Genomic DNA, 115,343 nt, shown 5'->3' on the forward strand with positions numbered 1-115,343 from the left:
CACGGCTTCGATCCGGGCGTCGCAGGCAGATGCCTTCTCGTGGTAGGTGTCGTAAAGCGCAAGTGCCTGCTCGAGCGCAAACAGATGCTCGGCGCGGTAGCTCCCGGTGAGCGCCTTCGCAATCGTCTCGGCACTGGAGTGGCAACTGTAATGGCGCAAGCACGCCAGCGCCTCGGGATCGCGCTCGCCGGCAAGGATCGCGCGTATGATACGCAGGCCGGTCGCGCCGGTGATGTCGGCGACGACGTGGTGGAGCTGAAGATTCATCTCCGTCAAGGCCTTCTGCATATGCTGGATGTGTGAGGCCGCGTACTCCAGCAGACGCTCGCGCTGACGCACGTAGGCTCGCAGCTCGGCAATCTGCCCTTTGGGCTGAAAGCTGGCCCGCAGCAACCCGAATGAATGGAGCCGCTGCAGCCATTGCGCATCGCTGACATCGGTCTTACGCCCCGGCACGTGCTTGGCATCCCGCGCGTTGACAAGAAACACCGTAAATCCCGGGCATCGAGAAGCTCGAAAATTGGAATCCAGTAGACGCTGGTCGATTCCATGACGACGGTCTCGACGCCGCATTCCGTAAACCAGTCGACCAGCCGATGCAGATCGGCCGTGAAGGTACCGAAACTGTGGACTGGCTCCGGTGCGCGATCTGCCCTAACGGCCGCCATATGCATGGTGGCGCCAACGTCGATGGCAGCCGCGTTCGGGTGCACCATCGGCATCTTACCGCCGTCCTTCGACTTCGATCTTTTGGGATTCATCTGTAGTTCCTCCTGACTCCGGCGGAAGGGCTGGGCTGCGCAATTCATTCAAATTCCTAAACGGGATCGCCGAGATGGCGTCACCACTCTCAAGTGCGCAACAGCCCATGGACCAGGTTTTTTGACGGGGTCACGTGCCACCAAAATCGTATCGGCCGCTCCCTTCCGGCCGCAGTCTAGCGGTTGCCCGTTTCTATCCCACAGGGGGCGCGCAGCGTCGCGCATAGTTTTTTAGAAGGCGCGCTCACCAAGGCGGGATGGCTGAGCGCAAAGCGATGATCGATTGTGAACACGATCTACCGATCACCAAGCAAGCAGAGATTTTGAAGGTCAGCCGCAGCAGCGTGTACTATCTGCCGCGTCCAGTCTCTTCAGCCGACCTCGAGATCATGCAGCGTCTCGATCGGCTGCATCTGGAGTATCCCTTCGCCGGTTCGCGTATGTTGCGAGGCCTGCTGGCTTTGCAGGGGTGCAAGATCGGCCGCCGGCATGTGAAGACGCTCATGCGGCGGATGGGGATAGAGGCGCTCTATCGCCGCCCGCGCACCACCAAGCCCGAGCCCAGTCACAAGATCTATCCGTATCTGCTGCGCGGCATCGAGATCACGCGGCCGAACCAGGTCTGGGCCATGGACATCACCTACATTCCAATGGCGCACGGCTTCGTTTATCTCGCCGTGGTGCTGGACTGGGCGACACGCCGTGTTCTGTCGTGGCGGCTGTCGATCACGATGGAGGCGGCCTTCTGCGTCGGGACGTTGGAGGATGCTCTCGCTCGTCATGGCAGGCCGGAAATCTTCAACACCGACCAGGGTTCGCAGTTCACGGGCGCGGCGTTCACCAGTCTGCTTGCCAGCTACGGCATCGCCATCAGCATGGATGGCAAGGGGCATGGCGGGACAACGTGTTCGTCGAACGGCTGTGGCGCAGCGTCAAATACGAGGAGGTCTATCTGCGAGCCTATGAAAACGTCAGCGAGGCCCGTAACTCGATCGGCCGGTATCTCGACTTCTACAATCGCCGTCGCCCACATTCGAGCCTTGACGACCGCACCCCGGATCAAGCCTACTTCGATCTTCCTCCGCTCCGCGCGGCGGCCTAACCCCGGCAGACGCTCCACTTATCGACGCGGAAGTTTTGTTCAGACAACCGGGACCAGTTCAGAGTACAAGAATCAAGGCGGCCTTATCCTCGAGAATACTGAGTTGGCCGTCGATCGAGCAGGGCAGCTTGCGACCGAACTGTCTATTGTGCATCCGGAGCTGAAGGCTAAAGCCTGTGCGGTACGGGTTATCAGCGTTGAAAATACTGAGTTATATCGTAGGCCACTCAATCCAACCCCATCATGGGTGAGACGGCAAGAGTGAGTGCTGGGCGCGATACCCAAGCTCCGCGGTTTGGCTGAAGGCAATCACACGTCTGCGCACGGTGCCTCAGACACCCGACGTTTGGGGGGCAGCACATAGCGTCCAAAAATTGGGCGACAGATTGCCTTCAATATCTAGTGACGCGGACATAAATGTGCCGTGCATCGATCTTGTCCAGAAGGCATGAGCCAATTCATCGCAACAGCCTCTGTGACCGCCACGAGGTCCGCCTAGCAGCCGAGATCGGCGACAAACTCACAATGTCCAATGAGCTTCAAATCACCGATGCACATTGCATCGTACGCCATATGCCGCGGCTGTTAGGCGGTATCATTCACATTCGAGTCGATCGTTAATAAGCCGAATTGGGCTGAACTGGACAGTTGAGCGTTGGCCAGAGTGAGAGCAGGAAGAGGGACAAAAGGTCTCTGAGCCAAGCCAGGACACGGCGGAGGTTGTGGCCAACGGCCGAGAGGAGAACGTTAGCGGCATCTCCGGCGCGGCCTTTGAGATAGCAGCGGCCAAGGTGACCTTCGTTCTTCATGTGTCCGATGATGGGCTCGATGGCGGAACGGCGGCGTAGCTCGCGCTTGATGACGCCGAAGACGCCGCGCTTCTGGCCCGAGATGAAGACGCGGCGGGGATTTTGTGTGTCGTGGCCGCGATATCCCTTGTCGACATAGGCCCGTTCGATCGGGCAGCCGGTGAGGCTCTCGGTGCGCTCGATGACGTCGCGAAGGGTGTGACCGTCGTAGGGGTTGTCCGGCAGCGCGCAGGCGTGGAGCACGAACAAGCCGCCGGGAGCTCTTTGGTTGTTGGTGACGATGGATGCCTTCACGCCGAACTCATAGGGCGCGGCGGCCTTGCCCTTGCCGATGCACTCGACCTCCGGAGCATGGAAGGAATACAGCTTGAAGCCGCGCTGGCGCTGCTGCTGCGAGCGGATCTGGGTGGCTCGGCTCAGCGGCAGGGCGAATGCCTCCTCCAGTGCGGGCTGGCCCTCGGTCTTGCGGCGAATGTCGCGGATGATCCGGCCCAGCCGGCTGCGCAGAAGGCGCAGCTGTCGCTGATGCCGGTTGAATTGTTTGGCATGAGCGTAGCGGCCCGCCATCATTGCCGCGCTTTTGGCCACGCGAATATAGGATTGCCGGAGCCTGACCCCGTGCTTCCTCGCCAGGCGGTTCAACCCGCGGATCGCTGCATGCAGCAGCTTGGCGTCGGTCGGAAAGCTGATGGCCTTCGGTTGGACGGTCGTGTCGACCGTGACCCGCTTGAGGTCCTGGCTGCGCAACGCACCGCTCGCGTGCGCCACCCGAAGGCTCTCGGCCAACAACCGCTCCAGCTTGTCGCCGAGCCGCTTGCGCCAGTGGCTCAGGTCTGAGCGCTCATGCGGGAAAACGTGCTGGAAAAACTCTTCGCCTGTGAAGAACTGGAAGTACGGATCGTGGACCCAGCGCTCGCACACCCCCTCATCGGACAGGCCGTAGATGTGCTTGAGCAGCAGCAATCCGATCATGAATCGGGTCGCGATACCCGGCCTGCCGTTGTCGCTGTAGAGCGGCGCGATCTCGCCGTCGATCCAGTTCCAATCGACCCTGCCGGCGAGCAGAACCAGCTCGTGTCGCATGTTGATGATCTGGTCCAGCCGGGACCGGAACAGATCGTTCGAGCCTGTCGTCCTGTGCTTCTTTGGTCGCATCGGTGCCTCCGATGCAGCACAGAATCACGGTTCGCAGCGGCAGGGAAATCCAAAATCGAAATTGCAGGGTTTTGGGCTGTGAAGCCTCAATCCCCTGCAATCTCAAATGCCGTCGCAACCGGAAAACAGACTCCCAATCAAGTGCTTGGAGGCTTGTTCACGGACAACATTCGAAGCTCGCGAAAAATGGCCGTGCGAGCATTTCGCACGGCCAAGTCAGCGAGGAAACGCCCAAAAGGGCGGCTGAAGGGAGCATCTAGATGAGTAGAACTCATCTAGAACTCCAAGCCAGCGCAGTCGCGCAACCGCGCAAGCTGAATTCTGACCTACCCGCTTCAGCGCGCTGAGTGGCGGCGAGTTTTCCATGTGGGGTGCATGATTTGTGCGCAACAATCACTTCAAACGCAGCTATTAGAGTTATCGTTCGATCCGAACGCATCACAGTGCACTACAGATCTTGGTCCCAGTTGATCCGAGACAACAGAAACGAGAATTGGCGCGCGGATACGCTGTCTTTCACGCGCCAGTTCAGGATTTCGAAATCAATCCTGATTAGGTAGCGCCTTGTCATCGTCAGAGTGAAGCGCGCCAGCTTCGATCTCACTCAACATCAATACGCTCCTTTTGGGTCGGCGTTCGTCAGCAGTACGGCGTCAACGTAGGATCAATCGAGGCACGCAATGAGCAACGTTGTTTCCAGCATTTGTGGTAAGTCGTCGACCCGCCGCGGCATTCGAATCGGGTTGCGTGAGCAAATGGCCCTGCTCGGAGTTTGCGGTGTCTTGGTCACAGGTTCAATCTGCGCGACCGCTCTCCACTACGCGAGCGTTGTTCAGCACGGGTCCAACGCGAGTGATGAAGTGAAAGCACATGTCATGTCATTGTCACAAAGGTTTTTGGAGTCAGGCCTGATCACGAGCGAATTCCTTCGCAAGCCAACCGAAGTGTTGATAAAAAAGCATGCCGATCAACACGAGCGTCAGCTCGCAGACCTAAGTCGCGTCGAAGCATTAGTGACGGCCTTGCCAGATGAGAGCCCGTTGAGGCAGGCGGGCGCTCTCCGGCCGATCATCAATATCTATGCGACACGCTTTCAAAACGTTGTCTCGGCGCAACGCAACCTCGGCTTCAATGAGGATGACGGGTTTCAAGGAAAATTGCGTAATGCCGTCCACGCTGTTGAGCAACGACTTGATCAGGTGAAGCAGCCGCGTCTTACGATCTTGATGCTCATGATGCGTCGCCACGAGAAGGACTTCATCTTGCGGGGCGAAGACAAATTCGGTGATCAGCTGACTCAGCGTGAGACAGACTTCGAAAGTGAGCTTGGTCAAGCGACCCTGGCTCCAGAAGCAAAATCTCAGGTCCTCGAACTCATCCGCGCGTACAAGGCGAGTTTCGTATCGCTCATGGTCACGCGCGAGACGCTGAACGACGAAGTGGATGATCTCGGTCAGATCTACGACCGCATTCGCCCGGTAATCGTGAAGATCATGGCTGCCGCGGACGCGCATTCGGAGGCTGCCGAAACCCGAGCGGAAGAAATTCGGCGAAATCTGTTCTGGGTCATCGGGTTTGCGACAATGCTCGTAGGCCTGCTCGCGTTACTGTTTGGCAGGCGCATTGCTAAAACAGTCGCGGCAATGACTTCGGCCATGCGCCAGCTTGGTGAAGGGAGGTTCGACGTGGTTCTACCGGCGCTGGGCCGAAAAGATGAGCTTGGCGAAATGGCCGAAGCGGTAGAAATGTTCAAGCTGAGGGCGCACGAGAGAGCCCAAGCAGAGCTCTACGCCAGGGCGGAACAAGACCAGACTGCTGCCGTTCAGCGCAGGGCAGATATCGCGCGGCTCGTCGGCGAATTCGAGGCTACCGTGGGACAGGTGATTGACACAGTCTCGGCTGCCTCGACGCAACTTGAAGCGTCGGCACGAAGCCTTACCAGTTCGGCTGATCACAGCCGGGAACTCTCGCTCGAAGTCGCCTCCTCATCGGAAGAAGCGTCGGCTAATGTTCAGCAAGTGGCAACCTCGACAAACGAAATGGCGACAACGATCGCTGATCTCGGCCGACGGGTCGAGGAGGCGGCCGATATGGCGCTCGAAGCCGTTCGCAAGACGGAACTCAGCGATCAACGCATGGTTAGTTTGGCGGCCGCGACGGAGCGGATCGGCAGCGTTGTTCAGCTGATCGCGGCGATCGCGCGGCAAACAAATCTGCTCGCGCTGAACGCGACCATCGAAGCCGCGCGCGCCGGCGACCGCGGCAAAGGGTTCGCAGTTGTTGCCCAGGAGGTGAAAACTCTCGCTACTCAAACTGCACAAGCGACCGTAGAGATTGGCGAACAAATTGAGGGCATTCAGTCAGCGACGACTGAAGCAGTTGCCGCGATTTCTGAAACGGGCGCAATCATCGCGCGCATCTCGGACATTGCTATGACTGTCGTCTCTTTCATCGGTGAGCAGAAGACTACGAGCAAGAGTATGGCGTTCAATCTGCAGGAAGCCGCGACCAGGACCACTCAAGTGGCGGCGAGCGCGGGCGAAGTCACGCATCGCGCGAAAGAAACTGAAGGGGCGTCAATGCACGTACTGAGGTCTGCCGAGCTGCTATCGCAGGAAAGTTCCCGGCTGAAGCGCGAGCTCGATGATTTCCTAGGGAGGGTTCAAGCGGCCTAACTGAGCGGTCGGGACTGGGCTGCGCGCACCAAAAGGTTGGGCGCTCGTGTTCCGAACCTGGACATCTTTTCTCAGCAACTGATCGAGCGCGTAGACGGTGGGTGGCTCATCACGGAAAAGGGTCGGGCGTACTCAGTCGATCGTTAATAAGCCGAATTGGGCTGAACTGGACAGTTGAGCGTTGGCCAGAGTGAGAGCAGGAAGAGGGACAAAAGGTCTCTGAGCCAAGCCAGGACACGGCGGAGGTTGTGGCCAACGGCCGAGAGGAGAACGTTAGCGGCATCTCCGGCGCGGCCTTTGAGATAGCAGCGGCCAAGGTGACCTTCGTTCTTCATGTGTCCGATGATGGGCTCGATGGCGGAACGGCGGCGTAGCTCGCGCTTGATGACGCCGAAGACGCCGCGCTTCTGGCCCGAGATGAAGACGCGGCGGGGATTTTGTGTGTCGTGGCCGCGATATCCCTTGTCGACATAGGCCCGTTCGATCGGGCAGCCGGTGAGGCTCTCGGTGCGCTCGATGACGTCGCGAAGGGTGTGACCGTCGTAGGGGTTGTCCGGCAGCGCGCAGGCGTGGAGCACGAACAAGCCGCCGGGAGCTCTTTGGTTGTTGGTGACGATGGATGCCTTCACGCCGAACTCATAGGGCGCGGCGGCCTTGCCCTTGCCGATGCACTCGACCTCCGGAGCATGGAAGGAATACAGCTTGAAGCCGCGCTGGCGCTGCTGCTGCGAGCGGATCTGGGTGGCTCGGCTCAGCGGCAGGGCGAATGCCTCCTCCAGTGCGGGCTGGCCCTCGGTCTTGCGGCGAATGTCGCGGATGATCCGGCCCAGCCGGCTGCGCAGAAGGCGCAGCTGTCGCTGATGCCGGTTGAATTGTTTGGCATGAGCGTAGCGGCCCGCCATCATTGCCGCGCTTTTGGCCACGCGAATATAGGATTGCCGGAGCCTGACCCCGTGCTTCCTCGCCAGGCGGTTCAACCCGCGGATCGCTGCATGCAGCAGCTTGGCGTCGGTCGGAAAGCTGATGGCCTTCGGTTGGACGGTCGTGTCGACCGTGACCCGCTTGAGGTCCTGGCTGCGCAACGCACCGCTCGCGTGCGCCACCCGAAGGCTCTCGGCCAACAACCGCTCCAGCTTGTCGCCGAGCCGCTTGCGCCAGTGGCTCAGGTCTGAGCGCTCATGCGGGAAAACGTGCTGGAAAAACTCTTCGCCTGTGAAGAACTGGAAGTACGGATCGTGGACCCAGCGCTCGCACACCCCCTCATCGGACAGGCCGTAGATGTGCTTGAGCAGCAGCAATCCGATCATGAATCGGGTCGCGATACCCGGCCTGCCGTTGTCGCTGTAGAGCGGCGCGATCTCGCCGTCGATCCAGTTCCAATCGACCCTGCCGGCGAGCAGAACCAGCTCGTGTCGCATGTTGATGATCTGGTCCAGCCGGGACCGGAACAGATCGTTCGAGCCTGTCGTCCTGTGCTTCTTTGGTCGCATCGGTGCCTCCGATGCAGCACAGAATCACGGTTCGCAGCGGCAGGGAAATCCAAAATCGAAATTGCAGGGTTTTGGGCTGTGAAGCCTCAATCCCCTGCAATCTCAAATGCCGTCGCAACCGGAAAACAGACTCCCAATCAAGTGCTTGGAGGCTTGTTCACGGACAACTACTCAGCCTCATGGAGGCGCCCCTGACTCGTGCAGAACCGCAGCAAGGGATGGAGGCAACAGCTCCAGAGCTCCGGAAATCTGTGCTAACCAAGTCGCTTTGTGTTGAGGGCCTGCGCCGGCAGAAGCATCAGACCCGACGTCCCGCCTTCGATAGGCGAAGGCGTTCCACGCGATCCTAGCCCAGCCGTTTACGAGGCCGCGCTCGCTCGATAGCAGCTATAGGTGGTGGGAACATCGCCTTTGTGATATCCGCGCCGGCTTTGACAGTTGGCAGCGGTGTCAAATGCCGCTGCGCCAGTTCTGCAATGACTGAATGACCTAGTGGTTCATCACAGTGATTTTGACGTTTTGATACCGAGCCATTCGAGGATCGGCAAGCTTTCCGGTGGCACGAGGATTTCGATGCTTCTGGGGACGCCGGGTTGACGTCGGATGAAGCCGTTTCGTTCGAGGGTGACGATCATCTGATGGACCGAAGGCGGGCTGACGCGGAAGTGGCGCTGGATGTCGGCTTCGGCGGGGGACGTCCGAACATATGGGCGTAGGTATGGATGAAGGCCAGGTAATAACCCTGCTTCTCGGTGAAGCGCGCGCCTGATTTTTGACTCATCGTTGGATTCGTCCCGGCCTCCGACAAGGAGGCAAAGCATGAATGTACGTTATCGGGTCGAATTGAGCCAAGCCGAGCGCGACGAACTGACGGCGATGCTCGGCGGCGGCAAGCACGCCGCCCGCAAGCTTAAGCGGGCGCAGATTTTGCTGGCGGCCGATGGAGGCTGCCGCGACGAGGAGATTGCCCGGACCGTGAGTGTCAGCCTCTCCACCGTCGGCCGGACCAGGCGCCGCTTCGTGGAAGGCAATATGGAGCGGGCCCTGAGCGAGGAGCCGCGTCCGGGCGCTGAGCGCAAGCTGACCGGCAAGGAGGAAGCCCTGCTGGTGGCGACCGCATGCGCCAAGCCGCCCGCTGGCTGCAAACGCTGGACGCTGACGCTGCTGGCCGACACGATGGTCAAGCTCACCGATCACAACAGCCTGTCGGGCGAGACCGTGCGTCGCCGGCTGGCCGAGAACGACCTCAAGCCGTGGCGCAGGGACATGTGGTGCATTCCCCATGTCGACGGCGAATACGTTGCCCGCATGGAGGACGTGCTCGACCTCTACGCCGAGACGCAGAATCCCGCCCGGCCGCTGGTCTGCTTCGACGAGACCCCCATCCAGCTGATCGGCGAGGTGCGCCAGCCGGTCCCGGCCCAACCGGGACAGCGCGAGCGCTACGATTACGAGTATCGCCGCAACGGCACCGCCAATCTCTTCGTCACCTTCGATCCACATCGGGGCTGGCGCAACGTCAAGGTCACCGACCGCCGCGCCGCCGTGGACTACGCCCACTGCATGCGTGATCTCGTCGACGTCCATTATCCCGACGCCGCCTGCATCCGTGTCGTGCAGGACAATTTGTCGATCCACAAGCCTGGGGCGCTGTATGAGGCCTTCGCGCCCGCCGAGGCCCGGCGCATCCTGCGCCGCCTCGAATTCCACTTCACCCCGAAGCACGCCAGTTGGCTCAATATGGTCGAGTGCGAGATCAGCGTGCTACAGCGTCAGTGTCTCGGCCGCCGCATCGACGATCCCAAAAGGCTCCGAAACGAGATCGCAGCATGGCAAAAGAGGCGGAATAAAACCCGAGCCCGCATCAAATGGATGTTCACAACAGAAAAAGCCCGCACCAAACTCGGCCGCGCCTATCCAGCCACCGCCAAAGAGTCATAATCACTGTGATGAACCACTAGTTGACCCCTGGCCAGGGCGGACGACGTGTTGGCAACGAAGGCTGCCGTGCAGATCGGGAGTATAAGTCTAAGCGGTGTCACTATGCTTTCCTCGGGATTGATGAAATGCCTCAAGTAAATTGCTGCTCGGTCCAAGATCCTTGAACTAGGGCACGTTGACCGGCGGCATGGGTGCAGTCGGGCGCGGCTCGAAGCCCGTATGGTGCTGACCGCGAGCCGCCAACAAATCCCGCGCATTCGACAAGATTGTTCAAAGCTGAATCGCAATTATGAAACGGCTCACCTCCGATGCTTTCGCGACGAGTGCGAAGGGGGGCGGCGAACCTGCAGCGCAATGAGACCCATGGGTCCGTTCACCAAATCCCACAATCGATATCCCTTTCGTCTTGCCGAAAAACGGCGAGCATGGCGGTTGCGGCGACGAAAACATGCACTCTCTTGCGACAAGGGACGGAATTATGCATCGAATTTGAACGAAAATGCCGATCGTACGAATGGAGCAAGGCAGCGGCGGCTGCATCGTCTCTGGCGCAATCGAGGACGTTTCATGCGCAATTGTGATCTTGTTTCGGGGAGCCTCTTGACCCTGACCGCTGCCGGCATCGTGCTTCTCTGCTCTAGCTTGCTCGCATTTGTTTTGGTTTAGAGCTGGTAGTGGTCTTCCTCAACCTGTAACCGGGGAAGCGGCAGAGTTGTGTCCTATCGACCAACGCTTGTCTCGCCCAGAAGCGACAAGTGGCGCCGTCTTTGGCGGAAAGTGGTGCCTGATCAGGTACGACTCGCAGCGGACGGTGCTGCGCTCCAAGAAGTGTGCGGACTGCCTCGGACACAACGACAGCACCCCTCGCGAGATCGAGTTGAGGTAGGGGCCATGAAGCAGCACGTCGAGGGCGGGAGCAAGATCGTCTGAAGTCGACGAAGCTTTTGAGTCATGTAGTATCTACTAGAAAGTATTGTAGCTATTGTGGTATTTACAAATCACTCCGTGTATGTGTAAGAGCCCCTGTAAAAAACAGCTCGATTTTACCCGCACTTAGCATACGCCGTTGGGCCTTGGGCCTTGGGCCTTGGGCCTTGGGCCTTGGGCCTTGGGCCTTGGGCCTTGGGCCCGGACAAACAAAGGGTCGAAGGACCCCGCCCAGGCCAGAGGGCCTAGCCTAAAGAGCGCAGAGGCGTTCGCTTATGTCCCGGTGAGCATGCTTGGTGAACTACATTCGCTTGCGTCGGCGGCAGCAAACAAAGCCCGTGAGGTCAATGCTGTTGAAAACCGCGGGCAAATTCCCAAGGTCTCGGCGTATCGCAAGCCCTGGCGCAAGTTTGATAATCCTGAGCTTCCTAGAGGCTGCGAAAGAGGCTGAGGCGGATGGGACGGAACAATGCACGAAGCGCGCCTTTAAGAAAGTAGCCGCCTCAAAGCCTCTACATGGTTCGTAGAAGGCCGCGAACGGTTGGTCTGTAGTTCGCGAGCCTGATCCAGAAGATGTTTCGGCAGGTTGCCGCTATCGATATTCTCCTGCGTCATTTTAAGAACTGAAACCATACGCTCGCGGTCATAGTATTGGCTGTAGTCCGATACACGGATGGAAGACATTATTTCGGCCACCCAATCGAACGTAGTGAAAGCGACATCGGTATGCTTTTTCCGGCACCACCAGGCAAATAGGTCCGCCGCCTGAAGCGGCAGAAAATCCCTGTCATTTTTGAATAGTGGTTCGATTGGCAACAGTTGCGCCGCGTGCGGCTCCCGGAGTTCGCCACAAGATTTCATCAATGGATAGAGATACTTTGCGCGCGGTCCAAAGATGACATTTTCATCGAAAATCATCTCAAAGCGCTCACGCCAGCCGAGGTCCCACAACTCCAAGCAGACGGCGCTCATTGTGTTTTGGAAGGGCCAGAAATAGGGCTCGGAATTCGGCTTTGGCAGCGCCTTAGCCCATGTTTCCGAGTGAGCCTTCAGATCTATCACCGAGCATATCGCCATGCGGACGTGGCGGTTGATGATGTGGGCGAGAGCTCGAAGCTTCTTATCCCGAGCCTGCGGGTCGCCTCTGAGCTTGTGAAACTCGCCACTACAGGACGCGGCTTCGCTCATCTTAAAGTAGGCTATGCGGGGCTCGCTACGCAGACAGACTTCCCATTCGTCCGAAAAAGCGGCCCAGTTCTCAGAATGACTCAGCAATCCGGCCATCACAAAGTGGCCAGTCTGGCCGTCATCGCTGCTTTCATCCGCGAACACTTGAACGGGCATAGGAAGTGCCTTTTTCTAGCTGCCTTCGGTAGGCCAGACCGGAAAAACATGCCACGTGGCAGCCAAGGACGGTCGCCAAGCGGTAGCGCTGCGCTAACGTCTGAGCCTAAACAGAATCGACCGGGACCCAGTCTATGCGAGGCGAGAGCGTCTTGCCTGGAATTCATGTCGAATATCCCATGTGTTGTACCTGGGTGCGCGAAGTGAAACTTTCACGTTTAATCGCGGTGCATCGCCACACAAAATTTTGACCAATGGTCTTCCGGATATTCGACCTCAGGTCTTATTTTTGAACTCGCCCACTTGCCATGTTCTTGAACAGAAGATCATGCCAGGTCCCCCCCCATTGTTGACACAAGGCAAGCAGCCGCGGCGATTCGCGAAGCCGTCGAAGCCCATCGGCAAATGCTTGATTGAGGGCTGACGGGGCGAGTCAGCGGCTTGTGATGTAAAGCCCACAAGCCGCGACGAATTCGATAAATCAAAAGCTCGGCGTTGAAGTCGACGTCACACGAAATTCGCTCAAACCGTGAGACAGTGCACAGTTAGAAAAGCGGTCGTATCCCACATCGCCGCCAGATGTTCGGGAGAAGGAGCAAAGGTTGATGAATGGACATAACGGTTTAAGGTATCCATCGAAAACAAGTTGTCTTGCTGAGGCAGCTTTTTGACTATGCCTAGATCCTTGTCGGATATCTTTCCTTTCGAATGGAGATCCATGCCAACCTTAAGAGCACGTTGCGCAAGTTTGTCGCCTGGGTTGATGGAGGCAAGATTAGTCTGCTTGATATAGTTTTCGATCGACAGCTCTAGGAGAACGCGAAACAGAACAGATATGGCATTGGCGTGAATGCTTAGGTCTAAGTGGAACTGCAGTTCTTCCCAGATCATCTTGTGTCTGGCTATGCGTCCCGCCCACGCTATTCCATATTCAATGTGCGGGATAAGGTTCTTGCGCCGCGCCGGCTTGGGGATAGGGGCGGGCTTCGGCGTTGGCGCAGTCGGCGTTACGGTGGACTTTTTTCGCCGCACAGTGTGTTCCGCTGTCGGTAGTACGCCCTCTCGTTCCAGCTTATCGAGATAACTGCGCTTACCATCCACGTCCCAAAGGTCACCTAAGACGATCTCGCGGGACGCCAGATCACTCGCAATCCTTTGGAGTGCCGAAAGAACAACGGGCTCATCATGCGTCAATTCCAGTTTGCCACGAGCGACGGTTATCCCGACACGGTTTCGAAACGCTTCTGCTGAAAGCAAGCGGTTGAGTGTAGAACGCGGAATCTTTTTACGTCCCGGCAAGCGATTTGACGCAGCCAACAGCTTTTCAATTTCGTCGGCCACGTTAAGGCCGCCTCCTTTGCCCGTTCTCTGGACAAAGTTGTCTTTCATGCGGTCGTCCCAAGTACTTTGTCCTACGCCGCTTTGTGTTCCTGTGTGGCGGCGAAACAGAATATCGTCAATGCGATCACGGTCTGTCTCGACTTGACAGACGATGGCGGCCGGAAAGTCGCCTTGCCATGCTGCGCGCTGCTCTCGAAAAAAATCCTGAAGCTCCACCGTCGGAGCGCGTCTGGGGTCGTCAAGAAGCTTGAGGCAGGTGATGCGGCGATTGCCATCAAAGACGATGAAGTTGTTTCCGTCCGGAGAGACAAGGGGCGGTTCATACACTTCACCCGTGCGCGCCAAATCTCGGGTGAGGTTGCGCATGTGGGCCTCGCGATTATTGAATAGCCACGCGATGGCGGCGGTCTCATTTTCAAGTTCGCCGTGACGATCGTTCGCGCGATTGATCAGCAGGTTCTTAAGGGGAAGCGTCTTATAGCTCATGAAAAGTCCCAGTACCGAGCAATATCAACAATATGCAACCGTTAGCATGGGAGTAGAGGTTCACGCTCGTCAATAGGAAAAATGGGATCTTCGACTTAAGTCAATGTGCCCACGAGCGCTGAAGGAATCGAGCTAGACTTTGCCCAGAATACGCAGACAGTCCTGTGCTCTTGCAATCAAGTGTTTGGCCAAGCGCTTGATGATGGTGTTATCGAGCCCTTCCGCCTCTGCGGTAGTGCACACGTCGGTTATGTTGTCGGGAAGCAGCTCGGCCAAGGATTTCAATCCGGCAATCACTTTGTCAGCATCGAAACGGGTTTCGCGGGCGAATTTCTGCCATTCGCGCGCACCAATCTGGCTAAGCTTGTATTCGCCGCCGATCTTCATCGCGAGTTTCATCTTTTGCAAGTCGACATCGTCGTAGGGAAGGATGCTGGCGATATCGTAGAGTGGTGCGAGCCGCACAGTGGGACCGCTGGCCAGCAGCAGCGAGTAGTTCTTGGCGTGCGCATCGGTGCCCCCGATGAGCCAATTGAAGCCGAGAGCATCGGTGAATGTATCGATGTCATCCGCGCTATTGCTTGAGTGGGTGCGCAGAAGCTCGATAATATCGGCGGGGGCCGGTCCGCCCTCGCTTTGATATTTCTTGGTCGGCAAGATGCCGCGCGCCTGACACATGTCCTCTTGATGGACGCGGACAACATCGTTGCCGCTGAGCTGCCGATCATAGCGGTCGACGACGATGGCAATCTCTTTCTCGAACCGCATGACGTTGGTTTCGGCGGCGGGCAAGCCGAGATTGCGCGCAAGGTTGAGGCAGATGTGCTCATTCTCGGCATGGCCGTCGAAATGGCCAGTCGGGGGCTTCAGGATATGCGTTGTCGGAATCCGTCCGGAGGGAATTCCCCACCGGCCCTTTTGCAGAAGCAGCGCGGTTTTCGGCTGGGCCCCGGCGAGGCTGAATTGCCCCGTATCACGCGGTAGCCGCCACGCGGCATGATCCTCCCTCAACGCTTGCAAACGTTTTGCGATGGCCGCTTCGTCAAGCCATTCGACTTTGTCGTCTGCGCCGCTTCGCAAGACCTCTAAGCGTTCGGGTGTGACGAACTGAATGGCGCCAGCGCAATCCTCACCGACGTGGGAAATCAGGGCAAACACGTTGCGGGCCGAGACTTGAAACTTCTTGGCCCAACGATCAAGGACGCGCTCGTTATCGGGCAGAAGTCCCCATAGAAAGGCTTGAACGGCGGAAGGGCCATGTTCTTCCGCCGCAAGCGGCATCGAAAGCGATATGGGGTACGCTCCCCGCGTTTCACGCCAGTCGTTGTCATATACAAAAGTCAGTCGGCCGCGAGCATCATTATGTACACGGCCGACTTCCTTGCCATCCAAGAGTGCGACGAGTTCGTTTGTCATGCCCTGCTCTTCTTGGCTTTGGCCACGATTGCATTGATATCGACGGCAGACTTGTCTGAACTGCTAAGGGATTGTTCGCTGCTTGCATCCAAGCGGATGCCGAGAGCGTCAAGAGCGCGGAGCACAAGGCCAAGTTCGGCGCGGGCGTGGCCGTGTTCAACTTCGATGACCCACTGACGGCTAACGCCAATGCGCTTGGCAAAGCTTGACTGATCGAGCTTGAGCCGTTTGCGTCGGTCCCGAATGGCAGCCCCTAGATCGGTAGATGTGCGTATCAGCATGGTAATCCAAAATGTTGTCGTTCGCTTACATTATCATATGTCAGCGTTCGACGACAATAGAAAGATGTCAGCGAACGCCGACATGTGAAAATGTCACCGTTCGGCGACATAAAAAGGGCTGCTTTATGGCCGAAAGATGCTTATAAATCAGCTAGTTATATTAGATTATGGCCGATTTGAAATTGAGCTAGCTCTCGACGAAATGGCGCGACGATCCGCATCCGCCCGCACGCGACCTTGACCCGCCAGGGTTTGGTGACAGCGGCCTCAAACTCACGCTCGGGCTGTTTCGCCCCCCATGTACCGTCGTGGCTGACTGAGCGACGGGCAGTCCGATGCCCGCGATCAGTGACGCGGATACTGGGCCCGACGGCGTCGTGCACGGCCGGTTCGAGCGCACCTACCTCCGCCATGATGGACCGGAGCACGTGCTGTGTTTCGCGCCGACCCGGAGCGGAAAGGGCGTCGGTCTCGTCATCCCTTCGCTGCTGACCTGGCCCGACTCTGCGATCGTCCACGACATCAAGGGCGAGAACTGGCAGCTCACCGCCGGCTTCCGCAGCCAGCACGGCCGCGTGCTTCTGTTCGATCCGACCAACGCGAAGTCGCCGGCGTACAACCCATTGTTGGAGGTCCGCCGCGGCGGGAGGTACGCGACGTCCAGAACATCGCCAACATCCTGGTGGACCCGGAGGGCAGCCTGGAGAAGCGGAACCATTGGGAGAAGACCAGCCACACCCTCCTGGTTGGCGCGATTCTCCACGTCCTCTATGCCGAGCAAGACAAGACCCTCGCGGGCGTCGCAGCCTTCCTGTCCGATCCGAAGCGACCGATCGAGACGACGCTCGCCGCGATGATGCGGACTGGGTCTCGGTGAGGCCGGTGTCCATCCTGTGGTCGCTTCCGCTGCCCGCGAGCTGCTGAACAAGTCCGGCAACGAACGCTCCGGCGTCCTGAGCACCGCCATGTCGTTCCTGGGTCTTTACCGGGATCCGGTGGTGGCTGAAGCGACACGGTGCTGCGACTGGCGGATCACCCACATCGTCGGCGGGACCGGCCGACCACGCTCTACCTCGTCGTGCCGCCATCCGACATCAACCGCACCAAGCCGCTGATCCGCTTGATCCTCAACCAGATCGGCCGCCGCTTGACCTAGGATCCGCAGGCCAAGGCCGGACGGCGCCGGCTCTTCCTGATGCTCGACGAATTCCCGGCGCGCGGGCGGCTCGACTTCTTCAAGTCCCGCGCTGGCCTTCATGGCCGGTTACGGCATCAAGAGCTTCCTGATCGCTCAGTCGCTGAACCAGATCGAGAAAGCCTATGGGCCTAACAACTCGATCCTCGACAACTGCCATGTCCGGGTCAGCGTCGCGACCAACGACGAACGAACCGCGAAGAGGGTAAACGACGCTCTCGGCACCGGGACCGAGATGAAAGCGATGAAGAACTATGCCGGCAGCCGGCTCGCGCCCTGGCTGGGTCACCTGATGGTGTCGCGGTCGGAGAAGGCCCGCCCGCTGCTGACCGTCCGGCGAGATGATGCAGCTGGCACCATCGGATGAGATCGTCATGATGTCGGGCCTCCATCCGATAAGGGCTAAGAAGGCGCGCTATTATGAGGACGCGCGCTTCCAGGAGCGCATCGTGGAACCGCCGAGGATGACCAAGGCAAACGACGGGAGGCTGGACGACTGGAGCTCGCGGCCGCTGCCGCCGCGCCCGTCGGCGTCGCAGGCGCCGACCGAGGACCAGACAGAAGACGAAGACCCCAAGACCGCGGATCGGCGGCGGCATCCGGAACTGGATCAAGACATCGTCGAAAAGAAGGAACCGCTCGACAACGAGTTCGCGTCTGACGTCGCCGACGAGTTCGATGCCCCGCGGATCAGGCGCATGAACGACATGATGCGGGGCGTGGCGCGTCAGGCCTCGCTCGATCCCGGCGACGATCTCGGACTGTGAGGCGGCATGACCGGAACAAAGAAGAAGGCTCAGATGTCGGTCTATCTCGATCCAGACGTCATGAAGGCGCTGTCGGCCTATGCCGCTCGCCGGGAGCAGTCGCTGTCGCTCATCGCCGAAGCTGCCATTGCGTCCTTCCTGTCGCCGGACGCCGATGAACGGCGGGAAGCCGCCATCGCTAAGCGCCTCGATCAAATTGATCGTCGCATCGCGCGCCTTGAGCGGGATGTTGGGATTTCGGTCGAGACAATCGCTCTGTTCATCCAGTTCTGGCTCATGACGACACCGCCCCTCCCCGAACCCGCCGCCAAGGCCGCGCGGGCACAGGCCGGAGCGCGCTATGACAATTTAGTTGCAGCGCTCGGCCGCCGGCTCAGCCACGGACCGAAGCTGCGACAGGAGATCCCGGATGACGTGGATGGCATTCAGTCCTCTGCTCGTCATGAACGAGCAGAGTCAGACGGCAATTAAGAATTCAAGCCGCGCCAGCTATGCTCTAATCCATTCGCTCGCGGATTGTTCAGCTCTTGCCCGTACTGATCGATATCATGCTCTAATCGCACGGCCTTCGCATCGATAGGCATTCAGCAGAGGCCTGAAACGGAACCGCAGTGGCATGCTTATGCAAACGTCTCCAGGCGATTGCTTCGACTGACCTGCATTTTTTTACGGACCCAGACGATCAGGAGCGCTTCGACCAAGTCATCACCATGTCAATGAGATGCTGACGACGCTCGGTCATGTTACCATCGAGAGATTGAGGGCTTCGTTTCTGACTTCGCTCGCGGTTACGCCACACCCAGGGTCGACGTGCGGAGAGTAATCATTAAGGATGACGCGATCTTACTTGCGCGTGCGCGAAGCTATGGCGGCTGGACCCTCTCCCAGACCGCCTCGCCTACGTCGAACGATCCGCTGTGCAGAGTATCGAGAAAGAGATGTTCGAAGAAGCTGGCTTGCGAGTTACCGCACCGCGTCTTACGCCGTTCCATACAAGGCCAGCGGTGCCTATTCGGCAAATGTCCGCGATTTCAAAAAGATGTTCTTTCTTTGCGATCGCATCGACTGCCGTGAACCCGCGTCAGGCGGTGAGACGAGCGACGTGGGGTTCTTCCGCCTTGATAATTTGCCGCCACTTTGGCGTGCTGAGGTACTGGAAAGCGACATCGAAGCGGAATTTGCTTAGCGGATGCCCACAAGCCGCCTTGGTTGCGGTATGCCGATGACTTGATCACACCCCAACATTTCTGATGAATAGGTGCTCAAATCGCCAGCCAACTCAACTGACTCTCGTGCCATCCACCCCTAAAACCTGACAAGGCAAGCGATGTTCTCCGTTGTCGATGGAGAGCAATGGAAATTGTATGATTGGTTCGCAGTCGCGAGCATTGACGCCGAACGGAAAGATAAGATGACCTGCTGTCGGGCACGAACAGCGAAGCTGGCATGATCGATGGCGCGCGGCGTGGAGATGCGATCTATCGTAGCGCTGCCCACGGCGCGCTCACGATTTCAGCAGATCAATATGAGGCAAGAGACAATCGTTTAAGGATGGCACGTTTTCTGAGATGGACAAGCGATTTTTTATGACCGCGCCGCGATGACGATTGCGGGCATCGCGTCCATTCTTTGGTTCGGCCGCGCCGCGGGCCATTCTTCCGTCCCGGCCACCGATTTCGCAGCCGCCGCGCGCAGGGTCGGTCAAGGCTGGCCGCATTTGCGGCCACCGCACGGCTTGGCCTTGACCGGCCCGAGCACGGCGGCATGCTGGCGTGGAACGGGACTGCATTCCTGGCTGGCACTTGCCGTCAGCGGTTATGGTTGTCGGGCGCGGGCGACCTCGTGGCGAAGCGTGACGCGTCGGCTGCAAGCGTTACCGGACTGCCTATTTTGTCCTGCCGAGCTGAGGCGCCCGCGCGCCGGGGTTTGGCCGCCGCGGTTTCCATTGCGACACCAATCGTTCGTAGCTTCGCTCCGCCTTGGCGGCAATCAACATCTCACGGTCGCGCAGCGCCCTGATGTTGTAGGCATAGGCTGGTCCGCGCCGGCTGCCCTTCTGTTGCGGATGTCCAGCTTGAAGTTGCATCGCGCGGGTCTTGTTGGCGACCAGCGCCGGGCGCGCCCACAGGTAATCCTCGCCCTTCGTCAGCAAATGCCAGCAGAGCACCGTGAGCTTGCGAGCCACGGCCACCGCGGCGACCTGATGGCCACGCCGGGCGCGGATCCGCACGAAAAAAGCATGCAGTGGACCGGGCGCCTTGGCCGCGGCCCAGGCCGCCTCGACCAGCATGGCGCGCGCGTGACTGCGGCCGATCTTGCTGATGCGACCGTGATGGGCGGCTCCCAGTCCCGACTGCCGCACCCGCGGGTTCAGCCCGAAATAGCTCACCAGCTTCTGCGGGCTGTTGAACCGGCTTATGTCGCCGATCGCCGCCACGATGCCGGCGGCAACCGCCAGGTTCACGCCGGTGATGGTCATCAATCTGTTGGCCGCGGGATCATCGATTGCGACCTGCGCGATCTCGCGGTCGAGCAGAGCCAGGTCTTCCGCCAGCCGGTCAAGCTCACGGACGTGCCGATCGATGGCCGCGCGCTCATCGTCCGGCAGCTGTTGGGCGGCCAACCACGCCCGGCCGCGGGCGTTGAAAAGATCGGCATGCGGGCACTTCGGGATTAGGTGCGCGTGCAGGATCGAATGCACCTCGTTCTTGAGCCGCGTGCGATGCCGCACGACCTGGTAGCGCCGCGCCACCAGCCGACGCTTGCATTCGGTCTGCGCGTCAGGCGTCCAGATCTGCGGCAGGTACCCGGCCGCCTGCAGACTGGCGAGCGTGCCGGCATCGATCTTGTCGGTCTTAACGTGAGCCTGGGCGATCGCCTTCACCTGCAGCGGATTGGCGATAATCACCCGTGCCACGAACGGCGCCAGAACCCGCGACACCGCCATGCTGTTGGCAGTCGCTTCGACTACCACCTCATCACTGGCCAGCAGGGTCTTGCCAAATCCCTCCAGCGCAGTCCGCGTCATATCGATGCGGCCCGCATGTCGGAGCCTGCCGTCCTCCCAAAACACCACCTCGCCGAAAGTTCGGTGGACGTCGATGCCAATCACCCGTCGCATTCGCACCTCCTGCCAGACATATGACGGGAGCTGCGGGCGACACGACAACTACGGATTCGCGCTCCCAGCGCAACCGGGCGAGTCGCAGAGGCGGCCAGCTACTAACTCGAGCTCTCGGCTCATCGAATAACATCGGCCTGCCCGCACTTCGTGCTCCCGGTGCCTCTGTCCCGATGGTCGCACCATACGCCACGATGTAGAACACCGCAGCGGGAACGTTGGCACCGAGACATCTCATACCGGTTACTAACGTGTCAGACTTGCGACAACCTGTCGGGGATCCATACGCGAATCTCGTCCAGCTGCCTAAATGCTCCAATTCTGTCGCTATGACCCCGCGAGCCGAGCCGTCTATCGGTTGGTACGGTGCTTGCTCGAGGAGAGATGGAACCACGTCCCTGACGAATAACTACATAACTAGATTCGTTGTGATGGACCCGGGACATAGGTTCTTTGACAAAAGGAGCCAACATGTCCGGTGTTGCGGCAGCGTTTCTATGGTCTCCAAAAAATTCAAGGTCGACTGTCTATGATCGGATCAAGCACATGGTTCCGCGACTTGCGTTACGTGGTCAGGCGGGGATCGGCATCGCTGCTTTCATGCACAAGGAAGGTGTCCGATATGCCAGAGCGCTTAAGTCCCCATGCGGCTCAATGCGCATTGAGGCCGATACACAACATCCGAATTTTAGGCCGCATGTTGCAATCGCCCATATCGGTAGTCGATGCGGTGGAATCGGCGATCATCCAATTCACCATAGTTCGGGCACCAGCCGCAACTTGGCAATTTCGCTAGATGGAGCGTTGGTCAATGGCCATGAACTGAGGGCAGAATTGCTTGCCCGAGGCTATAGGTTGGCCGGCGACACAGACGCAGAGCTTCTGCTCAACTGGGTCGGACACTCTTGTGAAAGAGACTATTGGCGGCACGGTCTGCCGGTCAATTACGAAGACATCTTTCGCGATATTGATGGCCGAATTGATGGCGCTATTAGCGCGCTTTTCCTGGACGGAGAAGGAAATCTAATTGCGTATCGTAGTCGATGTGGTTTGCGGCCATTGGAAACTATGCAAACAGATGACGGGTTCTTACTGTTTGCTTCGGAAAATTATGCCTTTGCAAATCTGAAGGGTAAGACACAGCCAATCTTACCGGGGCACATCAGATATGTGGACGGCAAATTGGCGTGCTGCGTTGATCGCGCGGTGAGCAAAGGACAATACAAAGCCAAACTCTGCGCCTACGAAGCTCTTTACGTAGGAAATCCGAACACAGCGATCGAAGGCCAATCACACTTCGAAACCCGTTACAATATCGGAGTTGCCCTTGGTGGCCTTGTTGCGCAGCGATTGCAAGGAGAACTACGTTCCATGGTCCCAATCGTTTCCTCCATGCCGCATACTGGGGGGCCGTATGCTGATGGCCTGTTTGCGTCGCTCACTAAACGCGGTGTTCTCGCCCAGCGTCGAGAAGTGGTCGCAACGCAATCCTTTCAGCGAACTCTCATTGGTGCATCCAGCGAGCGAAAATCGCGCATTGTTCAGAAGTACCGGCTGTCGGAAACGAGCCTTGCCGAAGCCACAATAATCATTGTCGACGAGGCCATAATTCGTGGCGATACCAGTCGCACTGTCACGAATATGCTGCTTGCGGCTGGGGCCAAAGCCGTACATTGGGTAATTGGTTCGCCACCTATAGTGGCACCGAATTACTACGGCATGGGTATCGACACACTAGATGAGTTGGCATTCTGGCGGATATGGAAGCGATTGCCGCCAGAACAGCGCGCGCAAAGTCTTCGCTTTCACAAGATGGAGCCGAAAGTTCTCAAAATCATAGAAGCTAATATTGCTGCATCTATCAACGCGGCCACGATAACTTATCTGCCGCTTTCACTTCTAATATCGTTGCTGCCGTGCAGGCGTGGCAGCTTCGATTTGTCGCCCTTTACATTCGAAATGCCAACTCCTGCGGGGCAGGAGCGCGCGGATAGAAATTTGAGCAAATTTAAGGCCGATCTTCCCTGTTCGAAATCGATCCATGCTTGAGGTAAGATCATGAAACCCGTTCTCGTTTTCGACTGGAATGGAACACTGCTTGATGATGCACACGCACTGCTCCAAACGACCAATGCCATACTAGATCGCTTTGGTCGTGCACCGATCGACATGAAAACCCTTCAGGAACATTGCGACGTGCCACTGGCTCGTCTTTATCACAGTCTCGGGATGTCGGAAGACGAGATTGCGACGATTGATCGCGACGGGAGTGCGATGTTCCATGACGCCTACGAACGACTTGCGAGTAAAGCCGATCTACGCGAAGGCGCGCGCAGGGTGTTGGAGCTGGCGCGCCAAGAGGGGGCATTGTCCATCATCGTGAGCAACCATATCGTCGAACCTTTGCGCTTCCAATTGAAACGACTTGGAATCAACGATTACATCGACGATGTGCTCGCATTTGAAACGCGCACCAGCCAATACAAATCGATGAGTAAAGGGGAGCGGCTTCGCTTACATATGCAGAAAAATAACCTGCAGCCGGCGTCAACATTTATCATCGGCGATATGCCGGTCGAAACGGAAATTGGGCGCAATCTCGGGCTCATAAGCATATCGATCACTGGTGGATTCGTTTCGGAGTCACGGCTGCGGGCTGCGGATCCTGACTACACGATTAACAACCATCATGAGCTGCTACCAATCTTGCAAAGGCACGGCTTTTTCGGAATGCATAAACTATGACTAGGGCGAAAACATCAAGCAGCCTCGCTCCTAAAAGGGGGGAGCAGAGAATAGGCCTTATCGGAGCGGGACGCATGGGAACCGGTATAGGCATCAGCCTGTTACGTCACCAAACCGAGCTGCATATTAAGGCCAACAAAAATCGCTTCGGGGCAGATCGTTTGACTGGTGCAGGCGCCCATGAACATCCTACGATCTCTAACCTGGCTCGGCATGTAAGTGTGGTCGTTTTATCCTTGCCTTCCAGCCTCGAGGTTGAGGCGGTATGCCTTGGTCAGAATGGCCTGTTCGTCCATATGCCGCGAGGAAGTTTGATAATTGACTGTTCGACGTCCTATCCTGCTTCGACAGTGGCGTTAGCTGAACAGGCTCAAGAACGCGGTCTTAGCTTCGTGGATGCTCCAGTAACGCGGAGCCCCGAACAGGCAGAGCTAGGCCTTCTCAATGCCGTCGTTGGATCGAGTGAAAAGCTTTTTCCGCTGGTTAGACGTATTCTTGCTGATTTTTGTGAGACGGTTCTTCACGTCGGGGATGTCGGACAAGGTCACAAGCTCAAGCTCGTCTACAACGGTATGACCATGGGTATAGCGGCGGTAGCTGCGGAGGTTTGCCAACTTGCGCGCGGCGTTGACGTGGATCTCGTAACTCTTCGCTCTTTGGTTAGTCGCGGCTCTACCAACAATGGAATATTCCAAGCTTTCGTCGGATTTTTGGTGGGTGAGAGCCCAGATGTTCTGGCTATCTCAATCGCGAATTCCGCTAAGGATATTGAGTACGCTGTGCGCCTTGCAGCGGCGAGCGCAGTTCCGGTACCGGTCTTGGCTGCTGCTGCGCACAAACTTGCTCACGCAGTTGATGGGGGCGAAGGCGGGCTCACCCTACCTCATCTGTCATCCTCGTGAAAAAGTCAGTGCAGTGCTAGGACACGGACCCTATTAAGGCGCAGCCATAGCCTTGTTGACGCGAGTTGAACAAAGGCAAGGTAGTTGGCGGCAAGTCTGTCGTCGCGCGTCGCGAAGCGACGACATTGTTTGATCCTATGGAAGAACTGCTCGACCCGAGCGAGCGCGGTAGAGATACGGGCTGAAGCATATCGTATCGCGCCGATTGCTGTCCGTGGGATGTTGGCCCAGGGGTCCTTCTTCGTAGCGCGCTCTCTGATTCAGTCGGTGTCATAGCCACGGTCGGCAAGCAGCATTCGACCCGGATTTCAGACGAGACAGCAGTTTTCCTGCAAGTCGAACGTCGTGTGCCTCGTCGAGGCTCAACGCCAATCGTACCGGCAGGCCATTGCTATCGACCAACGCACGAATCTTGCTCACGTTCCCATCGACTGGCGCCGTTTCCTTGTGATGCAAGCTCAATGCTGATGCGCGCGGACAATGGGGTGTCGACCAGCTGGACGGCGGCATCATGGCAGCGGCAAGCGCGTCTATGATACGGCCCCAGACACGGCCCGTCGCCACCGGACGAATCTGTTGTAGCAAGTGGTGTATGGACCAAATCGCTCAGGCAGATCACGCCAGGGTGCTCCTGATCGCACACACGACGGTCGTTTACCTGAGGAACGCCCCGCGGCTTGTTGGGCAGCATCGGCTGATGATGGACCATTTATCGTTGGCGAGTTCGTAGCGCAAGATTCGAGCCCCCAGTGTGGAGTTTGAATCACATGCGCCCCTCCAGGACGCGCAGGTAGATTCGCCGGTCGAAACTCACCTACAACGAGTTCGTTCAGCGTAGATTGTGGTGAAGAACCCGACCGCAAGTTTGATGGTCTCGGCATGAACTGCCTCACGGTCGGTGCCATCCGGTCGCGGCATGTGTCTCGAACGAATAAGCGTCCGGCCGGGACGCACGTGCACAGAAATATGAAGTGGCCGGCCTTCGGAAATATCTTCAGGGTCGCATGTGGGATCACCCTAGCTAAAGCTTAAGCAGCGGCGGCTGTCGGGATGATGTCGTCCGCGCTTCCAGCTACGTTCGTCACGGGAAGTGAGATTTTCTCAAGGCTGTCCGGTGCGAAGACCGGCCCTGGCCCCGGGCGCCATGGCGAAGACTGCGCGGATGCGTTCGTCACGATAGGACTTGCCGGCCTCGCTGTACCGTTGGTGGAAATCGGGATCGGCGCTCAGACGCGCTACGGTCTCGCAGCGCATGACGGCAGCGGGCGGCGGCGGTCTGCACGACACGTCGGACGCAGGAGAGCGGTAGAGCACCTGCAGCAGTTCCGGATCACTGATCCCATCGGCGACCGCGAGGACGGTGTAGCTCCCGAGCGAATTACCGGCGGCACCGATGCGCGCGGGATCGTTCAGGCTGCCAAAGATTTTATCGACGAGCATTGCATCGATGATAGCGCTAAGATCCACAGCTCGCAGCCACCACAACGAAGTGCCTCGACCGTGTAATCATCGAGCGCGTTATTGCCTGGATGATTACGTGCGACGACGATATACCGCGCCCTGAGAGTTCCGTGCCGAGCCAAGCGAGTTGGAACGATGCGCCGCTGTTACCGTGGGACAGGACGATGAGCGGACGCCGTGGTCCCGGTGCCGGCTCCGCATCGCGCGCTGCGTTGCCGGCGCTGAACAACGAGACGATGCGCGCCCCGATCCATTGCGGTCCCTCGCGCGCGTCCGCTTCGGCCGGATACCAGATCGTCGCGCGGAGAGCATGTGTCTTGGCGCCGCGCCAATCGTAAGACTCAGCGATTAAAATCACGCGTCGTAGGACCGACCTTAAAGACCGTGTCCTCTTCGCACGCAACATCTTGTGACGCGAGAAAGGACTAGGGACAGAGCCAGAAACCTCATCAGCTGCCCTTCTTTGACGCGCAGACATATAGGCCGGCACACGCAGTGACGCCTTCGTTGCGAAGCCGGGCAACTCTGATACCACGAGGCCCTTCAGCTTCGGAAGAGTTGCAGGTTGGCTAAGCTCGATGGAGAGCCATGCTTCCCGCAAAACTTGCGTTGTTGACCCATCGCGTCATTTCGGTATCGCGCAGCAGCCATGTCAGTTTTGCGACCAAAATGGACCTGACCGAAATTGATGAGTACGCGCCTAGCTAGCTAACTGGAGTGTCAATGACGAACCTCAGCGTGGTCCTTTTGGACTGCGACTCAGGCGCAAGAGGTTTGTCGCGAACCACAGGCAACTCCGTGAAGAGTTGTCAACTGTCAACATCATCAGTTGTCCTCGGGAGACCATCATGCGACAGCCATTTGCAATACCCTACATTGGAGCCCAAGAATGTTTTCCGAGTTTGAAAACGAGTGCATAAACCGAGAAGTCGAGAGGCTGAACCTTCCCAACTCTCGGATCAAGCACTTCGCCCCGGCTAGCTTCGCACAAGCCGGAGAAGACGTTATTCTGGAAGGAATTGTGGCCGCAAAACTTTGCAAGAGCCAAAGATCTTGGGAGAGTGTGTTCTATATCGAGATCGGCGCCAATCATCCCATCTCCACCTCGAATACCTACCTTATGTATCAAAAGGGAGCGCAAGGTGTTTTAGTCGAACCTAACCTGAACTGGGAGCACTCATCCAGGCAGTCCGTCCTAGAGACATTCTTGTGGCGTCCGTTGTCTTGCCTGCTCCGCAAGCGCGTGCGACGCTCTTCATCGGAAATGCCCATGAGTTGTCTTCATTGGATGAAGCACATATTAAAAGCTTCGGAGACTTCGACGGCGTAGGCGGTATCCGAGAGCATATCGAGGTGAGCGCTGTCGGTATAAACGAGCTATTGATGCCTTATGCAGACAAAATCGACTTCTTGTCGATCGATTGTGAAGGACTAGATTATGATCTTGTTAAGGCAATTGACTACGAGCACATCAAACCTGCTGTGATCCAATGCGAGCCAAGTGAGCATTTTCACGAGGGCAACAGGGCTCGGATCATAAATCTGATGGAGAGCAGAGCGTACCGTCTTGCTGCAATCACAGACATAAACGTCATCTTCGAGCGATTGACCTAATGCAATCAGCAAATCAACTCCTGTCATCAAACCGAACCCTGCCATTGGAGGTACGCATCCCGCAACGGCCCCTCGGGGCTAGGCCACTTTAGCCGCGCCTAAGCAGCGTGGGAGACGCTTTTGGACTGACGCGTCCAGGGCAGTAGTTCGTCAAGGCGCTTGGCAGGGTGATCCTGTAAGCAAACCAAGCCTGCCGGATCCATATCATCGAGCTTGGCGGCGGCGATGGGGCCTGTCGTTGACGAGGCGATCGAGCACGTCGATTTCAGTCGCGGTCAACGCGAGGGTTGGCGGCGCGTCTGGGGCGGAACGGTTGAGCATCGTCATCCAGAAGACCCGCCAACTCAGGATGTAAAAGAGCGAGATCAGATTGGTCAGACGCTGGGCGGTCCTGAGCTTCGACTCCTCAGCTTTGCAGCCCGATTTGAGGATCTTGTGGAATACCTCGATCTTCACTCAAACCATACCATTCCAGCTTCGCAATGTAGCGCTTCTGCTTTCCCATCGGTGGCAGGATGCGAATCATGCGATACGTGATGTCAAGAACGTCCTGGTCGGGATCGCCGTTGCTGTCTCTGCTTCGATGCGGTGGAGCCCTCCCCGTCCATTTCGTCCGCAATCGTGTGATCCCCAGCCCAGCCAAACTTTCGACGCAGGTCCTGATCAGGAAGTGAGTTCCGATCTCCGATGCTGCGCAGAAAAGCTCGTAAATGTCACTCTCGCGATCACCAATATGGATGCATCGTCCCGGATGATCCAACAGTTCGTAGACTGCTTCAGACTTTCCAACCACCGGACGCTTTCCTTTTTCTCGATCGAAATCCGGGTGGGATTAATCTTCTTTTTAAGCGCTGCCGTCCCCTTGAATTTCTTCCGGGTCCAGAACTTAACAGCCGCCAACCCAGCGGCATCCCCTCGATTGTAACCGCGAGGCTCGAATGCCTCAGGATGCCGCAAACAGTGTGCGATGTGAGGCGACCCGCCTTATCCCGTCCACAGTTGAGCTCTTGGTGATGCCGACCGCTTCTGACTTCTCGCTTTGATAGCTGAACTCGGTTGTATCGTGCAGCACAACAACGAGACCTTCAGTGGCGGCGGAACGATCACGTGTCGATTCGAAATGGCCGGCCAGAATGTCCGCTTCGCTGACCCCGACATTAGAGAAGAAGCGGTAGGCTGCCTTGGTATTCGCCCAATCCTGGCAGACGAGCGGAATGCTTTGTCCCATGGCGCTTCCAATCTGCTGAGCAGTGTGCGGAATCTGTCCCCGAGCCGCGCGTCCCTAAACTCGCATCCACTACTCTCTCGATCAATCCAACATTCACCGTCCAAGGACCGTAAGCAACCTTTTGCCGATCGATCCCTTAATGTCAGCCCATAGAGTAAAGACGAAAGCGCGCCAACTTCCCCTGAAGGGGCGGCGCGGACCAACCTTGGCAAAATGGAAGTGTGCTGGAACGAGTAAATCTGGATACGAACGAAGCTAGCTGCGACGCTTGAGTGCCGGTCGCCAATTTTAATTTCTCTGGAGCCATTGCGCCCCTCTAAACGCTTGCTCCTCACCTCACCGCGGTTGTTGGGAATTCGCTCGATGGTTGCAGCCGACGTTCGCCCCGCAAATGCGTCCGATGATCAGCTGATCAAATGCCTGCCTTCGGTATTTGATGGATTTTGATCAACAAAAAGGGGGACTCTCCAGCATCGGTAACATTTAAAGCTAATAAGCCAATTCTTCGTCGATCGTACATCGATTGGCGACATAAGAGGGGAGGAGACAACAGCGCGACATTCCCGTGCGGGGGCTCCCAAAGGCGCGGCCTCGCTCCTAACAAACTTGATGGATTACTGCCGACGGCCGCAAGGCCGGGCGTCCTGGAATGCGGGCTTTGCCGGATGTTCTGCTGCCCGCAATAGTTGATCGCTTGGCTTGCAAATCGCGACGCTGAACATCTGGAGGACGTCGGAGATGACTATTGAGGTTACCGTAAATGGGAAATTCTACACTGTCGATGTGCCGCAAGATACCCCACTATTATGGGTGCTTCGTGATGTGATCGGCCTGACGGGCACCAAATACGGGTGTGGAATTGCCCAATGTGGAGCGTGCACCGTGCATGTTGGCGGCAATGCAGTGCGCTCGTGCATTACGGCCATAGGTGACGTTGCGAAACCTGTCACCACGATCGAAGGTTTGGACGTAGACGGCAATCATCCCGTTCAGCGCGCATGGCGCGAGGAGCGTGTTCCGCAGTGCGGCTATTGCCAAGCCGGACAGATCATGCAGGCCGCGGCTCTCCTTGCCGAGATCAACAGCCCCTCGGATCAGCAGATCAGAGATGCGATGGCGGGGAATATTTGTCGCTGCGGCTGTTACCAACGGATCCAATCTGCGGTCCGCACGGCGTCGAAGGGGAGCTAGCAATGAACGTACAGGCATTCTCATGCTCGTCCAAACCCGGCGTGAGACTCGAAAACGTTAGCCGCCGTAAATTCATTCGCTCGACGGCAGTTGTTGCGGCGTTTGCTGTGGCTGCCGAGATTTCCGGGTTGGCCCGTGCCGTGGCGTACGAAACTGGTGGCGCGCAGATGCCACATGGGACCGTCAACGATCCGCATGTGTTCGTATCGATTGACTCTGCGGGCATTGTTTCGATCATAGCCCATCGTTCCGAGATGGGGACGGGAATTCGCACCTCTCTTCCGATGGTGGTGGCAGACGAACTGGAGGCCGATTGGTCAAAGGTTCGCATAGTCCAGGCGCTCGCCGATGAGCCACGCTACGGCAATCAAGACACTGATGGCTCTCGCAGCATGCGTCACTTCTTACAGCCGATGAGACAAGTTGGCGCGGCGATGCGCCAGATGCTGGAGCAAGCGGCGGCCAAACAGTGGGCGGTTCCTTTGTCAGAAGTTCAAGCTGCGAACCACGAAGTGGTACATCGGCCGACCGGCCGCAGGCTGGCCTACGGTGAACTCGCGAAGGCTGCGATGGATCTGCCCACCCCGCAGCCAGAATCCCTGAAGTTCAAGCCCGACAATGCTTTTCGGTATATGGGCCACGGCAACGTCCCGATCTTCGACTTGTTCGATATCACCGTGGGCAAGGCGCAGTACGGCTACGATGTACGATTGCCTGGCATGAGATACGCGGTGGTCGCTCGTCCTCCGGTCGTCGGCGGGAAGATAAAATCCTTCGACGCTACGGACGCCCTCAAAGTTCCTGGCGTCGAAAAGGTTATGGAACTCAGAGTTGGTTGGGCGCCGCCTGCCGCATTCTCACCGCTTGGAGGGATCGCAGTGGTGGCGACGAATACTTGGGCGGCCATAAAGGGCCGAGAAGCCCTGAAGGTCGACTGGGAGGACGGAGAGAACGGTACTTACGATTCCGTGGCTTATCGACAGCAGATGGCGAAAGCCGCAAGCAACCCGGGTCGGGTGGAGCGGACGCAGGGAGATTTCGACAAGGCCTTCGCTGGCGCGTCTAAGGTTGTATCGGCCGAATATTATGTTCCGCACCTCGCTCAAGCATCGATGGAGCCGCTCGTTGCGACCGCGACCATTCGCAATGGCGAATGCGAGGTTTGGGCTCCGCTGCAATATCCGTTCGGCGCGCGCGAAGCATTCGCCAAGCTACTCGAGTTGCCGATTGATAAGGTCAAGGTGAACGTTACTCTTCTAGGCGGCGGCTTTGGACGAAAGTGTCAATCGGACTTCGCGCAGGAAGCCGTACTACTCTCGAAGGCACTTGATGGCGCGCCTGTCAAGCTCGCCTGGACGCGAGAGGATGACCTCCATCATGGCTTCTATCATACGGTCACCTATTCGCGGTTGGACGCGGGGATCGACTCGTCGGGAAAAGTGACTGCATGGCGGCATCGCTCTGTCGCGCCGACCCTGTTTGCGAATTTCAAGCCCGATCCGAAACGCGAGCAAGCTATTGAACTGGGCTTGGGGCTTGCAGATGTCGCCTTGGACATTCGCAATGTGCGCGTCGAGACGGGTGAAGCGGCGGCGCTGACGCGAATTGGATGGTTCCGATCGGTTAACAACATACCTCATGCGTTTGCTGTACAATCTTTTATAGGAGAGATAGCTCAAGCCTTGGGGAAGGATCCCAAAGACTTCCTGCTCGAAATCATCGGGCCGCCACGAAAGCTTGAGCTTGAGAAACTTGGGCTGACGGATCCGCTTTGGAATTACGGCGATCCATATTCAACCTACCCAGTCGATACCGGGCGTCTTGCGAACGTGGTCAATTTGGCGGCTTCGCGTGCGAGCTGGGGAAGATCTCTCCCCAAGGGAAGCGGGCTCGGAATTGCAGCACACCGGAGCTTCCTCTCGTACGTGGCGACAGTAGTCGAAGTGCGCGTGGATAGCCAAGGAAAGCTGATCATCCCGCGCGTGGAGACCGCGATCGACTGCGGCTTTGCCGTCAACCCCGAGCGGATTCGGTCCCAGATTGAGGGGGCGGCGGTCATGGGGCTTAGCAATTTCATCGGGGAGATTTCGTTCAAGAACGGCAGAGCCGAGCAGGGTAATTTTGATAACTACCCAGTGGCCCGCATCGACAATGCGCCGATAAATGTGCGTGTTCACATCGTTTCGAATGGTTCAGACGTTCCTGCGGGCGGTGTTGGAGAGCCAGGAGTACCGCCTTTTCTGCCGGCGCTCTGCAATGCGATCTTCGCCGCGACAGGCAAACGTATTCGTTCGCTTCCAGCGGGCGATCAGATCCGCGTCTAGGCGACCAGACGTCAAACTCGATCGCGCTGAGCCGCGATTGAGCTCGAACAGAAACAACAAAACAATCAGCCCTAGAGGAGTGAAGGAATGTCCAAGGTAAGCAGGACAAGAGTTGGAGCTTGGGAGACCGTCAGCACGATCGTGGGTATTGGTCTAGTGGCAGGCGCCCTCGGGAGTGCGGTGGCTGCTTCCGATGAAACGACGGAAAAGCGGCTTCTCAATGCCACGCAGGAAACGAGCAACTGGCTGCATCACCACCGCGATCACACGGCACAGCGTTATTCGCCGCTCAACCAGATCAATCGCAACACGGTCAAGGGGCTGCATGTGGCCTGGACAATGGCGCTGGGCGGTATCGAAGGTGGCGGTATTTGGAGCCATGGCGGTCTCGAGGGGACTCCGATCGTCGAGAATGGATTCATGTATGTCACCGATGGGTGGGGATCTCTCTACAAAATCGATCTTCACGGCGGGAACGGAACTCTCGTCTGGAAAATGGATCCGAAGACCGATCACGACTGGGCCGGCGCCATTGCGTGTTGCGGGGTTAACAATCGAGGCGCTGCACTATGGGGCAATTTTGTAATTTCTCATACCCTCGATGGACGATTGGTTGCGACGAATAAGGAGGATGGCAAAGTCGCTTGGGAGCGCAAGGTAGCCGATCCCGACAAGGGCGAAGTGATCACCGGCGCGCCGTTGATCGTCAAGAACATGGCTATTACGGGCGTGGCGGGTGCCGAGTACGGCATCCGCGGCTGGATTGCTGCGACTGACCTGAAGTCGCAAAAGGAGGCTTGGCGAACCTATACGATTCCAGGCAAGGGGGAACCAGGCAACGAGACTTGGAAGGATGATCACGAGTCGTGGAAGACCGGTGGGGGATCCACCTGGGTGACCGGATCGTATGATCCCCAAGCCAACTTGCTCTACTGGGGGGTCGGAAATCCTGGGCCTGACTTTGATACTGAATACCGTCAGGGCGACAACCTATACACCGATAGTACCCTTGCACTCGATCCGGACACTGGAAAGATCAAATGGCATTTTCAGCACACACCGAATGATCCATTTGATTATGACAGTGTTGCGGAAAGAGTTCTCGTCGACCTCCCGATCAAGGGAAAGGCACGCAAGGTGGTACTTGAAGCCGATCGCAACGGCTTCGGTTACGCGCTCGATCGCACCGACGGCTCGTTCCTTTGGGCAACGCCGTTCGTGAAGAAGGTGACCTGGACCAAGGGCATCAACCCCGAGACCGGAAAACCGATCGAGTATGATCCAAGCAAGTCGGTGCAAACCTATGATCCGCAGGTGACGCTGAATCGGAAGAACACGCATGTCACCGTTTGTCCGGGACATAACGGTGGCAAGAACTGGCCGCCTACTGCGTACAATCCAGACTTGAAGACCTGGTACATCCCGGTCATCGAGAGCTGTGACGAGTTGGATAACAAGGAGACCAAACCTGGCGATTGGAAGGCTCGTGAATTTTTCACGGGAGGCGGTCCAGTCGTGAAGATGCCGATAACAGGAAGTGTAACCGCCATTGACACTATCACTGGCAAGGTCACGGGCAAGTATGAGACCAAGTATCCGATGCTCGGCGGGTTGCTTGCAACGCCCGAATTGGTGTTCGCTGGCCACCCATCCGGAGAACTCTACGCCCTCGATGCCAAGACATTGAACAAGGTGTGGGAATTCAATACGGGTGGCGGCGTTAACGCTCCTCCCATGACCTTCTCCGTCGACGGAAAGCAATATATTGCGATCCTCGTCGGACTGGGCGGCGCCTGGGACAAGTGGAACCTCGATTCCACGAAAGGCCTGGAAAAGGTCCCTCCGGGCTCCATGCTGTACGTTTTTGGGTTGTGATCCGCTGTGAGGCGAAGGGGGCAGGATTGTGCTTGCCCCATTTTTCTAGAGTCCAAGAGGGAAGAATGGAATTGAAGGTCGTCCGCCTGACCCAATGGGTAAACCGCGCGCTACGCGTTGGTATAATCGGCTTGTTCGTGGGTGGTGGCTTGGCTCTTCTCGTGACAGGAGACTCTGCTTGGGGCGAAGGTGGCACGCCCGTACCGGGGCAGGTCATTAACGGCGCGCACCACGCCCAGGATGAAGGGCAACGCATCTACGAAAAGGCAAATTGCGTAGGCTGCCACAAATGGCATGGCGATGGGGGCGGCGGCTATGGAGGCGCAGCGCTTTCGTTACGAGGTACGCAACTCAGTCGCGATCAAATTGTCGAGGTTGTCCATTGCGGGCGCCCGGGAACGGGAATGCCGCATTTTGATCGCGACGCGTACAAGGACTACGCATGCTATTCGGGGATCACGGCTCAGGATTTGAGCAAGGACCTGCCTCCGGATGCAGCTACATTTCTCCGGCCGAAAGAAATCGAGAAGGTCGTTGATTATGTTCTGGAGCACATCAAAGGGAAGGGACCGATAAGCTATCAAGACTGCATTGGCTTCTTCGGAGACAGCTCGAGAGCCTGCGAAGTCTACAAGAACGGTTCGACTGGCTCGCAAGCAACGGGAACGGAAGCGAAGCAATGACACATCGACGATTGGCCTGGGCTCTGGCGCTACTACTCCTCGCTTGGGGCAATGCGAGCGCGCGCGATGCGATCGACTTACGCAACCTGAGTCTTGGGATGTCAGTCGCTAATATTCCGCCCAAGGAGTACATCAACCTCGCTTGCGCCGCGAAAGAGAGCGTCAAGCTGTCTTCTTGGAACGACTTTTCGGCATGCCCGGCGGATGAAATGGGCTTGTACGGTATATCCTTTCGTTTCAATGACGAAGTCAATCCGCTGGCGGCTGTGAACGACAAGTATGAAGGTACGAAGCTCGGCGGCCATCCTGTGTTGCTGAAGGGTCTCGTAGACAGCAGCGGCGCGTTGCGAGGTATTCGGATCGACACGGATCCGAGCGCACGTCTCTTTTGGCATAAGAAGGCGTATCTCTTGGCACTTTCGGTGAGAGCTCGGTACGGCGAGGCGGGTTGGATCTGCCGAGAGCTGGAGTCTCGTGAGGATGAAAATCCGGTGGGCGGTCTACTCATCAAGGAGCGGTGCGAGAAGCGCTCAGAGCGCCGTCACTTGATTTTGGACCGGGAACTCTACCGGCGCGCCGGCCAGCCCGTTTCGGACTTTGTCAATGCGACGCACCTCATCATTGAACAGACGACCGACCGCTGACCGGTATTGCCCATCCGACAACGACGTGTCGTTGTGAAGGGTCGAGCGGGATTACTAGTCTAATTCGTCAGCACGGCCAATGAGCCGGTCGATAGCGGCTACGCGCGTCTGGCCGACGCGCTGGCGCTTATCGTGCCAGATCGCCTCGGATCCGCTGGCAGACCGGGCTCGTCTGCTTACCTCCCTGGACTTAAGCCGCTGTTGGAGAGGTCCAGCAGCGGCTTCTTTTTTAACCTCCAGGGCCATGGTGGGCGAGGCGTCAGCCTGCTCCTCGCCTGGTGATACCAACCACAGGCCGTTTGCGAGGAATGGTAGCGTTGCATCTATCAGAATCTGTTAGAGATTCTGCGCTGTAATGGTGAGAAACTGCACCGGGGCACTGCTCAAGTCGACGTTAATTAGCCCTAGACGGTGAAGCACTGTATCCAGCGAGCGGCGTGCCTGCGTTTCAGGCGCGCCGTCGATGCAGATGTCCATCAATCCCGAGCGAAGACACTTTGCCGTGTTCTGAGTAAGCGCGTGCCCGATCCAGAAGACCTTGGCAGGATGTGCGTTCAAAGCCGCCGCAATCCCCTCCCTGCCGGCACCCACGCTATACAGTCCGATAACGCGATCGCCGTTGCGCAACGCTTCAGAGAGCCTCTCTGCCGAAAGCAGATTGTCGTCATGGCCAAAAATGACGACATAGAAATTCCGATCGCCATCAGTGTGCTGCATCAGATAGTCCGAGAAGCCCCGTATGCGCTCCCGATGCGCCCTGTAGGCCCCGCTGTGGCACATGGCGAGGACGGTGCCACGAATTCCACGGAGCATGCTTGACATATAATACGCGGCGGTCCGTCCCGCCGCGTAGTTGTCAATGCCGATATAGGGCACATCCTCGTCGGCGCTTCCCGTCAGCAACTGTACGACTTCCACACCCGACATCCGGGCTTGGCGAATGCTCTCGGTAATTTCAGGATGGTCTGGAGCCAGAACAATCAGACCAGCTCGCCGAACAGTTGGTTTCGCAATATGCCGGGCGACGCCCGTGACGTCGTCCTCGCTAACGAATGTCCGGTGCACTAAAATGGCCGGATCCAGGGAGGCAGATATCCGCTGGAAAGTAGCGTTGAGGTCCGCATAAAAAAACTCGGCTTCGGGTTGAACGAGGAGCACCTCAATCCGAATGATGCCGCTATGGGGCCTCAATCGCCGATCGCCATATTTTAGCTTCTTTGCGGCCCTGATGACTCTTTCGGCAAGCTCGGTCCTCACGCCGCCACGGTCATTGAGAACCCGCTCGACGGTAGCGGTACCGACATTCGCCTCACGCGCAATGTCTCTGATCGTCGGACCACTCAAATGCGTGCTCCTTCGGCGTGACTTCGATCAACACGGCACGGGAGTCTGTGGCCTCTTACTCTCTCGATTTGGCCTGTGCATTTAAGGAACGTTGCCGTCAAAAGTGTAGGACGTCTTCACCGTCGTATAAAACTCTTGCGCGTAGCGGCCCTGCTCGCGCGAACCATAGCTGGAGCCTTTGCGGCCCCCGAATGGCACGTGGTAATCCACGCCGGCCGTCGGCAGATTCACCATCACCATGCCGGCCTCTGCGTTGCGTTTGAAGTGGCTGGCGTATTTTAGGCTGGTGGTGCAGATCCCCGAAGACAGGCCGAACGGCGTGTCGTTGGCCAGTTCAAGCGCCTCGTCGTAGTCCTTTGCCCGGATCACGGTGGCAACCGGCCCGAAAATCTCCTCGCGCGCGACACGCATCTGATTGCTCACTTGCGTGAGCAGTGCGGGCGCGAGATAGAATCCGGGCGTTTCGCGCTTCAGGAGCTCGCCCCCGGCAACCAGCTTTGCGCCTTCCGCCTGGCCTATGCTGATATACTTCAGGTCCTGCTCGAGTTGGCTCTGGTCGACGACCGGGCCAATATGCGTCCCGGCTTTCACGGCGTCATCAATGATAAGCCCCTGCATCCGCTCCTGCAGGGCCGCTACGAAGCGATCGTGAATCCCATCTGTCACAATCAGCCGCGACGAAGCCGTGCAGCGCTGGCCGGTGGAGAAGAAGGCACTGTTCACTGCGCATTCCACTGCCAGCGTCAGATCGGCATCATCAAGGACGACCATGGGGTTCTTGCCCCCCATCTCGAGTTGAAGCTTCTTCATCGGTTCAGTGGTGACGCAGGCCTGGGCGATCTTGCGCCCCGTCGGCACTGAGCCCGTAAAGGAAATGGCAGAAACCTTGGAGCTGTTCAGCATCGCCTCACCAACCACCGAGCCCCGGCCCATCACGAGGTTGAATACACCAGCCGGCACTCCGGCGCGGACGATGATCTCGGCGAGCGCATGGGCCGAACCCGGGACGAGCTCGGCGGGCTTGAACACAACGGTGTTGCCGTAGGCAAGTGCTGGCGCAATCTTCCAGGCTGGAATTGCAATCGGGAAATTCCAGGGCGTAATGAGGCCGATGACGCCGACCGGCTCGCGAGTGATCTCCACACCGACAGACGGCCGGACTGACGGCAGCGTTTCGCCCGTCATGCGGAGGCACTCGCCAGCGAAGAATTGAAAGATCTGCCCGGCACGCGCGACCTCGCCGATCCCTTCTGCCAAGGTCTTGCCCTCCTCGCGGGAGAGCAGGCGGCCGAGCTCGTCCTTGCGAGCGTGGATCTCGTCACCAATCGCCTTGAGCATGTCATGCCTCGCCTGGATACTGGAACGCGACCAGGCCGGAAATACGTGGTGAGCCGCGGCAATCGCGCGTTCGGTCTCTGCAACCGAGGCGTGGGCAAAGTCGCCCACGACATCATCGGTGTTGGACGGGTTGATATTTGGCCTCGCTTCCGCAGCCGGAAGCCATTCGCCTGCGATATAGTTGTTTGTCATCGATAAACTCTGAAGTTGATTGAATTTTGTAGGTGCATGCGCTTTCGGCCTCGCACGTCAACTCGCCGACTAACTCACTTCAGGCAGAACCATTCAGTGGCCCCAGCGGAGCGCCAACGGGTTGACCCCGCGCGCCAGCTCAATCAGCCCGGCTTTCGTGTGGGGATGAAGTTGCTCCAGCGGATGCCGCACAGCGTCAGATCTGATGACGTTGCCCTCCCTCATCACGGTCTTGGCCGCGCGCAGGCCACATTGACGGTTCTCGTAATTGATCAAGGGTAGCACCTTTGCATAGGCAGCGGCCGCTTCCGTGCTGCGACCCGCCATATGATGATCGAAAACCGGCCGTAACAAATCCGGACATAGCGCGCTCGACATCGTCCCGGTCGCTCCAGCCTGCAGATCTGCCATCATGGTGATGGCTTCCTCTCCATCGAACGGACCGGCTATGGCAGCATTGCCCGCTTCGATCAGATTGCGCAGCTTCGCTGCGGCAAATGGGACTTCGATCTTGAAATAATCAATAAGCGGCACCTCCTGTGCGAGCCGAACGAGAAAGGGTACCGAGAGCGTCACTCCGCTGAGTGGTGCGTCCTGAACCATTATCGGAACTCCAGCCGCATCGGCGACACGAGCGAAATGCTCAATCATATGATCTTCGTCCGCCTTGAGACCCGCACCGTGATAAGGCGGCATTAGCATCAGGAGGCTTGCGCCTCGTTCGGCGGCATAGCGTGCGCGTTCCACCGCAATCCGAGTGCTGAAATGACTGCAAGTCACCATGACCGGCTTGCGGCCGGCGACATGTGACAGGCAGAGGTCAACCAGCAGTCTGCGCTCCTCGTCGGATAACAGGAACTGCTCGGAATAGTTGGCAAGTATACAAATACCGTCGACCTTCTGATCGATCATGCAATCCAAAATACGCCGTTGCCCCTCGAGATCGAGATCTCCAGAGTCCGTGAATGGCGTTGGCGCGACGGGAAACAGGCCACCATAGGGCCGGCTTGTCTGAACTTGCATGAGCTAGAATCTTTCTCCAAGGGAATGAGGGGCATCGAAGTGCGACTGGTGTGGTGCATCGATCGGGATCGCGAATGTCGCTCGCCTCGAACAATGTCCGGAGAACTGACCCTGGCCTTCGCCGCCAAGCACCTTGCCGCGAACTTGGATCGTTAGCTCGCGGGACGACGCTAACGGCGTGGTTCGACCCGCGGGGTTGGCTGACACTTGCGTTGCGGCTGGGGAGGAGAGTTGAGCCTGGCAAGACAATGCGAGCGGTCCGGGTGTTATTGGCGATCCTTCGCGGCTGCAGTTGAGTCTCGAACGATCAAGCGCGTTTCGAACTCGACCCTTGCATGTATGTCCAGGGAATTTTGATCCGCCAGAAAATAGTTGGCGGCCTGTTCGCCCATCAGGCGAGCCGGGACATCAATTGTCGTCAGACCCGGAGTGAGATACTCGGCGATGTCGAGATTATCGAACCCGATCATCGATATGTCCTGAGGCACGCTTAATCCGGCCTCCTTGCATGCGCGCATCGCTCCGACAGCGAGCACGTCGCTCCCGCAGAATATCGCTGTGACATTTTTGTTTTGGTTCAGAATGATTTTGGCAGCTGCTCGGCCCCGGCTGAACTCGTAGGGCGATTCCACAACAACAATACTGGAGCGGCTGATTCCGCGACGCTCAGCCATGGCGAGGAAGCCCTCGAGACGACCGGATGCTCGGTCGTTATCGCGCGTTACCCCGGCGATAACTGCAAGGTGCCTATGGCCCAGGTCTGCAAGGTAGTTTGCGGCCAAAGCCCCGCCGCTGCGGTTGTCAAAACCCATACTGGGGATCGAAACGTCGTCAGAGAGGGCGTAGGTTACAGCATATCTCACCCTGTGCTCACGCAGCAGTTTGAGTGTTTCCTTCCTATGGCAAGAACCCACGAGGACAATACCGTCAACGCCCTTTTCGATGAGGTTGCGCACGACCCGTGTTTCTCGGTCCAGATCGTAACCCGTTGCGGAGTAGACCAGCGAAGCGCCGGCCGGTGCTAGCCGACTCTCCAGACCTTCAAGCATTCGAGTGAAGATCGCGGCGTCCAGTGTCGGAACTATCAAGCCAATCAGCCGAGAACGCGAAGATCGCAGCGCGCGTGCAGATCCGTTGGGAACGTAGCCGAGTTCATCAACGATCCGGAGAATGCGCTCTCTCAAGTCGATCGCGACGGTTTCGGGCCGGTTCAACACACGCGAAACTGTGGCGATAGAACATCCGGCCCGTTTCGCTATCTCCACGACTGTGGGTGATTGCCTGCCTTGGTCAATCCGGGCCGTTTTTTCTAACGCCATGAGCCTGCTTCTTTCCCGCGAGCCAGCCTGGAAGGCCGTGCATTAGACAAGGGGTATGAAATCGTTATCATATCACGCGTGCCGACGCAATTGCTCAATCTGGCCAAAAAGTCGGCACAAAATGAGCTTTGTGAGCATTTTTTGCCCATTCCAGATCTTTTCTCTTGCGTGAACGGGTAGATGAATGTAAACCTTTACATCACGGGAGCCCGCACAGCATCTGCCGAAGCTGCGCACGGTGCTGGCACCGGGCCGCAAGGCGGGTCGGTGGTGGTCAAAAGTATCGAACCGGCATTCGGTCAGTGGAGCGAGCATGCAAGCGAAAAAGAATAAGCGAACGGGCGAGGTGCCAATCATTACGGCTCGGCAAGCCGTAGCGCTGATCTCCGATGGCGATTGCGTCTATTTCGGCGGCTCGGCCGGAGTCGCGATCCCTGAGCTAATCATTGACGCGCTTCGCGACCTTCATTCCGAGCAGGGGTCCCCCAAGAACTTAATGCTGGTGGGGACTGTGGCCATCGGCGATTGGGCCACGACAGGATTCAACAAGTTGGCAGCCCCAGGCCTGGTGCGTCGAGTCGTCGCCAGCGGCTTAAACAATTGTCCTGCGCTTGGGCGGCGTGCGCTGGCCAATGAAATCGAAGCCTACACCCTCCCTCAGGGAGTCTTAGCGCAGCTCACTCGCGAAAACGCGGCAGGTCGCCCCGGCGTGATCACGAAAGTGGGCCTCAGAACTTTCGCCGACCCCCGTATCGGCGGCTGCAAGCAGAGTGAGTGCAGCAAAGAGGATATGGTTGCTGTTGTCGATATCGAGGGGGACGAGCACCTGCTCTACAAGACCTTCCCGATCCAGGTCGCGATTCTGCGAGGCAGTATTGCGGACGAGAAAGGAAACATCTCGCTCGAAGACGAGGCATATGTCGGCGAAAGCATGTCGATTGCGGCTGCCACTCGCCGATCTGGCGGAATAGTCATTGTGCAGGTCAAGCGAGTCGCTGCATCCAATACGCTAAACCAACGAGAAGTGAGAATACCCGGGGTTTTGGTCGATTACCTCGTCGTCGATCCCAATCAGCGACAGACCTATGCGACGGAGTATAGCCCAGCATATGCCGGAAAAATGCGCGTGCCGGATGGGAAGATCGCGTCGCTGCCGTTCGATGTGAGAAAGGTGATCGCGCGCCGCGCGGCCCTCGAGTTGACCCCGGGAGCTACCGTTAACATCGGCTATGGAATCTCGAACGGAATTGCCGTTGTGGCCGCAGAAGAGGGGATATACCGGTCAGTCACATTGACAGCTGAGCAGGGGGTCATCGGCGGCATTCCTGCCCCCGGACAGGACGCCGGCGCCGGAACGAACTACGACATGATTGCGCCGCAGCCGGATCAGTTCGACTTCTACGACGGTGGCGGGTTGGACGTCGCATTCTTGTCTTCTGCTGAAGTCGATCGACACGGCAACGTCAACGTGAGCCGCTTCGGCGACAAGATCATAGGGCCAGGCGGCTTCATCAACATCAGCCAGGGCGCTCGAAAAGTCGTTTTCTCCGGCACCCTCACTGCATCGGGATTGAATGCGATACCGGACAACGGGACTCTCGTCATCGCAACCGAGGGGACGGTCAAGAAGTGGGTGAAGGACGTCTACCAAATCACCTTCAGTGGCGCTTTTGCAACGGAGCGCCAGCAAGAAGTCGTTTTCATCACCGAGCGTGCCGTGTTCAAGCTCACGCCGAACGGCGTCATGCTGACCGAAGTAGCGCCTGGCATCTCCGTCGAAAAGCAGGTGCTGTCGAACATTGAATTCGACGTACTCGTCTCGCCCGACCTGAAGTTGATGGACACGAGGATATTTACGAATGAGCCAATGAATTTGGCTGTGCAGTTTCATGACAACCCGGGACGGGCGTAAGGAGCGGCTGACGTGAAGTTCGTCTCGATTGAATGCGAAGACAAAGTCCAGATCTTGGCGATGAATAGGCCAGAGCGACGCAACGCTCTCGGCGAAGACATGCTGAAGGATCTGCTTGAGTCGGTGGACAGGGCGGCCGGCGACACCACTGTGAACGTCATCCTGATCGCTGGAAACGGTCCGGGTTTCTCGGCCGGCGCAGACCTGAAGGATTTTTCGGCTGGCAATATCAACAACACTTTTGACCTGAATCGCCGGCTGGGTGCATTTGTGCGCTCCCTTGCTCTTGTCAGAAAACCTGTCGTCTGCGCGGTGGATGGGTTTGCCTTGGGCGGCGGCCTTATGTTGGCCGCGTCATGCGACGTTGTTGTAACGGCTCGGGAAGCGCGCTGGCATTTGCCGGAAGTGTCTTTAGGCTGGCTGCCGGGCTTCGGGCTGGACACTTTGGCCGCGCGCGTCGGCCCGTTTGCGGCTCGGTCCTTGAGCTGGAGCCCGACTGCGATCGACGGCTTAGAGGCACATCGGTTGGGCTTGGCTGACATTCTGTCATCTCCGACTGAGACTGCTCGCGAGGCGGCGCTCCGCTATGCCAAGGGCCTGGCGGCAATGCCGCCCCATGCCGTGCTCACCACTAAACAGTTTTTCTCCACCTCAGTAACCGCGAGGGGAGAAGTCATGGATGACTTGGCAAACCGCTACTTTGTTCAGGACATTCTGCATGAGACGGCGCAGGCGAATATGCAACGCTTCCTTCCGAAGAAAGCCGCCGGCGCCTAGCCTGCGCTTACATAAGAAAGCTCTTCACGGAGTTTGATTTCAGGGAATAATATGGATCAAACCGTTCCCCCTCTGATCATCGCCGAGCGACCTGACCCAGGCGTACTCCTGCTGCGGCTCAATCGCCCAAAGCAAAGGAATGCACTGAGTGCGGCGCTCTTGGGCCAGCTTGCCGATGCTCTTCGTGCGGCTCGCTCCGATGAGGCTGTTCGATGCGTAATTTTAACTGGCGACGAGGGCGGCTTCTCCGCTGGAGCTGACATCAAGGAGATGCAGCAGCACGGTTTTGGTGCGCTGAGCGATCCTGCACGGCAGCATGCATGGGATTTAATCGCCGCCTTCCCCAAGCCGCTCATTGCAGCGGTTCGAGGCGTCTGCCTCGGCGGTGGCCTAGAGCTCGCGATGCTAGCTGACATCCTGCTTGTCGCGGAAGACAGCGTGCTTGCGCAGCCGGAAATCACGATCGGCATCATGCCTGGAGATGGCGCTACCCAGCGGTTGACGCGGAGCATTGGCAAGTCCCTCGCCATGCAGATGGTGCTGACGGGAGAGCCAATCAGCGCGGAAAGGGCAGTGGCTGCTGGGCTCGCATCCGAAATGCTGCCGGCGTCCGGGTTGGTTGAACGCGCGCTCGCCATAGCACGCGTCATCTCGAAGCGCGCGCCGATTGCTGCTCAGTTGGCGAAGGAGTCGATTCAGGCAGCTTATGAAACCCCACTGTCGGCTGGCTTGGCGTTTGAGCGGCGCGCTATCCGGTACGCTTTCACTACCGATGACCAAAAGGAGGGCATGGCTGCCTTCGTCGAAAAGCGGCAGCCAATATTCTCCGGACGTTAAGGGAAGACACTCAATTCGTCTCCTGACCTGGTGAATCGTTCGCGATGTTACGACACTCCCGGGCGATCCTGGCGCGAGAAAATGTAAACGTTTTCAGTATAACAAACCGAGGAAACAAAATGACCACTATCGTTGAACCGATCCCATCAGCCAATCCGCAAAGCACGGCTCGGGAAGTGCCGCACCAAAAGCAAGTTGCCACGAAGAGCATGACCATTGCTTTAGGCGGTGGTGTAGCGCTGGAGTGGTACGACTGGACCGTCTACGGAATGATGGCTTCTTTTCTCTCGCCGCTTTTCTTTCCGTCCAGTGATCCAACAACATCGCTGCTCGCCGCACTCGCCGTTTACGGCGCGGGCTTCTTCGCGCGACCGGTAGGAGCTGCGATACTCGGTCCGATCGCCGATCGCATCAGCCATAAGCGGGTGATGATGATCTCCGTCACCGCGATGGCCTTGTGCTCGCTCCTCATTTCCGTGTTACCCAGTTACCGGGAGCTCGGCGTCGCAGCGGCCGTCATATTGTTGGTCGTCCGGCTTATCCAGGGACTCGCCACCGGCGCTGAGGCCGGAGTCGCGAATGCCATTGCGATTGAACTTGCACCGCCTGGCCAGGAGGGGCGGTACCTTGGCCTGATCAGCGGCACGTTCATCCAGCTCGGTGTATTCGGCTCCAGTTTGGTCGCCTTTCTCGTGAGCGCCTCGGTGACGCCCGAGATAATGCACGATTGGGCTTGGCGGCTACCCTTTGCCGTCGGTGGAGTGCTCGGCCTGCTGATCATCTATCTGCGCAGCAAACTACCAGAGACCTTGATCAAACACGTCATGCATCGGGATGAATTGTCGCGTACTCAGGAGACCACCAGTGGCGTCTGGAAGACACTCTGGAGCGTGCGGCTTTCGCTGCTCGCAGTCATCCTGGTCGTAGGGGCGGTGCAGATCGCGAACTACGCTTGGAATGCTGGCTTGCCTAATCTGGCGAACGGCGTCTTCAAGGAGAACAGCACCTCGGTGTACGGGATCACGACACTGATGGGCGTGATCTGGATCGTTACAGCGCCATTTGTGGGTGCTTTCGCGGACAAGGTTCGAGCTTCGCGTGCGTTCACACTCCTACGTCTCTTGCTCGTGGCGTGCTTCTTCCTGACGTTGCTCTATTCCGAGAAGAGCATTTCCACGTTCTTCTTTGTAATGGTGTTCGGCGGCGCCGTCGTCGGCTTCAACATGGCTCTCTACAACTTCATCGCAACCACGTTGATGCCACGCGCGGTGCGCACAACGGGCATCGCTGTCGGGTATGCGCTTGGAGTATCACTCTTTGGCGGAACCTCACCCTATTTGCTGGTCTGGTTGCAGCACGCAAATATGGCATGGATGTTCCCGGTTTATGGATCTGTGGTCGCGGTGCTGAGCGTCGGGGTCTATCACGCAGCAAAAAGGCGCGGGCTCGTCTACATAGGCGACTGAATTCAACCCTTCTAGCTTTACAATCAGGGCTCAGTCTGGAGCCGACGTTTTCCCAGGAGAAAACATGTCGAAAAGCAACTACTTGTCCGCACGCGAACGCATGCTGGCGCGCATCGCACAAACGAGGGAGACTGCCAAAACAGGCCTGCCGCACTGGGCTCGCACTACCGATGGAAAATGGACGTTCACGCCCGATGGTGATTGGACCGGCGGCGCCTTCGCCGGCCAGCTTTGGCTAGCACATCTGGCCGATCCTCAGCACTTCCCGATCTCTGACGCGCGTGCCGCCCTGAGCAGAATGTTGCCCCGCGCCCAGCTTCGGACGGCTTTCAAAGGATTTGGCTTCTACCACGGTGCCGCGCTTGGAAGCATCCTCTTCGCAGATGACGTGGCACGCGATGCTGCGCTTAGTGCAGCCAGGTCGCTGGAGCAGATGTTCGATCCCAAGCTCGGCTTGATCCCGCTAGGCCAGGATGCCGAGGAAGCCAACGCTGTTGGTACTGCTGAAAGCAGCATCGACTCTCTGCAAGCGACGGGACTGCTCTATTGGGCGTCGGACCAGTTGGGAGACTCGCGCATGGAAGAGATCGCCAATGCACACATGCGGAGGGTATTGGAGATTCATGTTCGACCCGATAACTCGGTGATCCAATCATCCACACTCGACCCGCAAACCGGTAAGGTGCTCAGGACGCACACGCATAAGGGATACAGCAATGTGAGCACTTGGGGACGTGCGCAGGGATGGGCGATCCTATATACCGCTCATGCGGCAATGGTTCGCCCAAAGGAGCCGCTGTGGCGCGAATATGCTGTGCGCGTGCTGGACTGGTGGATCGACCACGTCCCTGCGGATCTGGTCGCGTATTGGGACTTTGACGATCCAGCAATTCCAAATACGAGCCGGGATACCGCGGCCACGGCTATCGTCGCGGCAGCATCCTTGAGACTTGCATCCGCATCGAGCCCCAGTGGGGGCGCTAAGTACCGAGACTTCACGGAACGGACCGTAGCCGAGCTGGTCTCGGCATATTTGACGCCCGTCGTTCCTTCCGACAAGCGTCCGCCTGGAATGCTCACAGGAGGATGTTTCACCCGAAAAGCGTTGGCGCGAGACATCGACACCACGCACGACGCAGAACTGATATTTGGCAGTTACTTCCTATTTGAAGCTATTGCGATCCTCACTGGTCTAGTGAGCATGGGGCGGATCTGATCCTGTATTTGCAATGGCGGTAATGGCGTTCCGTTTCGCGCCGGCTCGTTGTCGAGGATTACGCTTGCTGAACCAGCGTGGAGGCACGGGAAGCCAGCCGGCAAACATATCTCGCGTGTCGATCAGCATGCTTCGACGCAGCAAGTATTTTTTCGCCGATCCACGCCTGCTCCCTACGACAGCTGAATACTTGTTGAACTGCGCCAGTTCCTGCCTTTTCTATCCATCCCCGTTGGCCAATCTCTTGTCGCGACTGGCTGTCGACGGGGGACGATCGTGGCGGGCACTTCACTCCATTCGGAAGCGTTTTCGCGTGGCGCACGCATGCTGCGCACCGCGCTGGGCCCCGCGATCGCCACCTTCCTTGAAGACCCCTCGATCATCTCGGCATCAGTTTTCGAATACTGCTATGGTCGCGTTGCTGTTGCCGCTCTGGAGTGATCGCCGGACCGGCCGCAGATGTTGTCCCCCTGGGCCGCTCTCGTGTTGCTTAATCTCCGGCGCGAGAGCGGCTTCCCCTTTCTGAGTGTTGCTGGCGACGATGGACGCACCCGCGCCAGCAACGGCCTCGGCGTCATGGTTCGGTCCGCCATGGCGCCGAGGTCGTCACCATCTCGACGTGCGGCCCTTGTTACCGGCCCCAACATTTGTGCATGTGATCCGCACAGAAAAACCCCGCAGGGTCAATGGGGTTTCCGTCGTGCGTAATTCGTGAATTTTGTACCCAGCCGGTCGATGTCCGTTATGACGTGACGTGTGACGTCCAAGTGGACGGACAGCACGTATCTAAGCGCAGCGGCAAATCGAGCTTTGGCAGCGGGGCTGGCTGCGATGATTGAGATCAGCGGTCACGTCGCAAGCAATTCACGTCTGATAAGTCGCTAGGTTGCGCAACCAGCCGCCAGCTCAGTGTGACTCAGTGAGATTTTCATCTTTTGTCTGGGCTTCTATTTCCGCAGGCGGGGGACCATCTAACCAATGCTCGCCGTCTCTCGCGAGCACGGTGGTGATGTCTAGCGCCAGCGAAGAAACCGGCTTGCATAGCGCGAGAAATTCGTTCGCGAAGAACGTTATTTCCGCTGACGTGTAGGCATAGGCTGGTCTGAGATGAGGCGCCGCGTGGGCTGGCAAGTCTTCACGAAATTTTTGTTTTTTTGTTGCATGGGTCGGCGGCAGCAGCGCAAGGCCGCGTAAATAGCCCAATGGGCTCGAGTAGGGACCAACGATCGCATGGGCAATGTCGTTTCGACGCTCGGAATACTTGGCCACGAGATCGTTCAGCCGGCGGAATTCTTCCCGCTGTCTGGGAGTATCCGCAGTCGGCTCGCTCTCGAGAAAGAATGCATCAGCCGCGGCCTTCACCATGCCGGCTCGCGCGCGGAAGCCAGTGACTGATCCGTAAGCCCGCATGGGGGGCATGAAGTACCAGGAGGGGCTCAGGAAGGCTCCGAACAGCAAAGCGTAAGCAGTTTCTAAAGACTCCCATGCGCTTAGGGCTCGTCCGACGCTTTCGTACAATGCCCGTTCTGACCAGTCGCCCTTTTCCGGGAAGGGCGGACGTTCGTGAGGCTGGCCGGTCGGCTGGTAGACTCGCGGTTTTCGCTCTTCGACAGTGATGGAAGACTCCACGATCTCGATCTCCGATGACCCGAACTCTGTCACAGGATCATGGATCCTAACGAGGCATCTAGGTAGGGCGCTCATCAAATGCATCACTTCATCGGTTGTTGGACCATCGAGGGCCTCAATGCCTGTGATGTATCTATCGTCGCTCACTTGCCTCGGATTGGCATTCGGAACTAATTCTTGGAGCTTGTCTGCTTGCGCTTTGGAAAGCAGCAGAACCTCTTTCTCGATCGTCATTCTTGCAAAATTCCTTGGGTTTCGGAACGGTCCATCGCGAAACTAGGCTACTAGCCAGCGGGCTGTCCGTCTAATCGTTCCCGAGACTCGCATCCGCTCCGTTCAACGCGGCCACTCCCTCAGGGGGCTGTTCACTCCCTTCAAGGCAGCGGAACGCGCTATGGCTTTGGAAACCCTTCTGATGCGGTCGTGGGTTTGTCCCAAGGCCGCTTCCCTTCGGCGTCGCGATCCCACCATCGGTCTTTCGACCCACGAACATCGTCCGCCTTCTCTTTGGCCCTGGCCGCTTTAACTTGATCGTGGACGGACGATTCCTCCTTCGGAGAATCCGGAGCGTTCGTCTCCGCGGACGCCGTTGACCAGCCCGCGACTATGAAAAGCCACTAACAAGAATATCTCCATCACTGCTGATAGCACCGTTCACCCCGGCAATGTCTGGTTAAGTTCAGTCCCCTTCTCGGGGCAACTTTGGGGATTCAGCTAGGTTTGGCCAATCGATCGGTTTGCAGAAGAGACCTCGGCGGTCGATCTCCTGAAGCAGTCGGTCCGCACGCTGCTTTGCTGCAGGACCAACCAGACGGGTGCCCATCGTGGTGTCGGCGCGCACCTCGTGACGGAGGAACTCATACATGCGCAAAATGAAGTGATCGGAAAGACCATCAAATTCTGCCATGGCAGAGGGCACCATCTTCATCAAAAAAACCAGGTCATCAGCCGCCAGCTCGCCCAGCCAATTGCGGCGATCCACGCAATCATTGCGGCCGCAGCCACGGCCAGGAAGGCGACCGGCAGTAGGTAGTCTTCAATCCCTCGGCGCTCATCAAGCGACGACGTATCAGCTTCACGGGTTTCATCGAGCATGTCGATTGGCCTTTAGGAGCAGGGCATATCGGAAGCACGACGGACAGACAAACGGTCGATGCAGTTACCCGCGGTCGCGATCGAGACGCTTATCACGCTGGCGACTATTCGAGCTCGCGAGTCGGGTAGTATTTCGAGCGCTTCGGCCTGCCTGGACCGAGACCTGCCACATGTCTAGGAAGTCCACGCACGCAGCGCATGATCAAAGTCGCTCGACGGGGACGTTTAGTGGTGCTGCGGGAAGGCGTGCGCGTCAAAGCGTAGGTCGTCCGGCGAAATGTCCGCGATGATCGCTGCGGGCACGGCGAGCTATCGACGTGCAAAGGCTTGATCGATTGACAGTGTGCACGACAGCGGTCACCGATATCACTAAGTCGCAGCATCATGACATGATCGGCTTGTCCGAAGCCGGCCACGAACGTCACCGCCACCATCCTAGAAATCGCAATGAAGCTCCTGCCGCAATTGGCTATCATGCAGGCCGTGTCGCAATTCGCAGCCCCATCTAGGATGAGTAATTGCCCTTGCCGAAGATCAAAGCATGGCCAGGGTGGAGAATCCCTGCTCAGGAGAATGCCGCACGTCGAATTCCCCCGATGACTGGGGCAGCGTCACCGAATTAGGTCGGCGGCGCCGATGCCGAGCGGGATTAGCATGGGCGCTAGGCGCGAGGTGTTGGCCGCGGTGGCGGAGCGCTACCGTACGGGAGGGCGAGTTGAGAAGGGACGCTCCTTGATGAATTGACGTTTGACGTCGAACGAGCTTGAGGCGCGTCACCTGACCTTCAGTCTGGCCGTTGGACCATGGGGAAGTGATTGCCGCCAGTAGCGCTCAGGCTTCGACCAGCCGTTGGTTGCTGGCCGTATCGTAGCGACGACGGCCGTTCCGCAACACGCTGAGCGGTCTCAAGCCTCAAAGGTTCGTCTGCAGCGATCATCGATGGTGTCCACCTCGTTAATTGTGGACACCTCATCCCATCCGCGCGCTCAACTGCATAGGTGTACAAAAAATATCGCTTACCATCATCGTGCGTGATGTCGTCGATCGTAGGATGTTATCATTCGATGACGAGCTACTCGAAAATCCCATGGCATTCTGACCGGCAAGGGTGATCTCGGGGAGATTTCACTTTTTAGCGGCCGTCGCCATTGACCCTCCGTACTCCTGTTTTGAGCTGTGTCTTGTTCAAGACATCGATGTTGCTAGCGCTACGGCAGGACGCCGTATTCAGCTAGCGCGACGAGAGGCGGCGCATTGTTTTTCAGGACGTTTTCAGAACGTCGTTGGCACGCCGGTTGCTTGAGGCGGGGGGACCCGCTGCGACCATAAAAATGGCTCACTGTTCAGATGAAACTCGCTCTATCGATCCCGATGCTGATGCATCCCCCGCGCGCGCCATCGTGGCGAGTCTCTCATCTCATAATTCGGCTGCGGTTTCCCGGCGAGGTCAGGACGTCGCCGTATCAGGAGTGGGACGAATGGTGTCAGCCAAAGAGCTCTCGCGCGCCACGACCGAAGCGATGTGCCGTCGGCCGACGTTCGCCAGATCAATCTGCTGGAACTGGGATGCGGAGGCAGTATGGGCGATGGAGGACATGGGTTGGCAGGTTCTTGCCGGCCTGCCCGGTCCAAATAACTATAAGACTGTCGCGAAGTGGAAGGAGCGCGAGACTGTCGCCGATATCGCGACAGGCCCCAGGGACGCCAAGTCGACAGTGCTTTCCATCGAGGAGGAGGCGATCATCGTCGCTTTCCGGCGGCATACGCTATTGCCGCTCGACGATTGCCTCTATGCGCTCCAACCGACCATCCCGCATCTGACGCGATCATCCCTGCATCGCTGTCTCCAGCGCCACGGCATCAGCCGATTGCCAGAGGTCGAAGGCAGCAAGCCTGCGAAGAAAAAGTTCAAGGCTTACCCGATCGGCTACTTCCACATCGAAATCGCCGAGCTGCAGACCGCTGAAGGCAAGCTCTACCTCTACGTCGCCATCGATCGCACCAGCAAGTTCGCCTTCGTGCAACTGGTCAGGAAGACGGGAAGGACCTCCGCCTCGGCCTTCCTCGAAGCCCTGATCGCGGCTGTCCCCTACAAGATCCACACGGTTCTCACCGACAATGGGATCCAGTTCACTTTCCCGCCGCGCTACGCGGACGGCCCGACGGCAAGATATACGACACATATGTTCGATATCCGCTGCCAAGAGAATGGCATCGAACATCGGCTGACCAAGATCAAGCATCCCTGGACCAATGGCCAGGTCGAGCGCATGAACCGCACGATCAAGGAAGCGACCGTCCAACGCTACCATTACGATCGACACGATCAGCTCGAAGCACACCTTGCCGACTTCATTAACGCCTACAACTACGCTCGACGGCTGAAGACCCTGAAGGGCCTCACGCCCTACGAATACATCTGCAAATGCTCGACTTCCCAGCCAGAACGATTCAAACTTAATCCGCTCCAGCAAATGCCGGGACTAAACACCTAGTGGGACGCGAGCAATATCAGGAAGTGCAGAATCAAATGCAAGAGATCGGAGAACTGGTCGGGCTGGATCTCCTCACGCTTCCCGACGCACTGCGCGATGCGAAGATCTCAGCCAAGGTCGCTTTCGCTCACTTTCGGCTTCATCCCTATCAGAACCGAACGCTGTTTGAGTTGCTCAAGGATCCGTCGAAGGACTGGATCGCCGTACGCGCGTTGCAAACCGACATGGAGCATGGCCCAACCGATAGGCAGCGTGTCAATGCAAGAAGCCAGATGTTTTTCGGCTGCATTGAAGAGGCGTTACATCCGACGCAACTCAAGACATTGCAGAGCAAATTTTACGACAGCGAGTAAGCATCCTGATCCCCGGTCGCGCGCCGCGTGCAGGGGCGCGGCTATGGCGGCCATTCTGGTTAGCGGCCCCGAGCGTAAGCTCGAAGCGTAAGCCTGACGACTGATCGCGGGCAGAGATCGAAATGCACATGTTCGGTGCAAGACTGGGTCTGACCGCGGTCCGCCGGGACCTCCAAACCAGCTTTACCGCCAGGTGAACGCAATCCACGACGCAGGCCTGCGCGCGAGGTCAGGCGGAATGAAACTTGGCTCGGAGATGATCGGATCAGACGTGGCAGATGCGGCCGCGGTTTGTCTTCTTTTTCGACCTTTGTCAGCTTCTCGAAAGCCAGCCTCTTTAACACTCGAACTTGGCCTCTCGATGACGAAGCCGCCCATGTCTGAATTCGTGACGAACTTCAGCTCATTCCCTGCGGGAGATCTTCAAGAGGCCTTTGTTCTCATAACACAAAGGAGAGCTTTATGGATCCGAACCCGATTGACAATGCGCGTTCACCAGAATCGCCAACGGCGCACGTCTGGACACAGGAAGATCATGATTTGTTCAGTCAGATCATGAATGAAGCTGGACCATCATCACCTGCCGCACCTGAGGAAGCGATAGATGTCTCATTTGCCGTTCCCCAAAGATTTTCCCACGGTTCGCAAAGCGCCCCTGACGAGATGGTTGAGAGGCTGTTCCACCGCGGTCTCTTGCCGGACTCGGACCAGCCGACGATGACTTATGAAATCCTAGTACCCGGAATCAAAGCTGAGTGATACGGCGGCCTTTGAATCGGCGTTGACGGACCTTTTTCTTGGTCCAGACGAAGGGCTCAGCTTTGTCGTTGTACGCGTTGATGTAGGCATTGATGTGCTGCTCGAGCTGTTTGAGGCTTGTGAAGGAAGCACCGCTGAGCGACTGCCCCTGCAAGATCGAGAACCAAACCTCGACCTGATTGAGCCAGGACGCGCTTGCCGGCGTAAAATGAAATTGCACATTGGGGTGGGCCTCGAGCCAGTGCTCGTTCTTCTTATGGGTGTTGAGATTGTCGAGGATGACGTGAAGCTGGCGGTCCGGAAAAGCCGAGGTGACGCTGTCCATAAAGTCGAGGAACTCGACACGACGCCGCCGTTTTGAATGCGTCGCGATGATCTTTCCGGTGGCAACCTCGAGTGCCGCAAACAGCGTTGTCGTGCCATGCCGCTTGTAGTCGTGGCTCTGGCCGGTCAAGGCGCGGCCATTGGGCAGCTTCAGATAGCCCTGCGCTCGCTCCAAAGCCTGGATCGAGGGCTTCTCGTCCACGCATAGCACAATGGCCTTGGCGGGCGGGGCGACGTAGAGGCCGACAACATCGGCGGCTTTGGCCGTAAAGTTCGGATCGTTGCTCTCGCACCAGGACTTGCGAGCAGCGAGGTCAATCCTGTGGCTGCGCAGGAACCGCCAGACATATTGGACGTCAACATCGCCCAGCGCCCCGGCCAGCAGGGGCCCGGTCCAGCGTGCAAACCCTTCCGGTGCCGGTTTGTCCAGCAGCCTCAGTATCCGCTTGTCGGTGGCCTTCGTATAGATCGGCTGCTTGCCCGGCCGCGGCTTGTCTTGCAGCCCTTCAAGGCCATGATCGGCATAGCGATGCCGCCAAAGGCTGACAATCCGCGGCTGCACCCCTACTTCCTTGGCGATCGACCGCGTGCTGCGCCCGGCCGCCGCCAACAGAACTATCCGCGCTCGCTTCAAATCGCGCTGCAATGTCATCGGCGAGCGACAACATGCCTCAAGCACCTTGCGATCTTTCCTCGAAAGGTGGACTTCTCTTGCTTCGGGTATCATCCCGACCTTGAATCACGACTCACGCTCCAAGAAAAGTGGGTACTAGGTCACCGCTACACGGCCGGTTTGGATCCGTTCAATCGCGTTCGTCTTGTTCATAACCCTGCGGAGGACCAAGTGGTTGGGGCCGGCCGGGCGGGGGTACCGGACTTCGGAGCGTTCTTCTCGGAGAACCGGCGCTTCGGAACGCCGCTAGCACAGCAATGGGCTACATTTGCTTTAATGGACAAGCTGCGCGAAGAAGGTTTCATGCCGACCGCAGATAACTCCACCACAATCCTACTTAACGGACGGGCCTACAAAGCCGAATTAGCCGAAGGAGGGTTCGTTAGGCTTACACGGGAGCCAACCCGGCTGTGAACCGATCGCGCCGGGCTGGAGGCCTGCGATCACTTCGGGTGGCCTTACCTGGAGAGACATTCGCCACCTAACAGTGGATTGTTCGCGCCGCAGTGGGTACGCATCCTCGGACCCACTGGCAGCCCACGAGAAGCACGATCATCCTGGCCATTTCGTCTGCGTGGCGCCGGCCTGTCATCCGGCATGCCATATTGCCCCCGTATTGCCTCATCTGAGGATGTTACTTTCGCTTGATCGATGTAGCTCCGTCGATCGGCCAGTCCGAGATTGCACCATAGCGCGCAGGATCGGAAGGAACTGGAGACGTCGCGGAATGCCCATGACACGCGGCCAGCGCCGCAGCTTTAGCCGTGTGGGATGATCGTCTCGGCTGCTTTGCCTCTGAGTAGCTCTGCACGATGGTGTGGTGCGGGCCGAACTGTTCGGGGCGTTGCTTAGCGAGGCGACCGAGAATTGCATGCGCGGTCAGACGGGGCTCGGCCGCAGGCCAGCGCTCGATGTCGGCTGGGTCCGCGCAAATTTGGGTAGCGAAACCGGTGACCTGGAGGGGTTACTCGGAAACGGCGTAGGACCTGCCGATGCGAGCCTAGATAGTCTTGGCGGACGCACGAGGTATTCTCAAGGAGCTGGCAGCAAAGGTCGCGTAGCCGCCACGACGGTCGCAAATGGCTTTGCATAGCAGTGCGATCGCGTGAGCCTATTGATCGGATGAAAATCCTATCAATTGGCACTACCAGATCTGGGCGTTTTGCAAGCAGTACCTTCGCCGTAGGATTATGGCAAAGACCGCATGCATATAGGTGTGCGCAAACAGCTTCGAAACGCGGAAAAGAACGGCATGTCGAACATCAATCTCAGCTCCCGATCCATTGCAGGTGCACGTGCCGGACAGCGAGCCATCATCGCCCTAAAAGTCATCAAATGGAGGGCGCTGGCCCCGAGACGTCGAGGTTTCCAGATGACACGCGGAATGAAGCCGATGTCGCGGATGGTCGCAGCAACAAGGCGCGCGCTCGCCATGTACGATCTCGACCGGTGCTGCGCAATCTGGTGGCTCTATCGTCTCCATTTCGGATTCACCGGCGACGTGATGTTGGGGCTCGCCGCGGTCACGGTTGCCCAGGAGAGATCCCGCTGCGGAATTTAGGAATCGTGGCGTCGAGCGCATACCGGGCTCGGCCAGCAATCTGCCGCAGGTTACTCGTTTGCACAAAAGCGTGGCCCAACGCCAATCGCCTCAAGTCTGCCCCAGCCAACAACGCCGCAATCACATCGAGTCCCGGCGACCTGAGCGGGGGGCGGTACTAAGGTGCCCGCAAACGCGACCAGCAGGCCGCGAAGAGCGAACTTGCGCTCGCGCTTAACATCACAAGCTGAAATTGATCGGCGGATGATGTTCCCCACCCCATCTTCGCCCCCGCTCGTTCCCGATCCAAGGGAGCAATTTACGTGAGGCAACGGCTCAGCATCCGGTAACAATTAGGGCGAGGAAATGCGCTTGCCAGCCAGATTGTCGCGCTATAATCCGCAGGATTCCCCGGTTGAAGGCTTACTGGAATGCCACAAATGCACCCCGACAATCGACCGATACGCGCAGTGCGACGAACATGGCAGTACAATATGCACGGCAGAGGGATGGGCGGGGCGCACAGCACCGAATTCGCAATTCGACGCCACAGGAGACCTGCCCTCTAGCGGGGCGAAGTATCTACGATGGTATGGTCCCGCAACCGACAATGTCTCACTGATCAGCGCCTGAGCCGTCCGGGTGATCCTGAAGTCGTGACGACTGACAGCACAGAGAGCATGTCTGAGTGGTTGCAGGAGTTTTCGTGGCGGATTGAGCGAGTGTTGATAGCCCACACATTATTGACCGACTGCGCAAAGGCCTGTCAGCTTACGGTAAGCTATCACAGATACAGAGCCCTTGGGATTAACGGGATGTGACAGGGACAGCGTTATCGCTCCAGACCGATCAGCGCCGAGTCACTCTTCCGCTAGTCTCAACGGCAGTGCGGATGTGGTAGGGACTAGTTGGCCTGGTTTCAGCCCCCGGGTCGGTTAGCACCGAGCCGCGCCCGCACTGTTTTACATCTTGCCCCGACCAATCCCGCTAGCTATCTCGACAAGCTTCGCAGGTACTCTGGCGAAGGTCGGTACACCACCTGAAAAGGTGAGGGCCACGTACTTCCATTTCTGCCGCAGCCCGCGCAATGAGTGGCGTTGGACACTATATGCCGCCACGAGAGCCGCCTGGAACCGCGAGTTCGGCCGCTGGCGCTTCGGCGTTGAAGGCTATGCCATGGAAGAGTTGGTAGCGGAGCTTGGCGCGGCCTTCCTGTCCGCCGATCTCGGCCTAACACCGGAGGTGAGGGAGGATCACGCCTCCTATATCGCCTCTTGAATAAAGGTGCTGAAGAACGGACGTGCGATTGGGCGTCATCCTACTTACAGCGGAGCGGATTTTTCGCACGGGTTCAGATAGATAATTCGCTGCGGCTGCAAGCATTTTGATTGAGGATGCATGGGTTTGAAGCGCGAGGTCCGGTCTCAATCGCGGCGACCGTACCGACCGTGCGAGCTCAACGACCCTGCTCACGCCTTGCATACCACGAAGTCCGTAGATGCTGCGCGACGCTCGTACCCCCCACCATGGGTTGCGAGTCCGGCTTGTGTGCGAATGGCTCGAGGCCGAGCCCGATGACTTCAAGTCCTTTCCAACCGACGTAGACCGCAACCGGTCGGCGTCAGCCGTCAATGGGTGATTAACGTCGAGCATGGTCATCCCCGCGCAGAGCTGGCTCTTGTACTCCGTGCTCTCGACGTTCTCGGCATCCCGGTGGACGCCAACAGTGGAGGGCCGACCAGCCGCGGGTCTACCTCCGCAGTTGATATCAACGCCATCGTCAACAAAGCCAAGAAAGGCAAGACATAATGGCCGAGCTCATTGCACTCTTGGGTGGCACCGAAGTCGGTCGCGTCCGCAGCGACTCGCGCGGCCGGCTGACCTTCGTTTATGACAATGCATGGCGCAACGCGGAAGGGGCCTATCCCCTGTCGCTTTCGCCGCCGAGGAGCACGGTCCAGCCACTGTTCAGTCCTTCTTGTGGGGGCTGCTTCCTGACAACGAGCAGGTGCTCGAGCGCTGGGCCAAGAAATTTCAGGTATCGGCGCGCAACGTGTTTGCCCTCATCTCTAACATCGGTGAGGATTGCGCCGGGGCCATCCAGTTCGTCACGCCTGATCGATTGGAGGCTCTGAAAACAGGCAAAGATGACGAGATCGAATGGCTGGATAAGCCGGAAATAGCAAATCGGCCTCGAGTCTTGCGCGAGGATCACGCTGCCTGGCGTCTGCCCCGCGACACGGGTCAATTCAGTCTTTAGGCGCCCAGCCGAAAACCGCGCTTGTCCTCAAAGACAACAAATGGGGCATTCCATCCGGGCGCATACCAACCACCTACATTTTGAAACCACCGACGGGCCATTTCGATGGTCACGCGAGAATGAGCATATCTGCCTGCAGCTCGCACGCGAACTCGGGCTGCCACCCGCTGAAACCAAGGGTGCGCTTCGAACAGGAAATAGCGATCGTGGTTTGAACGCTACGATCGGCAGGTCAGCGGGAACGACATTATCCGCGTTCATCAGGAAGATATCTGTCAGGCCATGGGCATCCCGCCGACCAAGAAATACCAGAACGAGGGCGGACCAACGCCTGCCGATGTGGTCGAGCTCTTGCGTACCTACTCGACAGACCGCGAGGCTGACCTGAGACGTTCGTCAGCGCTTTGGTCTTCAACTGGCTCATTGGAGGCTCTGATGCTCACGCCAAGAACTATTCATTGCTTCTGGCCAGCGGTCCTCTCGTGCGTCTCGCCCCCCTTTACGACATCGCCAGCATTCTTCCTTACGACAACGTCGATCAGCGCAAGATCAAACTCGCCATGAAAGTCGGGGGTGAATACAAGCTCGACCAAATTGGCTTGCGTCAGTGGCAAAAATTTTCACGCGAGCTGCGTGTTGATGCTGACGTGCTCATCGCTACGCTGATCTCCATGGCCGGGCAGATCCATGACCTGTTGGCGGACATTCGCACGCGAGCGCAAAAGCAGGGATTGGAGAACGCTGTCATCGAGCGATTGGCAACGGCTTTGGGTGTGGGAGCCAAGGATTACGAACACGTTCTGAAGGGGCCTAGGATACGGATCATCCATCAATTGAAGGGAGTCGAACGCAACCACGAGCTCGTTCATTCTGATATCGGCGCGCTCGCCGAACGGCTGCCTGACAAGCCCGTTGCTGCGCCCCTTATGCTCGTCCCGAGTTACGGCTTGCAAACGCTCGGCCGGCGCTCAACTTTGCAGGTCGAAACTAGCGAGCCGCTGCCGGTCTAGAATCATGAGCTCGCGTTGAGTATTGCCGACGAAAGCAAAAACGCCATCATTATGTAATTGCGACACTGCGCGTGAGACGGTCTCGATGGTCAAGCCTAGGTGATCCGCGATGTCTCGGCGAGGCAGTGACATAACATCAGCAGTCGTGAGCCGCGCATCCATCTCATGCAAGGAAAGCGGCAACGCGCTCCAGAGCAGTATTGCGTCCAAGCAGCAGCATTTGGTTTTCCGCGTGCTGCAATTTAGCCATGGTCATGGTGAGCAAGGTGCGTCAGACAACTGCGTCAGTGTGGGCGATTGCATCAAGAGTGTGCCTCTTGATCAGCCGAACATGCTCTGCGTAACGGCTTCCGTAGCAAAATCGGTGTGCCCCACTGTTCTCGAATCCGAAAATGTCACCTGGTAAATGAAACGCGCCAATCTGGCGTCGCCCATCGGACAGCAGTTTGTAGGCCGGTACTGCTCCTTTCATGACATGATAGACGCATTCCGCGGGTTCACTCTCGATGTAGATCGTCCGACCCTTCTTGTAACGCTGACGATGTGAGGAAGATCGTGGTGATTTGAGCATTGTCGGCATAGATGAGCATTCACGGTGTGTTGGTTTCTCAGCCATGGATCCGCACGCTTCATATTCCACATGGGTATGTCAGATTGCCGCCTTAATGTCGTAAATCCGACAGGGGCTGCCGGAGCAACTCCGCACGAAACGCTGTACGTGGGCATGTTCTTCTCGTCCAACAAGGCGCGGTCGAGATTTTGTGGGTGGCACGGCGGTTGCTAATGAGCAGAGAGATCACCGGATGAGGTGGGTGAAGATGGTCGCAGGCGGATTTTAGGGTTCACACGGATGAGACTGTTGCCGGTTTCAACAGACGTCTTGCAAGACGCGGCTATTGCGGATGCGTCATTCACCACGCCTCCCGCGGCTACAGGGCAAGCCGCTGCCCCATCCCAAGTCACACAAACGTGCTTCGGTAATGAAGCGAAGGACCCGGACAGAATTTACACGAGCGCCAAGGACAAGAACTTACACGAGATCAAAGAGACTTCTGTGGAAATGCTGGATGTCATCGGAATTGGGATCGGCCCATTTAACCTCAGTCTTGCAGCGCTTATTGAACCTACTCCGCTCCGCGCACTTTTCCTGGAGAAGCGAGACGCACTTTTCTGGCATCCAGGCCTTGCACTGCCGAACAGTCGCCTTCAGGTGTCGCCGCTCAAGGATTGCGTGACCCTAGTCGATCCTACTAGCCCATACTCATTCCTCAACTATTTGGCACTGCATGGTCGGCTCTACAGCTTTGTCAACAAGCGAAATGCTTCAACGTCCCGGCAGGAGTTCATTCAGTATTACCGGTGGGTCGCAGGGCGACTCAATGCGCTCCGCTTCTCGGAGGACGTCACGGATGTTGTTCCGTTTAGGGACGGCTACCGCATCAGCACGAATACAACCACATACTTGGCGCGCGCTGTTGTTGTGGGCGTTGGCGTAGAGCCCAAGATTCCTCCCTGCGCCAGATCTTTGCTATGTGACACTGTCTACCATGCAGCCGACTATCTCGAGCGGCAGCTTCCGCATGCAGCCGAGCATGTGCTCGTTGTGGGAGGTGGTCAGAGCGGGGCTGAGATTATTGAAGACATGCTTACTCGTTCTGTGCCCACCCAAATCACGTGGGCAACGTCGCGTTCAAACTTGTTTTCCATCGACGACAACAGCTTTGTGAATGAGGCTTACACACCCTCCTATAGCCGCCGCTTTCACGCTCTACCGCTTCAGCAGCGCCGGGACATAGTCAAGGGCGAGATGCTTACGAGCGATGGTATTTCTGTCGATTTGTGCAATCGCCTATATGAAAAGCTGTACGAACGCAGCGTGGATGGCACGCTGGCCGACCGTTTTCGTGTGTTGTCCAGCGTAGTCGTGAAAGACATCGCGTCCCACAAAAAGCGCTGGCGAGTCGATCTAGATGAGATCGCAACGCAGCGAAATAGCTGCATCCTCGTCGATCGTATAGTGCTTGCTACAGGTTTCCAGCCACGTACGCCGCCCTTCTTGGAGGCCCTCCTCGAGGGTGCGTGTATGGAAGATGGCCTGCCCGTACTCGGCCCGGACTACGCAGTCCGCTTCGGTCGGCACGTGCCAGGACCAATTTATCTACAAAATCAAAGCCGCGTGCAGCACGGATTGCAGAGTGCCAATCTATCTTTGGTGGCGTACCGCAACAGCCAAATTATTAACAGCCTTCTCGGCCGACCGTTCTATTTGAATACATCCGACAGGCAGATGATTGAGGTTTGTTCAGATACGTCTGAACGAGACGACGGTGTGGTTGCGATGCGATCGACCCGACAGGTATTGGGTAGCACATGAACAGCGGCTCGACCTCACCGCTGCGGGGCCGGATTGCGCATGGAACGGCCAACGCTGCCGACCAGCTTTCAGGCACGCTCGACTACCGCGCCTTTGTGCCATTTTTGATTGCCTCCATTGTCATTGCAGCAGCTTACGGCACTAGCTTTCTATTGCCGGACTACATGCATGCGCTCGAAACGGATAGTCGAGCCGCGGGTCTTATTATTTCCAGCGGCGTGGCTACTACTCTCGTTTCCTGTTGCTTGGCTGGGTGGCTGGCAAAGCGGATAGGCCTATTACCCACGTTGACTGCCGCATCGCTGTTTATGGCGGTAGCCATGCTGACCTTTGCCGGCGCTGCCCTCGATACGCGAGCGGCGTACGTTGGAGGACTAATGGTGGGCGCTGCTTGGTCAGTGTTCTACATTCTGGCACCGCTGCAGATCATTCGACATCTACGGCCCTCAGCACGTATTCAGTATTTGACGGTCTTATCCGGATCACAAATGGCTGGGCTCGGCCTAGCGGTTCCACTTGGTCACTTGCTCGCAAAATACACTGGTTCGCTGGCCACGATTTATGCGGTGCTTGCGATTGCGTGCGTGACCGCCGCCGCCTGCGTGGACCTTACAAGACGCGCGATGTCGAGGCTATCGGCACTGGCTATGCCGGATATCGCGATTACACTTGCCGCGACTATGACACTGCTTCAGAAGTGCACAGCGCTCCCGATCGCCATGATTGCGATTTCAGGCTGCACGTTCGCGGGGCTGTCCACATATCAGAGCGCGTATTCCGCATCACGTCACTTGAATTCCGATCTGTTCTTTCTCGTTTTTACTGCTACGAGCGTGGTACTACGCTTCTCAGTCGCTCACTTCATGGGCAGCCTGCCGTTACGCCGACTGGCGCTCACGCTCATCCTACTGATCGCTGCGTCTCTGGTGCTGTTCCTTCTCAACGGTGGCAGCACCTCACTCTATATTGCGGCCACAGTGCTCTTTGCCGCCGGCTATGGGTTAAATTATTCAACCTTAAACACGATAGCCGTCAATCTCGCCGGCGAGCACGGCGTCTCCGTGCCCACTACCTCGCAGATCTTTACCCTCGCATACTTCTTCGGGATCTTCGGCTTTCCCATGGTCGGAGGGCAGTTGGTCCGTGGATTCGGCCTTGACGTGATGTTGCTGAGCCTATTGAGCGCGACCGCTCTGAATGCGGTGCTAGCAACCCGCCTCGGGCAAAGCACAACTGATCCGCCTCATCTTAGGAAGGAGCTCACACATGCTGACTGAGGCACAACAATCGAAATGGCATAAGGATGGATACCTTCGATTGGAAAGGTTCTTCGATCCAGCCACGCGCGACAAGATTTCTCGTTACGTTGAGGAAGTTGCACGTTGGGATGTAAGCTCCGATAAGTGGATGTTGTGGTTCGAGAAGACGAGTGACAGCCGGAAGATTATCTCGAAGGCCGAGAACTTCTTAGACTACCATGCCCCTCTACGGGAGGCGCTCCTGGCCGATGGCCGCATTCGTATAGCGGTCGAGACACTCTTGAATGAGAAGACACGGATGTTGAAGGAACTTCTGATCTTCAAGTATCCGGACAGCGGCGGATACCGCCCTCATCAGGACATCTACCATGTGCCGCACAAGATACCCGACCGCATGGTGCACGCAATTGCATCCATCGCCGTGGACGACTCCGACCCGGGTAACGGTGGGCTCTTCTTCACGCCAGCTCGCCATAAGGAAGGAATGTTTCCGATGGATGTCGGCGGCGTGATTCACCCGGAGATCGCCGAGACCTTCACATGGGAGCCGGTACAACTAAAAGCTGGTGATGTTTTTATTTTCGACGATTATGCGCCCCATTACTCCTTGCCAAACAAGAGCGATCGGTCGCGTCGTGCGATTCACTTGGTATTCCAGCGCGCATCCACTGGGGGTCCGACACGCACCGAATACAACTGCATGAAGCGCGCCTACAACCCTCCAGAGGAAGCGGTGGCCGATCTTGAAAACCTAAAGCTTCCCAATGGCATATTCTATCGCGATTGATAGCCAACGTCTGAGGAAGACCAACGTGTACACGGCGCAGCTTGATCATTCTCTGATGAGATCCGAATACGGAGTTCTGGTCTGGCGCCTTTTGGAGCATCTCCCGGAGGGTCTCAGCCCAGCATTTGGCGCTTCAGTCGTGGAGCTCGCTCCAGGCGATGCGGTCGACCCGCACGATCATCAGGAGCACGAGCTGTGGCTGCTGATCTCTGGTCGCGGAGAGTTCGAAGTCGACGGCCAGGTCCGTAATGTTAGCGAAGCGACCTTGTGTTACATGTCGCCACATCAGACGCACACTATCCGCAATATCAGCCAAGACAGCACTCTCAAGTTTATCTCGATCTGGTGGGATTGACGTGCGCACTTATTTTGTCTGTCCTGCGCCGCCTTGCCCTAACGGCAAACTACATCTGGGCCACATCGGCGGCGTGTATTTACTTGCTGATATCTTCGTCCGCTTCCAGCGCATGACCGGCCATCGGGCCTACTACATCACCGGCTCAGACGAGCACGGCACACATACGCTCGAAACGGCACGAAAGCTCGGCCGATCCTTTAGCGATGTCGCAGAACAATACGTTCACCAGATCTTAGAGTGTTTGCGTGCCGTGCAAATTGCGCCTGATGTGTTCGTGCGCACATCTAGCGAGATTCACAAGGAAAATGCGCTAGCGATATTCCGCGAGCTGCAAGTGGCCGGCTACGTCGACGTACGGCAGGGCGTGCAATTGTATTGCGAACATTGCGATGAGCTCGTTGCCGACTCGCTCGCAACTGGCCGTTGCCCGGCCTGCTCATCGCCCTGCGACAGCAATCTGTGTGAGAACTGCGGGCTGGCTGTTCAGCACGACACAATCCGTGACGCACGGCACGTCACTTGCGGCCGCAATCTTGTGCTAAGAGCCATCAAGCAGGCCGTGTTCGACATGCCACGTCTCGCTCGTGAGCTGCACGAAGCCATTGGAGAAAGCGCGTGGCCCGAGCCGATACGCGCCAAGGCGCGCGCTTGGCTACACCGGGAGGTGCGCGGCTTGCCGATGACCCGCCATTTTCGGCACGGAGTTGAGGTACAACAGCCTGACTCTCTGACCGGCCAAACGCTGCTTACATGGTTTGAGGGCCTCTGGTGCTTCGACACCGGAATTCGCGAGCAATGCGCCCGCTTAGGTCTGGACGCAAACGCGACGTTGCACGACCAGAACAGCGAGCTTCTCTTCTTCATGGGGCAAGATAATCGCTTCTATTACACGCTAGGTGTGGCCGGCGCTCTGCTCGCGCGCGGCTACCCAATTCCAAAAAATCACTCCGTCCAGGATTTCTACAAGCTGGAAGGCGAGAAGTTTTCCACCAGTCGTGATCATGCTCTTTGGGCTGATGAAGTGGCGCGCGAGGTGGGGCCAAACGTACTCCGTTATGCACTGGCGCGAGTGGCCAAGCCGTTTGGAGCCGACGCAAACGATTTTGATCTCGACGGGCTCATCTCGGCAGCCTCACGCATTCGGGTCTGGGAAGATGCGTTACGGCGGTGTGCAGAAAGCGCACTCACGGTAGAGAGCACCGAACTCTCCCCGAATTTCCGCCGCTTCGCTGAAGATTACGCCGATGCGGTCACCGCACTGCGGTTCTGGGATGCGCTTGATATCATCGACAGGTACTTCGAGCTAGCTGGCTTTGCACATGCAGACGATTGGACATGGAATGCTGCGCAGATCTCGCTGTTCCTGAGCCTGCTCTATCCCGTAGTACCTGAGCTAGCGATGGGCTACGGCCAGCACTACTTTGGCGGTGCGTGGCGGCCGTCCCTCGAGACATCAGCCGTAGCAGCCCAGCCAAAGGCGTCGGTGGACTTTCCCCGTTTCAGCGCGCCAATACCTGCAAGCTTTGCCTCGGAGTACAATAAGCGCTTTCGCAGAGAACAGATTTGGCAATCATGAAGATCCGAATGACGAAGCTATGAATACGCGCATCTCAAAACGCAGCGCTGTCGCTCAGGGTTTCGCGCCGTTCAACTCCTCAAGTGCGACGCATGGGATCAATTTCGGCTATGGGCTGGCCGACCCGGTGATGTTTGCAGAACTGCCGTGGCCAGACGCGTTTGACGGACGTACAGGTGTGGCTCCCGCCGATCTGCCGCAGTATACGGATGCCGCGGGTTTGCCCGAACTTCGTACCAAGCTCGCACTGAGGTACGGTGTGCGGCATGACCAAATTATGCTTACGAGTGGAGCTTCACAGGCCTTACAGTTGCTTGCCGATGGCTGGATTGACCCCGGTGACGTGGTCCTGACGGAGGACCCCTCCTACTTGGGTGCACTGCGTACGTTTTCGATCGCGGGTGCAACCGTGGTCCAGCTAGGTCTGGCTGCAGAGGGAGTGGATCTGAACGAAGTGGAGGCAGTGCTGCAGACCAGTGCCCGGGTGAAGCTCTTCTACACGATGCCAGCATTTCATAATCCAACCGGGCACCAGATGTCGTGCGACCACGTGGCCAAATTGGCGGCACTGCTAGCCCGCAGTGGCGCTCTCTTGGTGCAGGATCTTGTCTATGCTGAGTTGCCCTATAACGGTCCAGTGCATTGGTTGGCGCCGGGCGACAACGTGATCAATGTCCATAGCATCTCAAAAGTTGCCGGACCGGGACTACGGGTAGGCTGGGTGCTTGCGGAGTCGGACATTATCAACAGGCTTGCGCACCTCAAACGCGACGGCGGCGTAAGTCCGGTTCTAAGCAATGTCGTTTTGGGATTATTGCAATCGAGCGCTCTTGACTCGCACATAACACGCTTGCGCGAGCACTACCGAGCGAAGCGAGACGGCGTACATAGGTTATTGCAGCGCAGCCGGATTTGCGAGCCGGAATATAGTGTACCAAGCGGGGGCTTCTCGTTCTGGGTACAGCTTGCCGCGGGTACGGATCCGGAGAGGTTTATTGAAGCTGCAAGCCGCGAGCACGACGTGCACCTTATAGATGGCCGGAACTATGGCCCACGAAGTGGCCGTCACGTGCGCCTGTGTTTCAGCTATCTTCCAATATCTCTCATTGAGCAGGGGCTGGAGCGCTTAGGTAATTTGCATGCTAAACTCTAGACGCGTGTGGTATGTTTCAGCAGAGTTTTCCCATCTGACGCGGGGTCGCAGGTCCAGCTCCAAGCGTCGACACTTCTGAAGAGAGCGGGCTTACGCGGACACACGAAGTCGCTGTCCTGCTTTGTTGTCCGCCGGCAAGGTCGCTTTGGTGCGCTCCAACCGACCCGCCCATCAATCGTCCGAAGCTCGAAGAAATGTTCGCGCTGTATAAGGGGAGCTTCGTTCCCACGCACTGGAGCAGAGTATACGGTCCCGATTTGCCGCATCTTTGCAAGCTACTTAATGCTCATCGCCGCGAACGGCGAGCTGAGCTGCAAGCTCGTGAGCAGCCGGGTTCGCCGGCCGTGCAGTCCGCTCGGCAGTCCGGCTCGGCGCGGGAGCATCCCCCGACGCCTGGCTACCCTGAGCTCGGGAGCTTGGGCTCGTTGGCCAGCAGATGCAAGAACCAGCATCACCATCGACTGCCGGGTCCTGCGGCGGTCTTGAGCCTTTTGTTGATCTGAATACGCCCGCGCGTCTGAACTGCGCGACGATGCTGACTTTGGCCGGCGGATCCTGCCAGAACTCGCTCAGACACCTACGCTGCTCTTTGAGTCTTTGGTCGACCTGAATGGTAAGCGGCGTGTCTCCCGCACCTTGTTGCTGTTGAGCAGACCGGCAATATGCGTTCCGTCTTGAATAGGACGGTTTGCATATATGATCGAGCGTGTTGTCGACGCATCGGAGCTACGGGTTCGGCGGCGGTGGAGCGGCGAGGTCAAGGGACGGATCGTCGCGGAATCCTTTGTTCCCGGCGCGATCGTCTCGGACGTCGCGCGGCGCCACAGTCTATCGCCGCAGCATTTGTCGACCTGGCGCAAGGCCGTGCGCGACGGGTTGTTGACGTTGTCGGAACACACGGAGCCGGTGGCGACGAGGCCGGCTGGAGCGGTCGCGATCCAGGAAGCGAGTTCATCAAGCGGCGAGGCTTTTAGCTTGCTCGGCGCTCCACGCCCAGGGCATGAGTTCGTCCAGACGCGAGGCCGGCCAGAGGTTGACGAGTCTGGTAAGGACGTCGGTCAGATAGGCCTGCGGCTCCACGCCGCAGAGCTTGCAGGTCTCAATCAGCGAAGCGATGCAGGCCCAGTTCTCCGCGCCCTCATCATGCCCCGCGAACAGTGCGTTCTTGCGGTTGAGGATAAGGGGACGGATGCTTCGCTCGACAATATTTGTGTCGAGCTCGATGCGGCCGTCGTCAAGGAAGCGCATCAGGCCAACCTAGTGGTTCAAGGCGTAACGGATGTGCTCGGCGATTGTCGCTTTGCCCGAGACGCGGGTGAGTTGCTGCTCGAACCAGGCCTTGAGCGCCAGCACCAGCGGCTTGCTGCGCTCCTGGCGGATGGCACGACGCTCATCGGCGCTGCGGCCCCTGATCGTCTTCTCGATCGCATAGAGAGCGGCAATACGCTCGAGCGCTTCGCTCGCGATCGGAGCAGGACCGTCCTGGACAACGTCGAAGAAGCGCCGCCGCAGATGAGCCCAGCAGAAGGCGAGCATGATCGCCGCGTCAGGCGCGGTGTCGGCAATGGTCTTGTAGACGGTGTAGCCGTCGCATTGCACGATGCCGCGATAACCGTCGAGCAGCTTGAGCGCGTGGACGGCGCCGCGACCAGGCGCATAAGTGTAGGCCACTGCCGGCGGATCGGCCCCGGCCCACGGCCGATCGTCGCGCGCGATCGCCCAGAAGAAGCCTTTCTTGGTGCGGCCGCGGCCGGGATCGAGCACAGGCGCTGTGGTCTCGTCCACCGCGATCTTGTTCGCGGTCAAAATGATCTCGCGCAGCCTGAGCCAGAGCGGACGAAGCTCTGCGCCTGCATAGCCCACCCAGAACGCCAAAACCGAGCGCTTGATATCGATACCCTGCGCCAGCAGCATCTGAGCCTGCCGATACAGCGGCAGGTGCCAGGCATATTTGGCGACCAGAACATGGGCGACCATCGCCTCGGTCGGCAAGCCGCCCTTGATCAGCCGCTCTGGTGCCGGCGCCTGAACCACGCCATCCGTGCAGGCCCGACAGGCATATTTGGGACGATGGGTGACGATCACGCGGAACTGTGCCGGGACGACGTCGAGCCGCCGTGAGGTCTCCTCACCGATCACATGCAGAGGCGTGCGGCAGCACGGACAGTTGGTATCCTCCGGGGCAATCGTGACGTCGATATGCGGCAGATGGGCCGGAAGTGCACCACGGCTGGCGCGGCGCCGTTCAGCACGCTGGCGTGCGCCTGCCGTGTCCTTCCTGTCCTGGACCGCTTCATCGCCGGCAATGGCCTGCTCGATGTCCTCGATCGCCAGCTGCAACTGCTCAGGGTCGAGCTTCTCCGAGCGGCGACCGAACTGCGCGCGTTGCAGCTGGCGCAAGAGATGCTGAAGGCGATCCATTTGCGACAGCGCCTGATCGCGTTCGACGATCGCCGCGTCGCACTTTGCGATCGCCGCGTCGCGCTCCGCGCGTGCCGCCGCAACCAGCGCCTGCAGCGCCTCGATATCGGTCGGAAGTTGATCCGTGGTCTCGCTCACGCCCGGTACTCAAGCTGATTCGCGGGCCCTTGTGGAAGACTGCAGCCGACATGATTCAATTGGTCACAGGGTTCACGACGTTGCGCTCGGCTGACCAATGTCGCGGGCATGCAGGCGCGACCAATCCAGGCCGTCCATCAGCGCGGCGAGCTGTGAGGCAGACAGACGCATCACGCCATCGCTGATCGGCGGCCAGCGGAACGCGCTATGCTCCAGCCGCTTCCACAGCAGCACGAGCCCGGACCCGTCCCAGGCAAAAATCTTCAAACGGTCCGCTCGCTTTGAACGGAAGACGAAAATCGTTCCCGCGAACGGATCATGGTGGAGTTGCTCGCGCACCAGCGCGGCGAGACCATCGGCACCTTTACGAAAGTCGACCGGCCGCGTCGCGACCATGATCTTCACGCCCGCCGAAGCCGCGATCATGTCGTCGCCCTCACGGCCCGCAGCACATCGCGCAGCCAGGCCGGATCGACCCCCGCCGCTGCGCGAACTACCGCATCGCCAATCTCGATGCTGATCGTTATCCCGTTCCGCGTTGCCGCTTCCACGCACATTCCAGCGGGGCGAAGCTCCGACACCACCGGAACGAAGAGCGGTGCATCCTCCGCCGGCAAGCTCAGCAGACCGGCACGCGCGGCCTTGCGCCAAGCAAACAGGTGTTGCGGTGAGAGGTCGTGCCGGCGCGCCACCTCGGACACAACTGTGCCCGGCGCATATGACTCCGCCACGATCCGCCCCTTGACCGCGGCGCTCCACCGCCGCCGACGCCCCGCTCCGACCTGGATATCCACCCGGCCCCGTGGCTCTGAAGCGTCAACTATATGGTCAACCATATATGCGAACCTTACTGTATATGACGGCTCGCATGTTGCCGATCAGCTCACGCCGAACAAGGTGCGGGAGACACACCGCTTACCCTGAATGCGCTAACGCCGTCAGAGTTGCGCGACGATGCTGACTTGCGCCAGCGCAGTCTGCCAGAGTCGCTAAGACATCTACGCTGAATCATTTGTTGATCCCGCCCTCGGCGTCCTCCGGCTGCTGCGATCTTTACGTCGCTCAGCAGGCGATCGGTCGTCACCGCGCTCACCTTCAAAACCGGCCCACCGCTCATCGGCAGAAAGCTTCAATCTGCCGTGCGTTCAAGTGCCGGGAGCGAGAACGGCTCCCGACGAGCCGCTTACTGCAGAGCCGGTCAGAGGCGTCCCATAGCACAATCAGTGCAGCGCGAATGGAAGCCCCATAGGTCCGGCTTGGACGCCGCGGCACGGCCGATCCCGATGCCCCGTCCACCGACAGTGGTCGGATCGCGTGCTTACGATGTCATCCCGTGACGGTGCAAAGCTCGTCCAGGATTCGTCCCTTCTCACGCCGCCCGCCCGCCCGGTGACGCTCGGCCAGGGCTGATGTGATCTCGCGCTTTGCGCGCATGCTGATCGTCCCCGCCGCAGCCGCCACCGAACTGATCCGGCAGCTCCGCCCCAGGCACGACTGGGAAGTTGTCCGGTAACAGTTTTAGTGAGGCAATGCGCCCCTCGGCGACACGAGGATTACTCTCGCCTTGGATAGCCGATGAGAGGGCGAATGGACGAGGAACGAATCGCGGAAGGTTCGTCGTGGATTTGCGAGAACGATCCGGTCAACTGTGGCTTGGCACCCGTGCGTGCACCTGCGGCGCCGCCGGTATGCCGTTTTGCACTAGTTGCTCGCTATCGAGCGGAGCGTCCCCCTGGGGCGATAGCGTGTGACTATCGTTTGGGGCACCGCGCAATGCGTTCCGGCTAGGGACGCGCCCGACGACTAGGCGGGTCCCAACAACCCGAGCAATGACGAGACGTCGGCTCCCATGCCGCCGCAAGACTTCATCGGCCGGGAGGAAGGCGGGTCCTGACACCCCATGAAGCTCCGCGACGATCGAGAGCCGCGGGGCGTTTCGTTCTGCAGATGTCGCGATGCATTGCCTCACGAGCCACGATCTCGTCAGCTTCTGGAAAGCCTATCCATAATAGGATCAGCTCAATTGATTTCTTGGACGTGAGGCTAGCGTGGACCCGTACAATTCCGATCCATCCAATCCAACAGCTTGGTCCCAGGTGCAGCACGCCGTCTTGGAAAAGGACCAGGGGAGCCATGCCGAGCAAGAGGGCTTTGAGCAGCACTTGGCCGAGGCGCGCCCGCCCGATCCGGGTCCTGTCTCCGGTAGCGGCCGCAGCGGCCGCAACTACCATCCCCATCTCTCTGCAGAACATCGGGACATTATCGACAAGGCGATTGCCCAATATGGCGCTCAGAAAAACCCACAACTGAAGACGGTTAAGCGCTATACGCAGGCGCTTCGCCGACTTGGAAATGATCTTGGCGCTCATCGCAAAACGATTGATCTGGGTGACCACCTGTCCCTGGTCCGTCACGTCAAGACTTACTTCCCGAACGACGAAGACATGAAGAAAGGGTTGGGTGTCCTTCGTGCGTATCATGATCCGAGCTATGTAGCTTCTGGCGGACGGCCGCGCACGATCCCTTCAGCGGAAGACGCGCCCCTCTCAGAGCGGCTTAATGCCAGTGGCATGACGTCGGGCAGTGCTGCTCGTCATGATCGTAGTCTGAACTGGTCCCGGTTGTCTGAACAAAACTTCCGCGTCGATAAGTGGAGCGTCTGCCGGGGTTAGGCCGCCGCGCGGAGCGGAGGAAGATCGAAGTAGGCTTGATCCGGGGTGCGGTCGTCAAGGCTCGAATGTGGGCGACGGCGATTGTAGAAGTCGAGATACCGGCCGATCGAGTTACGGGCCTCGCTGACGTTTTCATAGGCTCGCAGATAGACCTCCTCGTATTTGACGCTGCGCCACAGCCGTTCGACGAACACGTTGTCCCGCCATGCCCCCTTGCCATCCATGCTGATGGCGATGCCGTAGCTGGCAAGCAGACTGGTGAACGCCGCGCCCGTGAACTGCGAACCCTGGTCGGTGTTGAAGATTTCCGGCCTGCCATGACGAGCGAGAGCATCCTCCAACGTCCCGACGCAGAAGGCCGCCTCCATCGTGATCGACAGCCGCCACGACAGAACACGGCGTGTCGCCCAGTCCAGCACCACGGCGAGATAAACGAAGCCGTGCGCCATTGGAATGTAGGTGATGTCCATGGCCCAGACCTGGTTCGGCCGCGTGATCTCGATGCCGCGCAGCAGATACGGATAGATCTTGTGACTGGGCTCGGGCTTGGTGGTGCGCGGGCGGCGATAGAGCGCCTCTATCCCCATCCGCCGCATGAGCGTCTTCACATGCCGGCGGCCGATCTTGCACCCCTGCAAAGCCAGCAGGCCTCGCAACATACGCGAACCGGCGAAGGGATACTCCAGATGCAGCCGATCGAGACGCTGCATGATCTCGAGGTCGGCTGAAGAGACTGGACGCGGCAGATAGTACACGCTGCTGCGGCTGACCTTCAAAATCTCTGCTTGCTTGGTGATCGGTAGATCGTGTTCACAATCGATCATCGCTTTGCGCTCAGCCATCCCGCCTTGGTGAGCGCGCCTTCTAAAAAACTATGCGCGACGCTGCGCGCCCCCTGTGGGATAGAAACGGGCAACCGCTAGACTGCGGCCGGAAGGGAGCGGCCGATACGATTTTGGTGGCACGTGACCCCGTCAAAAAACCTGGTCCATGGGCTGTTGCGCACTTGAGAGTGGTGACGCCATCTCGGCGATCCCGTTTAGGAATTTGAATGAATTGCGCAGCCCAGCCCTTCCGCCGGAGTCAGGAGGAACTACAGATGAATCCCAAAAGATCGAAGTCGAAGGACGGCGGTAAGATGCCGATGGTGCACCCGAACGCGGCTGCCATCGACGTTGGCGCCACCATGCATATGGCGGCCGTTAGGGCAGATCGCGCACCGGAGCCAGTCCACAGTTTCGGTACCTTCACGGCCGATCTGCATCGGCTGGTCGACTGGTTTACGGAATGCGGCGTCGAGACCGTCGTCATGGAATCGACCAGCGTCTACTGGATTCCAATTTTCGAGCTTCTCGATGCCCGGGGATTTACGGTGTTTCTTGTCAACGCGCGGGATGCCAAGCACGTGCCGGGGCGTAAGACCGATGTCAGCGATGCGCAATGGCTGCAGCGGCTCCATTCATTCGGGTTGCTGCGGGCCAGCTTTCAGCCCAAAGGGCAGATTGCCGAGCTGCGAGCCTACGTGCGTCAGCGCGAGCGTCTGCTGGAGTACGCGGCCTCACACATCCAGCATATGCAGAAGGCCTTGACGGAGATGAATCTTCAGCTCCACCACGTCGTCGCCGACATCACCGGCGCGACCGGCCTGCGTATCATACGCGCGATCCTTGCCGGCGAGCGCGATCCCGAGGCGCTGGCGTGCTTGCGCCATTACAGTTGCCACTCCAGTGCCGAGACGATTGCGAAGGCGCTCACCGGGAGCTACCGCGCCGAGCATCTGTTTGCGCTCGAGCAGGCACTTGCGCTTTACGACACCTACCACGAGAAGGCATCTGCCTGCGACGCCCGGATCGAAGCCGTGTTGAAGGAACTGAGCAACCATCGCGGTCGTGGTCATGGACCAGCACCGCCGGCCTCGCTGCGTCGGAATCGAACCGATCAGGCGAACGCTCTAGCTTTCGACGTCCGCGAGGCGCTATTCGCGTTGCTGGGAAAAGACATCACCACGATCGACGGCCTCGGTCCTTACCTCTCGCTGAAGCTGATCGCTGAATGCGGTGACGACCTCTCCTCGTGGCCAAGTGCAAAGCATTTTACCTCCTGGCTAGGACTGGCGCCGAGCAACAAGGTCTCCGGCGGCAAAAGGCTCTCGTCCCGAACGCGCCGATCCGGCGGCCGGGCGGCGGCGCTTCTGCGCCTTGCTGCCGTCACCGTCGGACGCACCAATACTGCGCTCGGCGCCTTTTACAGGCGACTTTCATCGCGCATCGGTAAGGCCAAGGCAGTGACCGCCACGGCCCGCAAGATCGCAGTTCTGTTCTACAATGCTGTGCGATACGGAATGGACTATGTCGATCCCGGGGCCTCGTCCTACGAGACGCGCTACCGGACGCGAGTGGTCAACAATTTGCATCGGCGTGCCAAGGCATTCGGCTTCGTTCTCCAGCCCTTGGAGCCGAACGTCGGCGATGCTGTTTCTTAGGAATCGTTCTCCAGCGTCAGCTCTCCGATCTTGGCGTGCAGCGACTTCACATCGACCGCGGGCGTGGCCGGTGTCCCGCCTCCCGGTCCGAAAATATCGGAGGCGCCGCCCTCAAGCTGGGATTTCCAGGCCGTAATCTGATTGGGATGAACGTCGAAATGCTCCGCCAACTGGGCTATCGTGCGATCGCCCTTGACGGCGGCCAGCGCCACCTTCGCCTTGAAGGCCGGTGAGTGGTTCCGGCGCGGTCGTCTGCTCATGGTTTCTCCTGTTCACGGCGATTATCGCCGCTGTCAGGCAGAAATTCCACTTATCGTCCTGTCCAAATTTGTGGAGCCGGCTCTGTCTTCGCAGATTTTCTAACGCGCTTAATCGTGCGGGCTACTCGATATCTGGGCTAGACGACGCTGCGCGCATCGAATTCGCTCAAAAGTTGTTCCCGAACGACGAACTTTTATTGTTCGCATTAAGCAAGGTTCGCGATGCCGAAAACGTTTCCGGCGCGGGTGCATCTCAGGAGCCCAGCGGTTATGCTGTCCCGTCGCCCGCATCGCATCTTTATTCCGATGACGCCCGCATCATTGATGGCCTGGAAAAGGCAGCGCTGAGCATGCTCAAACCCGAGGAGACTAGCCGGAAGAAAGATGTTCAAAATCTGGCCCGCAACCAACGAAGATTCGCCGCTTGGCTCCAAAGGGAGGGGCGCGGGAGCCTAGTGAGCCGACTCACCGGCACCAGTGAGCAGCAAAAGTCGTTCAACGACGATTACAAGGACTTTAAAAAATCCAATCGAAACGCGGACATGGGCTTTGATCGGCTTCGGAACTACCTATGGCTCGTCGAGGCGAACGCTGCGCTGGGCGTCTGCCCTGAACAGGCGGGTGGGGAGCCGCGGCGTGGCGAGTCGAAATCAACGTGGTCGCCGCCGGAAGCGGTGCCAGATGGGTCGTCGGCGTTCTACCGAGGTCTCGACTCCTTCGTTGATCTGCCGTACACCTCGCAGGAAGTGAGAGACGATGCTCAGTCAGCGCCGGTGGGTAGGGCTGCCGCCAGACCGCCGCTCTTCATCGGACTATCGGACGCGCCAGCTCAGTCGCCAGACATTTTCCGCGGTCTTCAATCTTTCGTTGATCTGCCGTACACGCCGCAGCAGATGCGAGACGATGCTCAGTCGGCGCCGGTGAGTGGGGCTGCCGCCAAACCGCCGCTCGTCACCCGACCGTCGGACGCGCCAACTCAGTCGTCAGACATCTACCGCGGTCTCAACTCTTTCGTTGATCTGCCGTACACGCCGCTGCAGATGCGAGACGATGCTCAGTCAGCGGCGGTGGGTGGGGCTGCCGCCAGACCGCCGGTCTTCACCGAACCATCAGAAGTGCCAGCTCAGTCGTCAGACATCTACCGCGGTCTCAACTCTTTCGTTGATCTGCCGTACACACCGCAGCAAATGCGAGACGATGCTCAGTCGGCGCCGGTGGGTGGGGCTGCCGCCAGACCGCCGCTCTTCACCGAACCATCAGACGCGCCAGCTCAGTCGTCAGACATCTACCGCGGTCTCAACTCTTTCGTTGATCTGCTGTACACACCGCAGCAGATGCGAGACGATGCTCAGTCGGCGCCGGTGGGTGGGGCTGCCGCCAGACCGCCGCTCTTCACCGAACCATCGGACGCGCCGGCTCAGCCGTCAGACATCTACGGCGGTCTTGCGTCATTGGTGCATCTGGATGCGCCCACGCCGTCCGAGTTGCGCGACGATGCTCACTTTGCGCCGGCGCCGGCTGCCAGGGCTCGCTCAGACGCCTACCGCGGTTTTCCATTGGTCGATCTGACTGCGCCTAGGCCGTCCGAATCACGTGACGATGCTAATTCTGTACGCCCGTTTCCGAGCACCTCCGCTAATGCTCAGATCGGGGCTTTAGATCCGACAGTCTCGTCTCACGGCCACGGGCTGGTGCTCGATGACACAGAATGGCTGGGCGACCAGCATATCGACAGGGATTACGGGCTCCAGGATCAGGATTTGCAGAGGAACGATCCGGATCTCGCCGCCCGGACGCGGTTCGTGAATCCCCTCATCGCCCTAAATTATCTGCGCTCTAACGACGATGGCGTCGTGCTAACCGAGTTCCAGCGCATCGTCTATGACGATAATGGTAATGATACAGCCGACTTCCTGTTCCTGCCCGTGATTAATGGCAATCCTGAAGATCCTAATAGCCGCGGCAACCATTGGTCGCTCCTGTTCGTCGATCGCAGCGACCGGGGGCGGCCGGTCGCCTATCACTACGATTCCTACGGCGGACTCAACAACAGAGATGCAGAACATCTCGCAAGAAGGCTGAACCTCCCCCTGGAGCTAGCCGTCATGGCCCAGCAGCAGAACACTTATGATTGCGGCGTCTTTGTCGTGGACGGCACGCGGGAGCTGGTTAGGCGATTGGCGCAAGGACGGGAGCCAGACCTGCGGAATCTCAGCGACGTCGGTGCCAATCGGCAGGCATTGCAGATCCGACTCAGGGGCTGATGTCGCCGTGGGCGGATAGCTCAGGCTGGAGCGGCAACGCCGACGGCCTGGGCCTCGGGCACGAAGGACCGGAATCAGGCCGCCGCCCAGCAACACAGCCCGGCGCAGCCATCCGGCGAGCGCAGTCTGGGGAAGGTATCCACTCGGCGTAGGCCGCAGGGTTACCGCCTGAGCAGTCCAGGGTTCTCTTTGTAGAACCTGATCAGCTCGATGAGGTTTTCGATTCCAAAGTCGGTGAACGCCTGGATGCCGTGTTCTCCGACGCCATAGACCCAGATGACGCCGTCCTCGATCTCCATTTCGTTGGCGCTTATAGCGCGACAATGAGGGGTTCTTCCGCATATTTGGTGCAGCAGCTGGGGTTGGATAGGTTGGGCGGTCGTTCTCAGGCAGCCAGAAGGACGCGTCGACGCAATAGCGGATAGCTTGCCCGGCCATACATTTGTCGTTTGATGGCTTTGATCCTGCTGATCTGGCCTTCGACCGGACTGGTTGTCCAGGGGGTTGTTATTGCCGCTCGGACCGCGTCGATGTCGCGCGCGATGCCGTTGGCGAAGCTCTTGAGCTCGCTGGTGGCTGCTTGTGCGATCCATTTATCGAGCTCGGCGATGTCGCTGCCTCTGAGAAGAGACGCAAACCGCTTCGCTAGCTCTGCTGTCGTGGCGAGTTCCGGAGCTCGCGCAAACAAGTGACCGAGGAACAGCCTGGCGTCAGCATCGATCTGATCCAGATCCCGACTCAAATACCAAGCACAGCGACGACGCGAGGGAGCTTTCCAGGTTGGGTGCGGTTGTGCTGCTCCTCCGGAGCCTGCATGGGCACGCCTGTCAGCGGCCCATCGCGCGACGGTCACCCGACTTCCAGTATAACCCTGTTGCTGAAGCTCGCGCCAAAGCTGCTGGCCCACCTGGCAGCCGGAGGCCCACCGCGCTTCCAGCCATGCCTCAAAGGGCGCGAGAAGATGTGAAGGTATGTGAGGACGCGAATGCTCCGGTTCGCCGCCAGCGGCCAGCCAGCGCTGAACCGTGCGCCTGTCGACGCCGAGCAGTTGGCGATCCCAGATGTCGGGCAACCTTGCTCGCGTAGGCGACAGATTTCATCCCAGCGTTCGCGTCGTGCAGCCTTTCGATCCGCCCGCAATTGTGCAAGGCCGGGCGGGAGCGTGGAACTGCCAGTCTTCGGTCGTTGCACGGACGCCATGATTTGCACGGCGGCGGCTACGTTGTGACGATGGCGGCCGACAGCGTGGCGCAGGGCCCCACCCAGACTGTTGAGCAGGTGCCAGCGGTCCGCCACCTGCACCGCGTTGGGCGCGCCGCAGCGTGCGCCATCAGCATAAAGGCCCGCACGGTCGCGGGCTACGACCTTGATGCCCGGCCAGCGCTTCAGCCAGCGCGCAACACTGTCGGCATTACGATCGGGAAGCAGGTCAAGCACGCAATTGCGCTCCAGATCGCAGATGATCGTTCCATATCGCTGGCCACGACGCCAAGCCCAATCGTCGATGCCGACGACGGTCGGGGCAACGAAATCCGGCAAGGGAGCCGAGTGAACCATTCGGAGCAAGGTGTCGCCGCTGACCGGCATGGCCAGTTTGCGCGACAGGCGCGAGCCGGGCTCTCCGCCGACCGCAAAGCCGATCGCCAGTTGGCTCTCGCCGAGACGGGTTGTGCGTCTTGCTTTCGGCCGCACCGTTGCCGGTAGCCGCTCGGTGAATATCTGACGCGAGCATTGCGGATTCGCGCATCGAAAGCGTCGCGCCTGAAGCCGGATTTCGACCACTCGACCTTGCCATGGCAGATCGGCTAAGCGTCGCACGTAATGGCTGTGGACGCGACCCGTCTGGCAGCCGCAACAGGGACAGAGCGAGACCGCTGACTTCGGCCGAGCCACGAGCACCACCCTGTCCGTCTGGGGAAGGATCTGGACAATCGAAAGCTCGGGAGAAGTCAGCGAGCGGAAGGCATGGAGCAAGGCGAATCACGAGCGTCGACTGCGATTCCAACCTTATGCCCTTATTCGCACCGTCCGTGAATCCCGCACCTTGCACCAAATATGCGGAAGAACCCCTGATTGTCGCCGGAGTCTCACCTTGATCGCCGCCGTGCAGGCGATGTCCCACAGCCAATCTTCGTCTTCGCCGAGTTCTTTCGCGACCTGGGTGATGGTGGTGACGTGATGGACCTTGTTGACGTGCGTGGTCATGCCGCTCGAGCGGAGAGTGCTGATGCCGGCGTCCAATTCCAGGGCAGAAGTTCGTCCAGCCGACGAGCCGGATGGGCGGCAATGCGGGCGAGGATATCGGCGAGCCAGGCCTGCGGGTCGATGCCGTTCATTTTCGCCGTTTATGCCGCCCGCCGAACTATGCCGAACGGATTTGGTATGGCACGCCGTTGTCACGCTGGCACCGTCGATCGCGTGCAGGGCAGCCCCATTCCAATCGGCATAGTCTGGTCGTTCAGAGCGCCTCGAGGAAGGCGACGAGGCGGTCGTTCGGCTGGAAGCGGGTTCGCGCTTGCCGCGCTCGTACGGCTTGAGCTTCGCCAGGGCAGCTTCCTTCAGGGCGAGGTGGGCGTGCAGGTACGTCTGCGTCGTCTCGACCGATTCATGACCGAGCCACAGCGCGATCACGGAGCAGTCGACGCCGGCTTGCAGCAGTTCCATCGCAGCGCTGTGCCTCAGCACGTGCGGTGACACGCTCTTGGCCTTCAAAGACGGGCAACTCTTGTGAGCGACACGAACATGCTTTCCCAGCAGGGACTGGACGCTGTCGGCACTGAGCCGGCCCCCGTGCAGGTTGGGGAACAACGCCGTTGCTCCTTTCCGCAACGGTTCCTTGAGCCATGCCTGGAGCGCACACCGAGCGAGTGTGGTCAGCGGAGTGGTCCGCTCCTTCCGCCCTTTACCGACGCATCGTACGTGTGCACCAGACCCGAGGTGGACGGTATCCCGGTCAAGGCCAGTCAGCTCTGAGAGGCGCAAGCCCGTCTGGGCCGCGACCAGCAGCAAGGTGTGATCGCGGCGACCAAGCCACGTCGTTCGATCGGGCGCGGCGAGAACCGCCTCGATCTCGGGGCGCGTCAGGAAGTGCACCTGTCGCTTGTCGTGGCGTTTACTCGGTATGGCGAGCACGCGCTGGATCAGCGCACTGTGTGCCGGTTCCTCGAAGGACACGAACCTGAAGAAGGATCTGATGGCCGTCAGACGCAGGTTACGCGTCTTCGCGCTGGCGCCGCGCTTTACCTCGAGATCGGTGAGGAACGCGCCGATGAACGTTGCATCCAGATCGGCGAGCGTCAGGGCCGATGGGGACTTCCGCAGCCGCTCCTGTGCGAACATGAACAGCAGCCGGAACGTGTCCCTGTAGGAGGCGATCGTGTTGGCGCTAACATTGCGCTGGTGCATGAGGCGCTCGGTGAAGAAGCGCTCAATCAACGTGGCGACATTGCGGGTGGGCTTCATGGCGTCACCTCCCATCGCCGATCGAGACGCCGCGCCGCTTCTTCCATCAACTCGGGGCAGGCCGAGAGATACCAGTAAGTATCGCGCACGCAGGCGTGGCCGAGGTAAGTGGAGAGAACTGGGAGTTGCTGCTCGACGTCCTTGCCTTCGCGATACGAGTCGAGCAGCGTCCGGATGGCGAAGCGATGACGGAAGTCGTGCACGCGTGGCCCGGTACGATCACCTGGGCGCCGCAGCCCGATCTCTCAGGACAATCGCCAGAAGACGCGATGAACGTACTGGTGCAGCAATCGGCCTCCCTGTTCGGCAACGAAGAAGGTCGAGCCGCAGCGTGATCCGAGCAGCGCATCGCGCCGGTGGGCGTAGTCGCGCAGCGCGGTTCTCGTCGTCGGATGCAATGGCACGAGCCGCGACTTGCCGAACTTGGTCAGCCGGACCGTCAGCACGCCGGCGTCGAGGTCGACGTCATCACGCTCCAGGCCCATCGCCTCGGATATACGTATGCCTGTCACCGCGATCAGCCCGAACAAGGTATGGTAGGTCCATCGGCGCAGCCCGTCCGCTGGCGGCAGAGCCAGCGCTGCCGTCAGCAACGCATCGATCTCCGCGTCGCTGTAGACATAGGGCTTGGCGCGCTTCCATCCGGGCAGCATGCCGACGGGCGACACCTCCGTTCTCGGATCGAAGTTAGCGACATGGCGCGCGAACCCGCGCACGTCGCTCTCGTGCCTCAGCAACTGTCCGATCTCCGACAAGGTCGCCCCAGATCGGAGAAGCTCTGTAGCGAGACTATGTCGGAAGATATGGGCGCCGCGGTGGGCGCAACCTTCGATTCCAACGCGATCGAGAGCGGCCTTGGCGATCATGGTGATCGCGCATCCCGAAGCAAAGCCGACGTGTGGCGCGAGTGTGCGGACGAACAGCCGTCGGCACGACGACTTTGGGCGGCCATTGCGCAGATATGCAACGATAGCCGCGCCAACGTCTGGCGGTATCGGCATTCGTGCGCGCTGTCGGCCCTTGGCGCGAACGAGTATCTCGCTGGCGCGCCAGTCGATATCGTCGAGGGTGAGCGTCGCAACCTCGTCGGCCCGCAGGCCGAGCTTGGCCAGCAACAACAGAATGGCGTAGTCGCGCCGTCCCATCACCGTCTCTCGGTCGCAACCGTCGAGAGCCTTCCGCACCTGAGCGGCAGGCAGATGGGTCGGTAGAGTTGCGAGCTTCCATCGGCGCATCGATGGAACGCAATCCGCCAACGAGCGCGAGTTCAGCCTCCGATGGTGGAGGTAGCGGAGAAAGGCACGTAACGACCAGCACATCGCCTTGCCTGTTCCCGGGCTCCAATCCTGGGCGTGGCGTTCAACGTAGCGGATCGCGTCCTCTTGGCTGATCTTGCACAGGGGGCCGGGCCGCCGGAGCACACCTCGTGCAGGAACCTGCGGATGACTGGGAGATGGCGGACGATGGACCTCGGGGCCAAGCCGCGCTCTGATCGCAGGTAGGAACTCCTTGAAGATCCGTTCGTGCGGGGTGAGAGGCGGTAGCACCAACGGCGCGATCGCGCCTTCCTCGCGCAGCACCGACAGCCATCGCTTGAGCGCAGCTCGGTCACCGGCTTGGATAGACTGCCTCCCGCCTCGATGTCGGAGGTACTGCTCAACGACCTGCTCATCGAGATCGACCAGCTTGTAGCGACGGCCCGCGATCCAGCTCAGGAGCCCGCCAACCACGTTGAGGCAACGCCACGTGCCGTGCCAAACGATCCTCTGTTCGACGAGACGAGCGGCGTAGCGCTCGACGAACTGTCCGTGCGGCCCGGCTCTGAGACGCCGGTACAGCCGGCTTCTGCCCAAGTACTCTTCAACTTCCATCTTCCTGTTCTCCGCTGTTGAAAGCGGAGGCATAGAACGAACTATGCCGAACCGACCAAACGCCGGTCAGCGAGAAATCTGGGGAAAACGACCCGACTCGGCATAGTTCGGCGGGCGGCATAAACGTGCTTGGACGAACCCGCTCCGCGGGAGGGTATCCGCGTTGAGCGCGGCGTATCCCCCTTGAAGCCAGCCCGTGTCTCTGACTGACCTCGGCACCCCGCACAGCGACGTAATCCACACGATTTCAGAAGCGCTTGCCCCTGACAAGATGGTGTTGCTGCCCGCGGGTAGCGTCCCTCTTGTCAAGGAGTTCGCTATGACCTCGCTTCGGTTACGCATGATGGAAGACATGCAGGTCCGCAACCTGTCGCGACACACGCAGGATTCGTATTTGCTGCAAGTTTCGCAGTTCGCCCGGCATTTCGCTAAATCGCCGGCTTTGCTCGGGCCGGAGGATATCCACGCCTACCAGGTCTATTTGACGAACGAGAAGAAGCTGGCGCCACGCTCGGTGCAAGTGACCGTCGCGGCGCTTCGATTTCTCTACCGCGTCACGCTCGGCCTCGATTGGGATTTCGACCGGATCATTCCGTGCCCAAAGGCGCCAAAGACATTGGCCGTCATTCTCAGCCCCGAGGAGGTGCTGCACTTCCTTGGCTGCATCGAGAGCTTCAAACACCAGGCGATCCTGACGACATGCTATGCCGCCGGCCTACGTATTTCCGAGGCGACCCGGCTGAAGCCCGAGGCTATCGATCGCCAGCGCATGGTGTTGCGCGTCGAGCAGGGCAAGGGACAGAAAGACCGCTACGTCATGCTGTCGGCCAGGTTACTGGAGGTGCTGACGGACTATTGGCGCGCCGTGCGACCAACCGGAACATGGATGTTTCCCGGTGCCGTTGCTGGAGAACCGATATCGACAAGCGCCGTGGATGCCACCTGCCGCCAGGCACATCGGATGTCGAAACTCTCCAAGCCGGTAACACCTCATTCCCTGCGGCACGCATTTGCGGTGCACCTGCTCCCCGCGGGTCACTTCAAATTCCTCCGGGTGTGGTCAGTCAAATTCCTCCACCCGCGAGGCAGGACAAGGGACTGTTAGTTTGAGTTTGTTTCCCGGGCAAGAGCTTCAGCGGCTTCTTTGAGGCGATAGCTGCGTCCGTCGAACTCAAGCAGATGGCAATGATGCATAAGGCGATCGAGGATCGTCGTGCTCATAGTGTTGTCCCCAAGGTATGCCCCCAATCCTGCACGACGCGATTGGAGGTGACGATGACGCTGCGGCGCAGTTTGTAGCGCTGATGGATCAGGGTCTGCAGCAAAGTGCCGGCGTCGTCGGGGATGGCGCGTGCGAGGAATAGATCGTCCAGCACGAGGAGATCGCAGTCGATGATGGTTCGCAGCCGGACCTCGCGTTGTGCCGGAGAGTTCAGGGCGTAGCGGTGGAAGAAGTCGTCGGTCTCAAGATACTGGACCTTGTGGCTTTGCAGGATCGCCTGATAGGCAATCGCCTTGGCGATGTGCGACTTCCCGGTGCCAGGTTTGCCGACAAGCAGAGCGTTCTCGCCAGCGGCAATGAACGCCAGGGTGTGGAGCTGGAAGCAGGTCTGACGTGGCAGTTTGGGATTGAAGGACCAGTCGAACTCGGCGAGCGTCAGCTTTTCGTCGAGCCCGGATTGCTGGTATCGCCGCTCGATAAGACGGGACTGACGACGGTCCAGTTCATCCTGCAGGATAAGGGAGAAGGTCTCGAGGAAGGGCTGGTTGGCGCCCTGCGCCTGGAGCACGCGCGTCTGCAGCGTGTCGCGGACACCCGACAGGCGCAGCTGTCGTAGGCAACGCTCAATTTCCGGCATGGTCATCATGTGGCTAGGTCTCCAGTTTAAGGTGAGAAGGTGCAGCGGGAGCGCTCGTGGCGCCGGAGCTGGCCGGGGTTGCGCAGGCGACACGAGCGCGGATTGCCGTGGCGTGATCGTCGTGAGCCTCGGCCTGCCGACCATTATCGTCGGCGTCGCGCCGCACAGCGCGGCTGAAGAGGTCGCCGTATTCCGCGGGGGTACGGATCAGCGGATGATCCTGGGTGAGCGGCGATGCCGGCTGTGGCGTCACTCCAACCTGCTCAATCGCCTGTTCGAACAACCGCTCGACGGTCGCACGCACGTGCTTGTAGCGGTAGATGCGGTTGTCGATGGCGTGCGCGCAGGCCTGCTCGACCAGCCGCGCCGGATACTTCCGGCCCAGCCCGACAATGCCCCACATCGCGCGCTGTCCGGGGCGCCCTTCGGTGTCGAACACCTGCTGGCACAAGGCCCTGGTCTGCGGTCCGATGCGCTCGGCGCTCGCCAGCAGCACGGCGGTTTGCCGCGACGGGTTGAACGGCCGTTCGCTGGTCGGCAGGACGACAGAACCGGGGTGCGCCATCCGGGAATGAACACGCAGCAGCGCACGGGTGTGGCGATCACGGATCTCGATCGTGGTGGTGTAGATGCGCACGACGACCTGGCTGCCGATCGGCGCGGGCCGCGCGGCGTAATAGCTGTTGTCGACGCGTACGGTGGTGTCGTCGCAGACAGTCCGGACGACTTCGGTGAAGATGCGGAAGGGAGCGACAGGCAGCGGCCGCAGGTGCGGCTTCTCTTCCTGGAACATCGCCTCGACCTGACGGCGCGTGCTGCCGTGGATGCGCTTGGAGGCCCAATTCTCCTCCCAGTGCCTCAAGAACTCGTTTTGCGCCTCCAGCGTCTCGAAGCGCCGTCCGGCCAGCGCAGTGCCCTGGGTATGTTGAATCGCATTCTCGACGCATCCTTTCCGATTTGGATCGGCCACGCGCGCGGGATCGGCGACCACGGCGTAATGAGCCAGCATCGCGCTGTAAATCGGGTTGAGCTGGGGCTCGTACAAATCCGGCTTGAGGACGCCTTCCTTCAGGTTGTCGAGCACGACATAGCTGGGGACCCCGCCAAAATACCGGAACGCCTCTTCGTGGAGCTGCGCCCAGACGTGTGGCTGGACTTCCAGACTACCCGCCGGAAGCTGCGCCGCGAGTAGCGTAGCGTCATCACAAACAGGCGGGGACGGCGGTACCGGCCGCTCCTGGGATCAATCGTCAGAGCGCCCTCGCCATAGTCGACCTGGGCCTCCTCGCCAGGCAGGAACTCAAGACGATCAAACTGCTCAGGATCAGCGTGCCGCAACCGGCGCACAAACCGCTTGACGCTCTGATAGCTGGACGGAAAGCCAAATCGATCGACCAGGTCCTGGTAAATCGCCTGCGCATTCCGCTTCAGGCGGACCTGTTCTTCGATCCATGCCCGATGCGGTTCGCAGGCCGAGCGGGCCAGGCTGCAGGCGGCTGTCGCTTCCGACACCCCAAAAGCCGGTGGTCGGGGTGGGGGAATTTGGTCGTCCGCGCTCACCGTGCCGGTGGTCACTTCCCCGGGGAATTTGCCTCCGCACCAGCCCGCAGCGCCCGGTAACGCCGGATCGTCTTGCGATCGACCCCCGTCCGCCTGTGGATCTCGCGCTGGCTGGTGTTGTGATCAAGTAATGTAAGTACGGTGCTTTGCAGATGTCGCTTCAAGACGTTCAACTCCCCGGCCCCTTGCTGGCTAAAGGGGTCGAACATAAACGTCCTGCCTGACCGGCTACTGCTGTTCAGCGGCGCTGACGGCGATCATCAGGTGGGGGAGTTTCAAGTGACCATACCCGGGGGATTTTGACCGACCCACGGGGCCTGCTCGAAGCTGGAACCGATCTCCGCACCATCCAGCTCCTGCTCGGCCATCGCAGCCTGTCAACGACCGCTCAATATCTGCGGATCGCCACCAACAAGGTTTGCGCAGCGACGAGCCCGCTTGAACTGCTGCCGCGTCCGATCCCCAAGGCTTCCTCGCCACCACCCGAACATTTCTGACGGCCAGTCTCATGGCCCGCTCAAGTCCGGAGGTCGCGGATATTCCGTCGCTACGGCGCTGCCTGACGAGAGCAGCACTGGGCCTCGCTATCGACCGAACGACGCGCAGCTATGACTGCCGTCGAGCGCTGCCGAACTTCAGCGCCCGGAGGCCATGTCGAACAGTGCGACCGCTGCGGTGAACGACGGATCGCTTACAACAGCTGCCGTTCCCGCAGTTGCCCCAAGTGCCAGTGGCTCGCCCGAGCGGAATGGATCGAGGCTCGGCGGGAGGAGCTTCTCGATACGCAGTATTTCCACGTCGTCTTCACCGTTCCCGACGAGATCGCCGCGATTGCCTTCCAGAATGCCAGCACGGTCTACAAGATCCTGTTCCACGCGGCCGCCGAGACGTTGCGCACCATCGCTGCCGATCGGCGACACCTCGGCGCGGAGATCGGGTTTTTCGCGGTGCTTCACACCTGGGGGCAGAATCTTAGCCATCATCCCCACCTCCACTGCGTCGTGCCCGGCGGCGGGCTTTCGCCGGACGGGAGCCGCTGGATCGCGTGCCGTCCCGGCTTCTTCTTACCCGTCGCCGTGCTCTCCCGACTCTTCCGGCGATTATTTCTCGAAGGCCTGCAAAGGGCATTCGAGGCCGGTGAGTTGCGATTCTTTTCATCATTGGAACGGCTGCGCGATCTCGTCGCATTCCGGCGCTATCTGGATCCCGCCCGCCAGGTCAACTGGGTGGTATATGCCAAGCCACCCTTCGCGGGCGCTGAGCAGGTTCTGGAATATGTCGGACGCTACACACACCGGGTGGCAATCGCCAACAACCGGATCGTCGATATCGAGGATGGCAAGGTACGCTTCCGGTGGAAGGACTATCGCAACGAGAACCGACAAAAGGTGATGACGCTCGACGCCGGGGAGTTCATCCGGCGTTTCCTCGTCCATGTCTTGCCCGAGGGATTTCAGCGCATCCGCTATTACGGTTTCATGGGCAACCGCTACCGCAAGCAAAAGCTCGCCCGCTGCCGCGAACTCCTCGGAATGCAGCACTCCGATACTCCGGTGAATCCGAAGGAAGGGCGCGATTATCGCGACAAGGTCGAGGAGCTGACCGGGGTTTCCCTGCGGGAATGTCCCTCTTGCCGTCAAGGGCAGATGGTGTGCATCGAGGTGCTCCCGCCCATTGCGTCACAAGACCCACCTCTTCTGGACACCTCATGACGGTCGGGCTTTTCCAATCATTGATCATCGTTCTCTCCGTCTGCCAAGGCAGACAGCAGGCATCCTATTGTCATGCCTCCGACATCGAGCCCTCGAGGCGCAGGCGTCGCCGGTCTTTCCGTCCGCGAGATCATATCTCGATTAGAATTCTTCGCCATGAAGGCCGCATCGAGTATGTTCCGAAGCCTCAGCGACGGCACTGTCCGTGGGGATGCCGCATCCAATTTCCATAGCGGCACCGCCGAGCTAGGCGGCTTCGTCCAACACGTTTTTAGCTTACCGGCGCACTCAAAGCAGCGCACTTTGAAGCTTCGTGCCGCGCCGCCAATCTAAAAACGCTCTCTACTATGCCGCACTCGGCATAGGCAAGTGACGATGAGGCTGTACATGGCTGCGGCGCGCCGCCCTCCGCGATCAGATCCGCAGAACAGCCAGGACTTCCGTCCAAGAGCGATGCCTCGCAAGCCCCGTTCGGCGGCATTGTTGGAGAGACACACGCGTCCATCTTCCAGGAACAGCGTGAAGCTCGCCCAGCGCTTCAGGATATAGTTGAACGCCTTGGCCAGGTCGTGCCCACGGGAGAGCTTGGCGAGCTGTTCCCGCATGTAGACCTGAAGATCATCGACCAAGGGACGGCTCAGCGTCTGCCGCACCTGAACACGCTCCTCCGCACTCCTGCCATTGATGGAGCGTTCGATCTCGAACAGCGCATCGATCCGGCGCACGACCTCGACCGCGATGGGCGAGAGTGGGATCTCCTTTTTGCCGGCAGCCTTGCGCCGCGCATTCTCTTCGATGTCGGCCATGGCGAAGAACGGACGCCTTCCATGCGACCAGCAGGCAGCCTCCCGGATCGGTCCGGGCTGGCGTCCCGCCAGATAGAGTTGGTTGTACCCGTCATAGGCGTCGGCCTGCAGGATGCCGGCATCTCGGGCCAGATGCCCCTGGGGATGCTCGCCCTTGCGGTCGCGGGAGTAATAGAACATCGCCTCGGCGGGCCGGCTCCACCAAATGGCTTGTCGTCCCGCACGTAGATCCAGCACCGCCCCGTGTCGGTCTCACCCTTAGCCAGCACCGGCACGGTCGTATCGTCGGAACGCTCGGCCGCCATGCATGGGCCTCAAGGCGGCGCAGCAACGGATCTAGCGAGGCACAGACCGCCCCAACGGCATCCGCCATGGTCGACAGTGCGATCGGCACGCCTTCCAGAGCGTAGCGCTCGGCCTGGCGGTTCAACGGCTGATGTTGGCCGAACTTCTCGAACATGATCATGGCCAGGAGGCTCGGGCCAGCCCATCCCCTGGCGATGGCATGGAATGGGGCCGGCGCCTGGCTGATCTTCTCGCAGTCGCGGCAGGAGAACTTCTCCCGATCCGTCTCGATCACCTTCCACTGGCGCGGCACCACTTCCAGCGTGCGGGTCACATCCTCGTCGAGCTTGCGAAGGCGATTGCTGCCGCAGCATTCACAAGCCGTAGGCCCATCGATCACCAGTTCCCGGGGCAGATGCTCAGGGAAGGTCCGGCGCTCGGCACGCTGGCGCGCAAATCCACGAACCGTCGTCGTCTTCGCCACGGCCCGTTCCGCCGCAAGCTCGTCCTCGGTGGCGTCGGCTTCCAGCTCTTCGAACGTCAGCGCCAACTGCTCGATCAGCCGCGCTGAACGCTCTGACCGTTGCCCATAGATCTGATGTTTTAGCTTGGCGATCTGCAGCTTCTGCTGAATCCGCACCTGAGTTGGCAACCGCAGAGCACGTACCGGCTTTCCGCGGGCACTTTGAATGCACATGTCAAGAGTATAACCGGGACAAGGGCGCTGGTGGCAGCGTCGGGGTAGCACTGTGTGAGCTGCGGAACTCGTCGGTTGGGCTAAGCGATGAAGATCGCGCACGGTACCCGACCATTGCCGATCCCTAAGTACGGTGCTGATAGGCTCGAGGCGGGACGACGAGATGCTGGGCAGCGCCTCGTTGGCAAGAGGAGCTTTCTGCCGGTACGCCACGACCAGGATGTGCATCTGAGGCTAATGGACGACCAACATCCATCTGCAGCCAGCTAAGCTCAGCCGACGCCTGTTCAATGCGCACGGAAAGCAGCCTCTTTACTCGGAGGATGCGTCCCCCTGTCTCGGGGCCGAGGCCCCAATCAATGGCAGTGCTGTAAAACGCAACGGTAATAATTCCGTAGGTGTTCTTCGCAGCTTCGGCGTTCAGAAAGATCAAAGGGCGATGGCTGTGTGGCTCAACGAGGAGCCGCACAGCGATGATCGCGCAATCGGGCCGGGTAGCGCTCACCCGCGCCCCGGGGAACCGCGCCAAGCTCGCACGAGTCGCTGGAGCAAGCTATGGTCCATTAACAAGTCCAATACCGAAGCTATGTGGACGGGCTCCTAGCGCGGGATTGCCCCCGGCATCTACATTGTCGGGTGATGAATGAGCCGAACGTCGTTGGGCCCTCCCGGCCCCAGGAGGGCGGTGTAGAGCTCGCCGCGAATGTCGTATTGCTTTACCGGCTGCGCCGCGTCCGGCAAGAGGCCCCAGCGGCCGAGCATCGAGAGCATCGTGTGCGAGGCGGGTTGGGTGCCGTGCGAAAAATTCTCGGGAACGGCGAATGATGCAGCATAAACCTCGCGGGCCGCCGGGGACGTCCTCTCAGCCCTGGAGGACGCCGGAGCGGCATGCTCCATCGAACGTCCAAGCAGCGCTGGTGAGGCTCGATTTGCTGGCTGCGCGCTGGGCTGCGGAACGTTTTCCGGTCGAGATTCGAGAGGAATGGCAGGGCCTGGCGGATTGAGTGGGGTGCTTCGCCTCATCGCCGCGGCGGGCACGAACAGCGCCGTGTAGCGGTCATTGTGAACGATAAAACTGTTGGGTCGGCTGTCCTGGCTCGGCGGAACGTTGCTACGGTCAAGCGCAGCGGACGCGTGCTGGTCGCCCTGCCGGAAATTCAAGGGAATAACGGCCGAGCCCGAATCCAGCCCTTGGTGATGACCCTCGGTTGGCTCGAGAGACGCCGATGGGCCGGCGTTTCCCACCATCGCCCACAGCAGATCCTGATCGTAGCCTTCTGCAGGAATGACGAGCGGACCGCTGGCCTGAAACGGTGCGCCGGCGTCTTCCATCAGGTCGCGAACGACTGAACTGCCGGGCTCGCTCAGCTGGCGTCCGATGGCATCCCCTTCCGTATTTAGTGTTCTTTGTCTCTTCGCAGGCCTCAACTCACCGGTGTAATCCTCACCCATGAGGACCTCGTGACTTGAAAAGGGAGCGCTCCCGGTCAGCTCGTTCCGAGCCGGTTGGTAGCCGTCGCTCCAGTCGAACCGGCGAACGGCTTTGCCGCGATCCGGTCCCTGGTGATCGCGCGCGGTTGGGAGAGACGATGTTAGGGTCGGTTCGCTCATCATCCCCGGCAGCGGGTTCTGATCGTGACCTTCCGCAGGCAGCTCTTTCGGCCAAGTCCAAGCTTCCCGCGGCGCGCTGTGCTGGGCAGCGGTGTCCCCGAGGTGCCTGGTGACGGCGTCTTCGGGATGAGGACCGTGGGCCCCCTGGTACCCAAGTTCCAAAGCCTCGATGAGGCTACGCTCTTCCTCAGACAGAGGAAGATAGTAGCGATCTGAAGAACCAGGAATCTCTGCAACGACAGGGGCATCAAGCTGCGGCACTTCATCCAAGTACGGCTCAAACTCCGCTTGCTGCTGTTGCGGTTGTGACACTGCGGCGTGGTCACGGTCGAATGGGTTGATGCTGTTAAATGGGTCCATGTCAACTCCCCGGGTTTGAGTCGGTTGGCAATGCCGAGCCGATAGTGTCGCTCTCTCTCACTCTATTAGGACCAGCTGTCGACAAGCTGACGCGCTTAGAGACTTACCGGATTGTGATCTCAGATCAGTCATTTCGCCGCTCCTGACCGCGACTGGTGAGGAAGCGGAGCGGGCGGTATGGCTTTGCGTGTTCGGGACGAGCTCAACGCCCTCGGCACTCTGACGACGCCACGATCTCGGCAACTAATTGGGGCTCTTCGTCAACCCAACTTCGACGCCATCTCGATCAACTTTCATCATAAATCTTACGGTTTGTGGCGACAACGGTTCCTTGGCTCACACACTCGGTTGCCGCACCGCGGCGGATCCTCTCGATCGGATTGTAGTTCTCAGCTGGCTCTGGTGCTCGGCAGGAAAGTCTTAGAAAGCCGCTAGGCCCTAGATTGGCGACCCTTGTCAGGTAATCAACGTCGCGCGCATGTTTGGCGCGGCTCTCGGCGAAGGTATCAAGTGCATGCTCCGCGACCGCTCGCCTTGGCGCCATTGAGATCCTGCATGGGCTTCTTCTTGCCGTTCCGAGCCCCCTCGGGATGTCTTTGAGCACGTCGACGGCCTTTTGCTGCCAGCGCTCGTATTCCCTCTGCGATTGGTTATTCAGGCCCAGAATCACTGAAGGTGAAAGGTTCGTTGCATCCTTTCCGGCAGGGCCGAAAGCGCCTCCTGGATCGCCTGTCGACAGGAATTTGTAGCGGTGCATGATCAACCGCAGACGGCTGACCGAAGGGCAGGATGTTGATCGTCTCCTTCGATCGTATCGGCTCCCTGGAGAAGTTCTCGCAGGTTCGTCATCCGCGTGGACACGCTGCCCTCTCTGAGCGCGTCATTACCCTTCCTGTGTAGCTCCCGTATTCTTTGTATTCACCCCCGGTCCCATTCAAGACCTCTATGTGCAGAACCCGACAGCAATTGCAATCGAGGCGATCTGAATCGCAAAGAGATGATTGTCTGAACCAAGCTCGCGAGTTCTGGCATGTCGATTGCTAGGAAGTGCCTGCTACATCATGCCACCAACTAGACGCAGAGGCCGAGACAGATCCAACTTGCCGTCCAACCAATTCTCTAGCAGACAAGCGGCGCTGTTAACTGCCGCTCCGCCAACGGAGCCCGGTCATGCTGATCGACACATCCAAAATCTTCGACTCCATTCGCATCAACAAGAAGGAAGCGCAAGAGCGCCAGACCGCGGCGCTATGCGAATGGCCTGGTTGCCAGAACAAAGCTACCCATCCGGCGCCCAAGGGCCGCGACAATGAGCGTGAATATTGGCACTTCTGCATCGACCATGTTCGCGAATACAATAAATCCTACAATTTCTTCTCGGGCATGGACGCGGAAGCGGTCGCGCGCTACCAGAACGACGCGCTGACCGGCCATCGTCCGACCTGGAAGATGGGCGAGAACATCAGCACCAGCGAAATGACCGGCAGCGCGGCCGATTTCGAGAACGACTGGCATGCCCTCTGCACGCTCCTCGAGCTGAACGGACGCGCCGGTGCGCGCCCCCGCGCGAAGGCCAAGCCTGAGGCGCGCAAGATTTTAAATGCCGAGCGGAAAGCGTTGCAGGTGATGGGCTTGAATGCCAATGCGACGCTCGGCGATATCAAGGCGAAGTACAAGGCGATGGTCAAGCAGCACCATCCAGATGCCAATGGCGGCGACCGCTCCACGGAGGATCGCCTGGTCGAGATCATCAAGGCCTACCATTATCTCAAGACGGTAGTGCGCGATAGCTAGCCCGGATATCTCAGTGGGGCTCAATGGCGCATCAGCCGTGGAGGACGGAACCACCCAGACATTACTCGCTTTGCTCTGGTTCGCTGGCCGTTAATTCCCTGGCTAACGCGTTCGGCCGAGGATGGCGAACAATCGACATCTTGAGCGGTTCGTCTCATTTCGCCCTGACCTGTCCGTGAGTATTTCCTCCAGAAGGAGTTAGAGTGCGGCCTGAAGAAGGACGGGCAAATGAAGCGAGCAAGGTTCACGGAAGAGATGGGGTATTCGGTCCCGATCGCCTGGCCTATGTGCCGCGCAGCACGTTTTGACTGACGATCATGGACCAATTCCATTCAAGGAGGAAAAGCCATGATCTACGTTGGCCTCGACGTTTCGCTGAATTCCGTTGCGGTATGTGCGGTGGACGAGACCGGAAAGCTTATCCGGGAGGGAACGACGTTGGCGGATGCGCCATCGATTGTGCAGTATCTCGAACCATGGGCTGATCAAGTTGAACGGGTGGGCCTTGAGGCAGGACCGACGTCAGAATGGCTGACCGCAAATCTAATCGAACTGGGGCTGCCGGCCATCAGTTTGGAAGCCCGCCAAGTTAAAGGCGGCGCTTTCGGCCATGCCGGTGAAGACCGATCGGAATGACGCCCGTGGGATCGCGCAGGTGGTGAGAACGGGATGGTTCAAGCCTGTTCACGTCAAGAGCATCGGCAGCCAAAGGGCGCGGACGCTGGCCGCGGCTCGCAAGCATATCGTTCGCTCCATCGCTGCCGCAGAGCAAGTCATCCGCGGACTTCTGCGTCCGCTCGGTCTCAAAGTCGGAATCGTCTCGCGGACTCTGTTCGCGACGAGAGTTCGTGAGTTGGTCGGCGATGACGCCTTGCTCGAGGCGATCATGAATCCGCTGCTTGCCGGACGCGAAGCGCTGATGCGGGAGTACGCCCGACTACATCGCCTGGTTCTGAAGACCGTGCGCAGTGACCCGGCTTGTCGGCTCTTGATGACGATGCCGGGGATCGGCCCAGTCTCTGCGTTGACCTTCCGCTCCACTGTGGACGATCCCAGGCGATTCCTGCATTCCCAATCCGTCGGCGCCTATCTCGGGTTGACGCCCCGACGATACCAATCTGGCGAGGTTGATCGGGTGGGACGGCTCACAAAAGTCGGAGATGGAGAGACGCGCACAGCCCTGTTCGAAGCTGCCAACGTCGTTCTCAGGCCATCAACCCGATGGTCTCCGATGAAGGCCTGGGCGGTGCGTGTTGCCCACCGGCAAGGAAGCAAGCGTGCGAAGGTCGCGCTGGCCAGAGAGATGGCTGTCATCCTTCACCGAATGTGGGTTGATGGAACCGAATTCCGATGGACGGCGGTGGCGTAAGAACGCCATCGCCATCCCAAGAGACGCCCGTCGCGGGGCGTGGGGATGGTCGAGTTCGTATGATCTGTCGTGGCATCCGCCCTCCAGGTCGGGTGACTACGCCGAAGAGCTTGAACCGACCATTCAACCGAATCCCATCGTGTGGCGGCTTTGCCGACCACGAACAGAAGCAAGGTACCCGCGGCACGTGCTCTTAAGGGATTGACAGAAGCAGACCGAATACAGAAGCAGATTATCGCGGTGTTGAAGGAGCATGAGGCCGGGGCTAAGACGGCTGACCTCGCTCGCAAGCACGGGATCTCCGAAGCGACGATCAACAATTGGAAGGCCAAATTTGGCGGCATGGATGTCTCCGAGGCCAAGCGGCTGAGGCATTGGAGGAGGAGAACGCGAAGCTGAAGAAGCTGCTTGCCGAGCAGATGCTCGATGCGGCAGCGCTTCGCGAGCTCCTTTCAAAAAATGTATGACCCGCCCCGCCCGTGCAAGGGTCGTTTCGATCAGGACGATGCAGTCTGCACAAATGTATCCGGCCTCTTGCAAGTGGGCCGCTGTTGCGGCCAGGCCATGATGAGATCCGCGCGTGCCGTTCCCAGATAAATGGTCCGGGCTCAAAACCCGCTTTTTTGCACAGGGCTTACGGCGCGCCGATCGACTGTCTCGTCATCACTTTCACGAGCCTCGCAGTCTGGAATAAACGGGATCAGCTAAAGGCCGGATCCCGCCGTTCGTAGCTTGCGCCGGGCTTAGTCATCACTACCCACGCGATCCGCGCAATCTTTGCCGCCAGGGCGACGGTGACCTTGTTAGTGTGCATGCGTGCCTGAAGTCCCAGGCGCGAAGGTGATATCGCGAGCGATCAAGGTGTGTCACGCAGGAGCGGGCGCCGTGGATGATCATCCGGCGCAGATATCGGTTGCCGCGCTTGCTTGTCCCCAGCAGCTTCGTTTTGCCTCCCGTAGAGTATTCTCTGGGAACAAGACCCAGCCAAGCTGCCATATCGCGGGCCTTTTTGAACTGTCGGGCAGATCCAGCTGCTGCCAAAAAGCGCCGTCGCCGCGAGGGGACCAATGCCCGGGATAGTCATTAATCGACGTGCGGTATCGCTTTGAGAGGCAATCGCCTCAATCTCGCGGTTGACTTCAGCAATCCGCAGCTCCAGCTGCCGCAGCTCGTCGAATGTAGATGCAAGAATGCGACGCATGGCCGACGTTAGATCATTCGATTCATCTGCCAAAACCCTCGGCAGATCTGCCTTGCACTTGCCGGCGCCCTGGTGAATAGCGATCCCATATTCCAGGCAAAAAGCCGGCATCTGATTTATGAGACACGTCCGTTGCGAAATCATCCTATCGCGAACACGATGCAGCGCTTGTAGGTCAATGTGTCAGGCGACCGTATCTCGACGAAGCGCATTGTTGGTCGCGTCACTGCTTCCGCGATCGCTGCGGCATCGATGATGTCACTTTTGTTGGACTTTACATAAGGCTTGACGAATTGAGCCGGAATAATGCGGACGGTATGCCCCATCGCGGCGATCTTGCGTGCCAACCATTGCGAGCCGGAGCAGGCTTCCATCCCCACCAGAGCCGGCCCGGCGCGTTCGAAGAACTGCAAGAGTGTAGCTCGCCGAAACGTCGCCTTCTGGATCGAACCTATCTCAAAATTGAAGATCAGCGTCGATCGGCTATAAAGGAAAGATGATTCGGCTGACGGACGAGCAATGGGAGCGCATCCGGCAACACTTTCCGGAAGAGCACCTTGCCGACGGCCGGCCGGGCCGGAAGCCGATTGCGACGCGTCAAGTTCTCGAAGCCGCTCTTTGGATTTTGAACACGGGTGCGCAGTGGCACATGCTGCCGCAGTGCTATCCGAACTATAAGACCGTACATCGTCGCTTTCAGAACTGGTGTCGCAATGACGTGCTGCGACGCGTTCTGACCGATATCGCCAACGAACTTCGCGAGAAAGGCTTGCTCGACGAAGAGGAGTGTTTCATCGACGCGACCTTTGCGATGGCCAAAGGCGGCGGTGCAGAGATCGGCCCAACGAGGCGCGGAAAGGGCTTAAAAATCATGGCGATTGTGGATCGCCACGGTTTGCCGCTTTCAGTGAGCACGCATGCCGCGAACCATCACGAAGTGCGCTTGGTACAGCTCTGCTTCGACTTCTACATGATCGAGGCCAAGCCAGAGAACCTGATCGGCGACCGCGCCTATGACAGCGATGCGCTCGACGATGAACTGCGGTCACAAGGCATCGAGATGATCGCGCCACATCGTTCAAACCGAGTGAGGTCGCTCACCCAGGACGGCCGCAGGCTCCGTCGTTATACTCGGCGTTGGCTGGTCGAACGCTTCTTCGCCTGGATACAGTGGCGGCGGCGCCTGCTGGTCCGCTGGGAGTTCTATCCGCAAAACTTCCTCGGCTTCGTCCAGCTCGCTTGCCTGCTGATCCTATTTCGACAATTTTGAGATAGGTTCTCGGCATTCCGGCGGCGTCGAGCCCAACGACGTGGAAAAGGTTCTTGCCAATATCGATCCCAAACACCGTTGCCGGCCTGGGTTTGTTCCGTGTCCTCATTGCTTCCTCCTTTTAAAGGCCAACTCAGTCTGACCGAGAGGATGGGGCGGGTCATCCCATTAATGGTAGGGCCCGCCGCCGAGCGCGCTGCGGTCGCGCATCTGCAGGCTGTCATGAGCCTGTCGGAACGGCGGGCCTGCTCGATCGTGGGCGCGGATCGGAAGATGATCCGCTATCGCTCCAGCCGTCCTCCGGACGCGGCTCTTCGTGGCCGGCTGCGTGACCTCGCCAACGAGCGGCGACGTTTTGGCTACCGCCGGCTGTTCGTCCTGCTGCGCCGGGAGGGCGAGCCGTCGGGGATCAATCGGATCTACCTGCTTTATCGCGAGGAAGGGCTCACCGTCCGCAAGCGGCGGGCTCGCCGCAAGGCCGTGGGGACCCGAGCCCCGATCCTGGTCGAGGCGAGGCCCCACGCGCGCTGGTCGCTGGACTTCTCAAGGCCGGGCTAGCCAACCGACACGGATGTTGTAGACAAGCCCTATGTCGCGGAAGCCTTGCTGTGTCGGGATCGTGGCTTTGCCCGCCACCGGGACGTGAACCTCGTGTACTCCTTCTCGGCGGATTCCACGCGTGCTCGTTCCTCAGCCCTCTTCGCGGGGATGTTGTAATCATAGGCCGATCCACGCTTGGCATGGCTGGTGGGTAATCCAGCGCGCAGTTCGATGCTCCGGAACTTGCGCGCCAGCAGGGCCGGCCTGGTCCAGATGTAGTCAGTGCTCTTGGTCAGCATATGCCAGATGATCATCGCCAGCTTCCGCGCCGTCGCGACTGCCGCGATGTGCTTGCCGCGTCGTGAAGCCACGCGCTGGAAGAATGCACGCAGCGGTCCCGGCGAACGGGCTACAGCCCATGCTGCTTCGACGAGCATTCCGCGAGCTTGGCCGCGGCCCTGCTTGGTGATCCTGCCATGGTAGGCGGAGCTCTCGCCAGACTGCCTTACGCTCGGGTTTAGCCCCAGGTAGCTCACCAGCCTGGTCGGATCGGCAAAGCGCCGAACGTCGCCGACGGCCCGAAGCCACCGTCATGTCCACACCCGGGAGCGTCATCAGCCGCCGAATGATCGGATCGGACATCGCTTCACGCGCGATATCCGCCTCGACCTCCTTCAACGAACCCTGGATCAGGTCGATCTGCGCCAGGTGCCGCTCGATTGCGGCACGCTCGTCGGCAGGTACAATCTGGGCGGCGATCCACCTGCGACCGCTGATCCCTACAAGGTTGAGGTGTGACAGGGCGGAATGAGGTGGGCGTGAAGGATCGACTGAATGAGGTTCTTCAAGCGTACCCGCTGACGCACGAGCTGCGTACGGCGCGCAACTTGCCGTCGCAGGGCCATAGTGCGCTGATCGGGTACCCAGACCTCCGGAAGAAATCCGGTGGCGTACAACTTCGCGAGCACGGCGGCATCAATCGCATCCGTCTTGATCTTTGCGTGCGCGATCTACCGCACCTGCTTCGGGTTGGCGATGACAACACGGTCGACATACGGCGCTAGAACTTCGACAACGGCCGCGGCATTGCCAGTCGCCTCGACGACCACGTGGTCATCATGGGTGAGTTCCTTCCTGGCGAAAGCCTCCAAGCTGTCACGAGTCATGGGAATGCGGCCGAGCTTCGTTAGATGTCCCTCGAGCAGCGCCACGGCCTCGGCCGCCACGCGATGGATGTCCATGCCAATGATGCGCATCTCTCCCTCCATGGTCAGTGCGAAAGGGAGCTGCGGGCAACACGACAATTACGGATCCGCGCTCGCAGCGCATCCGGGCTAGTCGCAGGGGCGGCCAGATAACGACCTCGAACTCGCAGTTCATGTCAGTGCGACGGCCTGCCCGCACTTGCGTGCTCCCGGTGCCCCGAGGCCCGGATCGGTCTACGCTAATGGGCTAGATCGAGTCTGGAAACACGGGACACCGGCTACATCATGCCGGATAACGCCTTTATCGAGGCGTTCAACGCCGCTTCCGGGCCGAATGCCTCAACGCCCATTGGTTCCTGTCCCTTGCAGACGCCCAGGAAAAAGTGGAGACTTGGCGCTGATACTACAACTGCGCATCAGAACACCCATCTGGCTATGTGATTGAAGAGAAGAGAGTTTGTTGAGCGGGATGCGATCCCGCGGGGTATTTTGGGTTCTGTCGCGCTCGTTCGGCGATAGATTGAGCAGCAGTGGTTATCAGCCAGGTGTGGGCGAAGATCCAAGGACCATCCGGAAGAGGATGGATGGATTCGATCTCGCCGGCTTCAGCGGCCAGCCGGAGCGTCTTAGGCGCGATCTTCGGGAGCTTTGCGGCGTTGCCAAGGTTGAGCCATGGCTCGATCCCGTCCTCGGCAGGCTTGAACACCGCGATGTGGTAGTTCGAGCGCATTGATGTGACGCGCTCGCGGGTCCAGCGATTGCCGTTACCGGTCTTGAGGCCGTTGCGATTGAGGAGGCCGGCAATCAGATCGTCGCTGGCGATCAGCACCAGTTGACGCACGGCCTGGACGATATCGGCAGAGGTGCTGTTGCGCTGTCCGCGCCGGCGCTTCGGCAAGCGCAACTCGCTGTGGGCGCCCCCCACCCAATGGACGATGAGAACGATCTCCGAGGCCGCGTCGTCGATATCGGCCACGACCTCATGGATGAGGGTGCGCACAATGCGCTTCTTGAGGCGAGCATCCGTCGTCGGCGCATCCCAGACCGTTTTGAGGTTCGAGGCCAGAACGCCGAGCGAGACTGGATCGGCAATGGGTGCGGGCGTCGCCGCATCATGCATGGCGATCTTGGCCTCAACCTCCGCCGCGTGAGCGAGCGCCCTGTTCCAGCGGGCTTCCAACTCACTGGCCACCAGCCGGTTCGCGGGATCAGCGGCATCGTATTGCCGGAAAGCCCTGTCGGCGGCATAGCGCGCCGCTTCGAGGTCGCAACTGAGAGCATCGCGTACCTGATCGCGCCGTTCCCTGGCTCCCTTGGCGGCAGCGGTTGCGGCGGCGACAGCGCCCGGACCGACGACTCCAAGCAGCGATTCCTCGATGGCGTCATCGACGCGCAGTCCGCCGAAGGCGATGCAGTGGGCCCCGCCATTATCCATCCAGGCACGGTTGCAGCTGTAGCGCGGGATATGGTTCTCCATGCCGGAGTACCGGAGTGTGAGCTTACGACCGCAGCGCGTGCAGCGGACTGTCGTTCGTGCCGGTGGTGTCGGAATCAGCGTTGCCGGCGGCCACAGAGCCCTCCGGGTCGCCGGAGGCAGCCATTGTGACGGTTGAGTTCCAGGGCGCGCGCGTGGAGTTGCGCGGGGCGCCTGGCCTTGCTGTGTTGAGCGATGTGTTGCTGGCACTGCGACGGACACGTTCATGCTGACGATGCCCGCGAGCCTCATGATCTATGTGGCGACGCAACCTGTCGACTTCAGGAAGGGTGCGGAGGGCTTAGCGTTGCTGGCGAAGGAGACGCTGGGCCATGACCCGATGAAGGGCGTGGCGGTGGTGTTCCGTGCGAAGCGCGCCGATCGGGTGAAGATTGTCGTCTGGGATGGCAGCGGCCTTGTGATGTACTAGAAGCGGCTTGATGGCAGTAGCTTCAAATGGCCTCCCATCATGGCCGGCGTGATGCGGATGAATGCGTCCAGCTGTCAGCACTTCTGGGCGGCATGGATTGGACGCGCATGCACGCGCCTCACCTGAGATCGCGATGAAGGTAAGGGCGAGTGTTGCACGCGCCGGAGCGACGCTGATGGACATTTTCAGAGCGGTCAAGGCGGAGGCGTGCTTGTTTAAATGGGACCCAGGTCGCGATCGCCAAGTAGTAAAGCGCGACGCCGCAGAATTCACCCTCGTTGCTACCACCTGACGCGCCGATCGCATCGACGGACCTCACCACACACTCCTTGGAGTGGACCCATGTCAGCGCCGGACGCCCGACGGGCTTCTGTGTTAGCCGCCGGGTACACGCGCCTTGACACTGCGATGATTGCGCACCTCGGCGCTCAAACGCCCGACTTGTCGCAGCTGTGACCGGTCTTGTCGGCTATCCGACGTGGCCATGGAAAAAAAACATCGAATACGCAGTGTTCAGGGTGGCACGGATTCTGCTCACTGCGACCGTCATGGGAGCGGCGCCAGAACAACGACCGTTCGGGCTACGTTGCGAATGGCGCGCATGTTGTTTCTGAGGTGATATGCGAAGTGGAGTTCTTGTTTGCGGCGCGGCAGTAGTTTCGCTTGCAACATGCAGTCTCGCTAACTCAGCGGACCTGACCCCGGCGGCGAGAGTCTCGTCGACATTGTGGAGCTGGACTGGAGGATATGTTGGCTTTCACGGCGGTGGTGGTTATGGCCGCACGTCCTTCACCAATCCCTACGGGCCATCAATCTATGGCGACATCGTCAACACGCCAATATTCCTCGCCGGCGGTCAGATCGGCTACAATTGGCAAAGCAACGGATGGGTTCTTGGCGCCGAGTTGGATGTAAGCCATGCTGTGTCCGACGGCACAAATAGCTGTCTTGCCTTCTCCGGTAATGTTGTGATCGCCACCTGCAAGGCAGGTCCGAACGTCTTTGTCACAGGCACCGCTCGGATCGGTTACACTTTTGGTGCCCAGGGTCGCACGCTCACCTATGTCAAGGCCGGCGCAGCCTGGCAGAACAATCGCGGGAGCATCGCTAACAATGACGAATTTCACGATGACGGGTCTCCCGGATTTCCGCAGCACACTACGCAATTTGACTACGGTCGTTTCGGATGGACTGTCGGATTCGGTGTGGAGCAAGCCTTGACGGCCGCTTGGTCGCTCAAATTTGAATACGACTATATGAGGTTTGCTGGACCGCCCCTGGCGACGCCTCCGACCATGCAGTTCCCGCCGCTCGCCGTCATCCCCGCCAGCGCAAGCGATTTATCGAGCAGTTATCAAGTTGGAAAGGTCGGCTTGACTTATCATTTCGGAAGCGGCCCGAGTCAGCCGGAACGGTCCCATGGATCGCTGTTCCCCGAAAGAGGGGGGGCCGGTCATCGTGCATATTCCGATGATTGGTCGATTGAAGGCGGCTCACGGGTCTGGCTCAGCAGGGGAACATTCCAATGGGACTACAATCTTCCACCTCCGATGCCTGGCGATAGCGTCATTCCGAGTTCGAGGCTCACCTATCATGGGCTGGACGGCATTTCCGGCGAGCTTTTCGCACGTCTTGATAGTCCCTGGGGAATATTCATGAAGGGCAATGTTGGCCTCGGACGCTTCGAGAAGGGAAAGATGAACGACGAGGATTCAAGTTACTACGGCATCGGCTATACCAACACCTTATCAGACCAGGCGAATGGGAAATTCATGTACTACACGGCCGACGCCGGATATGACTTTCTGCGCGATAAGGCCTACAAATTAGGCGCCTTTTTCGGATGGGGCTACTACGGCCAAAAATCGGATTCCAGGGGGTGCGCGCAGATCGCCTCGCCGGTGGGGCCGTGCGCGGTACCGCTATCGAAACGGCTCACCGGCAGTCAAGACACCAATTGGAATGCGCCGCGTATCGGCATGAGCGCAGAGGCGATGCTGCTCGAGCGCTGGCGCGTGAGCGCCGACGTTGCTTACCTGCCGTGGACCGACTTTACTGGTCGCGACAACCATCTTCTACGCCCTGAAACAGCTTTCTACGATCAGCGCGGGCGAAGTGGTGCAGGCGTTCAGGTGGAAGGAACATTGTCTTACTTTCTCAGCAAAAACTTCAGCATTGGTGTTGGGGCCCGGTATTGGGCGATGTGGACCGGGGGTGACAGCGATGTCTCTTTCAATTACGGCGCACACACCCCTGCGAAGTACAGCATGGAGCGTTGGGGAACGTTCTTTCAGACCTCCTACAAGTTTTGACTGAGTCGGGCAGCAAGCCCGGGCAGGCCAAATGTTTTTGTGGCCGGCCTAGACCGGAGGGACGGCAGCGCTATATATGAGCGCTGCCGCGGCTCCCGAGCTCGATGGAAATTTGAGTCGTGTCTCAGTTTGAAGTTTCGAACGGTTCCCGCCCATGTAGGGACCGTGCAGCCCCGGCCATTTCGGGTGTCAAGTAGCGCCACCGCATCTCGAACTTCGAGGGCTACGGCACAGGCGGCTTTCACCGCGGGCAGACCGTCAGTCTGCACGGCGTTGAGGATGTCGACCATCTGCCGATTGCCGTCGTCAGTGCTGGCAAGCCTGCGCCGGATCCGCTCAAGTGCGGCCGGCAGCACCCAGTCCTTGAAGGGAGCGCCATTGCGCAAAGCGCCGGGTTTGCGGGCCAGCACCGGCACATAGTGCCAGCGATCGGAGATCGTCTCGCCGCGTCCGAAGGATCGTGGATGCTCCGCAAGGTTCCTTCCATCATGGCGGATCAGATGCGATCGGTATAGCCTGGACCTCGACCGGGCGTCCGACTGCGCTGCCTGCGACTGAGTACTTGTTGTTGTCGAAGCGCACCAGGCAAGTCTTCGAGACCGATGCCGTCACCGCTTGGAGGCCGTCGAAGCGGCCGGCATAAGGAACGAGTTGGGCTGTTCGGTTTCGAACACGTCCCAGATCGTCTGATCGGCCAGCTCCGGATGGCGATGAGCTTTGGCGTAGGCGATTCATTTGTCGAGCAGCCAGGCGTTTAGCTCGTCCATGTTTTTGAACTGCAGCCGCGGCGTGAAGAAGCGCTCTCGGAACAGCCCGACCTGGTTCTCGACATGGCCCTTCTCCCAGCCCGACGCCGGCGAGCAGGCAACCGGGTCCATCAGATAGTGGCTGCACATCTGCTGAAAGCGGCGATTCTAGCGACGATCCTTGCCGACAAAGATCGACTTCACCGCAGTCTTCATGCTGTCGTAGATGCCCCGGCTGCAGATGCCCTTGAACAGGGCGAACGCCCCTTCGTGGGCATCGAACACCATCTCCTGCGTCTCCCGCGGATAGGCCCGCACGAACAGCATGCGGCTGTGACAGAGCCGGACATGGGCGGCCTTCACCATCACCGTGGTGCCGCTCAGCAGAATGACCACGTGGCTCCAGTCGAACTGGTAGGCTTCGCCGGGTGCAAAGCTCAGCCGGACATAAGCAGCCGCGGTCGATTGCCCGCGCTCCTTACTCCACCGCCCGTCGTAACGCCGCACCGCATCGTAACCGCCGTCATAGCCGCGGCCGCGCAGGTCTTCGAAGATCCGGATCTACGTCAGCTGTTCACGCGCCGGTTCAACGGGTCCGTGCCGACGCTGAAGGATATGTTATTGCCGCAGGGCCGCCGGCCGAGTTCTTTCTGCGTTGGCAGTCGCAAATTCGATCCTGTTAACGTCGGGCTCGTTGCGAAAGTGCGAGCGAGCGACGCCTGCCCGGCCGGCCTGACGGACTTCAACGTATCGCTGCTTGGGAACAGCAATCGCGGGCATTCTTTTGAGGGCGAGGAAACCGATATAACGAAGCTGCCGCCTGGGGTCATCGGGCCAGAATTGACCGACGCCGAACGGCGGGCGCTTCTAGAGTATTTGAAAGGGCCAGAGTCTTGATCAGGAGTAGAGCCGTGATGTTCTTCGGTGCTGCTAACTCAGGAGGTGCTCCCGCGCTCGAGCTGGGCATGCAGATTGCGCAGACATCTCCTCGGAACGTGAGCTGGATCGCGCACGCGGGTCATCTGCGTATCCGACGGAGCTCGTCGGGTTTACGACATCGAATAAATCGCCGATCATTGATGACGCGCCGCGAGCGGATATCTTCAGCCGCGAGGCCCTGCTGGGCGCTGAGAAGACCATCAAGCGATCGAACGACTTGTCCGAATGTGTCGGCGGTCCTGCCAAGACATCAGGGTTGATGACACGCGACATCGTTTAATGTATATCCATATCGCGCAACCTTAAGTAAGGAAATTCAGAAGACCATTTCCTTCGCGTTCACACCAGCCCATTGATAATATTTATGTCGTGAATCTCGCGCTTGCAGTGTGGTCATTGTACCGCTCCATTGGAGGAGACCTTCTATGCTCGACTCCGAAACAACAGCCTGTCTCCGTCGAGTTCTGGATGAGGTGTGCAAAGGGCTGCCCCGTCACGAGACCGGCACCCGAGCGCACGTCGCTTCCAAAATTCTAGAAGCCGCAGCTCGAGGCGAGACGTCCGTCGAAGTTCTCCGGCAAGTCGGACAGAAAGCGCTAACCAGCGCTCCGTCGATGTGGCTTCAGCAAGGTCATCGTCGATATTCGCCCGAAAGTAGCGGTGCCGGTGAACCCGCCGATAGCTCAACCAAGCAGGATTAAGCACGCATAGCGATGTGCGGCTGGTTGATAAACTATTAGCCGCCACCCCTGCCTTCGTGGACAACCGCAAACTTGTTCGCTGGTTTACCGCCTTCGGTCCGATTGCCATTGTAAACGGAAAGGCGAAGTTCAAGCCCGGCATCCGTACTTTGCTCAAGGAAGCGATAGATACCCCCTTTTGGACCCTAAACTTAGGGGAATAGCGTGTGTGCGAGTAGAGCTTCCTGCTCTACCACTTAATGGGCAGTGACGAGGTTTTCACGGCCTTGCGGCGCAACGGAGCAATCGCGCGTCGGTTATCGGCAAGCTTTGTATGAAAAGCTTATCGTCTGCGGCCGACTTATCTGCCTGAGTTAGGATACCCAGTCGCGAATGACTATTGCCGACATGCGAGGCGATCCGGCACAGATGACCGTATGATTACCATCACCATCACAGTTGGCGGCATCATCACCATCTTCATCATCACAGCTCCTACCGCGATCTCGATCACCAAGATCGCCGGAATCATAATCACCACCACTACCATCATCACTATCGCGACGATGACGATTGATGATGTTGCATTCACTGAATCATGTTGCCTGCGTGCACGATGTAGATAAGCTCAGCCTATTTCTTCGCTTCCCAGATGGGTCTTGCGACATGAGATATGCACTAAAAGGAAACCGGCTGGCACCGCGCGTGGAAAAACAACTTCCCGGCCGAATGCCAAGAGTTTATCCAGCACGATGGGCAATCCGGGGAAAAGCACATCGCTGATGTCCGTACCCCTCATGGCCTTGTGATTGAGTTTCAGCATTCGCATCTCGATCCGCTAGAACGGGCTGCACGCGAGCGCTTCTACGGAAATATGGTGTGGGTTGTGGATGGCACCCGCCTACAACGAGACTACCCTCGGTTTAAAAGGGGAAAGGATGATCTCAGGCGCACCAAAATGCCGGGATACTTCCTTCTCTCATTCCCTGATGAATGCTTTCCCGCGATGTGGCTTGATAGTTCAGTGCGGCAGATTTATGGGTTCACGCCCTAGCAAAAGCGCGCCCTTTACTCGATCAACTGTGGTGTGAAGGTATTGACTCTGAATCAGCCTGCCCTTGCTTCTGCTAGAGCGTCTTCGCGTAGATGAAAAGAGAACGAGATAAGTCTCGCGAAACTGACATGCGGATTGACGCGTGCAGAGCGCCGTTTATCTCGCGCGCCTGGAACCCTAGGTAGAGCAAGCTCAAGCCTTAGGGGCGCTGCAAAGCGTCGAATATGCCCTATTGCGATAATCGCAAAACCGAGAAAACGGACACGTTCTCTTCCGCCTTCCCGCAACTGGCGATGTGTTCGACCGCAAAATCGGCCACCGATGAATCGTAACCCATGATTCTGCGCACGTGCTCTCCATCCGCTCCAGTGAGGGAGTGCTTATCATTCTTCAGATCACTGGTAAGCTCAGGCAAAGGATCACCTTGAGTCAGATGAAAGACCACTTTGCGGCCAGCGGAAGTTAAGGATCGAACCAATGGTGACCTGGACTCCCCTTGGTGCTGGTAGCTCGAAGAATGCGCGACCAACAAGAGGCGAGCGTAACTGGCATTCTTTGGAAGGGCTAGCTTCACGAAATCTTTAACCCCGCGATTAAAGAACGGACGACTAAATGGCTTCATCACTCGGTTCTCGATCACCTTCTCGTATGAGTCAGCAGAAGGACGCTGCCCAGCTAATCGCAGCCGAGGTCTAGCATCGAGGGGGCTCCGTGGCCGAGATTAAATCGCGTGTAGGCGTTCTACTTGATACTGTTCGCGATACCTTTGTTGTAGGCGTCGGCTGCGCGTTACCAAAACAGCAATGTGACGTGGGGCGCCTGCCGCAAAGATGGGCACACCGATGCCCACATCCAGCAAGTCGCTGCCGGTGGGGTTGATTCATGGCGGCATCGGTCCGCTTAGGACAACCCTTACTTCTCGATCGCTTCGCGCAGAGTAATTGTTGGTCTCACAGGGGAGCGCGGCGCCGATCAGAGGCGCCGAGCGGCACGCTAGTTGCTTGGAATGGGATGGTTTGTTCCCGAGTCGCCGATGCCCCCTTGCCGACATATCCTGACCGATGCGCTGATGAGAATGGTGCTGGCTAGCGATGAGCATCAGCGTGATTACCGAGAACTCCACCAAGTGGTCAACAAGAATGCTGGAGGAAACAGAAAGGCGGTCAACTGTATGTTGGACTTCGGCACAGGCAGATTACTCAACGCGTGGCGTGCCAGGAGTTGCTCTTGGCCGAAGTCCGCGTTTCGAGCAGGCCAATCGCGCTTCTCGGCCGTCCTAACTTCCGCTTCATGTAGTGATCAGCACATTGCTGACTCCACCAGTCGACCGTTTTCGTGGTCAGCGGGGCGCTGAAAGCGCCGACTCCAGCGTAAGACTCGGAGGTATCTACGAGATTCATCGAAAAGGGTCGGAATTGCGTTGCTCGATCGCGCAGGTCCAGGGCGACACTCTAAAGAGCCACGCGATGTCGCATATCTAAGGTCATGCGAGGATTAAGATCATGATGCCTATCAAGTTCCCTTTCTGCGGCCTCACAGCGTCGACCGTGTTTATTGGTAGAAATTCTCGTGGTAATTGGGTTGCGCGTGAACATAACGGCCTCTTTGGTGGCGTATTCGTGAACCGCGACCAAGCGTTCAAGTACGCTTTGTTCAAGAATGGTCGTCATCTAGAGGCCATAGTGGAGCTGGCTCACGAAATCCATCTCGATATTTTCGCCGATCCGCAGAGTGCTGGCACAACCCACGTGCTGCTCGAAGAGATCGAGCAGCTAAACTCAGCGAGTGTTCACGAGGGTTAGGAGCATCTTTGCCGATCTCTGGACCTAATAGCACCTCCAGAGCATGGCTATTCTCATCGCCGGCAGCGATTTGGCAAAATACCTGGAAAGGCCCTGTCGTAAGTCTAGCAGCATTTGGCGAAGGGGATGTCCTGATTGCTGTTGAATTAGGTCGAGCCGATGTTGCCGGAATGAATGTTACGCGGCCCTCGTGACGTGGGCAACGGGGTTGATCGTCATGCGATTGTGGCGAGCTTGAAGAGTCGCACGCAGAACCGACAATTGCTTATGCGCCTTCAATCGTCGGAAGCCCTTGTTGGCCTATGATCATGCCGGCCGCGACCCCTCGCAAGGCCATACCGGCATGCCGCCAGCGTTTGACGTTGCGCGTGACGCGGCGAATGGTGCCCATCATGTTCTCGGCGATGTTGGTGCAGGCGAGCGATCGACGAAGCTCCTTCGGCAACTTCAACCGGACGACAGTCAGGATTCCATCATCGTGCCGAGCGCCTCGATCCCCGCCGCAGGCAGAACCGATCGAAGCTCGCCCGCACTTCGACAAACGCTTCGTCCACAACCCCAGTCGCCGGCGAACCAGCCGGACAGATGGCAGCATCCGACCACGTGCAAATCTTCTTCCAAAAACCGCTTGCATCTGGCGGGGCGTCCACAGATGGGTCTATGCCCGAGATGAAACCGAACCTTTGGCCGTAGCGGCCGCCGATGGTGGTGTATCGCTTCGAAGACAGCCGCTCCGGCGAATGCGTGGTCCGGCATCTCAGCGGTTATCGCGGCATCCTGCAAGTGGATGGCTATGCCGCGTATAACAAGCTGGCGCGCCGCGATCGCACCAATGGGTGGCGTCACCTTGGCCCGCTGCTGGTCCCACAGCCGGCGCAAGTCCTATGAGCTGCACGTTGCAGGAAGCTCGAAAGTGGCGACGGCGACGGTCGAGCGGATGGCGAAGCTCTGGCAGGTCGAGAAGACCATACGCGGTCAAAGCCCCGATGTACGCGTTGCCGCGCGCCAGCAAGCCTCCTTGGCGGTCGTCGCAGCGATCTCTGGCAGCAGACCTTGCGGCGGATCTCCGGCAAATCAAAACTGGCTGAGGCAATCCGCTATACCGTCTCGCGCCGTGCCATCTTCGAACGCGTCCTGACTGATGGTCGCATCGAGCTCGACTCCAACATCGTCGAACGCGCCATTAGACCACAAACAATTACGCGAAAGAATAGCCTCTTCGCTGGCAGCGACGGCGGCGGACGAACCTGGGCGACCATCGCAACACTCCTGCAGACAGTAAAGATGAATAACGTCGATCCATTCGCCTGGCTCAGCCTAACGCTTCCGCGTATCGCCAACGGCTGGCCGAGCAGCGAAATCGACGCGCTTATGCCATGGAACCACACCGCCTGACGGCCGCAGCTTGCCGCTTACTGTCGAAGCCGATTTGGTTGACCACAGCGGACCCCTCGGCGCGCGGCATTTATCCAGACGCTGGTGCTTACAGATTGCGACCGGTTGGACGGAGCGTGCGCCGTTGCTGGTGCGCGAGCAAACGCTCCTAAGTACCGTGTTGACAGAACTTCGGCGACAGCTTGCGCGTTCCAGACGATCGTGATCACCTATTCCAGGCCATCGTGATCACTCATTCCAGAACATCGTGATCGGGGACAGCGAGCCGGACACCACTGACAGTCTGCAACCCAGGTAGCTCGGTCTTTTGTCCGACAGCAGAGGATCGAGATGCCGACAGAGAGACTGTCCATGCGCCACATTCGCGAAGGTTTACGCCTGCACTACAGCGTCGGCATGTCGCAGCGCGCGGTTGCCCGCAGCCTCGGCCTGGCCCAGGGCACGGTCAATAAGTACCTCAACCTGGCGCGCCGAGCCGACCTGACCTGGCCGTTGCCGCCGGAGCTCGATGACGATGTCCGGCTCGAGAATCGCCTGTTTCCGCCACCGCCCGATTTGCCCAGCGATGAGCGGCCGCAGCCGGATTGGGCGCTCGTTCATCGCGAGCTGCGGCGGAGGAACGTCACGTTGATGCTGTTGTGGGAGGAGTATTGCGGCTCCAAGTCCGACAGCTTCAGCTATTCGTGGTTCTGCGAACGCTACAAGGAATGGGCTAGCCGCCTCAAGCCGACCTTGCGCCAGGTCCATATCGCCGGCGAGAAGCTGTTCGTCGACTATTCCGGGCCACACGCTTGAGGTGGTCGATGGGCTAACCGGCGAGGTGCGCACGGCGCAGATTTTCGTCGCCGTGCTCGGTGCTTCCAACTACACATACGCCGAGGCCAGCCTCAGCCAGAGCCTGCCGGACTGGATCGCCTCCCATGTCAGGGTCTTTTGCTTTTTTGGCGGCGTGGCCCGGCAGACGGTGAGCGACAATCTCAAGGCCGGCATCACCCGGGCGTGCTTTCACGAGCCGATACCGGACTATGCCGATCTTGCCCGCCATTACCGCACTGCCATCGTTCCGGCACGGCCGTATCGGCCGCGCGACAAAGCCAAGGTCGAAGTCGGCGTCCAAATCGTCGGGCGATGGATTCTGGCGCGCCTGCGCAACCGCCGTTTCTTCTCGCTCGCCGCCCTCAACGAGGCGATCCACGCACTGCTCGTCAATCTCAACAACAGACCGTTACGGAGCTGAGGACGAAGTCGTCGCGAGCTGTTCGAGGAGCTCGACCGACCGGCACTGACCCCATTGCCCGACGAACCCTACGAGTATGCTGACTGGAAGCGCTGTTGGGTGAACCTCGATTATCATGTCGAGATTGCCAAGCATTACTACAGTGTGCCTCACAACCTCGTGCATGAGGAGGTCGAGGCACGGATCACCCTAAAGACCGTCGAGACTTTCCTGCGCGGCAAGCGCGTCGCCTCGCATCTGCGCAGCACTCTGCCGCATCGACCAACGACGATCGCCGAGCATATGCCAAGCTCGCATCGCCGCTACCGCCACTGGACTCCTGAGCGGATTCGTTGTGAAGCCGCCAAGGTGGGCCCCGACGCCGAGACGCTGATCGACGTCATCCTGCGGTCGCGGTCGCATCCGGAACAGGGCTTCCGCACGGCAATTGGCATCCTCGGGCTAGTCAAGCGCTATGGTCAGGAACGCGTCGACGCCGCCTGCGCCCGTGCGCTGCTGCTCAATGCCCGTTTCGCCGCCATCCTCAAGAACGCCACCGATAAAACCGCTCCTCCCGCCCAGGAGGCGCCCGTCCTCTTCCACGCCAACATCCGCGGCGCAGCTACTACAACTAATCAGGAGATCATTGTGCTCATTCATCCGACCGTCGAACGACTGCGCGCGCTCGGCCTCACCGCCATGGCCGATACCCTCATCGAACTGCAGAACAATCCCGAGGCCGCCGAGATGCCGCACCCCGATTGGCTCGGTCTCCTCGTCGATCGCGAGGTCATGGCCCGCGACAACCGCCGTCTCGTACGGCGCTTGAGCAGTGCCAGGCTCCGGCAGGCCGCCACCATCGAGAATGTCGACTATCGCACCGCTCGTGGTCTCGACCGTTCGCTCTTTCAGAGCCTCGCCACCTGCCAATGGATCCACGAGCACAACCATCTCGTCATCGTCGGTCCGACCGGCACCCGGCAAGTCCTGGCTGGCTTGCGCGCTCGGCAACAGAGCCTGCCGCGATGGCTTCTCCGTCCTCTACAAGCGCGTGCCCCGCTTGTTCGCCGATCTCGCCCAGGCGCGTGGCGAAGGTCGTCTCGCCCGCCTGATCGCGGCGCTGGAGCGCGTCAACCTGCTTATCCTTGACGACTGGGGACCCGAAGCGCTCACTGCCGACCAACGGCGTGATCTACTCGAGATCGTCGATGATCGCTACGACAAGGGATCATTGTTGATCACGAGTCAGGTCCCCGTGTCGCAATGGCATGACGTGATTGCCGAGCCGATGACTTCATGATGCCTCCTTCTTCGAACGCTTGGTGCGTCGTACCTGATTGCGAAGTTGACTGATTTGTTCGTCGGAGAGCTCGATCTGCCATGGCTGGCCTTTGGTTAACTGACGACCTGCCAGCAATCCGCGCGCGAGATAATCGAACACCGTTTGCGGGGTTACTCCAAGCTCAGCCGCCGCGCCCTGAATCGAGAAGCTGCCATCAGGCCAGCGCATCGGATTCTTGTCCACGCCGTTGATTTTGACGGTGGGAATGCCCCAGCGGGTCCGCAACAGCCAGACGTTCTCGCCTTTGAAGGCACAGCCTCGGGCCGCAACGAAGCCTTCCTGATTGAGTATTGCGGCGATCTCGCCATCCATTTTGTGTTCAGCATTCAACTCGACGATCCGTTGCCGCAACCGATCAATGTCGATGTAGTTGCGGTAGGTGTGAACGCGCCGTTGTACGTGATGCTCGCTGGTTGCGCCGGTCTGCCAGACGATCTTGAGCCACACCTGACCTCGGGTCCGCTTTTGATCAAGAACGACTTCGCGGATCACAAATCGCAGAATGCGCTTGCGATCGGCTGCCGACGTGGCGGCCGCATTCCAAATCCGCGGCAGGTTCTCGCCGAGCGCTTGTAGCCCTGCGCGTTCCGCTGGGCCAATCAGGAGCGGCTCTTGCGCGCGCCAACGCGCATGCTCCTGCTCGATCGCCTCGACGACACGCAGCTTGTCTTCCCAATCCCGCTCAAGTGAGCGCGCCACAAGACGGTTCTCGGGCTCTACGGCGTCATACTGACGCCGAGCGCGCTCGGCCTCGTAGCGGGCGCGCTCCACGCGAAGCGCCCACTGGCGCTCGAGCTGACGGCTCTCTTGCTCCAGTTGGCCCGCCGCCGCGAGTGCGATCGCAATCTGATCCGGCACCAGGGCATCGAGGACCACCCGTTCGACCAGCGCGTCAACCGCCAAGGCCCGGACTTCCTGACATAGCGCACTGCCTTGCTGGTCCCGATCCGAGCGGCAGCAATAGACCGGATAGTCGGCATGCGGGCCCGTGTAGCGCATGCTCATGCGCCGTCCACAACGACCGCAGACCGCAATTCCTTGTAACAAGGCTGCCCCCTTGCGCGGTACGCCAGAGTGTCCTGCCTCATAGCGGAAGACGTTATCTGCCAGTCGCCCCTGGTTGGCCATGAACTCCTCCCAGCTGATATAGCCTGGGTGAGCGGCGTGGAGGCAAACCGCCCAATCCGCGATCGCCACCTTGACCGTTCCCGTCAGCGATCCCGGCCGGCATCGGCTTGGATCCTTTTGCCGGCGGCCATAAACATACGCCCCAGCATAGGCCGGATTTTGAAGGATACTAAGGACGCGTGCACTATCTGGCGCACGCCAGACGATCTCGTGTGGAGATGGTCCAAGCAGCGGTCGAACCGGCAAGAACAATCTGTTCCTGTCCAAGTACCGCATCACACGGCGAGCGCTTTGCAGTTCCCGGAATTTGACAAACACGAGATGAAAACGGGCCTGCACCTCCTCATCGGGATTGAGAATAATTGTGCCGGCTCGATCATAGGCGAGCCCGGCTGGCAGGGGCAGCCGCAGTTCGCCCCGCGCCGCCTTCTGGCGTTCCCCTTGGTGAAGCCGCATCCGAAGCTGATGCAACTCCGCCTCGCTCATGATGCCGGACAAGCCCAACAGCAGGCGGTCGTGGTAGGCGCGCGGGTCGTAAAGCCGCTCGCCATCCGCAATGACCACGCCGAACACCGAGCACAGTTCGAGAAGCTGATGCCAGTCCCGGTTATTGCGGGCCAAGCGAGAAGCGTCGAGACTCACCACCAGGCCGGCGTTGCCAAGGCCGATCTCGGCAATGAGCTTCTGGAAACCATGACGATCCACACCGCCAGCGCCGGATTTGCCCAGGTCCTCGTCAATCACCTGGACGCGCTCAGGCGGCCAGCCTAGACCGATGGCGCGGTCGACAAGGCGGTACTGTAGCTCGGTGCTCTCCTGATGCTGGCGCACCTGGTTCACGGATGACTGCCGCACGTAGACATAGGCCAACTTGGCTCGGTGAGCGGTCGTGAGCCGCTCGTCAGCGATGTTCGAGCTGATCAGCACGACCCAGTCCCCTTCCGGGCGTGCCGGGGATCGCTTGCATTCGCCGCATCAGCGCGGCGATTGTTTGAGCAATCTGGGTTTGCGTCGCGGTCGACAGATTGGGCCACAGGCGCGGAACGTCGGCCGTCGGACGGCCGGGTGGATCTGCCAAGGTCGGCAGCGGTCGATACGCAACGCGACCTGGAAGCGGTCGGTGGGTCATCGCGAATCACCTTCTCGTCGAGAAGGTCCAGACTCGCGCTCAAATGTTGCATCAATGGGATCAGCGTCCGTGCACTGACGCACGGCAGAGCGGCGGCGTTCGGGCGCGAAGTGATCGACGTCTCGGCGAGATCGGTCGACGCGATCCGAACCGCCCGCGGACGTCCGTCCGGCAGCGCGACAACGATGTAGGCAGGACCGCGCCCCGACCGCTCCTTCAGCACCTCAAGCCGGTGCCCGAACAGAAAATGATGCGGGTCGATGATCGTGACGTGAGACACGACCCGTTCCAAAATAGGGGTACTCTGTCGTGTTCGGCGATCCCACACTCGGCGACGCCATATTGGACCGCATCATTCACAACGCCCACCGCATCGAGCTCAAGGGCGACAGCCTGCGTCGACGGGCCGACGATAGGACAACAGCGTGACCACCGCGCGCCCGATCGCCCCACCGGCCCACAGGTCCCTCCCGCGCGCGCCGCTGCGTCGCTCGTGGGGGCCACTCCGCGCCGCGCGCGGGGCCTTCCCATGGACCGCTGGACCGATCTCCAAACCCTCCCGCCCGTCTTGACCAGGAAGACCATTTCCAGCACACATCAACACGTCAGTCGTGTTCGCCTCCGCAAGTGATCACAATCGTCTGGAAACCGTGATCACGATCGCCTGGAATCACTAATCACCATCCCTGGAATACGCAGACAGCTGCCGTTTTCGCTCCAGGGTATCGGTACCGATAATGATTCCGTGGTTCATAAACGAGACGCTGAAAGCGTATGGCGAGCAGGCGAACATTGTCTTCACCCGTTGCCGGCCTTACCGCAAGAACGACCAGGCATTTGTCGAATAGAAGAACGGAGCCGTGGTCCGACGGGTTTGAGGGGCTCGAGGCGGCTGCGTTGCTCGCAGAACTCTATCGCTCAGTGCGCCTGTTCGTGAACTTCTTCCAGCCGTCGTTCAAGCTGATCGGAAAACAGCGCGATGGTGCACACGTGCGTAAATCTTACAGCGCGCCGCGACACCGCATCAGCAACGGACCGACGCACCCCCGATGCGGTTCGGGACCGACTGCAGGAATCTGCGCCAACTTGGACCCGGTCGCGTTGCTGCGCGACATCCGGCGCGCGCCGCAACGTCTGGCCGACCTCGCCGATGTGAGCCGGCGGGCGGTTCGATTGCTGCCGCTCCGCCGATCGACCTGTTCCTCGCCAGCCTGCAAACGGCGTGGAAAGAGGGCGGCTCTCGACCGACGGTCCGGCCGATCCTCAAAGTGAAGCGAGGTCGCCGTTGCCTTGATCCGCTCGTTCAGGCG

73 protein-coding genes and 34 pseudogenes (2 of these 107 only partly in view) are annotated in these 115,343 nt (G+C 59.1%); 58 read left to right on the plus strand and 49 right to left on the minus strand.

What is annotated here, in order from left to right; translation table 11 throughout:
* A pseudogene (locus tag EI171_RS10885) lies at positions 1-761 on the minus strand (IS110 family transposase); it reaches 621 nt to the left of the window's first position.
* 227 nt (positions 762-988) lie between these two features.
* Here EI171_RS10885 and EI171_RS10890 point away from each other — a divergent pair.
* Positions 989-1,863: pseudogene (locus tag EI171_RS10890) on the plus strand (IS3 family transposase); the annotation flags it as partial.
* Between the two features lie 617 nt (positions 1,864-2,480).
* Here the strand turns inward: EI171_RS10890 and EI171_RS10895 are convergent.
* Entirely contained in the window at positions 2,481-3,827 is a 1,347-nt protein-coding gene (locus EI171_RS10895) for an IS5 family transposase (RefSeq protein ID WP_161532315.1), read from the minus strand.
* A 680-nt stretch (positions 3,828-4,507) separates the two neighbouring features.
* On the opposite strand from EI171_RS10895, the gene EI171_RS10900 reads away from it, so the two are divergent.
* On the plus strand, positions 4,508-6,502 hold the full coding sequence (locus EI171_RS10900; protein WP_161533324.1) for a methyl-accepting chemotaxis protein: 1,995 nt from the start codon (positions 4,508-4,510) through the stop codon (positions 6,500-6,502).
* A gap of 143 nt (positions 6,503-6,645) precedes the next feature.
* Here the strand turns inward: EI171_RS10900 and EI171_RS10905 are convergent, their stop codons facing one another.
* Both EI171_RS10905 and EI171_RS10910 read right to left on the minus strand, forming a co-directional pair.
* On the minus strand, positions 6,646-7,992 hold the full coding sequence (locus EI171_RS10905; RefSeq protein ID WP_161532315.1) for an IS5 family transposase: 1,347 nt from the start codon (positions 7,990-7,992) through the stop codon (positions 6,646-6,648).
* A gap of 500 nt (positions 7,993-8,492) precedes the next feature.
* On the minus strand, positions 8,493-8,813 hold the full coding sequence (locus EI171_RS10910) for a LexA family protein (RefSeq protein WP_371740233.1): 321 nt from the start codon (positions 8,811-8,813) through the stop codon (positions 8,493-8,495).
* Here EI171_RS10910 and EI171_RS10915 point away from each other — a divergent pair.
* Entirely contained in the window at positions 8,812-9,933 is a 1,122-nt protein-coding gene (locus tag EI171_RS10915) for an IS630 family transposase (protein ID WP_161532241.1), read from the plus strand. The genes EI171_RS10910 and EI171_RS10915 overlap by 2 nt on opposite strands.
* 1,413 nt (positions 9,934-11,346) lie before the next feature.
* On the opposite strand, the gene EI171_RS10920 is transcribed toward EI171_RS10915, so the two are convergent.
* From EI171_RS10920 to EI171_RS10935, 4 genes are all read right to left on the minus strand, one after another.
* Positions 11,347-12,204: a DUF3800 domain-containing protein gene (locus EI171_RS10920; protein WP_161533325.1), complete on the minus strand. Its 858-nt coding sequence runs from the start codon at positions 12,202-12,204 to the stop codon at positions 11,347-11,349.
* A 522-nt stretch (positions 12,205-12,726) separates the two neighbouring features.
* Positions 12,727-14,031, minus strand: coding sequence for a hypothetical protein (locus EI171_RS10925; protein WP_161533326.1), 1,305 nt, complete (start codon positions 14,029-14,031; stop codon positions 12,727-12,729).
* A gap of 132 nt (positions 14,032-14,163) precedes the next feature.
* Complete coding sequence (locus tag EI171_RS10930; protein ID WP_161533327.1) at positions 14,164-15,447, minus strand: type II toxin-antitoxin system HipA family toxin; 1,284 nt, start codon at positions 15,445-15,447, stop codon at positions 14,164-14,166.
* Positions 15,444-15,728 (minus strand): helix-turn-helix domain-containing protein, encoded by a 285-nt coding sequence (locus EI171_RS10935; RefSeq protein ID WP_161533328.1) that lies wholly within the window; start codon positions 15,726-15,728, stop codon positions 15,444-15,446. The genes EI171_RS10930 and EI171_RS10935 overlap by 4 nt, the downstream gene beginning before the upstream one ends.
* 362 nt (positions 15,729-16,090) lie before the next feature.
* On the opposite strand from EI171_RS10935, the pseudogene traG reads away from it, so the two are divergent.
* Positions 16,091-17,690, plus strand: a pseudogene (gene traG, locus EI171_RS10945) (IncP-type conjugal transfer protein TraG); the annotation flags it as partial.
* A 6-nt stretch (positions 17,691-17,696) separates the two neighbouring features.
* Positions 17,697-18,161: a CopG family transcriptional regulator gene (locus EI171_RS10950; RefSeq protein WP_161533330.1), complete on the plus strand. Its 465-nt coding sequence runs from the start codon at positions 17,697-17,699 to the stop codon at positions 18,159-18,161.
* Between the two features lie 1,033 nt (positions 18,162-19,194).
* Here the strand turns inward: EI171_RS10950 and EI171_RS10960 are convergent.
* Together EI171_RS10960 and EI171_RS10965 are read right to left on the minus strand one after the other, a co-directional pair.
* Positions 19,195-19,395 (minus strand): hypothetical protein, encoded by a 201-nt coding sequence (locus EI171_RS10960; protein ID WP_161533331.1) that lies wholly within the window; start codon positions 19,393-19,395, stop codon positions 19,195-19,197.
* A 180-nt stretch (positions 19,396-19,575) separates the two neighbouring features.
* Complete coding sequence (locus EI171_RS10965; protein ID WP_202633190.1) at positions 19,576-20,793, minus strand: IS110 family transposase; 1,218 nt, start codon at positions 20,791-20,793, stop codon at positions 19,576-19,578.
* 489 nt (positions 20,794-21,282) lie between these two features.
* On the opposite strand from EI171_RS10965, the gene EI171_RS10970 reads away from it, so the two are divergent.
* From EI171_RS10970 to EI171_RS10980, 3 genes are read left to right on the plus strand one after another with little or no spacing between them, the layout of a single operon-like run.
* A complete protein-coding gene (locus tag EI171_RS10970; protein ID WP_246740492.1) occupies positions 21,283-22,860 on the plus strand; it encodes a hypothetical protein in 1,578 nt (525 codons plus the stop codon).
* A 9-nt stretch (positions 22,861-22,869) separates the two neighbouring features.
* Positions 22,870-23,556 carry an HAD family hydrolase gene (locus tag EI171_RS10975; protein WP_161533333.1) on the plus strand — a complete coding sequence of 229 codons (687 nt, stop codon included), beginning with the start codon at positions 22,870-22,872 and terminating at the stop codon, positions 23,554-23,556.
* Entirely contained in the window at positions 23,553-24,458 is a 906-nt protein-coding gene (locus EI171_RS10980; RefSeq protein WP_371740503.1) for an NAD(P)-dependent oxidoreductase, read from the plus strand. The genes EI171_RS10975 and EI171_RS10980 overlap by 4 nt, the downstream gene beginning before the upstream one ends.
* 5 nt (positions 24,459-24,463) lie before the next feature.
* On the opposite strand, the pseudogene EI171_RS10985 reads toward EI171_RS10980, so the two are convergent.
* Together EI171_RS10985 and EI171_RS10990 are read right to left on the minus strand one after the other, a co-directional pair.
* Positions 24,464-25,193, minus strand: a pseudogene (locus EI171_RS10985) (IS5 family transposase).
* A 366-nt stretch (positions 25,194-25,559) separates the two neighbouring features.
* Entirely contained in the window at positions 25,560-25,898 is a 339-nt protein-coding gene (locus tag EI171_RS10990) for a hypothetical protein (RefSeq protein ID WP_161533335.1), read from the minus strand.
* Positions 25,899-27,128: 1,230 nt separating this feature from the next.
* On the opposite strand from EI171_RS10990, the gene EI171_RS10995 reads away from it, so the two are divergent.
* Positions 27,129-27,533 (plus strand): FkbM family methyltransferase, encoded by a 405-nt coding sequence (locus tag EI171_RS10995; protein ID WP_161533336.1) that lies wholly within the window; start codon positions 27,129-27,131, stop codon positions 27,531-27,533.
* 204 nt (positions 27,534-27,737) lie between these two features.
* Here the strand turns inward: EI171_RS10995 and EI171_RS44655 are convergent, their stop codons facing one another.
* Positions 27,738-27,989: a hypothetical protein gene (locus EI171_RS44655; RefSeq protein WP_202633127.1), complete on the minus strand. Its 252-nt coding sequence runs from the start codon at positions 27,987-27,989 to the stop codon at positions 27,738-27,740.
* A 487-nt stretch (positions 27,990-28,476) separates the two neighbouring features.
* Complete coding sequence (locus EI171_RS45500; protein WP_246740493.1) at positions 28,477-28,761, minus strand: transposase DNA-binding-containing protein; 285 nt, start codon at positions 28,759-28,761, stop codon at positions 28,477-28,479.
* A gap of 738 nt (positions 28,762-29,499) precedes the next feature.
* Here EI171_RS45500 and EI171_RS11005 point away from each other — a divergent pair.
* From EI171_RS11005 to EI171_RS11025, 5 genes are all read left to right on the plus strand, one after another.
* Positions 29,500-29,952 (plus strand): (2Fe-2S)-binding protein, encoded by a 453-nt coding sequence (locus EI171_RS11005; protein ID WP_161533337.1) that lies wholly within the window; start codon positions 29,500-29,502, stop codon positions 29,950-29,952.
* 2 nt (positions 29,953-29,954) lie between these two features.
* A complete protein-coding gene (locus EI171_RS11010; RefSeq protein ID WP_161533338.1) occupies positions 29,955-32,276 on the plus strand; it encodes a molybdopterin cofactor-binding domain-containing protein in 2,322 nt (773 codons plus the stop codon).
* Between the two features lie 87 nt (positions 32,277-32,363).
* On the plus strand, positions 32,364-34,151 hold the full coding sequence (locus tag EI171_RS11015) for a PQQ-dependent dehydrogenase, methanol/ethanol family (protein ID WP_161533339.1): 1,788 nt from the start codon (positions 32,364-32,366) through the stop codon (positions 34,149-34,151).
* Positions 34,152-34,216: 65 nt separating this feature from the next.
* A complete protein-coding gene (locus EI171_RS11020) occupies positions 34,217-34,834 on the plus strand; it encodes a cytochrome c (protein WP_161533340.1) in 618 nt (205 codons plus the stop codon).
* Positions 34,831-35,478, plus strand: a complete 648-nt coding sequence (locus EI171_RS11025) for a hypothetical protein (RefSeq protein ID WP_161533341.1) — start codon at positions 34,831-34,833, stop codon at positions 35,476-35,478. Before EI171_RS11020 ends, EI171_RS11025 begins: the two co-directional genes overlap by 4 nt.
* Positions 35,479-35,814: 336 nt before the next feature.
* Here EI171_RS11025 and EI171_RS11030 read toward each other — a convergent pair whose 3' ends face one another.
* From EI171_RS11030 to EI171_RS11045, 4 genes are all read right to left on the minus strand, one after another.
* Positions 35,815-36,822 carry a LacI family DNA-binding transcriptional regulator gene (locus tag EI171_RS11030; protein WP_161533342.1) on the minus strand — a complete coding sequence of 336 codons (1,008 nt, stop codon included), beginning with the start codon at positions 36,820-36,822 and terminating at the stop codon, positions 35,815-35,817.
* 81 nt (positions 36,823-36,903) lie between these two features.
* Positions 36,904-38,352 (minus strand): aldehyde dehydrogenase family protein, encoded by a 1,449-nt coding sequence (locus EI171_RS11035; RefSeq protein ID WP_161533343.1) that lies wholly within the window; start codon positions 38,350-38,352, stop codon positions 36,904-36,906.
* Between the two features lie 93 nt (positions 38,353-38,445).
* Entirely contained in the window at positions 38,446-39,375 is a 930-nt protein-coding gene (locus tag EI171_RS11040) for a dihydrodipicolinate synthase family protein (RefSeq protein WP_161533344.1), read from the minus strand.
* 266 nt (positions 39,376-39,641) lie between these two features.
* Complete coding sequence (locus EI171_RS11045) at positions 39,642-40,694, minus strand: LacI family DNA-binding transcriptional regulator (RefSeq protein ID WP_161533345.1); 1,053 nt, start codon at positions 40,692-40,694, stop codon at positions 39,642-39,644.
* 313 nt (positions 40,695-41,007) lie between these two features.
* Between EI171_RS11045 and EI171_RS11050 the strand changes: the two genes are divergently transcribed.
* The 6 genes and pseudogenes from EI171_RS11050 to EI171_RS11075 form a co-directional block, all read left to right on the plus strand.
* A complete protein-coding gene (locus tag EI171_RS11050; protein ID WP_161533346.1) occupies positions 41,008-42,606 on the plus strand; it encodes an acyl CoA:acetate/3-ketoacid CoA transferase in 1,599 nt (532 codons plus the stop codon).
* 12 nt (positions 42,607-42,618) lie between these two features.
* The gene (locus EI171_RS11055) at positions 42,619-43,383 is read left to right on the plus strand and encodes an enoyl-CoA hydratase/isomerase family protein (protein WP_161533347.1); all 765 of its coding nucleotides are present in this window, start codon (positions 42,619-42,621) and stop codon (positions 43,381-43,383) included.
* Between the two features lie 51 nt (positions 43,384-43,434).
* On the plus strand, positions 43,435-44,220 hold the full coding sequence (locus EI171_RS11060) for an enoyl-CoA hydratase-related protein (protein WP_161533348.1): 786 nt from the start codon (positions 43,435-43,437) through the stop codon (positions 44,218-44,220).
* Between the two features lie 119 nt (positions 44,221-44,339).
* On the plus strand, positions 44,340-45,686 hold the full coding sequence (locus EI171_RS11065) for an MFS transporter (RefSeq protein WP_161533349.1): 1,347 nt from the start codon (positions 44,340-44,342) through the stop codon (positions 45,684-45,686).
* 64 nt (positions 45,687-45,750) lie between these two features.
* Entirely contained in the window at positions 45,751-46,902 is a 1,152-nt protein-coding gene (locus EI171_RS11070; RefSeq protein WP_161533350.1) for a glycoside hydrolase family 88 protein, read from the plus strand.
* Positions 46,903-47,178: 276 nt separating this feature from the next.
* Positions 47,179-47,286 (plus strand): annotated as a pseudogene (locus EI171_RS11075) (P-type conjugative transfer ATPase TrbB); the annotation flags it as partial.
* A gap of 522 nt (positions 47,287-47,808) precedes the next feature.
* On the opposite strand, the gene EI171_RS11080 reads toward EI171_RS11075, so the two are convergent.
* The 4 genes and pseudogenes from EI171_RS11080 to EI171_RS46695 all read right to left on the minus strand — a co-directional run.
* On the minus strand, positions 47,809-48,765 hold the full coding sequence (locus EI171_RS11080; protein WP_161533351.1) for a hypothetical protein: 957 nt from the start codon (positions 48,763-48,765) through the stop codon (positions 47,809-47,811).
* 445 nt (positions 48,766-49,210) lie between these two features.
* Positions 49,211-49,459, minus strand: a complete 249-nt coding sequence (locus EI171_RS44665; RefSeq protein WP_202633128.1) for a hypothetical protein — start codon at positions 49,457-49,459, stop codon at positions 49,211-49,213.
* Complete coding sequence (locus EI171_RS11085; protein WP_161533352.1) at positions 49,459-49,626, minus strand: hypothetical protein; 168 nt, start codon at positions 49,624-49,626, stop codon at positions 49,459-49,461. Before EI171_RS11085 ends, EI171_RS44665 begins: the two co-directional genes overlap by 1 nt.
* A gap of 534 nt (positions 49,627-50,160) precedes the next feature.
* Positions 50,161-50,448 (minus strand): annotated as a pseudogene (locus EI171_RS46695) (hypothetical protein); the annotation flags it as partial.
* Between the two features lie 764 nt (positions 50,449-51,212).
* Here EI171_RS46695 and EI171_RS11090 point away from each other — a divergent pair.
* The 3 genes from EI171_RS11090 to EI171_RS11100 all read left to right on the plus strand — a co-directional run bounded on the left by EI171_RS11090 (position 51,213) and on the right by EI171_RS11100 (position 53,233).
* Positions 51,213-52,121, plus strand: a complete 909-nt coding sequence (locus tag EI171_RS11090) for an IS481 family transposase (protein WP_246740623.1) — start codon at positions 51,213-51,215, stop codon at positions 52,119-52,121.
* 35 nt (positions 52,122-52,156) lie between these two features.
* On the plus strand, positions 52,157-52,474 hold the full coding sequence (locus EI171_RS11095; protein ID WP_246740494.1) for a hypothetical protein: 318 nt from the start codon (positions 52,157-52,159) through the stop codon (positions 52,472-52,474).
* Between the two features lie 462 nt (positions 52,475-52,936).
* Entirely contained in the window at positions 52,937-53,233 is a 297-nt protein-coding gene (locus EI171_RS11100) for a hypothetical protein (RefSeq protein WP_246740495.1), read from the plus strand.
* Here EI171_RS11100 and EI171_RS11105 read toward each other — a convergent pair.
* Complete coding sequence (locus EI171_RS11105) at positions 53,220-54,284, minus strand: IS630 family transposase (RefSeq protein WP_161533353.1); 1,065 nt, start codon at positions 54,282-54,284, stop codon at positions 53,220-53,222. The genes EI171_RS11100 and EI171_RS11105 overlap by 14 nt on opposite strands.
* 1,198 nt (positions 54,285-55,482) lie before the next feature.
* Between EI171_RS11105 and EI171_RS45505 the strand changes: the two genes are divergently transcribed.
* From EI171_RS45505 to EI171_RS45515, 4 genes and pseudogenes are all read left to right on the plus strand, one after another.
* Positions 55,483-55,791 (plus strand): hypothetical protein, encoded by a 309-nt coding sequence (locus EI171_RS45505; protein WP_246740496.1) that lies wholly within the window; start codon positions 55,483-55,485, stop codon positions 55,789-55,791.
* A 1,155-nt stretch (positions 55,792-56,946) separates the two neighbouring features.
* Positions 56,947-57,048 (plus strand): zincin-like metallopeptidase domain-containing protein, encoded by a 102-nt coding sequence (locus EI171_RS11115; protein ID WP_371740504.1) that lies wholly within the window; start codon positions 56,947-56,949, stop codon positions 57,046-57,048.
* 530 nt (positions 57,049-57,578) lie between these two features.
* Positions 57,579-58,030, plus strand: a pseudogene (locus tag EI171_RS45510) (HipA N-terminal domain-containing protein).
* Positions 58,031-58,300: 270 nt separating this feature from the next.
* Positions 58,301-59,040, plus strand: a pseudogene (locus EI171_RS45515) (HipA domain-containing protein).
* On the opposite strand, the pseudogene EI171_RS11125 reads toward EI171_RS45515, so the two are convergent.
* A pseudogene (locus tag EI171_RS11125) lies at positions 58,999-59,620 on the minus strand (helix-turn-helix domain-containing protein). The pseudogenes EI171_RS45515 and EI171_RS11125 sit on opposite strands and share 42 nt — an antisense overlap.
* Before the next feature lie 270 nt (positions 59,621-59,890).
* Between EI171_RS11125 and EI171_RS11130 the strand changes: the two are divergent.
* The 7 genes and pseudogenes from EI171_RS11130 to EI171_RS11160 form a co-directional block, all read left to right on the plus strand.
* Positions 59,891-61,414 (plus strand): lysine N(6)-hydroxylase/L-ornithine N(5)-oxygenase family protein, encoded by a 1,524-nt coding sequence (locus tag EI171_RS11130; RefSeq protein ID WP_246740497.1) that lies wholly within the window; start codon positions 59,891-59,893, stop codon positions 61,412-61,414.
* The gene (locus EI171_RS11135) at positions 61,411-62,691 is read left to right on the plus strand and encodes an MFS transporter (RefSeq protein WP_161533354.1); all 1,281 of its coding nucleotides are present in this window, start codon (positions 61,411-61,413) and stop codon (positions 62,689-62,691) included. The genes EI171_RS11130 and EI171_RS11135 overlap by 4 nt, the downstream gene beginning before the upstream one ends.
* On the plus strand, positions 62,681-63,460 hold the full coding sequence (locus EI171_RS11140) for a phytanoyl-CoA dioxygenase family protein (RefSeq protein ID WP_097669487.1): 780 nt from the start codon (positions 62,681-62,683) through the stop codon (positions 63,458-63,460). Before EI171_RS11135 ends, EI171_RS11140 begins: the two co-directional genes overlap by 11 nt.
* A 25-nt stretch (positions 63,461-63,485) precedes the next feature.
* Complete coding sequence (locus tag EI171_RS11145) at positions 63,486-63,815, plus strand: cupin domain-containing protein (RefSeq protein ID WP_097669493.1); 330 nt, start codon at positions 63,486-63,488, stop codon at positions 63,813-63,815.
* A 1-nt stretch (position 63,816) separates the two neighbouring features.
* Entirely contained in the window at positions 63,817-65,394 is a 1,578-nt protein-coding gene (locus tag EI171_RS11150) for a class I tRNA ligase family protein (protein WP_161533355.1), read from the plus strand.
* 19 nt (positions 65,395-65,413) lie between these two features.
* Positions 65,414-66,547, plus strand: coding sequence for a PLP-dependent aminotransferase family protein (locus EI171_RS11155; RefSeq protein ID WP_161533356.1), 1,134 nt, complete (start codon positions 65,414-65,416; stop codon positions 66,545-66,547).
* 696 nt (positions 66,548-67,243) lie between these two features.
* A pseudogene (locus EI171_RS11160) lies at positions 67,244-67,384 on the plus strand (transposase); the annotation flags it as partial.
* Between the two features lie 117 nt (positions 67,385-67,501).
* Here the strand turns inward: EI171_RS11160 and EI171_RS11165 are convergent.
* The 3 genes and pseudogenes from EI171_RS11165 to EI171_RS11175 all read right to left on the minus strand — a co-directional run bounded on the left by EI171_RS11165 (position 67,502) and on the right by EI171_RS11175 (position 69,900).
* Positions 67,502-69,106 (minus strand): annotated as a pseudogene (locus EI171_RS11165) (IS66-like element ISBj7 family transposase).
* A gap of 72 nt (positions 69,107-69,178) precedes the next feature.
* Entirely contained in the window at positions 69,179-69,532 is a 354-nt protein-coding gene (gene tnpB, locus EI171_RS11170) for an IS66 family insertion sequence element accessory protein TnpB (RefSeq protein WP_011084591.1), read from the minus strand.
* Positions 69,529-69,900 carry a transposase gene (locus tag EI171_RS11175; RefSeq protein WP_161533357.1) on the minus strand — a complete coding sequence of 124 codons (372 nt, stop codon included), beginning with the start codon at positions 69,898-69,900 and terminating at the stop codon, positions 69,529-69,531. The genes tnpB (EI171_RS11170) and EI171_RS11175 overlap by 4 nt, the downstream gene beginning before the upstream one ends.
* 1,254 nt (positions 69,901-71,154) lie before the next feature.
* On the opposite strand from EI171_RS11175, the gene EI171_RS11180 reads away from it, so the two are divergent.
* The gene (locus tag EI171_RS11180) at positions 71,155-71,778 is read left to right on the plus strand and encodes a hypothetical protein (RefSeq protein WP_161533358.1); all 624 of its coding nucleotides are present in this window, start codon (positions 71,155-71,157) and stop codon (positions 71,776-71,778) included.
* On the opposite strand, the pseudogene EI171_RS11185 reads toward EI171_RS11180, so the two are convergent.
* Positions 71,775-72,650: pseudogene (locus EI171_RS11185) on the minus strand (IS3 family transposase); the annotation flags it as partial. The gene EI171_RS11180 and the pseudogene EI171_RS11185 sit on opposite strands and share 4 nt — an antisense overlap.
* A 227-nt stretch (positions 72,651-72,877) precedes the next feature.
* On the opposite strand from EI171_RS11185, the gene EI171_RS11190 reads away from it, so the two are divergent.
* Entirely contained in the window at positions 72,878-74,260 is a 1,383-nt protein-coding gene (locus EI171_RS11190) for an IS110 family transposase (RefSeq protein WP_161533276.1), read from the plus strand.
* A gap of 2 nt (positions 74,261-74,262) precedes the next feature.
* Here the strand turns inward: EI171_RS11190 and EI171_RS11195 are convergent.
* Positions 74,263-74,520 (minus strand): annotated as a pseudogene (locus tag EI171_RS11195) (transposase); the annotation flags it as partial.
* Positions 74,521-74,693: 173 nt separating this feature from the next.
* Here EI171_RS11195 and EI171_RS11200 point away from each other — a divergent pair.
* Positions 74,694-76,784: a Ulp1 family isopeptidase gene (locus EI171_RS11200; RefSeq protein ID WP_246740498.1), complete on the plus strand. Its 2,091-nt coding sequence runs from the start codon at positions 74,694-74,696 to the stop codon at positions 76,782-76,784.
* Positions 76,785-76,945: 161 nt separating this feature from the next.
* Here the strand turns inward: EI171_RS11200 and EI171_RS44670 are convergent, their stop codons facing one another.
* The 7 genes and pseudogenes from EI171_RS44670 to EI171_RS44690 all read right to left on the minus strand — a co-directional run bounded on the left by EI171_RS44670 (position 76,946) and on the right by EI171_RS44690 (position 82,117).
* Positions 76,946-77,083 carry a hypothetical protein gene (locus tag EI171_RS44670; protein WP_202633243.1) on the minus strand — a complete coding sequence of 46 codons (138 nt, stop codon included), beginning with the start codon at positions 77,081-77,083 and terminating at the stop codon, positions 76,946-76,948.
* An 86-nt stretch (positions 77,084-77,169) separates the two neighbouring features.
* Positions 77,170-77,526, minus strand: a complete 357-nt coding sequence (locus tag EI171_RS44675) for a transposase (RefSeq protein ID WP_202633129.1) — start codon at positions 77,524-77,526, stop codon at positions 77,170-77,172.
* Positions 77,527-77,633: 107 nt separating this feature from the next.
* Positions 77,634-78,686, minus strand: coding sequence for an ISL3 family transposase (locus EI171_RS44680; RefSeq protein WP_371740536.1), 1,053 nt, complete (start codon positions 78,684-78,686; stop codon positions 77,634-77,636).
* Between the two features lie 299 nt (positions 78,687-78,985).
* A pseudogene (locus tag EI171_RS11215) lies at positions 78,986-79,129 on the minus strand (transposase domain-containing protein); the annotation flags it as partial.
* Between the two features lie 113 nt (positions 79,130-79,242).
* Positions 79,243-80,246 (minus strand): annotated as a pseudogene (locus EI171_RS11220) (tyrosine-type recombinase/integrase).
* Complete coding sequence (locus EI171_RS45520) at positions 80,243-80,449, minus strand: hypothetical protein (RefSeq protein ID WP_246740499.1); 207 nt, start codon at positions 80,447-80,449, stop codon at positions 80,243-80,245. The pseudogene EI171_RS11220 and the gene EI171_RS45520 overlap by 4 nt, the downstream one beginning before the upstream one ends.
* A 42-nt stretch (positions 80,450-80,491) precedes the next feature.
* A complete protein-coding gene (locus EI171_RS44690; RefSeq protein WP_246740500.1) occupies positions 80,492-82,117 on the minus strand; it encodes a tyrosine-type recombinase/integrase in 1,626 nt (541 codons plus the stop codon).
* Positions 82,118-82,436: 319 nt separating this feature from the next.
* Here EI171_RS44690 and EI171_RS11230 point away from each other — a divergent pair, with 319 nt between their 5' ends.
* Positions 82,437-83,222 (plus strand): site-specific integrase, encoded by a 786-nt coding sequence (locus EI171_RS11230; protein ID WP_161536970.1) that lies wholly within the window; start codon positions 82,437-82,439, stop codon positions 83,220-83,222.
* Here the strand turns inward: EI171_RS11230 and istB are convergent.
* Positions 83,219-83,985: pseudogene (gene istB / locus EI171_RS11235) on the minus strand (IS21-like element IS1631 family helper ATPase IstB). The gene EI171_RS11230 and the pseudogene istB sit on opposite strands and share 4 nt — an antisense overlap.
* A 4-nt stretch (positions 83,986-83,989) precedes the next feature.
* Positions 83,990-85,745, minus strand: a pseudogene (istA, locus tag EI171_RS11240) (IS21 family transposase).
* 108 nt (positions 85,746-85,853) lie between these two features.
* On the opposite strand from istA (EI171_RS11240), the pseudogene EI171_RS11245 reads away from it, so the two are divergent.
* Positions 85,854-86,033: pseudogene (locus EI171_RS11245) on the plus strand (integrase); the annotation flags it as partial.
* Positions 86,034-86,099: 66 nt separating this feature from the next.
* Positions 86,100-87,248: pseudogene (locus EI171_RS11250) on the plus strand (IS91 family transposase); the annotation flags it as partial.
* A gap of 368 nt (positions 87,249-87,616) precedes the next feature.
* On the opposite strand, the pseudogene EI171_RS11255 reads toward EI171_RS11250, so the two are convergent.
* The 3 genes and pseudogenes from EI171_RS11255 to EI171_RS11265 form a co-directional block, all read right to left on the minus strand.
* Positions 87,617-89,036, minus strand: a pseudogene (locus tag EI171_RS11255) (IS66 family transposase); the annotation flags it as partial.
* A 624-nt stretch (positions 89,037-89,660) separates the two neighbouring features.
* The gene (locus tag EI171_RS11260; protein WP_161533359.1) at positions 89,661-91,007 is read right to left on the minus strand and encodes a hypothetical protein; all 1,347 of its coding nucleotides are present in this window, start codon (positions 91,005-91,007) and stop codon (positions 89,661-89,663) included.
* A gap of 286 nt (positions 91,008-91,293) precedes the next feature.
* Positions 91,294-91,764 (minus strand): hypothetical protein, encoded by a 471-nt coding sequence (locus tag EI171_RS11265; RefSeq protein ID WP_161533360.1) that lies wholly within the window; start codon positions 91,762-91,764, stop codon positions 91,294-91,296.
* 413 nt (positions 91,765-92,177) lie between these two features.
* Here EI171_RS11265 and EI171_RS11270 point away from each other — a divergent pair, with 413 nt between their 5' ends.
* The 3 genes and pseudogenes from EI171_RS11270 to EI171_RS11280 form a co-directional block, all read left to right on the plus strand.
* Positions 92,178-92,801 (plus strand): J domain-containing protein, encoded by a 624-nt coding sequence (locus EI171_RS11270; protein WP_097669982.1) that lies wholly within the window; start codon positions 92,178-92,180, stop codon positions 92,799-92,801.
* A gap of 348 nt (positions 92,802-93,149) precedes the next feature.
* Positions 93,150-94,170, plus strand: a pseudogene (locus EI171_RS11275) (IS110 family transposase).
* A 201-nt stretch (positions 94,171-94,371) separates the two neighbouring features.
* Positions 94,372-94,634, plus strand: a pseudogene (locus EI171_RS11280) (transposase); the annotation flags it as partial.
* 236 nt (positions 94,635-94,870) lie between these two features.
* Here the strand turns inward: EI171_RS11280 and EI171_RS11285 are convergent.
* Positions 94,871-95,817, minus strand: a pseudogene (locus EI171_RS11285) (IS110 family transposase); the annotation flags it as partial.
* A gap of 50 nt (positions 95,818-95,867) precedes the next feature.
* Here EI171_RS11285 and EI171_RS11290 point away from each other — a divergent pair.
* Positions 95,868-96,641 (plus strand): IS5 family transposase, encoded by a 774-nt coding sequence (locus tag EI171_RS11290; protein ID WP_161533361.1) that lies wholly within the window; start codon positions 95,868-95,870, stop codon positions 96,639-96,641.
* 171 nt (positions 96,642-96,812) lie between these two features.
* A pseudogene (locus EI171_RS11295) lies at positions 96,813-97,184 on the plus strand (IS3 family transposase); the annotation flags it as partial.
* A 44-nt stretch (positions 97,185-97,228) separates the two neighbouring features.
* Here EI171_RS11295 and EI171_RS11300 read toward each other — a convergent pair.
* Positions 97,229-98,437: pseudogene (locus EI171_RS11300) on the minus strand (IS110 family transposase).
* Between the two features lie 240 nt (positions 98,438-98,677).
* On the opposite strand from EI171_RS11300, the pseudogene EI171_RS11305 reads away from it, so the two are divergent.
* A pseudogene (locus tag EI171_RS11305) lies at positions 98,678-98,784 on the plus strand (integrase core domain-containing protein); the annotation flags it as partial.
* 35 nt (positions 98,785-98,819) lie between these two features.
* Here the strand turns inward: EI171_RS11305 and EI171_RS11310 are convergent.
* Entirely contained in the window at positions 98,820-99,863 is a 1,044-nt protein-coding gene (locus tag EI171_RS11310) for a hypothetical protein (protein ID WP_246740501.1), read from the minus strand.
* Positions 99,864-100,086: 223 nt separating this feature from the next.
* Between EI171_RS11310 and tnpB (EI171_RS11315) the strand changes: the two genes are divergently transcribed.
* Positions 100,087-100,290, plus strand: coding sequence for an IS66 family insertion sequence element accessory protein TnpB (tnpB, locus tag EI171_RS11315; protein ID WP_161533362.1), 204 nt, complete (start codon positions 100,087-100,089; stop codon positions 100,288-100,290).
* 620 nt (positions 100,291-100,910) lie between these two features.
* Positions 100,911-102,602: an outer membrane beta-barrel protein gene (locus EI171_RS11320; RefSeq protein ID WP_161533363.1), complete on the plus strand. Its 1,692-nt coding sequence runs from the start codon at positions 100,911-100,913 to the stop codon at positions 102,600-102,602.
* On the opposite strand, the pseudogene istA (EI171_RS11325) reads toward EI171_RS11320, so the two are convergent.
* Positions 102,590-103,930: pseudogene (gene istA / locus EI171_RS11325) on the minus strand (IS21 family transposase); the annotation flags it as partial. The gene EI171_RS11320 and the pseudogene istA (EI171_RS11325) sit on opposite strands and share 13 nt — an antisense overlap.
* A 15-nt stretch (positions 103,931-103,945) precedes the next feature.
* Between istA (EI171_RS11325) and EI171_RS11330 the strand changes: the two are divergent.
* The gene (locus EI171_RS11330; RefSeq protein ID WP_305765026.1) at positions 103,946-104,245 is read left to right on the plus strand and encodes a hypothetical protein; all 300 of its coding nucleotides are present in this window, start codon (positions 103,946-103,948) and stop codon (positions 104,243-104,245) included.
* Between the two features lie 1,159 nt (positions 104,246-105,404).
* Positions 105,405-105,593, plus strand: coding sequence for a hypothetical protein (locus EI171_RS11335; protein WP_161533364.1), 189 nt, complete (start codon positions 105,405-105,407; stop codon positions 105,591-105,593).
* A 2-nt stretch (positions 105,594-105,595) separates the two neighbouring features.
* Here EI171_RS11335 and EI171_RS11340 read toward each other — a convergent pair whose 3' ends face one another.
* Together EI171_RS11340 and EI171_RS11345 are read right to left on the minus strand one after the other, a co-directional pair.
* Positions 105,596-105,790, minus strand: a complete 195-nt coding sequence (locus EI171_RS11340) for a hypothetical protein (protein ID WP_161533365.1) — start codon at positions 105,788-105,790, stop codon at positions 105,596-105,598.
* Positions 105,791-106,250: 460 nt separating this feature from the next.
* Positions 106,251-106,643, minus strand: a complete 393-nt coding sequence (locus tag EI171_RS11345) for a hypothetical protein (RefSeq protein ID WP_161533366.1) — start codon at positions 106,641-106,643, stop codon at positions 106,251-106,253.
* A gap of 880 nt (positions 106,644-107,523) precedes the next feature.
* On the opposite strand from EI171_RS11345, the gene EI171_RS11350 reads away from it, so the two are divergent.
* A complete protein-coding gene (locus EI171_RS11350; RefSeq protein WP_246740502.1) occupies positions 107,524-107,823 on the plus strand; it encodes a hypothetical protein in 300 nt (99 codons plus the stop codon).
* A 177-nt stretch (positions 107,824-108,000) separates the two neighbouring features.
* Here EI171_RS11350 and EI171_RS11355 read toward each other — a convergent pair.
* Positions 108,001-108,298, minus strand: a pseudogene (locus tag EI171_RS11355) (IS256 family transposase); the annotation flags it as partial.
* 178 nt (positions 108,299-108,476) lie between these two features.
* Here EI171_RS11355 and EI171_RS11360 point away from each other — a divergent pair.
* From EI171_RS11360 to EI171_RS11370, 5 genes and pseudogenes are all read left to right on the plus strand, one after another.
* A pseudogene (locus tag EI171_RS11360) lies at positions 108,477-109,218 on the plus strand (IS66 family transposase); the annotation flags it as partial.
* Between the two features lie 13 nt (positions 109,219-109,231).
* Positions 109,232-109,402, plus strand: a pseudogene (locus EI171_RS45530) (ISNCY family transposase); the annotation flags it as partial.
* A 146-nt stretch (positions 109,403-109,548) separates the two neighbouring features.
* Positions 109,549-111,052, plus strand: a pseudogene (istA, locus tag EI171_RS11365) (IS21 family transposase); the annotation flags it as partial.
* 114 nt (positions 111,053-111,166) lie between these two features.
* Positions 111,167-111,349: pseudogene (locus EI171_RS46405) on the plus strand (ATP-binding protein); the annotation flags it as partial.
* The gene (locus EI171_RS11370; protein WP_256380418.1) at positions 111,300-111,734 is read left to right on the plus strand and encodes an ATP-binding protein; all 435 of its coding nucleotides are present in this window, start codon (positions 111,300-111,302) and stop codon (positions 111,732-111,734) included. The pseudogene EI171_RS46405 and the gene EI171_RS11370, both read left to right, overlap by 50 nt.
* Here EI171_RS11370 and EI171_RS11375 read toward each other — a convergent pair.
* Entirely contained in the window at positions 111,729-113,831 is a 2,103-nt protein-coding gene (locus EI171_RS11375; RefSeq protein ID WP_161533367.1) for a recombinase family protein, read from the minus strand. The two genes, EI171_RS11370 and EI171_RS11375, sit on opposite strands and share 6 nt — an antisense overlap.
* 511 nt (positions 113,832-114,342) lie before the next feature.
* Here EI171_RS11375 and EI171_RS11380 point away from each other — a divergent pair.
* Together EI171_RS11380 and EI171_RS11385 are read left to right on the plus strand one after the other, a co-directional pair.
* A pseudogene (locus EI171_RS11380) lies at positions 114,343-114,462 on the plus strand (ATP-binding protein); the annotation flags it as partial.
* A gap of 262 nt (positions 114,463-114,724) precedes the next feature.
* Positions 114,725-115,343 (plus strand): annotated as a pseudogene (locus EI171_RS11385) (ISNCY family transposase); its annotated part runs 218 nt beyond the window's last position; the annotation flags it as partial.

The organism is Bradyrhizobium sp. LCT2 (assembly GCF_009931255.1).
GTDB classification, from domain to species: domain Bacteria; phylum Pseudomonadota; class Alphaproteobacteria; order Rhizobiales; family Xanthobacteraceae; genus Bradyrhizobium; species Bradyrhizobium diazoefficiens.

Excerpts from the sequence above, each read along its gene's own strand:
- EI171_RS10895 (WP_161532315.1), bottom strand. The coding sequence starts at position 3,827 with ATGCGACCAAAGAAGCACAGGACGACAGGCTCGAACGATCTGTTCCGG.
- EI171_RS10900 (WP_161533324.1), top strand. The coding sequence starts at position 4,508 with ATGAGCAACGTTGTTTCCAGCATTTGTGGTAAGTCGTCGACCCGCCGC.
- EI171_RS10905 (WP_161532315.1), bottom strand. The coding sequence starts at position 7,992 with ATGCGACCAAAGAAGCACAGGACGACAGGCTCGAACGATCTGTTCCGG.
- EI171_RS10915 (WP_161532241.1), top strand. The coding sequence starts at position 8,812 with ATGAATGTACGTTATCGGGTCGAATTGAGCCAAGCCGAGCGCGACGAA.
- EI171_RS10910 (WP_371740233.1), bottom strand. The coding sequence starts at position 8,813 with ATGCTTTGCCTCCTTGTCGGAGGCCGGGACGAATCCAACGATGAGTCA.
- EI171_RS10920 (WP_161533325.1), bottom strand. The coding sequence starts at position 12,204 with ATGCCCGTTCAAGTGTTCGCGGATGAAAGCAGCGATGACGGCCAGACT.
- EI171_RS10925 (WP_161533326.1), bottom strand. The coding sequence starts at position 14,031 with ATGAGCTATAAGACGCTTCCCCTTAAGAACCTGCTGATCAATCGCGCG.
- EI171_RS10930 (WP_161533327.1), bottom strand. The coding sequence starts at position 15,447 with ATGACAAACGAACTCGTCGCACTCTTGGATGGCAAGGAAGTCGGCCGT.
- EI171_RS10935 (WP_161533328.1), bottom strand. The coding sequence starts at position 15,728 with ATGCTGATACGCACATCTACCGATCTAGGGGCTGCCATTCGGGACCGA.
- EI171_RS10950 (WP_161533330.1), top strand. The coding sequence starts at position 17,697 with ATGACCGGAACAAAGAAGAAGGCTCAGATGTCGGTCTATCTCGATCCA.
- EI171_RS10970 (WP_246740492.1), top strand. The coding sequence starts at position 21,283 with ATGTCCGGTGTTGCGGCAGCGTTTCTATGGTCTCCAAAAAATTCAAGG.
- EI171_RS10975 (WP_161533333.1), top strand. The coding sequence starts at position 22,870 with ATGAAACCCGTTCTCGTTTTCGACTGGAATGGAACACTGCTTGATGAT.
- EI171_RS10980 (WP_371740503.1), top strand. The coding sequence starts at position 23,553 with ATGACTAGGGCGAAAACATCAAGCAGCCTCGCTCCTAAAAGGGGGGAG.
- EI171_RS10990 (WP_161533335.1), bottom strand. The coding sequence starts at position 25,898 with ATGCTCGTCGATAAAATCTTTGGCAGCCTGAACGATCCCGCGCGCATC.
- EI171_RS45500 (WP_246740493.1), bottom strand. The coding sequence starts at position 28,761 with ATGGGACAAAGCATTCCGCTCGTCTGCCAGGATTGGGCGAATACCAAG.
- EI171_RS11005 (WP_161533337.1), top strand. The coding sequence starts at position 29,500 with ATGACTATTGAGGTTACCGTAAATGGGAAATTCTACACTGTCGATGTG.
- EI171_RS11010 (WP_161533338.1), top strand. The coding sequence starts at position 29,955 with ATGAACGTACAGGCATTCTCATGCTCGTCCAAACCCGGCGTGAGACTC.
- EI171_RS11015 (WP_161533339.1), top strand. The coding sequence starts at position 32,364 with ATGTCCAAGGTAAGCAGGACAAGAGTTGGAGCTTGGGAGACCGTCAGC.
- EI171_RS11020 (WP_161533340.1), top strand. The coding sequence starts at position 34,217 with ATGGAATTGAAGGTCGTCCGCCTGACCCAATGGGTAAACCGCGCGCTA.
- EI171_RS11025 (WP_161533341.1), top strand. The coding sequence starts at position 34,831 with ATGACACATCGACGATTGGCCTGGGCTCTGGCGCTACTACTCCTCGCT.
- EI171_RS11035 (WP_161533343.1), bottom strand. The coding sequence starts at position 38,352 with ATGACAAACAACTATATCGCAGGCGAATGGCTTCCGGCTGCGGAAGCG.
- EI171_RS11040 (WP_161533344.1), bottom strand. The coding sequence starts at position 39,375 with ATGCAAGTTCAGACAAGCCGGCCCTATGGTGGCCTGTTTCCCGTCGCG.
- EI171_RS11045 (WP_161533345.1), bottom strand. The coding sequence starts at position 40,694 with ATGGCGTTAGAAAAAACGGCCCGGATTGACCAAGGCAGGCAATCACCC.
- EI171_RS11050 (WP_161533346.1), top strand. The coding sequence starts at position 41,008 with ATGCAAGCGAAAAAGAATAAGCGAACGGGCGAGGTGCCAATCATTACG.
- EI171_RS11060 (WP_161533348.1), top strand. The coding sequence starts at position 43,435 with ATGGATCAAACCGTTCCCCCTCTGATCATCGCCGAGCGACCTGACCCA.
- EI171_RS11065 (WP_161533349.1), top strand. The coding sequence starts at position 44,340 with ATGACCACTATCGTTGAACCGATCCCATCAGCCAATCCGCAAAGCACG.
- EI171_RS11070 (WP_161533350.1), top strand. The coding sequence starts at position 45,751 with ATGTCGAAAAGCAACTACTTGTCCGCACGCGAACGCATGCTGGCGCGC.
- EI171_RS11080 (WP_161533351.1), bottom strand. The coding sequence starts at position 48,765 with ATGACGATCGAGAAAGAGGTTCTGCTGCTTTCCAAAGCGCAAGCAGAC.
- EI171_RS44665 (WP_202633128.1), bottom strand. The coding sequence starts at position 49,459 with ATGAAGATGGTGCCCTCTGCCATGGCAGAATTTGATGGTCTTTCCGAT.
- EI171_RS11085 (WP_161533352.1), bottom strand. The coding sequence starts at position 49,626 with ATGCTCGATGAAACCCGTGAAGCTGATACGTCGTCGCTTGATGAGCGC.
- EI171_RS11090 (WP_246740623.1), top strand. The coding sequence starts at position 51,213 with ATGGAGGACATGGGTTGGCAGGTTCTTGCCGGCCTGCCCGGTCCAAAT.
- EI171_RS11095 (WP_246740494.1), top strand. The coding sequence starts at position 52,157 with ATGCAAGAGATCGGAGAACTGGTCGGGCTGGATCTCCTCACGCTTCCC.
- EI171_RS11100 (WP_246740495.1), top strand. The coding sequence starts at position 52,937 with ATGGATCCGAACCCGATTGACAATGCGCGTTCACCAGAATCGCCAACG.
- EI171_RS11105 (WP_161533353.1), bottom strand. The coding sequence starts at position 54,284 with ATGATACCCGAAGCAAGAGAAGTCCACCTTTCGAGGAAAGATCGCAAG.
- EI171_RS45505 (WP_246740496.1), top strand. The coding sequence starts at position 55,483 with ATGTCGAACATCAATCTCAGCTCCCGATCCATTGCAGGTGCACGTGCC.
- EI171_RS11115 (WP_371740504.1), top strand. The coding sequence starts at position 56,947 with ATGGAAGAGTTGGTAGCGGAGCTTGGCGCGGCCTTCCTGTCCGCCGAT.
- EI171_RS11130 (WP_246740497.1), top strand. The coding sequence starts at position 59,891 with ATGAGACTGTTGCCGGTTTCAACAGACGTCTTGCAAGACGCGGCTATT.
- EI171_RS11135 (WP_161533354.1), top strand. The coding sequence starts at position 61,411 with ATGAACAGCGGCTCGACCTCACCGCTGCGGGGCCGGATTGCGCATGGA.
- EI171_RS11140 (WP_097669487.1), top strand. The coding sequence starts at position 62,681 with ATGCTGACTGAGGCACAACAATCGAAATGGCATAAGGATGGATACCTT.
- EI171_RS11155 (WP_161533356.1), top strand. The coding sequence starts at position 65,414 with ATGAATACGCGCATCTCAAAACGCAGCGCTGTCGCTCAGGGTTTCGCG.
- tnpB (WP_011084591.1), bottom strand. The coding sequence starts at position 69,532 with ATGATCGCGGCTTCGGCGGGCGTGAAGATCATGGTCGCGACGCGGCCG.
- EI171_RS11190 (WP_161533276.1), top strand. The coding sequence starts at position 72,878 with ATGAATCCCAAAAGATCGAAGTCGAAGGACGGCGGTAAGATGCCGATG.
- EI171_RS44670 (WP_202633243.1), bottom strand. The coding sequence starts at position 77,083 with ATGGAGATCGAGGACGGCGTCATCTGGGTCTATGGCGTCGGAGAACAC.
- EI171_RS44690 (WP_246740500.1), bottom strand. The coding sequence starts at position 82,117 with ATGGAAGTTGAAGAGTACTTGGGCAGAAGCCGGCTGTACCGGCGTCTC.
- EI171_RS11230 (WP_161536970.1), top strand. The coding sequence starts at position 82,437 with ATGACCTCGCTTCGGTTACGCATGATGGAAGACATGCAGGTCCGCAAC.
- EI171_RS11260 (WP_161533359.1), bottom strand. The coding sequence starts at position 91,007 with ATGGACCCATTTAACAGCATCAACCCATTCGACCGTGACCACGCCGCA.
- EI171_RS11265 (WP_161533360.1), bottom strand. The coding sequence starts at position 91,764 with ATGCACCGCTACAAATTCCTGTCGACAGGCGATCCAGGAGGCGCTTTC.
- EI171_RS11270 (WP_097669982.1), top strand. The coding sequence starts at position 92,178 with ATGCTGATCGACACATCCAAAATCTTCGACTCCATTCGCATCAACAAG.
- EI171_RS11290 (WP_161533361.1), top strand. The coding sequence starts at position 95,868 with ATGATTCGGCTGACGGACGAGCAATGGGAGCGCATCCGGCAACACTTT.
- EI171_RS11310 (WP_246740501.1), bottom strand. The coding sequence starts at position 99,863 with ATGGAGAACCATATCCCGCGCTACAGCTGCAACCGTGCCTGGATGGAT.
- tnpB (WP_161533362.1), top strand. The coding sequence starts at position 100,087 with ATGCTGACGATGCCCGCGAGCCTCATGATCTATGTGGCGACGCAACCT.
- EI171_RS11320 (WP_161533363.1), top strand. The coding sequence starts at position 100,911 with ATGCGAAGTGGAGTTCTTGTTTGCGGCGCGGCAGTAGTTTCGCTTGCA.
- EI171_RS11335 (WP_161533364.1), top strand. The coding sequence starts at position 105,405 with ATGATTACCATCACCATCACAGTTGGCGGCATCATCACCATCTTCATC.
- EI171_RS11340 (WP_161533365.1), bottom strand. The coding sequence starts at position 105,790 with ATGCTGAAACTCAATCACAAGGCCATGAGGGGTACGGACATCAGCGAT.
- EI171_RS11345 (WP_161533366.1), bottom strand. The coding sequence starts at position 106,643 with ATGAAGCCATTTAGTCGTCCGTTCTTTAATCGCGGGGTTAAAGATTTC.
- EI171_RS11350 (WP_246740502.1), top strand. The coding sequence starts at position 107,524 with ATGATGCCTATCAAGTTCCCTTTCTGCGGCCTCACAGCGTCGACCGTG.
- EI171_RS11370 (WP_256380418.1), top strand. The coding sequence starts at position 111,300 with ATGTCGACTATCGCACCGCTCGTGGTCTCGACCGTTCGCTCTTTCAGA.